The organism is Streptomyces sp. NPDC052236 (genome assembly GCF_044548015.1).
Classification (GTDB): domain Bacteria; phylum Actinomycetota; class Actinomycetes; order Streptomycetales; family Streptomycetaceae; genus Streptomyces.
Genome location: NZ_JBIUBL010000015.1, coordinates 1 through 112556, shown reverse-complemented (window position 1 = coordinate 112556; position 112556 = coordinate 1). Strand labels below are relative to the sequence as shown.

At 68.9% G+C, this 112556-nt stretch carries 112 protein-coding genes and 1 pseudogene (1 of these 113 running past the window's edge); 42 read left to right on the top strand and 71 right to left on the bottom strand.

The window, feature by feature from the left end; all coding sequences use genetic code 11:
* From nuoL to ACIHCQ_RS24355, 12 genes are all read right to left on the bottom strand, one after another.
* On the bottom strand, nt 1–136 hold the beginning of the coding sequence (nuoL, locus tag ACIHCQ_RS24410) for an NADH-quinone oxidoreductase subunit L (protein WP_399666030.1). 1805 nt of this gene lie to the left of the window's left edge; the window shows 136 of its 1941 coding nt (coding positions 1–136); the start codon lies at nt 134–136; the stop codon falls past the left edge of the window.
* Between the two features lie 23 nt (nt 137–159).
* Nucleotides 160–459 (bottom strand): NADH-quinone oxidoreductase subunit NuoK, encoded by a 300-nt coding sequence (gene nuoK / locus ACIHCQ_RS24405; RefSeq protein ID WP_399666028.1) that lies wholly within the window; start codon nt 457–459, stop codon nt 160–162.
* The gene (locus ACIHCQ_RS24400; RefSeq protein ID WP_399666025.1) at nt 456–1283 is read right to left on the bottom strand and encodes an NADH-quinone oxidoreductase subunit J; all 828 of its coding nucleotides are present in this window, start codon (nt 1281–1283) and stop codon (nt 456–458) included. Before ACIHCQ_RS24400 ends, nuoK begins: the two co-directional genes overlap by 4 nt.
* Nucleotides 1280–1870 carry an NADH-quinone oxidoreductase subunit NuoI gene (nuoI, locus tag ACIHCQ_RS24395; protein ID WP_399666022.1) on the bottom strand — a complete coding sequence of 197 codons (591 nt, stop codon included), beginning with the start codon at nt 1868–1870 and terminating at the stop codon, nt 1280–1282. The genes ACIHCQ_RS24400 and nuoI overlap by 4 nt, the downstream gene beginning before the upstream one ends.
* A complete protein-coding gene (gene nuoH / locus ACIHCQ_RS24390) occupies nt 1845–3179 on the bottom strand; it encodes an NADH-quinone oxidoreductase subunit NuoH (RefSeq protein WP_399666344.1) in 1335 nt (444 codons plus the stop codon). Before nuoH ends, nuoI begins: the two co-directional genes overlap by 26 nt.
* A 142-nt stretch (nt 3180–3321) precedes the next feature.
* The gene (locus ACIHCQ_RS24385; RefSeq protein ID WP_399666019.1) at nt 3322–5850 is read right to left on the bottom strand and encodes an NADH-quinone oxidoreductase subunit G; all 2529 of its coding nucleotides are present in this window, start codon (nt 5848–5850) and stop codon (nt 3322–3324) included.
* A complete protein-coding gene (gene nuoF, locus ACIHCQ_RS24380; protein WP_399666016.1) occupies nt 5847–7205 on the bottom strand; it encodes an NADH-quinone oxidoreductase subunit NuoF in 1359 nt (452 codons plus the stop codon). Before nuoF ends, ACIHCQ_RS24385 begins: the two co-directional genes overlap by 4 nt.
* Nucleotides 7205–8038, bottom strand: a complete 834-nt coding sequence (gene nuoE / locus ACIHCQ_RS24375; protein WP_399666012.1) for an NADH-quinone oxidoreductase subunit NuoE — start codon at nt 8036–8038, stop codon at nt 7205–7207. The genes nuoF and nuoE overlap by 1 nt, the downstream gene beginning before the upstream one ends.
* Nucleotides 8035–9357: an NADH-quinone oxidoreductase subunit D gene (locus ACIHCQ_RS24370; RefSeq protein WP_399666009.1), complete on the bottom strand. Its 1323-nt coding sequence runs from the start codon at nt 9355–9357 to the stop codon at nt 8035–8037. The genes nuoE and ACIHCQ_RS24370 overlap by 4 nt, the downstream gene beginning before the upstream one ends.
* Nucleotides 9354–10088 carry an NADH-quinone oxidoreductase subunit C gene (locus tag ACIHCQ_RS24365; RefSeq protein WP_399666006.1) on the bottom strand — a complete coding sequence of 245 codons (735 nt, stop codon included), beginning with the start codon at nt 10086–10088 and terminating at the stop codon, nt 9354–9356. The genes ACIHCQ_RS24370 and ACIHCQ_RS24365 overlap by 4 nt, the downstream gene beginning before the upstream one ends.
* Entirely contained in the window at nt 10085–10639 is a 555-nt protein-coding gene (locus ACIHCQ_RS24360; protein WP_399666004.1) for a NuoB/complex I 20 kDa subunit family protein, read from the bottom strand. The genes ACIHCQ_RS24365 and ACIHCQ_RS24360 overlap by 4 nt, the downstream gene beginning before the upstream one ends.
* Nucleotides 10640–10658: 19 nt before the next feature.
* The gene (locus ACIHCQ_RS24355) at nt 10659–11018 is read right to left on the bottom strand and encodes an NADH-quinone oxidoreductase subunit A (protein ID WP_399666001.1); all 360 of its coding nucleotides are present in this window, start codon (nt 11016–11018) and stop codon (nt 10659–10661) included.
* A gap of 718 nt (nt 11019–11736) precedes the next feature.
* On the opposite strand from ACIHCQ_RS24355, the gene ACIHCQ_RS24350 reads away from it, so the two are divergent.
* Nucleotides 11737–12567 carry a C40 family peptidase gene (locus tag ACIHCQ_RS24350; RefSeq protein WP_399665998.1) on the top strand — a complete coding sequence of 277 codons (831 nt, stop codon included), beginning with the start codon at nt 11737–11739 and terminating at the stop codon, nt 12565–12567.
* Nucleotides 12568–12669: 102 nt separating this feature from the next.
* Here ACIHCQ_RS24350 and ACIHCQ_RS24345 read toward each other — a convergent pair whose 3' ends face one another.
* Nucleotides 12670–13671 (bottom strand): NAD(P)-dependent oxidoreductase, encoded by a 1002-nt coding sequence (locus tag ACIHCQ_RS24345; RefSeq protein WP_399665995.1) that lies wholly within the window; start codon nt 13669–13671, stop codon nt 12670–12672.
* Between ACIHCQ_RS24345 and ACIHCQ_RS24340 the strand changes: the two genes are divergently transcribed.
* A complete protein-coding gene (locus tag ACIHCQ_RS24340; protein WP_399665992.1) occupies nt 13670–14641 on the top strand; it encodes a helix-turn-helix domain-containing protein in 972 nt (323 codons plus the stop codon). The two genes, ACIHCQ_RS24345 and ACIHCQ_RS24340, sit on opposite strands and share 2 nt — an antisense overlap.
* Nucleotides 14642–14659: 18 nt before the next feature.
* Here the strand turns inward: ACIHCQ_RS24340 and ACIHCQ_RS24335 are convergent, their stop codons facing one another.
* Nucleotides 14660–15946, bottom strand: coding sequence for a geranylgeranyl reductase family protein (locus ACIHCQ_RS24335; RefSeq protein WP_399665989.1), 1287 nt, complete (start codon nt 15944–15946; stop codon nt 14660–14662).
* A gap of 97 nt (nt 15947–16043) precedes the next feature.
* Between ACIHCQ_RS24335 and ACIHCQ_RS24330 the strand changes: the two genes are divergently transcribed.
* On the top strand, nt 16044–16571 hold the full coding sequence (locus tag ACIHCQ_RS24330) for a GNAT family N-acetyltransferase (protein ID WP_399665986.1): 528 nt from the start codon (nt 16044–16046) through the stop codon (nt 16569–16571).
* On the opposite strand, the gene ACIHCQ_RS24325 is transcribed toward ACIHCQ_RS24330, so the two are convergent.
* From ACIHCQ_RS24325 to ACIHCQ_RS24285, 9 genes are all read right to left on the bottom strand, one after another.
* Nucleotides 16558–18705 (bottom strand): hypothetical protein, encoded by a 2148-nt coding sequence (locus ACIHCQ_RS24325; RefSeq protein WP_399665983.1) that lies wholly within the window; start codon nt 18703–18705, stop codon nt 16558–16560. The two genes, ACIHCQ_RS24330 and ACIHCQ_RS24325, sit on opposite strands and share 14 nt — an antisense overlap.
* Nucleotides 18706–18876: 171 nt before the next feature.
* Nucleotides 18877–19818, bottom strand: coding sequence for a glutaminase (locus ACIHCQ_RS24320; protein WP_399665980.1), 942 nt, complete (start codon nt 19816–19818; stop codon nt 18877–18879).
* A gap of 15 nt (nt 19819–19833) precedes the next feature.
* Nucleotides 19834–20541 (bottom strand): demethylmenaquinone methyltransferase, encoded by a 708-nt coding sequence (locus ACIHCQ_RS24315; protein WP_399665977.1) that lies wholly within the window; start codon nt 20539–20541, stop codon nt 19834–19836.
* A gap of 26 nt (nt 20542–20567) precedes the next feature.
* A complete protein-coding gene (locus ACIHCQ_RS24310) occupies nt 20568–21173 on the bottom strand; it encodes a Uma2 family endonuclease (RefSeq protein ID WP_399665974.1) in 606 nt (201 codons plus the stop codon).
* Nucleotides 21174–21286: 113 nt separating this feature from the next.
* Nucleotides 21287–21820 carry an imidazolonepropionase-like domain-containing protein gene (locus ACIHCQ_RS24305; protein ID WP_399665971.1) on the bottom strand — a complete coding sequence of 178 codons (534 nt, stop codon included), beginning with the start codon at nt 21818–21820 and terminating at the stop codon, nt 21287–21289.
* 7 nt (nt 21821–21827) lie between these two features.
* Complete coding sequence (gene mqnC / locus ACIHCQ_RS24300) at nt 21828–23027, bottom strand: cyclic dehypoxanthinyl futalosine synthase (protein WP_399665968.1); 1200 nt, start codon at nt 23025–23027, stop codon at nt 21828–21830.
* 119 nt (nt 23028–23146) lie between these two features.
* Nucleotides 23147–23308, bottom strand: coding sequence for a hypothetical protein (locus tag ACIHCQ_RS24295; RefSeq protein WP_399666352.1), 162 nt, complete (start codon nt 23306–23308; stop codon nt 23147–23149).
* A gap of 1 nt (nt 23309) precedes the next feature.
* Complete coding sequence (locus ACIHCQ_RS24290; protein WP_399665966.1) at nt 23310–24563, bottom strand: RNA-guided endonuclease InsQ/TnpB family protein; 1254 nt, start codon at nt 24561–24563, stop codon at nt 23310–23312.
* 367 nt (nt 24564–24930) lie between these two features.
* The gene (locus tag ACIHCQ_RS24285; protein ID WP_399665963.1) at nt 24931–25836 is read right to left on the bottom strand and encodes a menaquinone biosynthetic enzyme MqnA/MqnD family protein; all 906 of its coding nucleotides are present in this window, start codon (nt 25834–25836) and stop codon (nt 24931–24933) included.
* Nucleotides 25837–26116: 280 nt separating this feature from the next.
* Between ACIHCQ_RS24285 and ACIHCQ_RS24280 the strand changes: the two genes are divergently transcribed.
* Nucleotides 26117–26320 carry a cold-shock protein gene (locus ACIHCQ_RS24280; RefSeq protein ID WP_008738468.1) on the top strand — a complete coding sequence of 68 codons (204 nt, stop codon included), beginning with the start codon at nt 26117–26119 and terminating at the stop codon, nt 26318–26320.
* Nucleotides 26321–26407: 87 nt separating this feature from the next.
* Here ACIHCQ_RS24280 and ACIHCQ_RS24275 read toward each other — a convergent pair whose 3' ends face one another.
* The 9 genes from ACIHCQ_RS24275 to ACIHCQ_RS24235 all read right to left on the bottom strand — a co-directional run bounded on the left by ACIHCQ_RS24275 (nt 26408) and on the right by ACIHCQ_RS24235 (nt 34139).
* Complete coding sequence (locus tag ACIHCQ_RS24275; protein WP_399665960.1) at nt 26408–27055, bottom strand: TetR/AcrR family transcriptional regulator; 648 nt, start codon at nt 27053–27055, stop codon at nt 26408–26410.
* A gap of 122 nt (nt 27056–27177) precedes the next feature.
* Nucleotides 27178–27744 (bottom strand): hypothetical protein, encoded by a 567-nt coding sequence (locus ACIHCQ_RS24270; protein ID WP_399665958.1) that lies wholly within the window; start codon nt 27742–27744, stop codon nt 27178–27180.
* A 530-nt stretch (nt 27745–28274) separates the two neighbouring features.
* A complete protein-coding gene (locus ACIHCQ_RS24265; RefSeq protein WP_399666342.1) occupies nt 28275–28529 on the bottom strand; it encodes a DUF4229 domain-containing protein in 255 nt (84 codons plus the stop codon).
* Between the two features lie 126 nt (nt 28530–28655).
* Nucleotides 28656–29192, bottom strand: coding sequence for a GNAT family N-acetyltransferase (locus ACIHCQ_RS24260; protein WP_399665955.1), 537 nt, complete (start codon nt 29190–29192; stop codon nt 28656–28658).
* A gap of 11 nt (nt 29193–29203) precedes the next feature.
* Complete coding sequence (gene mqnE, locus ACIHCQ_RS24255) at nt 29204–30367, bottom strand: aminofutalosine synthase MqnE (protein ID WP_399665952.1); 1164 nt, start codon at nt 30365–30367, stop codon at nt 29204–29206.
* 103 nt (nt 30368–30470) lie between these two features.
* Nucleotides 30471–30926 carry an Lrp/AsnC family transcriptional regulator gene (locus ACIHCQ_RS24250; RefSeq protein ID WP_399665950.1) on the bottom strand — a complete coding sequence of 152 codons (456 nt, stop codon included), beginning with the start codon at nt 30924–30926 and terminating at the stop codon, nt 30471–30473.
* A 119-nt stretch (nt 30927–31045) separates the two neighbouring features.
* Nucleotides 31046–31717 (bottom strand): UbiX family flavin prenyltransferase, encoded by a 672-nt coding sequence (locus ACIHCQ_RS24245; RefSeq protein WP_399665947.1) that lies wholly within the window; start codon nt 31715–31717, stop codon nt 31046–31048.
* 71 nt (nt 31718–31788) lie between these two features.
* Nucleotides 31789–32691: a menaquinone biosynthesis prenyltransferase MqnP gene (mqnP, locus tag ACIHCQ_RS24240; protein WP_399665944.1), complete on the bottom strand. Its 903-nt coding sequence runs from the start codon at nt 32689–32691 to the stop codon at nt 31789–31791.
* The gene (locus tag ACIHCQ_RS24235; RefSeq protein ID WP_399665942.1) at nt 32688–34139 is read right to left on the bottom strand and encodes a menaquinone biosynthesis decarboxylase; all 1452 of its coding nucleotides are present in this window, start codon (nt 34137–34139) and stop codon (nt 32688–32690) included. Before ACIHCQ_RS24235 ends, mqnP begins: the two co-directional genes overlap by 4 nt.
* Before the next feature lie 89 nt (nt 34140–34228).
* Between ACIHCQ_RS24235 and ACIHCQ_RS24230 the strand changes: the two genes are divergently transcribed.
* Nucleotides 34229–34576: a PLD nuclease N-terminal domain-containing protein gene (locus ACIHCQ_RS24230; RefSeq protein WP_399665939.1), complete on the top strand. Its 348-nt coding sequence runs from the start codon at nt 34229–34231 to the stop codon at nt 34574–34576.
* A gap of 9 nt (nt 34577–34585) precedes the next feature.
* Here the strand turns inward: ACIHCQ_RS24230 and ACIHCQ_RS24225 are convergent, their stop codons facing one another.
* The 8 genes from ACIHCQ_RS24225 to hemL form a co-directional block, all read right to left on the bottom strand.
* A complete protein-coding gene (locus tag ACIHCQ_RS24225) occupies nt 34586–35095 on the bottom strand; it encodes an SRPBCC domain-containing protein (protein WP_399665937.1) in 510 nt (169 codons plus the stop codon).
* Between the two features lie 43 nt (nt 35096–35138).
* Complete coding sequence (ccsB, locus tag ACIHCQ_RS24220; RefSeq protein WP_399665934.1) at nt 35139–36227, bottom strand: c-type cytochrome biogenesis protein CcsB; 1089 nt, start codon at nt 36225–36227, stop codon at nt 35139–35141.
* On the bottom strand, nt 36224–37945 hold the full coding sequence (locus tag ACIHCQ_RS24215; protein ID WP_399665931.1) for a cytochrome c biogenesis protein ResB: 1722 nt from the start codon (nt 37943–37945) through the stop codon (nt 36224–36226). Before ACIHCQ_RS24215 ends, ccsB begins: the two co-directional genes overlap by 4 nt.
* 4 nt (nt 37946–37949) lie before the next feature.
* Nucleotides 37950–38687 (bottom strand): cytochrome c biogenesis CcdA family protein, encoded by a 738-nt coding sequence (locus ACIHCQ_RS24210; protein WP_399666339.1) that lies wholly within the window; start codon nt 38685–38687, stop codon nt 37950–37952.
* Between the two features lie 31 nt (nt 38688–38718).
* Nucleotides 38719–39333, bottom strand: a complete 615-nt coding sequence (locus ACIHCQ_RS24205; RefSeq protein WP_399665928.1) for a TlpA family protein disulfide reductase — start codon at nt 39331–39333, stop codon at nt 38719–38721.
* Nucleotides 39334–39401: 68 nt separating this feature from the next.
* Complete coding sequence (locus tag ACIHCQ_RS24200) at nt 39402–40682, bottom strand: hypothetical protein (protein ID WP_399665925.1); 1281 nt, start codon at nt 40680–40682, stop codon at nt 39402–39404.
* Nucleotides 40683–40790: 108 nt separating this feature from the next.
* Nucleotides 40791–41483, bottom strand: coding sequence for a histidine phosphatase family protein (locus ACIHCQ_RS24195; RefSeq protein WP_399665922.1), 693 nt, complete (start codon nt 41481–41483; stop codon nt 40791–40793).
* Entirely contained in the window at nt 41480–42796 is a 1317-nt protein-coding gene (hemL, locus tag ACIHCQ_RS24190; RefSeq protein ID WP_399665920.1) for a glutamate-1-semialdehyde 2,1-aminomutase, read from the bottom strand. Before hemL ends, ACIHCQ_RS24195 begins: the two co-directional genes overlap by 4 nt.
* Nucleotides 42797–43196: 400 nt before the next feature.
* On the opposite strand from hemL, the gene ACIHCQ_RS24185 reads away from it, so the two are divergent.
* Nucleotides 43197–43655: a hypothetical protein gene (locus ACIHCQ_RS24185; RefSeq protein WP_399665918.1), complete on the top strand. Its 459-nt coding sequence runs from the start codon at nt 43197–43199 to the stop codon at nt 43653–43655.
* A 67-nt stretch (nt 43656–43722) separates the two neighbouring features.
* On the opposite strand, the pseudogene ACIHCQ_RS24180 reads toward ACIHCQ_RS24185, so the two are convergent.
* The 4 genes and pseudogenes from ACIHCQ_RS24180 to ACIHCQ_RS24165 all read right to left on the bottom strand — a co-directional run.
* A pseudogene (locus ACIHCQ_RS24180) lies at nt 43723–43996 on the bottom strand (site-specific integrase); the annotation flags it as partial.
* 102 nt (nt 43997–44098) lie between these two features.
* Complete coding sequence (locus tag ACIHCQ_RS24175; protein WP_399665915.1) at nt 44099–49108, bottom strand: hypothetical protein; 5010 nt, start codon at nt 49106–49108, stop codon at nt 44099–44101.
* Nucleotides 49109–49209: 101 nt separating this feature from the next.
* Complete coding sequence (locus ACIHCQ_RS24170) at nt 49210–50523, bottom strand: tyrosine-type recombinase/integrase (protein WP_399666336.1); 1314 nt, start codon at nt 50521–50523, stop codon at nt 49210–49212.
* Nucleotide 50524: 1 nt separating this feature from the next.
* On the bottom strand, nt 50525–50821 hold the full coding sequence (locus tag ACIHCQ_RS24165; protein WP_399665913.1) for a helix-turn-helix domain-containing protein: 297 nt from the start codon (nt 50819–50821) through the stop codon (nt 50525–50527).
* 464 nt (nt 50822–51285) lie between these two features.
* On the opposite strand from ACIHCQ_RS24165, the gene ACIHCQ_RS24160 reads away from it, so the two are divergent.
* The 5 genes from ACIHCQ_RS24160 to ACIHCQ_RS24140 all read left to right on the top strand — a co-directional run bounded on the left by ACIHCQ_RS24160 (nt 51286) and on the right by ACIHCQ_RS24140 (nt 56867).
* Nucleotides 51286–51528, top strand: coding sequence for a helix-turn-helix transcriptional regulator (locus ACIHCQ_RS24160; RefSeq protein WP_399665910.1), 243 nt, complete (start codon nt 51286–51288; stop codon nt 51526–51528).
* Between the two features lie 136 nt (nt 51529–51664).
* The gene (locus ACIHCQ_RS24155; protein ID WP_399665907.1) at nt 51665–52924 is read left to right on the top strand and encodes a DUF3631 domain-containing protein; all 1260 of its coding nucleotides are present in this window, start codon (nt 51665–51667) and stop codon (nt 52922–52924) included.
* 181 nt (nt 52925–53105) lie between these two features.
* Nucleotides 53106–54329 (top strand): hypothetical protein, encoded by a 1224-nt coding sequence (locus tag ACIHCQ_RS24150; protein WP_399665905.1) that lies wholly within the window; start codon nt 53106–53108, stop codon nt 54327–54329.
* A gap of 470 nt (nt 54330–54799) precedes the next feature.
* Entirely contained in the window at nt 54800–55171 is a 372-nt protein-coding gene (locus ACIHCQ_RS24145) for a plasmid mobilization protein (protein WP_399665902.1), read from the top strand.
* A 4-nt stretch (nt 55172–55175) separates the two neighbouring features.
* Nucleotides 55176–56867, top strand: coding sequence for a mobilization protein (locus ACIHCQ_RS24140; protein ID WP_399665900.1), 1692 nt, complete (start codon nt 55176–55178; stop codon nt 56865–56867).
* Here ACIHCQ_RS24140 and ACIHCQ_RS24135 read toward each other — a convergent pair.
* Genes ACIHCQ_RS24135 through ACIHCQ_RS24125 form a run of 3 tightly spaced genes read right to left on the bottom strand, consistent with a single transcriptional unit; the run spans nt 56837 to nt 59359 of the window.
* Nucleotides 56837–57688 (bottom strand): WbqC family protein, encoded by an 852-nt coding sequence (locus ACIHCQ_RS24135; protein WP_399665897.1) that lies wholly within the window; start codon nt 57686–57688, stop codon nt 56837–56839. The two genes, ACIHCQ_RS24140 and ACIHCQ_RS24135, sit on opposite strands and share 31 nt — an antisense overlap.
* A complete protein-coding gene (locus ACIHCQ_RS24130; protein ID WP_399665895.1) occupies nt 57630–58319 on the bottom strand; it encodes a YdcF family protein in 690 nt (229 codons plus the stop codon). Before ACIHCQ_RS24130 ends, ACIHCQ_RS24135 begins: the two co-directional genes overlap by 59 nt.
* A complete protein-coding gene (locus ACIHCQ_RS24125) occupies nt 58316–59359 on the bottom strand; it encodes a helix-turn-helix domain-containing protein (RefSeq protein ID WP_399665893.1) in 1044 nt (347 codons plus the stop codon). Before ACIHCQ_RS24125 ends, ACIHCQ_RS24130 begins: the two co-directional genes overlap by 4 nt.
* A 119-nt stretch (nt 59360–59478) precedes the next feature.
* Here ACIHCQ_RS24125 and ACIHCQ_RS24120 point away from each other — a divergent pair, with 119 nt between their 5' ends.
* The 6 genes from ACIHCQ_RS24120 (at nt 59479) to ACIHCQ_RS24095 (ending at nt 63066) form a co-directional block, all read left to right on the top strand.
* The gene (locus ACIHCQ_RS24120) at nt 59479–59904 is read left to right on the top strand and encodes a hypothetical protein (RefSeq protein WP_399665890.1); all 426 of its coding nucleotides are present in this window, start codon (nt 59479–59481) and stop codon (nt 59902–59904) included.
* Nucleotides 59891–60304, top strand: a complete 414-nt coding sequence (locus tag ACIHCQ_RS24115; RefSeq protein ID WP_399665887.1) for a hypothetical protein — start codon at nt 59891–59893, stop codon at nt 60302–60304. The genes ACIHCQ_RS24120 and ACIHCQ_RS24115 overlap by 14 nt, the downstream gene beginning before the upstream one ends.
* Nucleotides 60301–60537: a hypothetical protein gene (locus ACIHCQ_RS24110; protein ID WP_399665885.1), complete on the top strand. Its 237-nt coding sequence runs from the start codon at nt 60301–60303 to the stop codon at nt 60535–60537. The genes ACIHCQ_RS24115 and ACIHCQ_RS24110 overlap by 4 nt, the downstream gene beginning before the upstream one ends.
* Nucleotides 60538–60826: 289 nt before the next feature.
* Entirely contained in the window at nt 60827–61930 is a 1104-nt protein-coding gene (locus ACIHCQ_RS24105; RefSeq protein ID WP_399666334.1) for a radical SAM protein, read from the top strand.
* Nucleotides 61927–62139 carry a hypothetical protein gene (locus tag ACIHCQ_RS24100; protein ID WP_399665882.1) on the top strand — a complete coding sequence of 71 codons (213 nt, stop codon included), beginning with the start codon at nt 61927–61929 and terminating at the stop codon, nt 62137–62139. The genes ACIHCQ_RS24105 and ACIHCQ_RS24100 overlap by 4 nt, the downstream gene beginning before the upstream one ends.
* Nucleotides 62140–62262: 123 nt before the next feature.
* A complete protein-coding gene (locus ACIHCQ_RS24095) occupies nt 62263–63066 on the top strand; it encodes an aminoglycoside phosphotransferase (RefSeq protein WP_399666331.1) in 804 nt (267 codons plus the stop codon).
* Between the two features lie 71 nt (nt 63067–63137).
* Here the strand turns inward: ACIHCQ_RS24095 and ACIHCQ_RS24090 are convergent, their stop codons facing one another.
* Nucleotides 63138–63671: a hypothetical protein gene (locus ACIHCQ_RS24090; protein ID WP_399665879.1), complete on the bottom strand. Its 534-nt coding sequence runs from the start codon at nt 63669–63671 to the stop codon at nt 63138–63140.
* A 175-nt stretch (nt 63672–63846) separates the two neighbouring features.
* On the opposite strand from ACIHCQ_RS24090, the gene ACIHCQ_RS24085 reads away from it, so the two are divergent.
* Entirely contained in the window at nt 63847–65340 is a 1494-nt protein-coding gene (locus tag ACIHCQ_RS24085; protein ID WP_399665876.1) for a hypothetical protein, read from the top strand.
* 310 nt (nt 65341–65650) lie between these two features.
* Here ACIHCQ_RS24085 and ACIHCQ_RS24080 read toward each other — a convergent pair whose 3' ends face one another.
* Nucleotides 65651–66289, bottom strand: coding sequence for a GNAT family N-acetyltransferase (locus ACIHCQ_RS24080; protein WP_399665874.1), 639 nt, complete (start codon nt 66287–66289; stop codon nt 65651–65653).
* 178 nt (nt 66290–66467) lie between these two features.
* Between ACIHCQ_RS24080 and ACIHCQ_RS24075 the strand changes: the two genes are divergently transcribed.
* On the top strand, nt 66468–66752 hold the full coding sequence (locus tag ACIHCQ_RS24075; protein WP_399665871.1) for a hypothetical protein: 285 nt from the start codon (nt 66468–66470) through the stop codon (nt 66750–66752).
* Nucleotides 66753–66762: 10 nt separating this feature from the next.
* Here ACIHCQ_RS24075 and ACIHCQ_RS24070 read toward each other — a convergent pair whose 3' ends face one another.
* On the bottom strand, nt 66763–67425 hold the full coding sequence (locus ACIHCQ_RS24070) for a maleylpyruvate isomerase family mycothiol-dependent enzyme (protein ID WP_399665868.1): 663 nt from the start codon (nt 67423–67425) through the stop codon (nt 66763–66765).
* 63 nt (nt 67426–67488) lie between these two features.
* Between ACIHCQ_RS24070 and ACIHCQ_RS24065 the strand changes: the two genes are divergently transcribed.
* The 3 genes from ACIHCQ_RS24065 to ACIHCQ_RS24055 all read left to right on the top strand — a co-directional run bounded on the left by ACIHCQ_RS24065 (nt 67489) and on the right by ACIHCQ_RS24055 (nt 69707).
* Nucleotides 67489–68310 (top strand): DUF6597 domain-containing transcriptional factor, encoded by an 822-nt coding sequence (locus ACIHCQ_RS24065; protein WP_399665865.1) that lies wholly within the window; start codon nt 67489–67491, stop codon nt 68308–68310.
* Between the two features lie 61 nt (nt 68311–68371).
* Nucleotides 68372–68896 carry a GNAT family N-acetyltransferase gene (locus tag ACIHCQ_RS24060; protein ID WP_399665863.1) on the top strand — a complete coding sequence of 175 codons (525 nt, stop codon included), beginning with the start codon at nt 68372–68374 and terminating at the stop codon, nt 68894–68896.
* Nucleotides 68897–68972: 76 nt separating this feature from the next.
* Nucleotides 68973–69707 (top strand): Mut7-C RNAse domain-containing protein, encoded by a 735-nt coding sequence (locus ACIHCQ_RS24055; RefSeq protein ID WP_399665861.1) that lies wholly within the window; start codon nt 68973–68975, stop codon nt 69705–69707.
* Nucleotides 69708–69719: 12 nt separating this feature from the next.
* On the opposite strand, the gene ACIHCQ_RS24050 is transcribed toward ACIHCQ_RS24055, so the two are convergent.
* Nucleotides 69720–70205 (bottom strand): MarR family winged helix-turn-helix transcriptional regulator, encoded by a 486-nt coding sequence (locus ACIHCQ_RS24050; protein WP_399665859.1) that lies wholly within the window; start codon nt 70203–70205, stop codon nt 69720–69722.
* Between the two features lie 70 nt (nt 70206–70275).
* Here ACIHCQ_RS24050 and ACIHCQ_RS24045 point away from each other — a divergent pair, with 70 nt between their 5' ends.
* Nucleotides 70276–71736, top strand: a complete 1461-nt coding sequence (locus tag ACIHCQ_RS24045; RefSeq protein WP_399665856.1) for an FAD-dependent monooxygenase — start codon at nt 70276–70278, stop codon at nt 71734–71736.
* 10 nt (nt 71737–71746) lie between these two features.
* On the opposite strand, the gene ACIHCQ_RS24040 is transcribed toward ACIHCQ_RS24045, so the two are convergent.
* The gene (locus ACIHCQ_RS24040) at nt 71747–72232 is read right to left on the bottom strand and encodes a hypothetical protein (RefSeq protein WP_399665853.1); all 486 of its coding nucleotides are present in this window, start codon (nt 72230–72232) and stop codon (nt 71747–71749) included.
* Nucleotides 72233–72354: 122 nt separating this feature from the next.
* Between ACIHCQ_RS24040 and ACIHCQ_RS24035 the strand changes: the two genes are divergently transcribed.
* Nucleotides 72355–73131 carry an SDR family NAD(P)-dependent oxidoreductase gene (locus ACIHCQ_RS24035; RefSeq protein WP_399665851.1) on the top strand — a complete coding sequence of 259 codons (777 nt, stop codon included), beginning with the start codon at nt 72355–72357 and terminating at the stop codon, nt 73129–73131.
* Nucleotides 73132–73213: 82 nt separating this feature from the next.
* Here ACIHCQ_RS24035 and ACIHCQ_RS24030 read toward each other — a convergent pair whose 3' ends face one another.
* Entirely contained in the window at nt 73214–74407 is a 1194-nt protein-coding gene (locus tag ACIHCQ_RS24030) for an RtcB family protein (protein ID WP_399665849.1), read from the bottom strand.
* A gap of 163 nt (nt 74408–74570) precedes the next feature.
* On the opposite strand from ACIHCQ_RS24030, the gene ACIHCQ_RS24025 reads away from it, so the two are divergent.
* From ACIHCQ_RS24025 to ACIHCQ_RS24015, 3 genes are all read left to right on the top strand, one after another.
* The gene (locus tag ACIHCQ_RS24025; RefSeq protein WP_399665846.1) at nt 74571–75374 is read left to right on the top strand and encodes a DUF3558 domain-containing protein; all 804 of its coding nucleotides are present in this window, start codon (nt 74571–74573) and stop codon (nt 75372–75374) included.
* A gap of 116 nt (nt 75375–75490) precedes the next feature.
* The gene (locus tag ACIHCQ_RS24020) at nt 75491–76219 is read left to right on the top strand and encodes a DUF3558 domain-containing protein (protein ID WP_399665843.1); all 729 of its coding nucleotides are present in this window, start codon (nt 75491–75493) and stop codon (nt 76217–76219) included.
* A gap of 183 nt (nt 76220–76402) precedes the next feature.
* The gene (locus tag ACIHCQ_RS24015; protein WP_399665841.1) at nt 76403–77767 is read left to right on the top strand and encodes a DUF2637 domain-containing protein; all 1365 of its coding nucleotides are present in this window, start codon (nt 76403–76405) and stop codon (nt 77765–77767) included.
* A gap of 60 nt (nt 77768–77827) precedes the next feature.
* On the opposite strand, the gene lysS is transcribed toward ACIHCQ_RS24015, so the two are convergent.
* Complete coding sequence (gene lysS / locus ACIHCQ_RS24010; protein WP_399665838.1) at nt 77828–79564, bottom strand: lysine--tRNA ligase; 1737 nt, start codon at nt 79562–79564, stop codon at nt 77828–77830.
* Between the two features lie 207 nt (nt 79565–79771).
* Between lysS and argS the strand changes: the two genes are divergently transcribed.
* Nucleotides 79772–81535 (top strand): arginine--tRNA ligase, encoded by a 1764-nt coding sequence (gene argS, locus ACIHCQ_RS24005; RefSeq protein WP_399665835.1) that lies wholly within the window; start codon nt 79772–79774, stop codon nt 81533–81535.
* Nucleotides 81536–81538: 3 nt separating this feature from the next.
* On the opposite strand, the gene ACIHCQ_RS24000 is transcribed toward argS, so the two are convergent.
* On the bottom strand, nt 81539–82798 hold the full coding sequence (locus ACIHCQ_RS24000) for a helix-turn-helix domain-containing protein (RefSeq protein WP_399665832.1): 1260 nt from the start codon (nt 82796–82798) through the stop codon (nt 81539–81541).
* 327 nt (nt 82799–83125) lie between these two features.
* On the opposite strand from ACIHCQ_RS24000, the gene ACIHCQ_RS23995 reads away from it, so the two are divergent.
* The gene (locus ACIHCQ_RS23995) at nt 83126–83890 is read left to right on the top strand and encodes a DUF4232 domain-containing protein (protein ID WP_399665829.1); all 765 of its coding nucleotides are present in this window, start codon (nt 83126–83128) and stop codon (nt 83888–83890) included.
* 70 nt (nt 83891–83960) lie between these two features.
* On the opposite strand, the gene ACIHCQ_RS23990 is transcribed toward ACIHCQ_RS23995, so the two are convergent.
* On the bottom strand, nt 83961–84233 hold the full coding sequence (locus tag ACIHCQ_RS23990) for a DUF1876 domain-containing protein (protein ID WP_399665826.1): 273 nt from the start codon (nt 84231–84233) through the stop codon (nt 83961–83963).
* A gap of 182 nt (nt 84234–84415) precedes the next feature.
* On the opposite strand from ACIHCQ_RS23990, the gene ACIHCQ_RS23985 reads away from it, so the two are divergent.
* A complete protein-coding gene (locus tag ACIHCQ_RS23985; RefSeq protein WP_399665823.1) occupies nt 84416–85291 on the top strand; it encodes an NAD(P)-dependent oxidoreductase in 876 nt (291 codons plus the stop codon).
* Here ACIHCQ_RS23985 and ACIHCQ_RS23980 read toward each other — a convergent pair.
* Nucleotides 85288–85692 (bottom strand): ATP-binding protein, encoded by a 405-nt coding sequence (locus tag ACIHCQ_RS23980; protein ID WP_399665820.1) that lies wholly within the window; start codon nt 85690–85692, stop codon nt 85288–85290. The two genes, ACIHCQ_RS23985 and ACIHCQ_RS23980, sit on opposite strands and share 4 nt — an antisense overlap.
* Before the next feature lie 113 nt (nt 85693–85805).
* Between ACIHCQ_RS23980 and ACIHCQ_RS23975 the strand changes: the two genes are divergently transcribed.
* From ACIHCQ_RS23975 to ACIHCQ_RS23950, 6 genes are all read left to right on the top strand, one after another.
* Nucleotides 85806–86630 (top strand): helix-turn-helix domain-containing protein, encoded by an 825-nt coding sequence (locus ACIHCQ_RS23975; RefSeq protein ID WP_399665817.1) that lies wholly within the window; start codon nt 85806–85808, stop codon nt 86628–86630.
* Nucleotides 86627–86875, top strand: a complete 249-nt coding sequence (locus ACIHCQ_RS23970; protein WP_399665814.1) for a DUF397 domain-containing protein — start codon at nt 86627–86629, stop codon at nt 86873–86875. The genes ACIHCQ_RS23975 and ACIHCQ_RS23970 overlap by 4 nt, the downstream gene beginning before the upstream one ends.
* 75 nt (nt 86876–86950) lie before the next feature.
* A complete protein-coding gene (locus tag ACIHCQ_RS23965; protein WP_399665811.1) occupies nt 86951–88252 on the top strand; it encodes a hypothetical protein in 1302 nt (433 codons plus the stop codon).
* 101 nt (nt 88253–88353) lie between these two features.
* Nucleotides 88354–89649 carry a hypothetical protein gene (locus tag ACIHCQ_RS23960; RefSeq protein WP_399665808.1) on the top strand — a complete coding sequence of 432 codons (1296 nt, stop codon included), beginning with the start codon at nt 88354–88356 and terminating at the stop codon, nt 89647–89649.
* 84 nt (nt 89650–89733) lie between these two features.
* A complete protein-coding gene (locus ACIHCQ_RS23955; RefSeq protein WP_399665805.1) occupies nt 89734–91035 on the top strand; it encodes a hypothetical protein in 1302 nt (433 codons plus the stop codon).
* Between the two features lie 205 nt (nt 91036–91240).
* Nucleotides 91241–92128, top strand: coding sequence for a glycoside hydrolase family 19 protein (locus ACIHCQ_RS23950; protein WP_399665803.1), 888 nt, complete (start codon nt 91241–91243; stop codon nt 92126–92128).
* A gap of 57 nt (nt 92129–92185) precedes the next feature.
* On the opposite strand, the gene hemB is transcribed toward ACIHCQ_RS23950, so the two are convergent.
* A complete protein-coding gene (gene hemB / locus ACIHCQ_RS23945; protein ID WP_399665801.1) occupies nt 92186–93175 on the bottom strand; it encodes a porphobilinogen synthase in 990 nt (329 codons plus the stop codon).
* A gap of 86 nt (nt 93176–93261) precedes the next feature.
* Here hemB and ACIHCQ_RS23940 point away from each other — a divergent pair, with 86 nt between their 5' ends.
* The 3 genes from ACIHCQ_RS23940 to ACIHCQ_RS23930 are packed head-to-tail and all read left to right on the top strand — an operon-like array spanning nt 93262 to nt 94891.
* Nucleotides 93262–93690 carry a hypothetical protein gene (locus ACIHCQ_RS23940; protein ID WP_399665798.1) on the top strand — a complete coding sequence of 143 codons (429 nt, stop codon included), beginning with the start codon at nt 93262–93264 and terminating at the stop codon, nt 93688–93690.
* A complete protein-coding gene (locus tag ACIHCQ_RS23935; protein WP_399665795.1) occupies nt 93684–93923 on the top strand; it encodes a helix-turn-helix transcriptional regulator in 240 nt (79 codons plus the stop codon). The genes ACIHCQ_RS23940 and ACIHCQ_RS23935 overlap by 7 nt, the downstream gene beginning before the upstream one ends.
* On the top strand, nt 93920–94891 hold the full coding sequence (locus tag ACIHCQ_RS23930) for an NAD(P)-dependent alcohol dehydrogenase (RefSeq protein ID WP_399665792.1): 972 nt from the start codon (nt 93920–93922) through the stop codon (nt 94889–94891). Before ACIHCQ_RS23935 ends, ACIHCQ_RS23930 begins: the two co-directional genes overlap by 4 nt.
* Before the next feature lie 204 nt (nt 94892–95095).
* Here the strand turns inward: ACIHCQ_RS23930 and ACIHCQ_RS23925 are convergent, their stop codons facing one another.
* The 5 genes from ACIHCQ_RS23925 to ACIHCQ_RS23905 form a co-directional block, all read right to left on the bottom strand.
* Nucleotides 95096–96760, bottom strand: a complete 1665-nt coding sequence (locus tag ACIHCQ_RS23925; protein ID WP_399665789.1) for a uroporphyrinogen-III synthase — start codon at nt 96758–96760, stop codon at nt 95096–95098.
* Nucleotides 96757–97725, bottom strand: coding sequence for a hydroxymethylbilane synthase (gene hemC, locus ACIHCQ_RS23920; RefSeq protein WP_399665786.1), 969 nt, complete (start codon nt 97723–97725; stop codon nt 96757–96759). Before hemC ends, ACIHCQ_RS23925 begins: the two co-directional genes overlap by 4 nt.
* The gene (locus tag ACIHCQ_RS23915) at nt 97722–99344 is read right to left on the bottom strand and encodes a glutamyl-tRNA reductase (RefSeq protein ID WP_399665784.1); all 1623 of its coding nucleotides are present in this window, start codon (nt 99342–99344) and stop codon (nt 97722–97724) included. Before ACIHCQ_RS23915 ends, hemC begins: the two co-directional genes overlap by 4 nt.
* Complete coding sequence (locus ACIHCQ_RS23910; protein WP_399665781.1) at nt 99341–100066, bottom strand: redox-sensing transcriptional repressor Rex; 726 nt, start codon at nt 100064–100066, stop codon at nt 99341–99343. The genes ACIHCQ_RS23915 and ACIHCQ_RS23910 overlap by 4 nt, the downstream gene beginning before the upstream one ends.
* 432 nt (nt 100067–100498) lie before the next feature.
* Nucleotides 100499–100783, bottom strand: a complete 285-nt coding sequence (locus ACIHCQ_RS23905) for a glutaredoxin family protein (RefSeq protein WP_399665778.1) — start codon at nt 100781–100783, stop codon at nt 100499–100501.
* Nucleotides 100784–100900: 117 nt separating this feature from the next.
* Between ACIHCQ_RS23905 and ACIHCQ_RS23900 the strand changes: the two genes are divergently transcribed.
* The 3 genes from ACIHCQ_RS23900 (at nt 100901) to ACIHCQ_RS23890 (ending at nt 104554) form a co-directional block, all read left to right on the top strand.
* Nucleotides 100901–101887, top strand: a complete 987-nt coding sequence (locus ACIHCQ_RS23900) for an HAD family hydrolase (RefSeq protein WP_399665775.1) — start codon at nt 100901–100903, stop codon at nt 101885–101887.
* A gap of 382 nt (nt 101888–102269) precedes the next feature.
* Nucleotides 102270–103118, top strand: coding sequence for an ECF subfamily RNA polymerase sigma factor, BldN family (locus tag ACIHCQ_RS23895; protein ID WP_399665772.1), 849 nt, complete (start codon nt 102270–102272; stop codon nt 103116–103118).
* A gap of 224 nt (nt 103119–103342) precedes the next feature.
* Nucleotides 103343–104554: a DUF5667 domain-containing protein gene (locus ACIHCQ_RS23890; RefSeq protein ID WP_399665769.1), complete on the top strand. Its 1212-nt coding sequence runs from the start codon at nt 103343–103345 to the stop codon at nt 104552–104554.
* Between the two features lie 86 nt (nt 104555–104640).
* Here the strand turns inward: ACIHCQ_RS23890 and ACIHCQ_RS23885 are convergent, their stop codons facing one another.
* From ACIHCQ_RS23885 to ACIHCQ_RS23850, 8 genes are all read right to left on the bottom strand, one after another.
* Nucleotides 104641–105714, bottom strand: coding sequence for a lysophospholipid acyltransferase family protein (locus ACIHCQ_RS23885; protein WP_399665767.1), 1074 nt, complete (start codon nt 105712–105714; stop codon nt 104641–104643).
* 14 nt (nt 105715–105728) lie between these two features.
* Nucleotides 105729–106790: an NAD-dependent epimerase/dehydratase family protein gene (locus tag ACIHCQ_RS23880; RefSeq protein WP_399665764.1), complete on the bottom strand. Its 1062-nt coding sequence runs from the start codon at nt 106788–106790 to the stop codon at nt 105729–105731.
* Nucleotides 106791–106972: 182 nt separating this feature from the next.
* Nucleotides 106973–107071, bottom strand: coding sequence for a 30S ribosomal protein bS22 (locus ACIHCQ_RS23875; RefSeq protein ID WP_003948845.1), 99 nt, complete (start codon nt 107069–107071; stop codon nt 106973–106975).
* A gap of 125 nt (nt 107072–107196) precedes the next feature.
* Nucleotides 107197–107409 (bottom strand): helix-turn-helix domain-containing protein, encoded by a 213-nt coding sequence (locus ACIHCQ_RS23870; protein WP_014046653.1) that lies wholly within the window; start codon nt 107407–107409, stop codon nt 107197–107199.
* A 128-nt stretch (nt 107410–107537) separates the two neighbouring features.
* A complete protein-coding gene (locus ACIHCQ_RS23865; protein WP_399665761.1) occupies nt 107538–108353 on the bottom strand; it encodes a phosphatase in 816 nt (271 codons plus the stop codon).
* A gap of 1029 nt (nt 108354–109382) precedes the next feature.
* Nucleotides 109383–110558: an acetoin utilization protein AcuC gene (locus ACIHCQ_RS23860; RefSeq protein WP_399665758.1), complete on the bottom strand. Its 1176-nt coding sequence runs from the start codon at nt 110556–110558 to the stop codon at nt 109383–109385.
* Nucleotides 110509–111753: an MFS transporter gene (locus ACIHCQ_RS23855; RefSeq protein ID WP_399665751.1), complete on the bottom strand. Its 1245-nt coding sequence runs from the start codon at nt 111751–111753 to the stop codon at nt 110509–110511. Before ACIHCQ_RS23855 ends, ACIHCQ_RS23860 begins: the two co-directional genes overlap by 50 nt.
* Nucleotides 111754–111796: 43 nt before the next feature.
* Nucleotides 111797–112441: an HAD family hydrolase gene (locus ACIHCQ_RS23850; protein ID WP_399665748.1), complete on the bottom strand. Its 645-nt coding sequence runs from the start codon at nt 112439–112441 to the stop codon at nt 111797–111799.
* Nucleotides 112442–112556: the final 115 nt, after the last annotated feature.

Genomic DNA, 112556 nt, shown 5'->3' with positions numbered 1-112556 from the left:
CGCCGACGACGAAGGACGCCGCGGCGAGCGCGGTGCCGATCCAGTGGCCGACGCGGTCGAGCCGCCGCCCACCGCAGAGCAGGACCGCCGCTCCGAGCAAGGGCGCCGCGACGAGCAGCGCAATCAGATTCGCCATGTTGTCCACGATTCAGCGACCCCTTACAGCTTCATCAGGCTGGCGTCGTCGACCGAGGCCGAGTGGCGGGAACGGAACAGCGAGACGATGATCGCCAGCCCGACCACGACTTCCGCGGCGGCGACGACCATCGTGAAGAAGGCCATGATCTGGCCGTCGAGATTGCCGTGCATCCGGGAGAAGGCGACGAACGCGAGGTTGCAGGCGTTCAGCATCAGCTCGACGCACATGAAGACCACGATCGCGTTCCGCCGGATGAGCACCCCGGCCGCGCCGATGGTGAACAACAGGGCGGCCAGATACAGGTAATTGACCGGGTTCACTTGGCGACCTCGCCTTCGTGCGTCTCGTGGTCACGGCCGAGCCGGTCCTCGGAGCGCTGCTCCAGCGCCTTGAGGTCCGCCACGGCCTCGTCGGACACATCGCGGATCTGGCCGCGCGCCCGCAGTGTCTTCATGACGCTGAGCTCGGACGTGGTGCCGTCGGGCAGCAGACCGGGAATGTCCACGGCGTTGTGGCGGGCGTAGACGCCGGGGGCGGGCAGCGGCGGCAGATGCTTTCCGCGTACGCGCGCCTCGGACATCTCCCGCTGGGTGGGGGCGCGCTCGGTGCGCTCCCGGTGGGTGAGCACCATCGCCCCGACCGCCGCCGTGATCAGCAGCGCGCCCGTAATCTCGAAGGCGAAGACGTACTTGGTGAAGATAAGCCGGGCGAGGCCTTCGACATTGCCGCCGTGCGCGCTGTTGGCCGCGCCGAGGCCGTTGAAGTTGTTCAGCGAGGCGTTGCCGATTCCGGCGGCCAGCAGGATGCCGAAACCGAGCCCGCAGGCAGCGGCCAGCCAGCGCTGGCCCTTCAGCGTCTCCTTGAGCGAGTCGGCGGCGGTGACGCCGACCAGCATGACCACGAAGAGGAACAGCATCATGATGGCGCCGGTGTAGACGATGACCTGGACGACGCCCAGGAAGTACGCGCCGTTGGCGAGGTAGAAGACCGCCAGAATGATCATGGTCCCGGCGAGGCAGAGCGCGCTGTGGACGGCCCGCCTCATCAGGATCGTGCCGAGCGCCCCGAGGACGGCGATGGAGCCGAGCAGCCAGAACTGGAAGGCCTCACCGGTCGACGTGGTGGTGGCCGCGAGGGTGTTCATACGTCCACCTCCTCGCCCTTCTCCCCCTTGGAGACGGCGACCTGCCGGACCGTGCCGGGAGCGGCCTCGGTGACCAGCCCCCGGTAGTAGTCCTGCTCGTCCGTCCCCGGGAAGATCGAGTGCGGGGTCTCGACCATGCCCTCTTCGAGCCCGGCGAGCAGCTGCTCCTTCGTATAGATCAGGGCCTCGCGGCTGCTGTCGGCCAGTTCGAACTCGTTCGTCATGGTCAACGCGCGGGTGGGGCAGGCCTCGATGCACAGGCCGCAGAGAATGCAACGGGCGTAGTTGATCTGGTAGACGCGGCCGTACCGCTCGCCCGGGGAGTAGCGCTCCTCCTCGGTGTTGTCCGCGCCTTCCACATAGATCGCGTCCGCCGGGCAGGCCCAGGCGCACAGTTCGCAGCCGATGCACTTCTCAAGACCGTCCGGATGGCGGTTGAGCTGGTGCCTGCCGTGGAAGCGCGGCGCCGTCGTCTTCTTCTGCTCCGGGTACTGCTCGGTCAGCCGCTTCTTGAACATGGCCTTGAAGGTCACGCCGAAGCCGGCAACGGGATTCTGGAAATCAGACACCGTCAGCCTCCTTTCCATCACTTGCAGTGTCCACTCCGCCACTGACAATCAGCTCGCGCTCACCGCGCGGCCGTCGTCGGGGCACCGGCGGCAACGTCTGTCCGGGCAGCGGCGGTACGGGGAAGCCGCCCGCCATCGGGTCGAACGCCACCGGCTCGCCTTCCACCTCCGCCGCCGCCTTCTCCTGCTCCTTTTCCTTCTGGGCGCGGAAGAGGTCCGCGACGAAGGAGAGCAGCAGCACAGCGATGACCGCGCCTCCGACGTACAGCACGATCTGCTGGAAGTCGTAGTTCTCGTTCCGCATCGCCCGTACGGTCGCCACCAGCATCAGCCAGACCAGCGATACCGGGATCAGGACCTTCCAGCCGAGCTTCATCAGCTGGTCGTAGCGGACGCGTGGCAGCGTGCCTCGCAGCCAGATGAAGAAGAACAGCAGCAGCTGGACCTTGATCACGAACCAGAGCATCGGCCACCAGCCGTGGTTCGCGCCCTCCCAGAAGGTGGACACGGGGTACGGGGCCCGCCAGCCGCCCAGGAAGAGGGTGACCGAGACCGCCGAGACGGTGACCATGTTGACGTACTCGGCCAGCATGAACATCGCGAACTTGATCGAGCTGTACTCGGTGTTGAAGCCGCCGACGAGGTCGCCTTCGGACTCCGGCATGTCGAAGGGGGCGCGGTTGGTCTCGCCCACCATCGTGACGATGTAGATGATGAAGGAGACCGGGAGCAGGATGATGTACCAGCGGTCCGCCTGCGCCTCCACGATCGCCGAGGTCGACATCGACCCGGAGTAGAGGAAGACCGAGGCGAAGGCCGCGCCCATGGCGATCTCGTACGAGATCATCTGCGCGCAGGAGCGGAGTCCGCCGAGCAGCGGATACGTCGAGCCGGACGACCAGCCCGCCAGCACGATGCCGTAGATGCCGACCGAGGCGATCGCGAGGACGTAGAGCATCGCGATCGGCAGGTCGGTGAGTTGCATCGTGGTGCGGTGGCCGAAGATCGAGACCTCGTTGCCGGCCGGGCCGAAGGGGATCACCGCGATCGCCATGAAGGCCGGGACCGCGGCGATGATCGGCGCGAGGACGTAGACGACCTTGTCCGCGCGCTTGACGATGAGATCTTCCTTCAGCATCAGCTTGATGCCGTCGGCCAGCGACTGGAGCATGCCCCAGGGGCCGTGCCGGTTGGGACCGATGCGCAGTTGCATCCAGGCGACAACCTTGCGCTCCCACACGATGGAGAACAGCACGGTGATCATCAGGAAGGCGAAGCAGAACACGGCCTTGATGCCGATGAGCCACCAGGGGTCGCGTCCGAACATCGAGAGGTCCTCGGCCGCGAGTACGCTCCGCTGGGGATCCGCGATATGAACGAGGGCAATCACGCTCGCACCTCCGTTGCAGCGTGGAGGGCCGGGCCTGCGGCCGGCCGGAGGGCCGAGGCCGTCCCGGCGGGAAAGTCGGTCATGACTGCGCCTCCGATACGTCAGCGGCGGGAGCCTCACTGGCTGCCGGGCCGATCCGGACGACCTGTCCGGGCAGCGCGCCGGTGTCCGCGGGGACGCCGCCGCCGGCCGAGTTCAGCGGAAGCCACACCACCCGGTCGGGCATCTCGGTCACCCGGAGCGGGAGTTCCACCGAGCCCGCCGGCCCGGTGACGGCCAGGACATCGCCGTCCTTGACGCCCGTCTCGGCCGCCGTCGCCGCGGAGAGCCGGGCCACCGCGGCATGCCGGGTGGCCGCCAGCGCCTCGTCGCCCTGCTGGAGCAGGCCCTGGTCGAGCAGCATCCGGTGGCCCGCGAGGACCGCCTCGTGCTCGCCCGGGCGGGGCAGCGGCCTGGCGGGCTCCAGGGGCTCGGTCGCCCGCGGCCCGTCCCACACGCCGAGGCTGGTCAGTTCCTTGCGTACGGACGCGAGGTCCGGCAGTCCGAACGCGACGTCCATCGCGTCGGCGAGCATGTGCAGCACCCGCCCGTCGGCCGGCGCGAGGCGGCGCGTCATCTGCTCGGGCTTGAGCGCGGCCTCGAAGGACCGCGCCCTGCCCTCCCAGTTGAGGAACGTGCCCGCCTTCTCGGCGACGGCGGCGACCGGGAAGACCACGTCCGCCCGCTCGGTGACCTCGCTCGGCCGCAGCTCCAGAGCGACCAGGAAACCGACCGCGCCGAGTGCTTCACGCGCGCGTGCCGGGTCGGGCAGGTCCGCGACCTCGACGCCCGCCACCACCAGGGCGCCCAGTTCGCCGGTGGCCGCAGCCTCGATCATCTGGCCGCTGTCGCGCCCGTAGCGGTGCGGGAGTTCCCGTACGCGCCAGGCCCCCGCGGTCTCCTCGCGGGCCCGCGGGTCGGTGGCCGGACGGCCGCCGGGCAGCAGCGAGGGGATCGCGCCCGCCTCGACGGCGCCGCGCTCCCCCGCCCTGCGCGGGATCCACACCAGTTCGGCGCCGGTCGCGGTCGCGGCCCGTACGGCGGCGGTGAGCCCGCCGGGCACGGCCGCGAGCCGCTCGCCGACGACGATGACCGCGCCGTCGGCCCGCAGCGCCTCGGCGGCCTTCGCGCCATCGCCGTCAAGACCCGCCGGACTCTCCGGGCCGACGCCGCCGCTGAGCGCGTGGAGCCATTCGGTCTCGGTGCCGGGGGCGGCGGGGAGCAGCGTGCCGCCCGCCTTGTCCAGGCCGCGGGTGGCGTGCGTGGCCAGGCTGAAGGTCCGCTGGCCGCGCTTGCGGTGTGCCTTGCGCAGCCGCAGGAAGACGCCGGGGGCCTCCTCCTCGGACTCGATCCCGACCAGCAGCACGGCCGGGGCCTTCTCCAGGGAGCTGTACGTGACGCCACTGCCGTCCAGGTCCCGGCCGCGCCCGGCGACACGGGAGGCCAGGAAGTCGGACTCCTCGCTGCTGTGCACGCGCGCCCGGAAGTCCACGTCGTTGGTGTCGAGGGCGACCCTGGCGAACTTCGCGTACGCGTAGGAGTCCTCGACGGTGAGCCTGCCGCCGAGCAGGACGCCGGTCCGGCCGCGGGCCGCGCTCAGGCCGTGGGCCGCCGCCGCCAGCGCCTCGGGCCAGCTCGCCGGTTCCAGGGTGCCGGTCTCACTGCGTACGAGAGGGGTGGTGAGCCGGTCCCGCTGCTGCGCGTAGCGGAAGCCGAAGCGCCCCTTGTCGCACATCCACTCTTCGTTGACCTCGGGGTCGTTGGCGGCCAGCCGCCGCATGACCTTGCCGCGCCGGTGGTCCGTACGCGTGGCGCAGCCGCCCGCGCAGTGCTCGCACACGCTCGGCGAGGACACCAGGTCGAAGGGGCGGGCGCGGAAGCGGTACGCCGCCGAGGTCAGCGCGCCCACCGGGCAGATCTGGATGGTGTTGCCGGAGAAGTACGACTCGAAGGGGTCGCCCTCGCCGATGCCGACCTGCTGGAGCGCGCCCCGCTCCAGCAGCTCGATCATCGGGTCGCCCGCGATCTCGTTGGAGAAGCGGGTGCAGCGGGCGCAGAGCACGCACCGCTCGCGGTCGAGCAGCACCTGCGGGGAGATGGGGACGGGCTTGGCGAATGTCCGCTTCTTTCCCTCGAAGCGGGATTCGGCGTTGCCGTGCGACATCGCCTGGTTCTGTAGGGGGCATTCGCCGCCCTTGTCGCAGACCGGGCAGTCCAGCGGGTGGTTGATCAGGAGCAGCTCCATCACACCGTGCTGCGCCTTTTCGGCGACCGGCGAGGTGAGCTGCGACTTGACGACCATGCCGTCGGTGCAGGTGATGGTGCAGGACGCCATGGGCTTGCGCTGGCCCTCGACCTCGACGATGCACTGGCGGCAGGCGCCGGCGGGGTCGAGGAGGGGGTGGTCGCAGAACCGCGGGATCTCGATGCCGAGGAGTTCGGCGGCGCGGATGACGAGCGTCCCCTTGGGGACGGAGATCTCGATGCCGTCGATCGTCAGCGTGACGAGGTTTTCCGGCGGGACCACGGCCTCGCCGCCCCCGGAGGGGGCGTTAGTCGTCACCGTCATGCGTTCACCTCTGTGTTGTCGGCGTGCCGGTCCGCCCAGACCGTCGACTTGGCGGGGTCGAAGGGGCATCCCTTGCCGGTGATGTGCTCCTCGTACTCCTCGCGGAAGTATTTGAGCGAGGAGAAGATCGGCGAGGCCGCGCCGTCGCCCAGCGCGCAGAAGGACTTGCCGTTGATGTTGTCGGCGATGTCGTTCAGCTTGTCGAGGTCGGCAAGGATGCCCGCCCCGCTTTCGATGGCACGCAGCAACTGCACCAGCCAGTACGTGCCTTCACGGCAGGGCGTGCACTTGCCGCAGGACTCGTGGGCGTAGAACTCGGTCCACCGCGTGACCGCCCGTACGACGCAGGTGGTCTCGTCGAAGCACTGGAGCGCCTTGGTGCCGAGCATGGATCCGGCCGCCCCCACGCCCTCGTAGTCGAGTGGGACGTCGAGGTGCTCGGCGGTGAACATCGGGGTCGACGATCCGCCGGGCGTCCAGAACTTGAGGCGGTGTCCCTTGCGCATGCCGCCGCTCATGTCGAGCAGCTGGCGCAGGGTGATGCCGAGCGGGGCCTCGTACTGGCCCGGCGAGGTGACGTGGCCGCTGAGCGAGTAGAGCGTGAAGCCCGGGGACTTCTCGCTGCCCATCGATTTGAACCAGTCCTTGCCGCGGTGCAGGATCGCGGGAACCGAGGCGATGGACTCGACGTTGTTCACCACAGTGGGGCATGCGTACAGACCGGCGACCGCGGGGAATGGCGGACGCAGCCGGGGCTGTCCGCGCCGCCCCTCCAGCGAGTCCAGCAGCGCGGTCTCCTCACCGCAGATGTACGCGCCCGCCCCCGCGTGCACGGTGAGTTCCAGGTCGAGTCCGCTGCCGAGAACGTTTGTGCCGAGGTAGCCCGCCTCGTACGCCTCGCGGACGGCTTCGTGCAGCCTCCGCAGTACGGGGACGGTTTCACCGCGCAGATAGATGAAGGCATGGTTCGAGCGGATCGCGTAACAAGCGATCACAATGCCCTCGATGAGGCTATGCGGGTTCGCGAAGAGGAGCGGGATGTCCTTGCAGGTCCCGGGCTCCGACTCGTCGGCGTTGACAACAAGATAGTGCGGCTTGCCGTCTCCCTGCGGGATGAACTGCCACTTCATTCCGGTGGGGAAGCCCGCGCCGCCGCGACCGCGCAGACCGGAGTCCTTGACGTACGCGATGAGGTCGTCGGGTGACATGGCCAGCGCCTTGCGCAGCCCTTCGTACCCCTCGTGGCGGTGGTAGGTGTCCAGAGTCCATGACTCGGGCTCGTCCCAGAAGGCGGAGAGGACGGGCGCGAGAAGCTTCTCCGGGCTCGCGTTGTCGATCTCGGCGGCCAAGGTCATCACTCCCCCTCCTCGGATACGGGTCCGGCCGGGTGTGCCGGGTCGGAGGCCGAGGTCTGCTGCGGTGCGTCGTGCGAGCTCAGGTGCTCGGCGCCGGGCTGGGGCGCTTCCTCGGGGGCCTCGCCGCGCGGGGAGACGACCCGGGCGGCCGGCGTCTCGCCCTTGGCCAGGCGCAGGCCGACCAGCGAGGCGTGGCCCGCGCCGCCGGTGGCCTCGACCGCGCCGGGGCGCTGGTCGGGGAACCCGGCGAGGATCCGGGCGGTCTCCTTGTAGGTGCACAGGGGAGCGCCGCGGGTGGGCTCGACCGGCCGTCCGGCGCGCAGATCGTCCACGAGCTGCCGCGCGGACTCGGGCGTCTGGTTGTCGAAGAACTCCCAGTTGACCATCACCACGGGGGCGAAGTCGCAGGCCGCGTTGCACTCGATGTGCTCCAGCGTGACCTTGCCGTCCTCGGTCGTCTCGTTGTTGCCGACGCCGAGGTGCTGCTTGAGCTCGTCGAAGATGGCGTCGCCGCCCATCACCGCGCAGAGCGTGTTGGTGCAGACGCCGACCTGGTAGTCGCCGGAGGGCACCCGCCGGTACATCGTGTAGAAGGTGAAGACCGCGGTGACCTCGGCGGTGGTCAGCCCGAGCACCTCGGCGCAGAAGCGGATGCCGGTGCGGGTGACGTACCCGTCCTCCGACTGCATCAGGTGCAGCAGCGGCAGCAGGGCGGATCTGCTGTCGGGGTAGCGGGCGATCACCTCCTTGGCGTCCGCTTCGAGCCTGGCGCGTACGTCGGCCGGGTAATCGGGGGCGGGGAGCTGCGGCATCCCCAAACTGACGTCAGTCATCGGTCGACGCCTCCCATCACGGGGTCGATGGACGCGACGGCGACGATGACGTCGGCGACCTGGCCGCCCTCGCACATCGCCGCCATGGCCTGCAGGTTGGTGAAGGACGGGTCGCGGAAGTGGACCCGGTAGGGGCGGGTGCCACCGTCGGAGACGACATGGACGCCCAGTTCGCCCTTGGGCGACTCGACGGCCACGTACGCCTGGCCGGGCGGGACCCTGAAGCCCTCGGTCACCAGCTTGAAGTGGTGGATCAGGGCCTCCATGGAGGTGCCCATGATCTTCTTGATGTGGTCGAGGGAGTTGCCGAGTCCGTCGGGCCCGAGCGCGAGCTGCGCGGGCCAGGCGATCTTCTTGTCGGCGACCATCACCGGTCCCGGCTCAAGCCGGTCCAGGCACTGCTCGACGATCCGCAGCGACTGCCGCATCTCTTCCAGGCGGATGAGGAAGCGACCGTAGGCATCGCAGCTGTCGGCGGTCGGGACGTCGAAGTCGTACGTCTCGTAACCGCAGTACGGGTCGGTCTTGCGCAGGTCGTGGGCGAGGCCCGCGGCGCGCAGGATCGGGCCGGTCGCCCCGAGCGCCATGCAGCCGGTCAGGTCGAGATAGCCGATGTCCTGCATACGGGCCTTGAAGATGGGGTTGCCGGTGGCGAGCTTGTCGTACTCCGGCAGGTTCTTGGTCATCTTCTTGACGAACTCGCGGACCGCGTCGACCGCGCCGGGCGGCAGGTCCTGGGCGAGTCCCCCGGGCCGGATGAACGCGTGGTTCATCCGCAGGCCGGTGATCAGCTCGTACAGGTCCAGGATCAGTTCGCGGTCCCGGAATCCGTAGATCATGATCGTGGTGGCGCCGAGCTCCATGCCGCCGGTGGCGATGCACACCAGGTGGGAGGAGAGCCGGTTGAGCTCCATCAGCAGGACGCGGATGACCGTCGCCCGGTCGGGGATCGCGTCCGTGATGCCGAGCAGCTTCTCCACGGCCAGGCAGTACGCCGCCTCGTTGTAGAACGAGGTGAGGTAATCCATGCGCGTGACGAAGGTGGTGCCCTGCGTCCAGGTCCGGTATTCGAGGTTCTTCTCGATGCCGGTGTGCAGATAGCCGATGCCGCAGCGGGCCTCGGTCACCGTCTCGCCGTCGATCTCCAGGATCAGGCGCAGCACGCCGTGGGTGGAGGGGTGCTGCGGGCCCATGTTGACGACGATCCGCTCGTCGTCGGCCTTGGCCGCGGACTGGACGACCTCGTCCCAGTCGCCGCCGGTGACTGTGTAGACAGTCCCCTCGGTGGTCTCGCGCGCGCTTGCTGGTGGGGTAGTCACGAGTACGACCTCCGCTGGTCCGGAGCCGGAATCTGGGCGCCCTTGTACTCGACGGCGATCCCGCCGAGCGGATAGTCCTTGCGCTGCGGGAAGCCCTGCCAGTCGTCCGGCATCATGATCCGGGTGAGGGCGGGGTGGCCGTCGAAGACGAGCCCGAAGAAGTCGTACGTCTCGCGCTCGTGCCAGTCGTTGGTCGGGTAGACCGCGACCAGGGACGGCACATGCGGGTCGCTGTCCGGGGCGGAGACTTCCAGGCGGATCAGCCGGCCGTGAGTGAGCGAGCGCAGATGGTAGACGGCGTGCAGCTCGCGGCCCTTGTCCTCCAGGTAGTGGACGCCGCTCACGCCCGTACAGAGCTCGAAGCGCAGGGCGGGGTCGTCACGCAGGGTGCGCGCCACTTGCGCCAGGTGCTCGCGGGCGATGTGGAAGGTGAGTTCGCCGCGGTCGACGATCGTCTTCTCGATGGCGTTCTCGGGGACGAGTCCCTGCTCCTCCAGCGCGCCTTCGAGTTCGTCGGCGACCTCGTCGAAGTAGCCGCCGTAGGGGCGGGCGCTGGGGCCCGGCAGGCGTACGGAGCGGACGAGGCCGCCGTAGCCGGAGGTGTCGCCGCCGTTGTTGGCGCCGAACATGCCGCGCTGGACGCGGACCTCTTCGCCGTGCTCGCCGCGCTGCCCCGGCAGGTTCTGCGCGCTGAGTTCCTTCTCGGGGTTCGGCTCGTTGACGTCGCTCACTGCAGCAGCCCCTTCATCTCGATGGTGGGGAGCGCCTTCAGGGCCGCCTCCTCCGCCTCGCGGGCCGCTTCCTGCGCGTTCACGCCGAGCTTGGAGCTCTGGATCTTCTGGTGCAGCTTGAGAATGGCGTCCATCAGCATCTCCGGACGCGGCGGGCAACCTGGCAAATAGATATCAACGGGAACAACATGATCAACGCCCTGCACAATCGCATAATTGTTGAACATTCCGCCCGATGATGCGCAGACGCCCATGGAGATGACCCACTTGGGGTTGGGCATCTGGTCGTAGACCTGCCGCAGGACGGGCGCCATCTTCTGGCTGACCCGGCCGGCGACGATCATCAAGTCGGCCTGGCGCGGCGAGCCGCGGAAGACCTCCATGCCGAAGCGGGCCAAGTCGTAACGGCCCGCACCGGTCGTCATCATCTCGATGGCGCAGCAGGCAAGACCGAAGGTGGCCGGGAAGACGGATGACTTGCGCACCCAGCCCGAGGCCTGTTCGACGGTGGTCAGCAGAAAACCGCTCGGCAGCTTCTCTTCGATTCCCATTGGTGTGCTCCTCAGCCCCTCAGTCCCATTCCAGGCCACCCCGCCGCCACACATACGCGTAGGCGACGAAGACGGTGAGCACGAAGAGCAGCATCTCCACGAGCCCGAAAATCCCCAGGGCGTCGAATGTGATCGCCCAGGGATAGAGGAAGACGATCTCGATATCGAAGACGATGAAGAGCATCGCCGTCAGGTAGTACTTGATGGGAAAGCGGCCGCCACCGGCCGGCGTGGGGGTGGGCTCGATGCCGCACTCGTACGCCTCTTGCTTTGCCCGGTTGTACCGCTTGGGGCCGATGAACGTGGCCATGACCACGGAGAAGATCGCAAACCCTGCCCCCAGGGCGCCGAGCACCAGGACGGGCGCGTAAGCATTCACCCTCCTCGCTCCTTCCAGTCGTCCTTGACCTTGGGCTGCGCCGGGCATGCGCCTCGCCCCGTCTCACGAAGATCACGTGGAGAAGATCCCGTAGAGGTGAAGCAGTATGTGAGGCAGTTCACAAGCCCGACTGCTTCGCATCCTATGCCTGCCGGTCTGTGATCTGCGACACGGGGTGCGACAACGCCTTTGTGATCTCCACCACCCGCGGATGGATCATCAACTCACAGCGCTGTCGATCTTCATACGGGAAGCGCGCGAGCGATCACCGGATGTGACATCCCGGGGCATCCCCGCTGGTCGGATGCGGCGCCCCTATCAAAGGGTGGCGCATACAGGCAAATTGGAACTGGACCGCAACGGGTGATAGTGGACGCGTCGTCACCCGGCCGGGGAGCCGAGCGGATTGGGGTGGACGCGTGCACGCGTTCACGAGCGGGCGGGGGCCCTCGGACGGTGACCTTTCTGTGACCTGCGCCACTCGCCCGGAGTGCCAATAAAAGCGGGCTTGGCCATGTGCGTGAAGCGGTGGTAGGCGCCGGGCAATCCGGACCTTTTATGGAAAGCCCGTGATCGCGGCCGTGATCGCGCCTGCCCGGATTGCCCGTTACGGCGTCAATAAAGTCCGGGGTGGGGCGGATTACGAGATTCCAGACGTAACTGTGGCGCAACACACGTTTCTTGAAGGGAACGGTGACCCCCTGGTAGCGGTGTACTCATGTCCCACACCGCTCAGATACCCAGCCACCGGAAGCCCCGCAGCAACGCGTCCAAGTTGTCGCTCCGGGCCGGAGTCGCCGGCGGCGTGCTCTCCACCATCGCAGTGGCCGGAGCCGCCGCGCCGGCGTTCGCCGACCCGGTGACCCAGACCATGGAGATGCCGACGCTCACGTCCGGTCTCTCCGCCTCCCTCACCGAGTCCGCCGAGGCGACCCGGCAGGCCGCGCTCGACCTTGAGTTGCAGGCCCAGGAGGACGCCGCGGCCGCCAAGGCCGAGGTTGCCGCCAAGAAGGCCAAGGCCGAGGCGGACCGGAAGGCCGAGGCCAAGGAGAAGGCCGAGGCGAAGGAGCGCGCGGACGCGGCCAAGGAGCGTGCCTCCCGCGAGGCGCCACGCACCTCGCTCTCCGCGAACAGCTCGGCCGCCGACTCCTCGGTCGGCGCCAGCTCCAACTCCTCCTCCTCGTCGTCGGCGACCGGCTCGGCCGCGACCGTCGTCGCCTTCCTCAAGGCGCAGGTCGGCGACGCCTACGTCATGGGCGGCACGGGGCCCAACTCCTGGGACTGCTCCGGCCTCGTCCAGGCCGCGTTCCGCACGGTGGGCGTTGACCTGCCGCGCGTCTCGCAGGACCAGTCGACCGCCGGTACGCAGGTGGGCACGAGCAACCTCCAGATCGGCGACATCCTCTACTGGGGCGGCGCCGGTTCGGCGTACCACACCGGGGTCTACATCGGCGACGGCCAGTACCTCGACGCGGCCAACCCCAGCAAGGGCGTCGTGATCCAGGATCTGTCGGGCTACCCGGCGGACGGCGCGGTCCGGGTTCTCTGACCCGCGTCCCACACAGCCAGAAGGGCCGCGGCTCCCCCGCTCGGGGGTAGAGCCGCGGCCCTTGGTGTGTCCTGCCCTTGGTACGCCCCTGGGGGCTGCCGGTCAGTTCTTGCGGAACGCCTCGATCAGCCGCGCGTAGCTGTCGCCGCCGTGGCCGTCGGCGACCGCCCGCTCGATCAGCTCCCGGTTGAACTCGGGCAGCCGGCCGTCCACACCACGCTTCTGCCCCGCGTGCACAAGGTGCTCGATCGCCACCCGCTGTACGTCGAGGGTGGCGTCGTCGCCCGGGTAGTGACCGGCGTCGATCTGCTCGGCGTACGCACTCATGAAGCCGGTGACGGCCGTCAGCCAGCGGACCGCGATCGGGGTGTACGCGCTCGCGGACACGCCGTCCGCGCCGACGAGCGCCGTGGAGTGCAGCCAGCCGTTGAAGGCCGACCACATCAGACCGAGCAGCCCGGCGTCGTAGAGCGAGGCGAGACCCGGGTCCTCACCGAGGTCGAGCGGGTCGCCCAGGCTCGCCAGGGTCTGGCGGTGCGCGGCGAGGACGGCGGGCGCGCCGCTGTAGAGGAACATGCTCGCCGGGTTCCCGACGCCCGGCGGCGTCGACATGATCGCGCCGTCGAGATACCCGATGCCCAGCCCGGCGGCCCACTCCGCGGTCTCGCGCGCCTGTTCCGGGGAGCCGGTGGTGAGGTTCACCAGCACCCGGCCCGCGAGCGCGTCGGCGACCGGGTCGAGCAGTTCGCGTACGGCGGGGTAGTCGAGGACGCAGACGACCACGAGCTCGCTCGCCGCGACCGCCTCACGCACGGTCGTCGCGCTCACCGCGCCGCGCGCGGCCAGGGCGTCGGCCTTCGACCGCGTACGGTTCCAGACGGTCGTCGCACACCCGGCGGCGAGGAACGCACCCGCGAGCGCCGACCCCATCTGCCCCAGTCCGACAACGGTGACGGGGGTTGCGGGCTTTTGTTCGCTCATGTCTGCTGACTCCTCATCTGCGGTGGTTCCTTGTTCGAGATCCACATTCGCAGCGGGCCAGGGCCGCCGACAGTGGCAGAACTGCCCACCTCCGCACCATTCCCGCCGTACAGTTGTTCGCATGCGCCCAGGAACCGTCGCCGTGGCCGTCGTCCAGGACGCGGGCATCTCACTCTGGGAGCTGTACGAACTCTCCATCGCCTGCACGGTGTTCGGCATCCCGCACCCGGACCTCGCCGACCCCTGGTACGAGCTGCGGCTCTGCGGCACCGGCGCCCCCTCCCCGGGCCCCGGCTTCTCACTCCGTACGGACCACGGCCTCGACGGCCTTGTCGGCGCGGACACCGTGATCGTGCCCTCCGTGCCGGAAGCCTGCGCGGAGGAGGGCGGCGAGGTGGAGCCCGAACTGGTCGAGGCGCTGCGCGCCGCCGCCGACTCGGGGGCCCGCATGGTGTCCCTGTGCACCGGCGCGTTCGCGCTCGCCGCGGCCGGGCTCCTCGACGGCCGCCGCGCCACCGCCCACTGGCAGCACACCCGCGAACTCGCCGCCCGCCACCCCAAGGTCATCGTCGACGACTCGGTCCTCTACACGGACGACGGAAACGTGCTGACCAGCGCGGGCGCGACCGCCGCGCTGGATCTCTGCCTCCACTTGGTCCGTCAGGACCTCGGCGCGCGGGTCGCCAATCAGGTGGCCCGCCGGCTCGTCGTGCCGCCCCATCGCACGGGCGGCCAAGCGCAGTTCATCGAGCTGCCCGTGCCCGCCGACGACGACGACAGCCTCGGTCCCGTACTCCAGTGGGCCACCGAGCGGCTGGAGCAGCCGCTGACGGTCGTGGCGCTGGCGCGCCGGGCCCGGCTGAGCCCGCGCACCTTCCACCGCCGCCTCCAGGACGCGACGGGCACCACCCCGCTCCAGTGGCTGCTGAGCCAGCGCCTGGCGCGCGCGCAGTCGCTCCTGGAGAGCACCGATCTGCCGGTGGAACAGATCGGGGAGCGCAGCGGGCTGGGCAGCGCGGCCAATCTGCGCCGCCACTTCAGCCGTACGGTCGGGGTCTCCCCGACCGACTACCGGCGGACGTTCAGGGCGTGAGGCCTGGGCCGCGGGGCCTCAGGCTTTCGGGGCCACCTTCGAGAGGCCGTTGATGATGCGGTCCATCGCGTCGCCGCCCGTCGGGTCGGTGAGGTTCGCGAGCATCTTCAGCGTGAACTTCATCAGCAGCGGATGCGTCAGACCGCGCTGGGTCGCGATCTGCATGACCTTCGGATTGCCGATCAGCTTCACAAAGGCGCGGCCAAGCGTGTAGTAGCCGCCGTAGGTGTCCTTGAGGACCTTCGGGTAGCGCAGGAGGGCCACCTCCCGCTGTGCCGGGGTCCGGCGCGCGTGCGCCTGCACGATCACATCGGCGGCGGTCTGCCCGGACTCCATGGCGTACGCGATGCCCTCGCCGTTGAACGGGTTGACCATGCCGCCCGCGTCGCCGACGAGCAGCAGGCCCTTGGTGTAGTGCGGCTGGCGGTTGAAGCCCATCGGGAGCGCGGCGCCCCTGATCGGCATCGTCATGTTCTCCTCGGTGTAGCCCCAGTCCTCCGGCATCGAGGCGCACCAGGCCTTCAGCACCTCGCGCCAGTCCAGCTCCTTGAAGGCGGAGGAGGTGTTCAGCACGCCGAGGCCGACATTGGACGTACCGTCGCCCATGCCGAAGATCCAGCCGTAGCCGGGCAGCAGCCGGTCCGCGCCGGGCCCGCGGCGGTCCCACAGCTCCAGCCAGGATTCCAGGTAGTCGTCCTCGTGGCGGGGCGAGGTGAAGTACGTACGCACGGCGACGCCCATCGGGCGGTCCTCGCGGCGGTGCAGCCCCATGGCGAGGGAGATCCGGGAGGAGTTGCCGTCGGCGGCGACGACGAGCGGGGCATGGAGGACGACCGGGGTCTTCTCCTCGCCCAGCTTGGCGTTCACGCCGGTGATACGGCCGGTGCGGTCGTCGATGACCGGCGCCCCGACGTTGCACCGCTCGTACAGCCGCGCGCCCGCCTTCTGCGCCTGCCTGGCCAGCTGCTCGTCGAAGTCGTCGCGCCTGCGTACGAGTCCGTAGTCCGGATACGAGGCGAGTTCCGGCCAGTCGAGCTGGAGCCGCACCCCGCCGCCGATGATCCGCAGGCCCTTGTTGCGCAGCCAGCCCGCTTCCTCGGAGATGTCGATGCCCATCGCGACCAGCTGCTTCGTGGCGCGCGGCGTGAGGCCGTCGCCGCAGACCTTCTCGCGCGGGAAGGCGGTCTTCTCCAGGAGGAGGACGTCGAGCCCGGCCTTGGCGAGGTAGTACGCGGTGGTGGAACCGGCAGGGCCCGCCCCGACGACGATCACATCAGCGGTGTGCTCGGAGAGGGGCTCGGTCACGGCAGTTCTCCCGAAGACTCAATATTGCGTACCGAACGGCACAGGACCTGTGCAGTCTATGGGGGCGTACTGATCCACAAACTGAAGGGCTCCCCCTATGAGCAGGCCGCTCCCCGTCCTACAGCTGCGTGTGCCCACCGATGAGGACGCCCTTGCCTGGCACCGGGTCTTCGACGACCCGGAGGTCATGGAGTACCAAGGCGGGGCCACGGCGGAGCTCTCGGTCTACGAGGAGCTGACCGCCCGGCAGCGCAGACACGATGCCGAGCGCGGCTTCTGCCTGTGGACGATGCTGGACGAGGACGGCGAGGTCATCGGCTTCACCGGCGCGCAGCCCTGGCCGCACGAGACCTTCGGCCCGGTCGGCGAGATCGAGATCGGCTGGCGGCTGGCGCGGTCGGCGTGGGGCAAGGGGTACGCGACGGCCGCCGCCCTCACCACGCTGGAGCGGGTGCGGGCGGCGGGGGTGGAGCGGGTGGTGGCGATGGTGGACGCGGCCAATGAGCGGTCGGTGGCGGTGACCCGGCGGCTGGGGATGGAGCTCGCCGAGACGTTCGTATCGCCGGTGGGCAAGCGGAAGGGCTACTGCTTCAGCCTGGCCCTGGGGGAGGTCAGTTCACCTTGAAGGTGTTGATGGCGGTCGAGAAGACCACGTCCTTCTCCGTGTCCCACAGCTCGGCGCGGTCGGCGGCGAGGATCGCGTACTCGGTGCCGTTCGGGGCGACGAAGGCCTGATCGATGACGTGCCGCCGTACCCCGCCCTCCTCCGGCTCGGGGACATGGGTGAACTCCCAGAGCGCGCCCGGCCGTCCCTGGAAGGTGTTCTGCGTCAGGAGCAGGCGGGTGTACTCGGTTTCGGGCGTCGCCAGGTGCTTCTTCTCCAGGCCGAGGAAGTTCTCGTACGACGACATCGGCGTGTTCTTGATGACGCCGATCTGGAGGTACGAGCCGCCTGTCGGGGCCTCGTAGAAGATCTGGCTGCCTGCTTGCCTGCGCTGCCAGCCGGCCGGCACGCCGACGGTGAACCCGGCGGGGTCCTGCTTGAGCACGAAGCCGGCGGGGAGCGTGGCACCGCCCGCCGGGGTCGGAGTCGGAGTCGGTGAGGGGCTGGCGGACGGTGACTCGGACGGGGATGGGGATGGGGACTCAGACGCTGCCGGGGGCTCGCTCGGGCTCTGGTTCTGGGTCCTGTCGGACTCATCGCTGTTCCCCGTCAGGATCAGCGTCCCGGCCGTCGCACCGCCGCCGATGACGAACGCGGCGGTGAGGGTGGCCGCCCAGACGAGGACCTTGCGCCTGCGTTCGGTGGTGGGCGCCGTGGCCGCCGTGGACACTACGGTCGCCTGGTAGGGCGTCGGCGCTTCCGGCGCGTACACCGGCATCGTCGGAGCAAACGGAGCCGACGCAACAGCCGGAGCCGCCGCCCGCTGCCCCGCCATCCGCAGCACATACGGGCCCAGGAACGTCGCCGCCCCCACCCACAACAGCCCGAACAGCAGCGCGTCCGGAACGCTCGGCGCGAACCCCGAGGTGCCCTGGCCGCCCCAGTCCGCGATGCCGCCGTCCAGTTCGGCCGAGACCCCGCTCACCGCCGTGAACAGCAGGATGAGGCCCAGCGACATCCCCCCGGCCAGCACCTGTTCGCGCCGGTCCGCCGAGCGACGGGCCGCCACCACGCCGAGCGTGAGGGCGCAGACCACACCCAGGGCCAGCGCCCCGGCGACCGCGCCGTCGCCCCACACATCGCCGATCTCCGCGAGTCCGAAGCTGTCGTGCTCCGAGCCGGAGCCCGTCGCGCCGTAGGGCCCCTCGACGTCGTACTCCACCGGTACGCCCCAGCTCAGCCCGAGCACCGCGAACCCGATGTTGGGCAGCACCGGCAGGGCGATCAGCATGGCCGTGCCGTCCACATCGTCCGCGTTGGCGTAGACGATGAAGCCGACGAGCGAGCAGAGCACGACCACCGCGCCGAGCGCGCCGACCGCCGTCCTCAGGGCGCGCATCGCCGAGCGGGCGGCGGGCCGCAGGGCCAGCCAGGCGGCGAGGCGGTCGCGCTGAAGCACGCCAGCCGTCACCACGAGCGAGAGCGCCAGCGCGCCGAGCGCCGCGAGCAGCGGGGACGAGGAAATCTCCATGCCCTCGATCTCGGGCTGGGCGAACAGGCCGAGCACCAGCACCGCGCCCGCGACCAGCACCGAGATCCGTACGGCCGCTTCCGGCCCGGCGGGCTCGCCCCGCGTACGCAGCCACCGCGCGCCGAGGTAGAGCGCCGCGATCGACAGCAGTGTCACGGTCAGCGGTACGACGGAGAGCGAGACGCTGCCCTGCGCGACCGCGTCCAGGCCCGAGTCGGAACCGGAACCGGAACCGGAGGAATCGGGATATCCGCCGTCACCGAAGACCGGCGGGGAGACCTCCGCCGCCGTCGCCTCGAAGCCGCCGCCGAGCCCCTGAAGCAGCATCGCCAGCGCGATCCGCAGCCGGTCGCTCCAGCCGACCACGTCCTCGTCGTCCTGCCCGTACGAGGGGATGGCGAGCACCACCGCGAGCCCCAGCAGCAGCCCGGCCGGCCAGACCGCCGCCTTCGCCGGGGCGAGCCAGTCACCGCGCAACGCCCGGCCGAGGAACGCTCCGACGGGGGAGGGCGCGCCGGGCGGTGCCGGAGGCAGCGGAGGAGACAGCGGAGGCGGAGGAGGCAGGGGCAGGGCGGGCGGCGCGGCCGGAGCCTCGGCGGGCAGTCGCTCGCGCCCGCATCTCATACAGAAGCGAGCCTCGTCCGGGGACGGGCAACCGCAGTGCGGACAGTACGACGCCATGGGGAGCACTCCGAGGTGACAGGGCGTGGACGAGGACGGGGACGGGGGACGGTCGTAGACAACTGACACGACTTCCTCGCCGCCCGGTTCCCGTCAACACACCACGACTGAAAGCTAGAAGACCGAAAGACCGGTCAGCGTCGTAAAGCGTTCCAGCGCCGCGACACCCGCCACCGAGTTGCCCCGCTCGTCCAGGCCCGGGCTCCAGACGCAGAGCGTGCACCGCCCCGGCACGACCGCGACAATCCCGCCGCCGACCCCGCTCTTGCCCGGCAGCCCAACGCGGTACGCGAACTCCCCGGCCGCGTCGTACGTACCGCAGGTGAGCATCACCGCGTTGATCCGCTTGGCCTCACTGCGGGTCAGCAGGCGGGAGCCATCGGCGCGCAGCCCATGGCGGGCCAGAAAGCGGGCCGCCAGTGCCAGGTCGGCGCAGCTCATCTCGATCGCGCACTGCCAGAAGTAGTGCTCAAGGAGGGTGGGGACGGGGTTGGTGATATTTCCGTACGAAGCCATGAAGTAGGCGAGGGCGGCGTTGCGGTTGCCGTACGCGGACTCCGATTCGGCGACCTCCGCGTCGAAGGCCAGCGCCGGGTTGCCGCTCTCCTGCCGCAGGAATTCAAGCAGTTCGCTGCTGGCGTCGCCGGTCAGGGTCTGGAGGCGGTCGGTGACGACGAGCGCACCCGCGTTGATGAAGGGATTGCGCGGGATCCCGTTCTCGTACTCCAGCTGCACCAGCGAGTTGAAGGGATTGCCGGAGGGCTCACGGCCGACGTGCTCCCAGAGGGAGTCGCCGCCGCAGGCCAGGGCCAGGGCCAGCGCGAAGACCTTGGTGATCGACTGGGTGGAGAAGGGCTGCTGCCAGTCCCCGACCCCGTACACCGTGCCGTCCACGTCCGCGATGGCCATCCCGAAGCGGCGCGGGTCGACGGCTGCCAGCGCGGGGATGTACGCGGCGGGCTTGCCGCTGCCTGCCTGCTCGACCTGCTGGGCGACGTCCTTGGCGATCCGCTCCAGGAGCGCCTGATAGTCCAGCGCCTGAGGCTCCGACTCCATGGGGGCGTGGCCGGCTTACTGCGGCTTGGGCTTGGGCTTGGTGCCGCGGTGCAGGGCCACCACGCCACCCGTCAGATTCCGCCACGCGACCTTGGACCACCCGGCCTGCTGGAGCCGCCGCGCCAGCCCTGCCTGGTCGGGCCAGGCGCGGATGGACTCGGCGAGATAGACGTACGCGTCGGGGTTGGACGAGACCGCCCGCGCCACCGGCGGCAGCGCCCGCATCAGGTACTCCGTGTACACGGTCCGGAAGGGCGCCCAGGTCGGCTGCGAGAACTCGCAGATCACGACCCGCCCGCCCGGCTTGGTCACCCGGTACAGCTCGCGCAGCGCGGTACCCGTGTCCTGTACGTTGCGCAGCCCGAAGGAGATCGTCACGGCATCGAAGACACCATCGGCGAAGGGCAGCTTCGTCGCGTCGCCCGCGGTGAGCGGCAGCCAGGGGTTGCGCTTCTTGCCCTCGCGCAGCATGCCGAGCGAGAAGTCGCAGGGCACGACGTACGCACCGGTCTCGGCGAAGGGGAGCGAGGAGGTGCCGGTGCCCGCGGCGAGGTCGAGGACCTTCTGCGCCGGGCGGGCGTCCACGGCCTTGGCGACCTCCTTGCGCCAGACCCGGTCCTGGCCGAGTGAGAGCACGTCGTTGGTGAGGTCGTAGTTCGCCGCGACATCATCGAACATGGAGGCGACTTCGTGCGGCTGCTTGTCCAGGGAGGCTCGGGTCACCGCTCCATTGTGCCCGGCGGGCCGAGTCAGATTTCGAGCAGGGCGGTCAGGTCGATCTCGATGGGGTACGGCAGCTCGGTGATGAGCTTGTCGCGGTGTACGGGGTGCATCGGGGCGGGGATGTAGGAACGTGTATCCGGGTTGAGCCAGTACTCGTGCACGGCGACCTTCCCGTCCCGCTCCCGCTCGACGCGCCAGTGGCAGGGGATCTTGGCGGCGGCGTACTGGGCGGGCTTGTAAATCCGGTCCTGGCCCTTGGAACCGGGCGAAACCACCTCCACCACAAGCTTCACCTTTTCGGCGGGCGTACAGGCAACGGCCAGGAGATTGACTCCCCTGCTGTCGGAGAGGACCACATCGGGCTTGACGAAGGTGTGCTCGTCCAACTTGACGCAGCGCTCGACGTGGACCGCATGCCCGACTGGCCGTGCCTCCTTGAGCTGATCCCGGAGTTCATCGCGCACGTGGTCATGCCACAGGTTTGTCTGCCCACGGGGCACGATTACTCCGTCCATGAGTTCCCAGTCGAAGGGCAGCTCAAGATCCTTCACCTGGTCAACGGTCCAGCCCTCGTCGGGCGGGAACATCCAGTTGTCCTCGGTGGCCTGCTCGGTTCGACCCGTAGTAGCCATCACTGCTCCCATGAACGCGAGTGTGGACGCACAGACGGAGTGCCGTCCTTGATACGACCGTACCGCCACCCGAAGTGATGACCGCCTTCTTCGCAGTTGACACGGTGTACCGCCTACGTACGCCGGTACACCAGCCGTCCACCCAGCACCGTCGCAACGCACGTCGCACCGTCGAGCGGCCCGTCGAAAATCGCGAAGTCCGCCGGCCCGCCCACCCTCAGGGGCCCCTCCGCGCCGCTCCCGGGCTCCCGCACCCGCAGGCCCGAGCGCGCCACAGCCGTCCGCACCGTCCGCCGGCTGAAGGGCCCGGTCACCGCCGTCGTGCCCTGCTTGAGCATGCGCTGGAGCCCGCGCCGGGCGCTCGCGCCCCAGCGGGCCTCGTCCATGTCCAGTGCGGCAAGCGCGTCCCCGGTCAGCGGCTCGGTGCCGAGTTCGGCAGCCTCCCGCGGGTCCGGGTGGTAGGCCGCTTCCAGCAGCTCGGCGGCGCGCGCGTTCAGCCGGCCCGCCGTGATGACGCCGGGCCAGCGGCGGACCCGCGCCGCCGGGTGGGCGGCTGCCAGTGCCTCGTACGAGCCCATCGCGGCGATCAGTCCGCCGTCGACGAGCACCGCCTCGGCGGACCCGTCCGCGACATGAAGAGTCAGCACCGCGCGCTCAGTTGGAGGCGAGCAGCTTCAGCTCGGGGTGGGCCGTACCGCCCTCGATCGCCGTGGATGAGATGTGCGAGGCCACACGCTGGTCGACCGGGTCGTTCGCCGGGTCGTCGTGCACCACGATGTGCTCGTACGTCGTGGTCCGCTGCGCCGGTACCCGGCCCGACTTGCGGATCAGGTCGATGATCTCCATCCGGTTCGACCGGTGCTTCGCGCCCGCCGACGAGACGACGTTCTCCTCCAGCATGATCGAGCCGAGGTCGTCCGCGCCGTAGTGCAGCGACAGCTGGCCGACCTCCTTGCCCGTGGTCAGCCACGAGCCCTGGATGTGCGCCACATTGTCGAAGAAGAGCCGCGCGATCGCGATCAGCCGCAGGTACTCGAAGAGCGTCGCCTGCGTCTGGCCTTTGAGGCGGTTGTTCTCGGGCTGGTACGTGTACGGGATGAAGGCCCGGAAGCCGCCCGTCCGGTCCTGCGCATCGCGGATCATCCGCAGGTGCTCGATCCGCTCGGCGTTGGTCTCGCCGGTGCCCATCAGCATCGTCGACGTCGATTCGACGCCCAGCCGGTGCGCGGTCTCCATGATCTCCAGCCACCGCTCGCCGGACTCCTTGAGCGGCGCGATCGCCTTGCGGGGCCGCGCGGGCAGCAGCTCGGCGCCCGCGCCCGCGAAGGAGTCGAGGCCCGCGGCGTGGATGCGCTGGATGGCCTCTTCGGCCGACACCTTGGAGATGCGGGCCATGTGATCGACCTCGGACGCGCCCAGGGAGTGGATCACCAGCTGCGGGAAGGCGCCCTTGATGGCGGCGAAGTGCTCCTCGTAGTACTCGACGCCGTAGTCCGGGTGGTGCCCGCCCTGGAACATGATCTGCGTGCCGCCGAGTTCGACGGTCTCGGCGCACCGCCGCAGGATGTCGTCCAGGTCGCGCGTCCAGCCCTTGCCGGTGTCCTTCGGCGGGGAGTAGAAGGCGCAGAACTTGCAGGCGGTGACGCACACATTGGTGTAGTTGATGTTGCGCTCGATGATGTACGTCGCGATGTGCTCCGTACCCGCGTAACGCCGACGGCGTACGGCGTCCGCCGCGGCGCCCAGCGCGTGCAGCGGCGCGAACCGGTACAGCTCCAGCGCCTCGTCAGGGGTGATCCGCCCACCCTCGGCAGCGCGGTCCAGGACGGGCTGAAGGTCGGCCTTCTCGGTCACCGGGTGTCACCTTTCGGCGGTTTTTCAGAGCAGCTGCGGGCCGATCCAGCGTACGCCAGGGGGCATGGCGCTCTGCGGGCGCGGTCAGCGACGCGGCTGATGGACCTTCAAGGCGGCCGTCAAGGCGGACCTTCCATCGGCACCTCACGCCGGAACCGCGCCCGGAACTCCTTGTCGAGCGCGAAGTGCGGATGGACGACCTTCACCGCGCCCGCCCCGAGCCTGCCGAGCAGCCGGTACGCGCCGATGCTCCGCGGGTCGCCCGGACCCAGCGGATGCATGTCAACTACCCGGGACTAAAGGTCCCGGGCTTGCACAACGAGCATCACTGGCGGTGGTGCGTCGTTTGCGTCCGGCCTCACGCCCGGATGTCCGGGGTGGGGCGGGGGCCGTTGACTGGGCCCCGCGTCGCCACAACCCCCACGCGCGAGCATGGATGTTGCGGGAGCCGTTCCGGTCTGCGTGATCAACGAATCCGCAGTTCCGGCATGCGAACCAGGCTTGCGAGACCCGGTTCGCTTTGTCGATGTGGCCGCATTCGGCGCAGGTGCGGGAGGTGTACGCCGGATCGACGTGCACCACCGGCACCCCCGCCTTGCGGGCCTTGTACGCGATGAACTGCCCCAACTGGGCGAAGGACCAGCTGGAGTGGGTGGCCCGTTGGGGCTTGCGAAGCCGTACCCGCTCGCGGATGCCCGTGAGGTCTTCCAGGGCGATTCCGCGACCGGTGCGTTCTGCCTCGGCCACCACGTGTTTCGCGATCTTGTGGTTGATGTCCTTCGCTCGCCGAGCCTCCTTGCGCCGCCGCTTCTTCAACCGGCGCTTGGCGGACGGGGTGTTCTTCTTCTGCAGCTTGGCGCGCAGGCCCCGCTCCCGGACCCGGATGCGGTTGACTGCGCGCCCGGCCAGGATCTCACCGTCCGAGGTGGTGGCGATGTTCACGATGCCCAGGTCGATGCCGAGGAAGTCCACCGGATCCGTATTCGGCACGGCTTCGGGGATCTCGCAGGTGGCGATGAGGAACCACATGCCGTCCCGCTCCAGCAGGTCGGACTCGCCCTTGCGGTGCAGGGCCAGCGTGGCCAGCTGCTCCACCGAGGCAGTGAACGCCACGTGTTTGATCCGCCCGCCGGTGGTCCAGATCGATACCGTCCGGTCCGGGATCTGCCAGGACAACATTCGGTCGCCGTAGGGCTGCGCACCCTGGGGGCGGAAGGCGATCGGCTTCTCGGTGGCCTGGCGGTAACGGCGGGAGCCGAGCCTTCCCAGGTTCCCGGCCTTCAGGTTCGCCTTCAGCGCGGTGTACGCGTCACAGGTCTTCTTGATCGCGTGCTGGGCGGCCTGCGCGCCCAAGCCCCAGCGGGTCTTGACGGTGTCGTAGGTGTGTTTGCGCAGGGCGAAGTTCTTGAACTGTCCGCGCTCGAAGGCGACCTCACTCACCCAGCTGGCGGCCTCGTTGCAGGCGTGCAGGGTCGCCTCGAGTGCCGCCGCCTGCACGGGCGTCGGCAGGAGTTTGACCTGCACCACCATCTTCACGATCACCGACCGTACGCACCCGCGCGAGACACCACCACACGTTCGAGATCGATCACCCGATCGAGCGAACGGACGGGCCCTTAATCGGCGGTCTCCGCCAGACGTGACACTCGGCCGCTCCGCGGCCGGACCACCACAACGCCGCTGCAGCGCTCCGCGCCGCATCCTTGAGGATGCGATTCCTCCCGGGCGTGAACGCCCAGGGTTCCTCGCAAGAATTCGCTGAACTCCCCCGTTCGCCGCGTCCTGCTCTGCTTCAGACTAGGGCCCGGCGGGTGCGGCATCACAGGGATTCCGGCCATGCCTCGCTGTGGCCATGCAGCGTGGTCATGCCAGGGGAGCCGGCAGGCCACCGGAGCGATCGGAGCTACTGGCCGAGCAACTGGACCCGCACGTCCGCCGCGAATCCGGTCGTCGGCCCGGTCCGCCGCGCGAACTCCCGTACACCCGCGAGCTGCTCCGCCCCGAACCGGAAGTCCAGCGTCGTGAAGTAGCGCTCCAGCAGCTCCGCGTCGAAGGCCTCCCAGCGGGCCGCCTGCTCCGCGACCTTCGCGACCTCCTCCAGGGAGACGTCCCGCGAGGCGAGGAAGGCCTCGTGCACCTTCTGCACGACGACGGGCTCGCGCGCCAGATAATCCTTGCGCGCCGCCCACACCGCGAAGACGAACGGCAGCCCGGTCCACTGCTTCCACATCAGCCCGAGGTCGTGGACCTGGAGGCCCAGCCGCGGCGCGTCGTGCAGCGAGGCGCGCAGCGCGGCGTCGCCGATCAGCACGGCGGCGTCGGCCTCCTGCATCATCAGGCCGAGGTCGGGCGGACAGACGTAGTAGTTGGGCCTCACTCCGTACTGCTCGGAGAGCAGCAGCTGTGCCAGCCGTACGGATGTACGCGAGGTGGAGCCGAGCGCGACCCGCGCCCCGTCCAGGTCTTTCAGCTCCACCTGGGACACGATCACGCAGGACATGACAGGACCGTCGCAGCCGACCGCGATGTCGGGGAAGGCCACGAGGTCGTCGGCGTTGCGCAGGAACTCCACGAGGGTGACCGGCGCGATGTCGAGGTCGCCGCGGATCAGCTGCTCGCTGAGTCTCTCCGGGGTGTCCTTCATCAACTCGAGATCGAGGAGCGTTCCGGTCCGCGCCAGCCCCCAGTACAGGGGCAGACAGTTCAGGAACTGGATGTGGCCGACCCGTGGCCGGGCGCGCCCGCGATCGGTTGCTGTGCTCTCTCGGGAGCCTTCTTCACGACCGGGGCCTGTTACAAGACTGTCCACATCGTGAGGCTAGACCCGCGGCGCGCAGTGCGTTCCACCGGGGCGGAACCCCCGCCCCGAGCTGCGCCGTCGTCTCACGTCCGGGCCCCTCCGACCGTTCCGCCGACGTGATCTTTTCCCTCTACCGCTGCGCCCGTTCTGCGTGCTAGGCTCGCCGCAAGTTGCAGTTTGGTTTCCCTTGCAGTACAGAGCCTGCGGAGCATGTAACCGCAGGCTTTTGTAGTTTTCAGACTTCTTGCAGGTTCTGGAGCAGGGCAACCCTTTGGCCCAAGGAGGGCTTATGGCTACCGGAACCGTGAAGTGGTTCAACGCTGAAAAGGGCTTCGGCTTCATCGCCCAGGACGGCGGCGGCCCGGATGTCTTCGTCCACTACTCCGCGATCAATGCGAGCGGCTTCCGTTCTCTTGAGGAGAACCAGCTCGTGAACTTCGACGTCACCCAGGGCCCGAAGGGCCCGCAGGCGGAGAACGTCACCCCGGCCTAGTCAGCCAGGATCGGCGATCGCGCACGACTCAGCAGTATCAAGGAGCCCCGGTCCCTGGACCGGGGCTCCTGCCCTTTCAGCGCTCCTTCAGCGGGGAGACCAGCGCTCGCCCTTCATCAGGGCCCCGAGCCCCATCCACGCGAAGTTCATGAGCGTCCCGGCCGCTTCCTTCGCCGAGATGTCCGCGGTCTCGTTCGCCCACCCCGCGAGCGACTCCGCCGCGCCCACCAGCGCCTGCGCGAGTCCCACCAGGTCCTTGGCGTCCAGTTCCTGTCCTTGGTGGCTCTCGTGGGCCGCGGCGCCGATCAGCCCGGTCACGAAGGCCACGATCTCGGCCCGCATCGCCGCCACTTCCGCGGCGAACGGCTCCCCGTGCGTGCGCGCCTGCCGGTGCAGCACCGCCCACCCGTCCGGGTGCTCGGCGGTGTGCGTGAAGAACGCGGCGAGTCCCGCCCACAGTTGCCGGTCCGCGGCCAACTCCGGCTGGGCTCCCGCCCGTACGGCTGCGACGAGCGCGTCCCCCTCGCGCCGGATGCACGCCGCGAAGAGGTCTTCCTTGGAGTTCAAGTACAGGTAGACCAGCGGCTTGGAGACCCCTGCGAGCTCGGCGATCTCCTCCATCGAGGCGGACTGGTAGCCGCGTTGCCCGAAGGTCCGCACCGCGGCGTCCAGCATCTGCCGCTCACGCACGGCGCGCGGCATGCGCTTGCCTTTCGCGCCCTTCACAGGACCCATGTCAGAAATCCTCCCGCCCCACACACATCTACTCCGCAGTAAGACTACGGCCCACGGGAGACGCCGAGAACGCAGCACGCCCCCTCCCCATGGGGGGAGAGGGCGCTGCTGCGAAGGCTTCGCTAGAAGTCGTCCCCGGGGCTCGGCGCCCCGCGGAACGTCCAGATCTCGTTGCACTCGAGAATTGGCACGCTGGGGGGCGGGGGCGCGGAGTTGCTGACCTCGCAGGTGGTCTCGAAGACCCTCCCGTCCGTGGTCAGCACCTGGATCGAGACTCCGTCCGTCGCGTTGGTCTGGGAAGCGATGGAGATGGAACAGGCGTTGTCGGGGTAGTTCGTACCGGGCTCGTCGGTGAGGTCGTACCAGGTGTACTGGGGCGCCGGGTTGGGCTGGCGCTGCCGGATACCCGCGTACGCCACGCCATCGGTCAGCACGGCCTTGAGGTCCACGGAGTTGCTGGGGCGATAGGCGTCGACGTCATTGCACGGTCCGGGAGGTCCGGGAGGTCCGGGAGGACCAGGAGGACCGGGAGGACCGGGAGGACCGGGAGGACCGGGAGGACCAACCTTCCCGTCCTTGCACTGGTCGTCGTCGCCCTTGCCGTCCTCGCCGTGGCCCTTACCGCCCTCGCCGTGGCCCTTGCCGTCCTCGCCGTAGCCAAGCCCGAGTTTGTCGAGCTGCTTCGCCACGGCCGGGTGCGGACCGACCGGACCGCCACGAGCCTCCGAACCTCCATACCCGTCCGAATCCTTCGGGTCCTTTGGACCGGGGCCCCCCGGCTTGCATTCGTCATCGCCGGACGGGCCCGCCACGCTCGCGCTGAGAGGTGCCTGGGCGGCGCTCTGCCCCATGGCAGTCGCGGGACTCGCCACCGCCGTCAGCAAGAGGGCGAGTGATGCGAAGGCACCGCCGCCCAGCCATGCGCGGCGTCTGGGAAGTGGGCCGAGCAAGGACCCGGTCCTGTTCTCAGGACTCATACAGTGCTCCTTCTGAAACCTGATGGGGGTGAAGCTCCGGAAGACTTTTCGAGCCTCTCTCGCATCGTCGGATCATGAAGGCGACACCTTGAGAGCCTCGTGGAGCTATCAGCACATCGGCCTACAAGAGGACCTCGAAGGGGCTATGCCCGGTTGTGACACGGGCAGCAACCGGCCATGCGTAAGCGGCGGACCTCCCAGACTCGGAAGACCCGCCGCTGCCTCTGAAGTGTGTGGCGGCGCTACCCGACAGCGCCGTCCTCCTGCGTACGGTTCGCCTCCAGCCGCGCCTTGGCGTGGTCAACCTTGCCGACGAGCTGCTCGGACATCGCGTCACGCTGCTTGCGCAGCAGTACGAAGCTGAGCGGCGCGGACAGGACCAGCGCGAGCAGCACGATCCACACGAAGTTGGAGTCGCCGAGCCCCTTGGGCAGCGCGCCGACCTGGACCAGGCCGCTCACGAGGACGAAGCAGCCGATGAAGATGGCCAGACGCATGGCGGTGTACCGGATCGCGGCGCTCTTCCTGGAACTGGAATCGGACACGGCGGGCCTTCTCTCTACGAACGACAGGTCGTGCCCATCCAGTGAAGCACGCCCCACGAGGGAGCGATTCAGCGGGATTCAGCGGGTTCGGGTGGCGAGCGGCAGCAGCATGATCACGTCGTCCCGGTCGTCGGCGTCGCCGACCCGGATGGCGCCGGGCACGCGCCCGACCTCCTGGTAGCCGCAGGCGGCATAGAACCGGTCGGCGCCGGTGCCGCCCCGGCAGGTGAGCCGTATCGCCTCGATGCCGCCGAAGGAGCGCGCCGCGTCCGCCGCCGCGGCCAGCAGGTCGCGGCCGTACCCCTTGCCCTGGTGCTTGGGGTGCACCATCACCGTGTAGAGCCAGACCCAGTGGGTCATGAGCCGGTGCGTGTTGTGCGCGAGGAACGCCGTGGCCGCGACCGCGCCGTACTCGTCGTACCCGACCACCAGCCGCATCCGGCCCTCGGCCATGGCCGTCAGGTGTTTGAGCCACTCGGGCAGAATGTCCTCGGCAGTCACCGGCGGTACGAAGCCGACGGCGCCGCCCGCGTTGGTGACCTCGGCCCACAGGGCCAGGACGCCGTCGCGCAGGGCGGGACCGCCGGGCGGGTCCAGTTGGAAAGTGAGAGTCAAAGCGGCCGGCCTCAGACGCGCATGGGCTGCGGCGACTCACGGCGGTCGGCGTCGGGGCCCGGGTATTCGCGGATGATCTCGTAGCGGGTGTTCCGCTCCACCGGGCGGAACCCCGCGTCGCGGATCAGGTCGAGCAGATCCTCACGGCCGAGCTTGTTCGGCGTGCCGTAGTTGTCCGCGTCGTGCGTGATCTTGTACTCGACGACCGAGCCGTCCATGTCGTCCGCGCCGTGCTGGAGGGCGAGCTGGGCGGTCTGCACGCCGTGCATCACCCAGAAGACCTTGACGTGCTGGACATTGTCGAAGAGCAGCCGCGACACGGCGAAGGTCTTCAGCGCCTCGGCGCCGGTCGCCATGGTCGTACGCGCCTGGAGGCGGTTGCGGACCTTGCCGTCCTGCATGTCCACGAAGTCGTGCTGGTAGCGCAGCGGGATGAAGACCTGGAAGCCGCCGGTCTCGTCCTGGAGTTCGCGCAGCCGCAGGACATGGTCCACTCGGTGACGGGGCTCCTCGATGTGGCCGTACAGCATCGTGCAGGGCGTCTTGAGGCCCTTGGAGTGCGCGAGGCGGTGAATGCGCGACCAGTCTTCCCAGTGGGTGCGGTGGTCCACGATGTGCTGGCGGATCTCCCAGTCGAAGATCTCCGCGCCGCCGCCGGTCAGCGACTCCAGACCCGCTTCGATCAGCTCGTCGAGGATCTCAGACGCCGAAAGACCCGAGATGGTCTCGAAGTGGTGGATCTCCGTCGCTGTGAAGGCCTTCAGCGACACATTCGGCAGGGCCTTCTTGAGCTCGCTGAGCGAGCGCGGGTAGTAGCGCCACGGCAGATTGGGGTGGAGCCCGTTGACGATGTGCAGCTCGGTGAGGCTGTCGCCCTCCATCGCCTTGGCGAGGCGGACGGCCTCCTCGATACGCATGGTGTACGCGTCCTTCTCACCCGGCTTGCGCTGGAACGAGCAGTACGCGCAGGACGCGGTGCACACGTTGGTCATATTGAGGTGGCGGTTGACGTTGAAGTGAACGACGTCGCCGTTCTTGCGCGTCCGCACCTCGTGCGCGAGGCCGCCGAGCCACGCCAGGTCGTCCGACTCGTAGAGGGCGATGCCGTCCTCACGGGTCAGCCGCTCACCGGCCCGGACCTTCTGCTCCAGCTCGCGCTTGAGACCCACGTCCATCTGCGGCTGCCTCCCACATGTCTCGCCATATGTCTCGTAAACGGGCTTCACCACCGTACTCCCCCATACTTTGCAGGCGGTGGCGCCCCCATGACGCTTCGCGTCATACCTGTTCCGGCAGGTCTCCGACCCTGTTCTCCCACTTCGTGGAGAGCACAATCGTCGTCCGCGTCCGCGAGACGCCCCGCGTGCCCGACAGCCGCCGGATCGTCTTCTCCAGGCCGTCCACGTCGCTCGCCCGCACCTTGAGCATGTACGAGTCGTCGCCCGCGATGAACCAGAGGTCCTCGATCTCCGCCAGGTCCCGCAGCCTGCGCGCCACGTCCTCGTGGTCGGCGGCGTCGGAGAGCGAGAGGCCGATCAGGGCCGTGACCCCGAGGCCCAGCGACCTCGCGTCGACGGTGGCGCGGTAGCCCGTGATGACGCCCGCCGCTTCGAGGCGGTTGATGCGGTCGGTGACAGAGGGGCCGGAGAGCCCGACGAGCCGGCCGAGCTCGGCGTACGAGGCTCTGCCGTTCTCGCGCAGAGCCTGAATGAGCTGCCTATCCACGGCGTCCATGATGGGTGATGCCTTCCATTATTCAGCAGTAGCGCAAGTTTATAGGTAAATTCCAAGGAGCGTAGGGTCGTTGCCCTGAGATTCCTTCAAACGATCTACGAATCTACGATCAGAGAGTGCTAGTCGCCCCGAGAGCGGCCGAGCTCTCCCTCCCAGCGGCGGTACAGCCCATGGGCCACCCCCGCCGCGTCCAGCGCCCGCCCCGCGACGAAGTCCACCAGATCCTGGATGTGCGTGGCCCCCGCGTAGAACGCCGGAGACGCCGGCAGCACCACGGCGCCCGCCTCGTCCAGCGTCACCAGGTGTCTGAGGGTCTGCCCGTTCAGCGGGGCCTCCCGCACCACGACGACCAGTTTCCGTCGCTCCTTGAGCATCACGCTCGCCGCGCGCTGCAGCAGGTCCTTCGAGAGCCCGAGCGCCACCCCGGCCACACACGCCGTCGACGCCGGGACGATCAGCATGCCCTTGACCGGGTACGAACCGGACGAAGGCCCGGCTGCCAGGTCTCCGGCCGCCCAGTGCCGTACGTCCCCGACGCCCGCACCGAGGTGCGCCGCGAAGGCGTCCGGCTTCCCGTCGGCGCCCCGCGCCAGCCACTCCCGCAGGTCCTCGCGCCAGTGGGCGTCACGGAAGGCGATCCCGGTCTCGTCGAGCAGCGTGAGGCGCGAGGCCCGGCTGACCACCAGGTCCACGCTCTCGCCCGCGGCCAGCAGCGCGCGCAGCACGGCGGCGGCGTACGGCGTCCCGGACGCGCCGGACACTCCGACGACCCAGGGGCGGCGGCTCGTCACTTCTCCTTCTCCTGGCTCCACACCTGTGACCTTATCCGCCACTTGGCGGGCCGCCGCGTCATGCTTTCGGTCTACAGCGTCAGGCCCCGCACCAGCAGATCCAGCAGCGCGCACCCGAACAGGGCAATGCCGATCACGCCGTTGACCGTGAAGAACGCCCGGTTGAGCCGGGACAGATCGTCCGGCCGCACGATCGAGTGCTCGTAGAGGAACGCCGCGGCGACGATCAGCAGGCCGGTCCAGAAGAACCCGCCCGCGTCCGTCGCCAGCGCGTACACGGCCAGAAGACCCATCGCCACGGCATGGGACGCCCTCGCCCCGTACAACGCCGCGGGAACGCCGAAGCGGGCGGGCACCGACATCACCCCGTGGGCGCGGTCCGCCTGCACGTCCTGGCAGGCGAAGATCAGGTCGAAGCCGCCGATCCAGATGCCGACCGCGAAGCCGAGGACGACCGCTTCCCAGGACCACTCCCCGGTGACCGCGATCCACGCCCCGACCGGGGCCATCGCCTGGGCGAGGCCGAGGATGGCGTGCGGGAAGTTGGTGAACCGCTTGCCGTACGGATAGACCACCATCGGGACCACGGCGATGGGCGCGAGCGCCAGGCACAGCGGGTTCAGCGCCGCCGCCGCGCCCAGGAAGATGACGACGGCGATCAGCGCGCCGGTCCACGCGGAGCGCACCGAGACCGCGCCGGTGACCAGTTCGCGGCCCTCGGTCCGCGGATTGCGGGCGTCGATCTCGCGGTCGATGATCCGATTGCAGGCCATCGCGAACGTACGCAGCCCGACCATGGCGATGGTCACCAGGAGCAGCCGTCCCCAGTGGATGTTCCGGTCCAGCTGGAACATCGCGGTCAGCGAGGCGATGTAGGCGAAGGGCAGCGCGAAGACCGAGTGCTCGATCATCACGAGCCGCAGGAAGGCGCGGGCGCCGCCCGGCTGCGGTACGGCGGCCGCGGAGGCGCTCACAGGCCGTACTCCGCCCAGCGCGCGGTCACCCGGTCAGCCGTTTCCGGGTCGGGCTCGACCATGTTGGGCCAGCCCCCGTCCCGTACGTACCCCTCCTCGGGGAGCTTCTTCGTCGCGTCGATGCCCGCCTTGCCGCCCCAGAACTGCTGGTACGAGGAGTGGTCGAGGTGGTCGACCGGGCCCTCGACGACGGTCAGGTCACGGGCGTAGTCGGTGTTGCCCAGGGCACGCCAGGAGACCTCGTGCAGATTGTGGACGTCGCAGTCGGCGTCCACGACGACGATCAGCTTGGTCAGCGACATCATGTGCGCGCCCCAGATGGCGTGCATGACCTTCTGCGCGTGCTTCGGGTACTTCTTGTCGATCGAGACGATCGCGCAGTTGTGGAAGCCGCCCGACTCGGGCAGGTGGTAGTCCACGATGTCCGGCACGATGATCTTGAGCAGGGGGAGGAAGAACCGTTCGGTGGCCCGGCCCAGCGGACCGTCCTCCGTCGGCGGGCGGCCCACCACGATCGACTGGAGCAGCGGGCGCTTGCGCATCGTGACGCAGTCGATGGTCAGCGCGGGGAATGGTTCCTGCGGGGTGTAGAAGCCGGTGTGGTCGCCGAAGGGGCCCTCCGGCAGCGTACGGCCGGGCTCCAGCCACCCCTCGATGACGACCTCGGCATTGGCCGGGACCTGGAGCGGGACCGTCTTGCAGTCGACCATCTCGATCCGCTTGCCCGCCACGAAGCCCGCGAAGAGGTACTCGTCGATGTCGCCGGGCAGCGGCGCGGTCGAGGCGTACGTCACGGCGGGCGGGCAGCCGAAGGCGATCGCGACCGGCAGCCGCTCACCGCGCTTGGCCGCCGCCTGGTAGTGATTGCGGCTGTCCTTGTGGATCTGCCAGTGCATGCCGATGGTGCGCTTGTCGTGGCGCTGGAGGCGGTACAGACCGAGGTTGCGTACGCCCGTCTCCGGGTGCTTGGTGTGCGTGAGCCCCAGGTTGAAGAAGGAGCCGCCGTCCTCGGGCCAGGTGAACAGCGCGGGCAGCCGGTCGAGGTCGACGTCGTCGCCGGTGAGGACGACCTCCTGTACGGGCGCGTCCTTCACCTTCTTCGGCGGTACGTGGACCACGGTGCCGAGCTTGCCGAACGCCTCGCGGACGCCGACGAAGCCGTGCGGCAGCTCGGGCTTGAGCAGCCCGCCGATCTTGTCGCTGATCTCGGCGTAGGACTTCAGGCCGAGCGCCTTGAGGAGCCTGCGGTCCGTGCCGTAGACGTTCATCGCGAGCGGCATCGCCGAGCCGCGCACATTCTCGAAGAGGAGCGCGGGACCTCCGGCCTTGTTCACCCGGTCGACAATCTCCCCGACCTCCAGATAGGGGTCGACCTCGGCCTTGATGCGCTTGAGGTCGCCCTCGCGCTCCAGCGCCCGGAGCAGCGAGCGCAGATCGTCGTAAGCCATGCGAACCAGTATCAGTCACCCACTACCCTGGACCCGTCACCGGGGCCGTCGAGCGGTCCCTCACCCGCGTCTTGGGGGAACTTGCCACAATGCTCAGGTATCTGCCTTTTCTGCTCATCCTGGCGCTGTGGATCTACGCCTTCATCGACTGCCTCAACACCCCCGAGGAAGACGTCAAGCACCTGCCCAAGGTGGTCTGGGTCATCATCGTGCTGCTCTTCGGCGAGGTGCTGATCGGCCCGGTGGCCTGGCTGGTGGCGGGCAAGAAGCGGCAGGCGCCGGGCGGGGGCGGCGGCGGCAGGCGTGGCGGATGGGTCGCGCCGGACGACAACCCCGACTTCCTCAAGTCCCTGAAGGACGATGAGAAGGGCAACAAGACCGACAAGGACGAGAGCGGCGCCGACGACGGCGACGACTCCACGCCGCCGCGCTCCTGACGGAGCCCCCTACTCGTACTCCCGGCGCAGCTGTCCGCGGCGATCGGGCGTCCAGGCGGACCAGTCCGTGACCGGGCGCCCGTCGAGCGCGTCGGCGAGCAGCTCGAAGTGGTGGTGCCAGTCGGCCAGGTGGTCGAGGCGATGTCCGTCCGTGCCCTGGAATTCATTGGTGAAGCGGAGCACGGTGGCGTCCTCGCTCACCGGCTCCAGGTGGAAGCGGATCCGGCCGAGGCCCGAGACGGTGTACTCCGCGACACCCTCCATGTCCCATGCGGTGACATGGCCCTCGGCGACCGGCGACTGCCCCTGCGTGCCGGGGACCATCCTGCGCAGGGTGACCGCGCCGCCGACCCGTGGTTCCAGGACGTCGGCGGCGGCGAACCACGTCGGCAGGCCTTCCGGGGTGGCGACGGCGTGCCACACCCGTACCGCCGGATGCGGCAGACGCAGCTGGAAGTGCAGATGCTGTACGCCGCCCTCGCGGGCCTCGCTGGTGCCATGAGGTATCGCAACGGTCATGGCACCAGCGTTGCTCTCCGGGGGCGGCTCCGCTACCGCGACCTCAGACGCCCGCGTACGAGTGCTTGCCGGTGACGAAGATGTTCACGCCGTAGTAGTTGAAGAGCCAGCAGCCGAAGGCGATGAGCGCCAGGGTGGCCGCCTTGCGCCCCTTCCAGCCCGCGGTGGCGCGAGCGTGCAGATAGCAGGCGTACGCGACCCAGGTGATGAAGGACCAGACCTCCTTGGGGTCCCAGCCCCAGTAGCGGCCCCAGGCGTCGCCCGCCCAGATCGCGCCCGCGATGATCGTGAAGGTCCACAGCGGGAAGACGGCGGCGTTGACGCGGTACGAGAACTTGTCGAGCGTCGCGGCGGCGGGCAGCCGCTCCATGATCGAGGTGCGCAGAGAGCTGATCTCCTCGCCCCGGGCGACCTTGGCCTCGTAGGAGTCGCGCAGCAGGTAGAAGAGCGTGCCGACCGCGCCGAGGTAGAAGACCGCGCCGCAGAAAATCGCGGTGGAGACGTGGATCCACAGCCAGTACGAGTCCAGGGCCGGGACGAGCTGGTCGCTCTCGGTGTACAGCCAGGTAGTGGCGACACCCAGGTCGAGCAGGACGGTGGTAACCAGCGGCAGGCCCATCCACCGGACGTTCTTCTTCGCGAGCAGGAAGGCGAGGTACGCGCCGACCGCCACCGTGGAGAAGGTGATGGAGAACTCGTACATATTGCCCCAGGGGGCACGCTGCACCGACATCGCGCGGGCAATGACGCCGCCCGCCTCGAGGAGGAAGCCGAGACCGGTCAGTGAGACGGCGATCCGGCCGTACAGATCGCCCTGCTCGGTGCCGCCGGACGCGCCGGGTCCGTCCGGCACGTCACGCGTACCCGCGGCGGAGCGGGTGACGATCTTCGGCCGGTCCAGTACGGCGGTGGAGCCGCCCTGCTGCTTGCCCTGGACCCGCACCACCGGACCCGTGGCGGCGGTCTTCGCGGCCGTCAGCGCGGCGGCCGTGCGGCCCACCTTGCTGCGGCTGCCGAGCACCCACTCGGCGATATGACCGAAGAAGGCCAGCGTGTACACGGCCATGGATGAATAGATCAGCACATTGCTGATGTTCGCCAGATTCTCGTTGGTGGCGGCGGCGAGATTCACTGCTCAGCCCCTTCGGCAGGTACGTCTGAGGGATCAGGCGCGCTCGGCGCCTCTGAATGGAGGGTTGCGGCCAGCTCAGCCAGCTCTTCGGGGAGTTTCGGGGACTCGCTCCGGCCCAGACCGGCCATCTCCACGACGGTGACGCCGTCCTTGCCCGCCACCACCCGGACCCAGACGCGGCGGCGCTGGATGAACAGCGAGCCGACGAGTCCGGCGATCGCGGCGATCGCGCCGGTCAGCGCCCAGCCGGTGGCCGGCTGCTGCGAGATCTGGAAGGAGGCCCACTCCATGGTCTCCTTCTCGAAGGTGATGGAGCCCGCGCCGTCGGGGAGCGTCATTTTCTCGCCCGGCAGGAGCCGTGCCTTGAGGATCTCGCCCTTGGAGTCCTTGAACTGGGTCAGCTTGCGGGTGTCGAGCTGGTACACGTTCTGCGGCAGACCCGAGTCGACGCCGAGGCTGCCGCGGTAGCCGGTGAGCGCGAGCACCGGGAACTCCAGGCCCGGGAACTGGGAGAACATGTCGCCCTTGCCCTCACCCCCGAACGTCGGCACGAAGAAGGCCTGGAAGCCCAGCTGGTCCTTCTTGCCGTTCTTGTCGCGGTAGCCGTCCATCACCTTGATCGCGCCGGTCGAGGTGGCGTTGGAGTCGATCGGCAGCAGCGGCACGGCGCCGTTGAAGACGACCTTGCCCCTGCCGTCCCTGACCGTGACGACGGGGGCGTAGCCGTGGCCGTTGAGATAGACCTTGGTGCCGTCGACCACGAGTGGCTTGTTGACCTCGATGACGGACTTCTTGTCGGGACCACGGCCCTTGGAGTAGGTGACGGCGGCCTTGTAGACGCGCGGCGTGCCCAGCTCCGGCCCGCTCTTCGCGTACGTACCCGTGAACTCGTCCAGCTTGAAACTGAACGGCGGCAGGTCGTCCATGCTGAACATCGAGCCGGACTTGAAGTCGTCGTACTGGGTGAGGGTGTTGGAGAAGCCGTCGCCCTCGACGACCAGCTTGCCGCCCTCGTACTTGAAGAGCTGGCCCACGGCGAAGGCCACCAGCATCACGATCAGCGCGAGATGGAAGAGGAGATTGCCGGTCTCGCGCAGATAGCCCTTCTCGGCGGCGACCGCGTCGCCCACGGTGTGGGCGCGGAAACGGCGCTTCTTCAGCATGTCGAGCGCGGCCTCACGGACCTGCTCGGGATCCGACTCGGTACGCCAGGTGGTGTACGCGGGCAGCCGGGTCAGCCGGCCGGGGGCGCCCGGCGGACGGCCGCGGAGCTGGCCGACGAACTGCCAGGTGCGCGGCACGATGCAGCCGATGAGCGAGATGAACAGCAGGAGGTAGATCGCCGAGAACCACACCGAGCTGTAGACGTCGAAGAGCTGCAGCTTCTCGTAGAGCGGCGTGACCGTCGTGTGCGCTTCCTTGAAGGTGCGCACCTTCAGCTCGTCCACGCTGTTCTGCGGGATGATCGAGCCGGGGATCGCGCCGAGGGAGAGCAGGAGCAGCAGGATCAGAGCGATGCGCATGGAGGTCAGCTGCCGCCAGAACCAGCGGATCCAGCCGACCAGGGAGAGGGTGGGTCCGCCGATGAACTCTTCTCTGGGGGCGGTGGAGAGCTGGGCGCCGGCGGCGCCGAGATCCTTGCCGTCGGACGGATCCTTGCCGTCGCCGCTGTCGCCGCCGTCCTTGTGCTGAAGCTCTGCCGTCTCCGTCTTGCTCATGGACTCAGATCCCTACCGTGAAGCTATTGGACCAGACCTGCATGTCCTGCACGAGGCTGTCCCAGACACCCGTCACCAGGAGCAGACCGGTCGCGACCATCATGATGCCGCCGGCCCGCATCACCCAGACGTAGTGGCGCTTGACCCAGCCGAAGGCCCCGAGCGCCTTGCGGAACGCCACCGCCGCGAGTACGAACGGCAGACCAAGGCCGAGGCAGTACGCGACGGTCAGTATGGCCCCCCTGCCCGCGCTCGCCTGATCGGCCGCGAGCACCTGCACGGCCGACAGCGTCGGTCCGATGCACGGGGTCCAGCCGACGCCGAAGAGCACGCCGAGCACCGGGGCGCCGGCAAGACCGGTCACCGGCCGCTTGTGGAGGCGGAACTCGCGCTGCGTCAGCCAGGGCAGCATCCCCATGAAGAAGACGCCCAGCAGGATCATCAGCACCCCCAGGACCCTGGAGATGACCTCGCGGTGTCCTTGCAGGGTCGAGCCGAAGTAGCCGAAGAGCGCGCCGCCCGAGACGAAGACGGCCGTGAAGCCGAGTACGAAGAGGGAGGCTCCGGCGACCATCCGGCCGCGTTTGGCCTCGGCCAGATCGCTGCCGCTGACGCCGGTGACGTACGAGAGATAGCCGGGTACGAGCGGCAGCACACAGGGCGAGAAGAAGGAGACGAGCCCGCCGAGTACGGCGATGGGCAGCGCGAGGAGCAGGGCCCCGCCGAAGACCGTCTGATTCATGTCCGAAGCGGCGGCGAGTGCGTACACGCGATCACTTCTCCGCGATCAACGGGTCGATCATTTCGTGGAGTTTCTTGTCATCGAGCCCCTGCAGCGAGCGGGCCGCGATCTTTCCCTCACGGTCGAGCACAATCGTGGTGGGAATGGCCTGCGGGTTGAGCGTGCCCCTCGGGAAGCCATTGACCACCAGCTTGCCCATCGGGTCGTACAGGCTCGGGTATTCGACGCCGTGTTCTTCCTCGAAGCGGATCGCCGTGTTCTTTTGAGGGTCCCGGGTATTGATCCCGACGAACTCTACGCCTTGCGCCTTGGTCTCCGCGGCGACCTGGGAGAAGTACTTCGCCTCGCCGCGGCAGGGTCCGCACCACGAACCCCAGAGGTTCAGCACGACGATCTTGCCCTTGTAATCGGCGACGTCGAGCTGCTTGCCCTGCAGGGTGGTGCCGGAGAGCTCGTTGGGGGCGGTGCGCTTCCCCTCGGCGACAGTGGCGATGCCGCCGGTGCCGGTCACGAAGTTGGTGTTGCCGCCACCGCCGGACTTCCCGGCGCCGCAGGCCGACAGGGTGAGCGCCGCGGCAGCGACCACAGCGGTCAGCACGGCGGTCCGGGCGGAGCGGAGAGCGTGGGATCCACGGCTAAGGCTCATGTGAAAAGTTTCGCATGGCCGTTCCAGGGATCTTTCCGCGCCCCCTGGGGTGGCGGCAAAGCACCTCGTCAGGCAGCGGGCGACGCGGCCCCGGTCGGGTCCGGCCGAAGAAACGCGTTCCAGCCGCCGGCCGGGGACTGGCCGACATCGAGCGTACGGAGTTGGGCGAGCACCCGCGGGTCCTGGACGTCGAGCCAGTCGCAGAACTGCCGGAAGGAAACCAGCCGTACGTCCTTCTTGCCTGCCATCCCCTTGAGGGCTTCCTCTACGGCGTCCATGTAAATGCCGCCGTTCCAGCGCTCGAAGTGGTTGCCTATAAAGAAGGGCGCGCGATTGGACTCGTAGGCGCGCCGGAATCCGCCGAGATACGCCTCGGTCGCCTGCTTCCGCCAGGCGGGATAACGCTCGGGCCTGCCGTTGGTCGAATTGTGCGACTGATTGGCGAGGATGTTGTAGTCCATCGAGAGCACCTCGAAGGAGTGCCCGGGGAACGGCATTGCCTGCAGCGGCAGATCCCACAGTTCCTGGCGCCTGTCCGGCCAGGTCTGCCGGCCGCCGGGCGAGCTGGAGTCGTAGCGCCAGCCGAGCTTCTTCGCCGTGGGCAGCAGCTTGTCCTGGCCCAGCAGACAGGGGGTGCGGGCGCCGATCAGTTCCTTGCGGTAGTCGAAAGGCAGCGGATCGAGGTCCTTCCAGCCCGTGTTCGTACGCCACTCGGTGACGAAGGACACAGCCTGGTCTATCTCGTTCCGCCAGTCCGCGGACGACCAGTTGCCGCCCGAGCCCGAGCCCGAGCCGCAGAAATGCCCATTGAAATGCGTGCCTATCTCATGGCCGTCCAGCCATGCCTGGCGTATGTGGGTCAGCGTCTCTTTGATGTGGTCGTCGGTGAGATAACCGATGTCGGACGCGCCGATACGATTGCGCGGGGGGCGGTAGAGCGTCTTCTTCGATTCGGGGAGCAGATAGATCCCGGAGAGGAAGAACGTCATCGCCGCGCCATGGTTCCGGGCGAGTTCAAGGAAGCGCGGGAAGAGGCCGTTGCCGACCTCCCCCGCCCCGTCCCAGGAAAAGACCACGAATTGCGGCGGCGTCTGGCCCGGTTCGAGGGGAACGGGTTTGGGCGGCTGGTGCGGCTGCTTTCCGGTGTCGGAGGTGGAGCCGTCACCGATCAGCCGGGCCGCACTCCTGGACGGGGACGGTTTGCCGCTATTACCCGGTTCGCCACCCCCACTTGCCCCGATTTGCCCGGGTTCGCCGCCGGGCCCGCTGGAGCCGCAGCCCCCGGCCCCCATGGCGGCTGCGGCTCCAAGTCCCGCCCCGAGCAGGCCTCTTCGACTGACGTCGCGCATTTCTTCCCCATCCGCACTCTCAAATCCGGCACCGCCTTAGATGACGGGTTTCGGATGGGGGTTCCAGAAGCTCGCACTTATTTTTTTGAGCGCTACGCCGCCGACTGGCTAGGCGCCGAATGCTTTGGACTTGCCCTTCACGGGCTTCGCCCCCGCGAGAAGATGCGGCGGCACAAGATCACGAGCCGGTTCGGAGTAGCCGACCGACACAATCCTGTCGTCCTGATACGTGAAGGTGGTCAGGGAGGCGAGCGTGCACTGCCGGCGGCGCGGATCGTGCCAGAGGCGGCGCCGCTCGACAAAGCTCCGCACGATCCAGATCGGCAGCTGATGGCTGACGCAGACGGCCTCGTGCCCGCGGGCCGCGTCGCGCGCGGCGTTCAGCGCGGCCATCATCCGGACGACCTGGTCCATGTACGGCTCCCCCCAGGACGGGCGGAACGGGTTGGTCAGGTGGACCCAGTTGGCGGGCTTGCGCAGCGCGCCGTCGCCCACCCCGAAGGTCTTGCCCTCGAAGACATTGGCCGCCTCGATGAGCCGCTCGTCGGTGTCGAGGGAGAGGTTGTGGCTCTTGGCGATGGGGGCGGCGGTCTCCTGCGCGCGCTCCAGCGGCGAGGCGACGACATGGGTGATGTCACGGTCCGCGAGCTGCTCGGCGACCCGGTCGGCCATTTTCCGGCCGAGCTCGGAGAGGTGGTACCCGGCCCGGCGCCCGTACAGCACGCCGTCCGGGTTGTGGACCTCGCCGTGCCGCACCAGATGGACGACGGTGGTCTCGGCGCTGGAGTTCTCGCTGCTCATGCGGACACCTCTGTGGCCTCGGCCGCGGCACGGGCGGCAGCCGGCAGCGCGGCGGCGATCCGTTCGACGGCCCGCTCGTCGTGGGCCGTCGAGACGAACCAGGACTCGAAGGCGGACGGCGGCAGATAGACGCCCTGGGAGAGCATCGAGTGGAAGAAGGAGTTGTACCGGAAGGACTGCTGCCGCTTCGCGTCCTCGTAGTCGCGCACATCGGCGCCGGAGAAGAAGACGGAGAACATATTGCCCGCCGCCTGCAGCCGGTGGCTGACGCCCTCTGTGGTCAGCGCGCCCGCGACCAGGCCCTGGATCTCCTTGGAGACGGAGTCGAGCTGGTTGTACGCGGCGTCGTCGAGCAGCCGCAGCTGCGCGAGACCCGCGGCGGTGGCGACGGGGTTACCGGAGAGGGTGCCCGCCTGGTAGACGGGCCCGGCCGGGGCGAGGTACGCCATGACATCGGCGCGGCCACCGAACGCGGCGGCCGGGAAGCCGCCGCCCATCACCTTGCCGAAGGTCATCAGGTCGGGGCTGACCCCGTCGAGTCCGTACCAGCCGGACCTGGAGACCCGGAAGCCGGTCATGACCTCGTCGGAGATGTACAGCGCGCCGTTCTTGGCACAGGCGTCCTTGAGCCCCTCGTTGAAGCCCGGCCGCGGCGGCACGACGCCCATGTTGCCCGGCGAGGCCTCCGTGATCACACAGGCGATCTCGCCCGGGTTGAGGTGGAAGGCCTCCTGCACCGCTTCAAGATCGTTGTACGGCAGGACGATGGTGTCCCCTGCCTGCGCACCCGTGACGCCCGGAGTGTCCGGCAGCCCGAAGGTGGCCATGCCCGACCCGGCGGCGGCGAGCAGCGCGTCGACATGGCCGTGGTAGCAGCCCGCGAACTTCACGATCTTGGCCCGGCCGGTGAAACCGCGGGCGAGGCGGATCGCGGACATCGTCGCTTCCGTACCGCTGGAAACAAGCCGAACCTGATCAACGGGCGCGACCCGGGCCACGATTTCCTCAGCGAGTGCGACCTCGCCCTCACCCGGCGTACCGAAGGAGGTACCGCGGGCGACCGCCGCCTGTACCGCCTCGATGACGGCCGGGTGGGCATGCCCGAGGATCATCGGCCCCCACGAGCAGACAAGGTCGACATATTCACGCCCGTCGGCGTCGGTGAGGTAGGGGCCGGTACCGGACACCATGAAGCGGGGCGTACCGCCCACGGCGCGGAAGGCACGGACGGGAGAGTTCACTCCGCCGGGCGTCACGAGCGACGCGCGGTCGAAAAGCTCCTGCGAAACTGGGGCTTCGTATGAATACGACACGTTGGTCCTGATCTGCGATGCGGGCGGTCGGGTGGCCGGGACGGAAGATTACGGATGATCTCGGCCACCGGTGAGTGGGCCGGGCGGTCTTCCCGTATTACGAAACGGCGTCAGTGCTCTGGCGTCTGCGAAACTGGGGCGTCATAGGGAAAGCTCACGGAATCCATGGTGTCAGAGCCCCTGACGTTCTTGTGGACAGGTGTTTCACAGCACGTTCGTGGGGGAGGTCACTGTCACGATGATCGGGTTGCGCGGCGGGGGCTGCGAGTGGTCGGGTGGAGATATGCATCGCGGTGGACTGGGCGAGGGGACCGACGATCTGGGTCCCGAGCCTGCCCGGCGGGGAAAGCACCGACGAGGCGATACGGGAGCCGGCGCGAGCGCGGGTGCGGAGGAGCCCATGGGAAGCAGGAGCGGCCGAGTAGGGGTGACCTACAAGTACTTTGGTGCGCCTGACGGAGCGACTGCCGCGCGGGTGCCGATCTCGATGCGCCCGGAGGAGCTGGGCGGCGACGAGCTCGGCATGGGCGGAATGTTCTCGAAGATCAAGCCGGAAACTATAGCCGCGATGGTCCTCACCGGCATCCAGGGCATGCCGCTGAACAAGGTGCCGCCGCTGGAGCTGGTGGTCCTGCACCCCGACTACGCGGTGGTCAAGCTTCCGATGACCGTGGTCGACCCGCTGCGCGGCATAGGCGAGGAATCGGTGGGCGCGGCGGCGTTCATCTGGTCGACGGTCCCGGACCGGGGCGGACCGCGAGACGCGTTCAATGTGTACCAGTTGCTGCACGAATGGCAGGACTTCTCGGTACGCCTGCACGAGGCGGGGCACGAGCCGTACTGCTTGGTGTGGCCCTGACCTGGGGTTTCTTGGGATTCGGACGGGGCTTTCGGGCTCCGCCCTTTTCAGCGCCGGAGAGGGGCCGTCAGGCGGCCAGGGCACATTGAGGGCACATGGGTTTGAGCGGGGGCACAGATGTGCCCTGGCGGGCGGGGTGCCGTCGGCTCCGCCTTCTTCGGCTTCGGTGAAGGCGTCGTCGATCGCCTTGCGGGTGCGGTCTCGCCGGACGGCAGAAGGTGCGTGTACGTCCGCAGCGTGAATCCCGGGTCCGAGTGGCCGAGGTATTCGGAGAGCGCCTTGATGCTCTCCCCGCGTCCAGGAGCACGGAGGCCGTAGGCGTAGGCATGCAGAGGGTGCAACTGCCTAGGTTTGAAGTCCGCCGCCACGTCGACGCGGCTGATGTGGCCCACTCGTCTTGCGGCACGCGGCTACCTGCACTCTGGAGGGCGTCGGCTCGGGGGTCATTCCTCGATTCGTTGCAGACTGGCTGCCCGGTGATCACCTGCAGCTGCCAACCCGTCCACAAGGCGGCGCCAGCGTGCGATTTGGTCCGGCTGCATCTCCTCGCGTGAGTGAAGTGTTCTGAGCCAGTCGGTGAGGTACCAGCACTTGTTGGCGATGGCGCGATAGTTGCCGTCGGTCAGTTGCTCGGCCCAGGTCAGCCCCGTGTCCCGCTGCCACACGAGCGGAGCGCACTTGCCGAGATTCGCGAGCGCGTCAAGAGCCTTCGGTTCCTGGCGGGCGATCCTCATCCAGCGATCCACGAGGTCGGCCATGGTGTCGGGGTGCAGCCAGCCTTCTCGCGCGCGGGCCAGGGTCGCGTCGATGTCGGCGTCGCTCACGTCGATCCCCGGGGCGGGCAGGAGCACCCCCAGCGCGTCGTCGGCCCAGTGGCGGTCTCCGCGTAGTTCGGTGCCGTCTCCGATGGCGTCGAGGGCCGCCTCCATGGCGGCAGACCACACGTCCGACAGAGACGGGCGCAGGTCATCGTCGTACGTGAACAGGACGGCGAGGTCACGGAAGAATTCGTTCAAGGCGCGACCGTTGGCGGCGAACCGCTGCACATGCGCCTTTAGCGGCCCGGTGTCACCGCGGAGCGCCAGGGTGACGATGACGCGAGCACTGTCCTTGCTGTGCCGGTTCTCGTACCCTTCCCTCGCCCAGTGGTCTGTGGCGCGGGCGTGGGCGTCCAGCAGGACCTCGACAAGTCCCTTCGCCTGGTCCGCCACGCAACTGTTGCTGAGAGACGCGGCACTGGCGGCGACAAGTGGTGGGATCAGTGACGTCAGGTAGAGCCGTTCCGTCTCGACCTCGGGCAACGTCTGCTCGTAGGGACCGTCGAGCCGGGGACGGGTGCGTTTACCACTCTCTGAGTCCCAGTCGCCGAGGCGGCAGTCCTGTAGTCCCGCCCGCACGGCGTTGAGCGCTGCTTCGTGGCGGCACGGGCCCGATCGCTGGTCGGCGTCGCACGGCGCAGCCCAGACCCGGCCGAGAGCTCGGGCGAACGCGATGCGCACCTCATCGAAGTGGTTCGTGGTGCAGCGGTCCATGACACCGACGATTGCCTGCCTATCGAGCTCGATGTCATCTGATGCCACGGCCAGGAGTGCCAGCAGACCGGTCGCCGCTGACCGGTCGGCGCCCAGCGAGTAGAAGGAGGAGGCGACGTACTCGGTATGGCTCGGTTCGGTGATCGCCTGGATCAGGACACCCGTCGCCCAACGCAAGTCGTCGACCGGCACGTCCATACGGCCGTGGACGTGTGCGACGGCAGCGGCAGCCGCGACGGCGGCGATCGGGTCAAGCCGGTTGAGAGCGGAGTCAGGTAGGTCGTTGCCGAAGGACCGTGCCAAAGCGATGTCAGCCAGGAGCGTGTCGACAGGGGTGACACGATCGTCGGATCTGGCGTAGGTGTTCTGCAAGCGCAGCGCCTGGCTGGCACGGCCGAACATCTCGGCTTCGGGCCGCATGCGGACCGCCAGCGGCTCGGGGTGCTGATACTGCACGATCAAGTTTCCAGAGTCATCGGATTCCGGATGGAAGTTCTCCGGTTTGAACGTCGCCGCCCAGCCCTGTACCGAGGCGAGGAAGCGATCAGCCTCCGGGCCCCCCTGAGAGTCAGCGACTAGCTCCTTAGCACGGCGGACAAGTTCCTCGCCCGTGGCCGCCAGCTCGTTCAGCCGAGTCTGGTCACCGGAGAGGGTCGCGCCAATGGTGAGTTCGGCGGCGACGTCGCGCAAACTGCACCGACGGCGAGAGAGACCGATAAGATCAGGTGCATCCGGGCCCTGGACGTAGAGCACTCCTTCACTGGCAGCTCGTGCGAATTCCAGTTGCCATACATCCAGATCGCGCATCCAGGGATCGAGCAGATCACCCGCCTGCTCCAGATGGCGCACAAGGAACCCGACCACGAGACCGGGCATGGCCAGGTTGTTGCAGTCGCGCAGCAGGAACTGCACGATCCGCTCAAGTGGAACGTCAGCGATGGCTACGAGCTGGTCCGCGAGCCGCTCGACGGCAAGTAGCGCGCTCATACACGGGTAAGGCCCAACAGACGAACCTCGATACCACGCCCACACGTGTTCGTCTCCGACGCAGCGCCTGACACCGACTCCCGGAATATCCAGATCCACTCCGGTCAGTTCGTCGGGCGGCGCCTGAGTGTAGGCGTCGTGGTCCCCGACACGGATGGCCGCCGCGTGGTCGAGCATCCGGTTGATCAATGCCAGCGTCGGCACGAGCCGGACCCTCAGCAGCTGCCAGAAGGGGCCGCGGTACCACCCGGCCATCCGTTCGGTGATGCTTCCGCGGGCGCGGTGGTGCCGGATGCCATCGTCGAACGGATAAGAACCAGACCAGCCGTATCTGGCCGCCTCGGCGTCGTACCGTTCGATATAGTAGGACTCCGTCAAGGTCAGGAGCAGGTCTGGCTGATGCTTGGCCATCTCCACCACTGGCCAGAAATTCTCCACGACAGGGTCGAGACGAGCTCCTCCGTCGTCGGCGATTCCCCTGAGGAATGTTTCGGCTGCCCCATCAAGATCGGGGCCGAGCATCGCCAAGGCTTCCACCGCGAACTCGTCCCAATGCGGCGGCTCGGCTGCGAGGATACGGTCTCGCACCAACTGCCGAATCGGGTCGGACACGCCCGTCTCGGCTCTCACCAGTCCGCGCAGCCAGGCCAGCACCAGTTCACGGATGGATCGGCTCATGCCATCCGCAGCCCAGGAATCATCGTCGGAATCGGCGTCGCGTTCGCGGCAGAAGCCCAGCTCGACCAGCGGCGCGAGCACCACGGGATCGCCGACGTCGTGGGGGGCGTAGCGCTGCATGGCCAGCCGGATCACGGTACGCAACCCGGCTTGCCGGTCGGCCTGCAGCTCAGGCCATGTCTGGCCGAGGACGTCACCGGCGGCACCGAGGGTGAGCACCGCCTCCCAGGGCACATCCGACCACCGCTCGCCGTGGTCGGATGCGATCTGGTCGAAGACGGCGCGCAGTTGCGCAAGTGATCGCCTGACATCGGCGGTGGTGAGCAGCTGGGCCTGGCATGCGACGCGTGCGGCACGTAGCGCCCAGCGCGGTGCCTCGGCAGCCGAGAGGAGACCGAAGCCGTCCGTGATGAGCACCCGCACGATTGCCATGTCCCGCACGAGATCACTGGCAAATCGATCGGACGGGTTCCAGGCGCTAGACGCAGTGCGCGGTGCGAGCAGACCGTCGGAACGCAAGGAAGGCAACGCGGCCGAATCAGGTGACACAGAGTTGTCGTGCGGGAGCAGTTGGCGCCGGGCCAGTGCACGAAGAGACTGATCACGAGCGTCAGGGGAGGGTCCTCCCGGCGACATCATCTCCCCGCAGCGCACCAAGCGATACCAGACGACTCTGAACAGGTCGGCCTCCGACGCTGCTCGCTCTGGGGCCGGCACGCCCGGACCTGCGCGCAACAGCATGTCAACCAGACCCGGTCTGCCCAGCAGCCACCGCGCCCGCTCGTCGACAGCCCATCGCCGCAGTTGCGGGAAAATCTCAACCACCTGCTCGATTTCGGCCGAGGTCAGTTGAGGAACCTCATGCTCGCGGACAAGGTTCTCGATGGATTCGCCGTCTCGACCCATACCTTGCGCGGCTTGTGTGAGCACGTCACGTGCGGCTCCGGAACCATCGGTGCGGGTCACTGCCACCATGCCGAGCCCCGCAGTTATCGCCGCTCGGGCGAGATCCGAGAGCAGTTGGGCACGGCCTTCCAGCACCGACTCCGCGCCATCGACGACTAGCAGGCGACCAGTACCCACGGCTGAGGCATCCAGCACCGACGTGATGCGGGCACCGAGCAACGCCTCTAATTCCGCCAGCCGTGCGGGCATCTCTCGTAGGTTCAGCACCATGACGGCCGCACCATCGGCTCGCAGTCGCCTGGCAGTGCGCAAGGCCAGAGCCGACTTGCCGGCATCCGGCTCACCGGTAACGACCAGCGCGGTCGTCTGCGATGCGGCCGTGCTCATCTCGACAGCCAGAGCGTTCCCGACTTCAGTGCGTTCCAGTTCAAGGTCTCCGGCGGCGCCGGTCAAGCGGAAACCCACGAGATTCTCGGCTGTCTCCGACAAAGCATCGAGGACGCGCCACGCCGCGGCGTAAGAAGGGGAACGGCCAACCGCTGTCCCGGAGAGTTGCCTTCGCAGCATGCCTTCGGTGGCATGAGCCCCAGCCGGGGCGTAGTTCCGGGAAAGCCTCTCCAGCGCTTCAAACAGCGCGTCGGCGCCCGCCACCGAGGAGTCAGGAACGACACTCCGCAGGCGGCCCACCACCGTCGTACGGTCGGACTCGTCGACCCCCTCCAGCCTGAGTTCCCACAACCGCAATACGTGCAGAACTCGCCAGGTCAGCTCCGAGGCAGATGCCTCCGTGCTTACCTTTGGGCTGGTCGCGGCCTGAGCGATCAGCGCATCCAGATGGGTCAAACGGGTGCGAACGGCATTGTTCGTACGGCCCGCCTGTTCCACCGCTGAGCGGAACGACGCCTCATCGGGCTGCCCCCGAGCGATCACAGCCAGCTCGCGCATCTGCTGCACGGCCGGATTGGGACTGGCCACTGCAAGTGCCAGCCGCCAACTCCCCGAACCGACCTCATCCCAGTGGTTGGTGACAACCCGCAGGTAGGACACAAGCAGGTCCGCAGTGGCGTCGTCGCTGGTTGTGAAACTTGGAGCTCGGCGCACTCCGATCGACAACCGCCGCTGTGCGCCGTCAGCTGTGTCGCCGACGACGATCAGGTCGTCCACAGCGCTGAACCGGCTGTCCTGGAAACGCACTGCTACCAGCATCACGTCATCGCCCAGTGCGGGTACGGGATCGCCTAGGAGGAGGTGAGCCAGCAGGACAGCTCCGAAGCGATGCTCCAGGACGGTGCCACCACCACCCGTCGAGTACGGGCTGGCCACCTTTTCCTCTTTGTCGCGGTCCACCATCTCTGCAGCATATGGCGCACCACCCTCACCACAGGCGAGTAGGTCAGTAACACGTAGTCGAGATCCGGGGCCCCACCCTCGTCAATGTGTCGAGCAAGCCATCAGGCTGCCAGAGCACATTGAGGGCACATGGATTTCACTGGGGGCACTGACGTGCCCCGAGCTTCGGACTCCAAGTCCTCAGTGAAGGCATCGTCGATCGCCTTGCGGGTGCGGGTCTCGCTGGACGGCAGAAGGTGCGTGTACGTCCGCAGCGTGAAGCCCGGGTCCGAGTGACCGAGGTATTCGGAGAGCGCCTTGATGCTCTCCCCTGCGTCCAGGAGTACGGAGGCGTAGGCATGCCGGAGGGCGTGCATGCCGTCTTCCGGAGCCGCCTGGAGGTACCTCGCACCGCGCTCGCGGGGAGGGATTACGCCAGCGGCGGCCAGGGCCAGCTTCCAGGCGCCCATGTTGAAGACGCTGCGGTTGTAGGCCCGGCTCTTGTCATCGACGAAGAGGAGGCGGACGGTCTTCGGTTCGCCGTCCGGCTTGGCCCAGGGCAGGGTGACGGCGACGGGCGGGAACTCCTTCATGTGGGCCTTGAGGGCAGCGGCAAGTTGAGCCGGCAGGGGCGCTGACCGGATCTTGTTGCCCTTGGGCAGGGCGAAGACGGCCTTCGTGCCGACGAGCCGCACCTGGCGGTTGACGTGGACCCAGCCGCCCTTGAAGTCAATGTCCTCGACAGCGAAGCCGAATACCTCGCCCTGCCGCAGGCCACAGCCGAAAGTGAGCTTGCCGCCGGCCTGGAAGCGTTTCGGGAGCCCGGCGATGACGGCACGCACGCGCTCCAGTGACCAAGGGATGATTTTCTTCTTGGTCACGGTCGGTAGCTTGACCGACTTCGCCTTGCAGGGGTTCTTCGGCAGCAGCCCGTCCTCCACGGCCATGCCGAGGATGCTGGAGAGGATGTCGAAGATGCCCTCGATCGTCGACGCTTCGAGGCCGCTGTCCTGAAGCGTGCGGATCCACCCCTGGATGATCGAGGGTTGGTTGAGAGACCGCAGCTCGCGCTGACCGAGGTGCTCAACGATGTGGTTCCGGACCGTCGCCTCGTAGCGGAGCGCGGTCGTCGGTCCCACGCAGTTCGCGTCGAGCCACGTCCGCGCGTAGGCCCCGAGCGTCTGCTTCGTCTCGGCGGGGACGACGTAGGAGCCGCGCCGGATTTCGACCTCGACCTCGGCGGCACGGTTGTCCGCCGCGGCCTTCGTGTCGAAGTTCTCCTTGCGCTGGCGGCCGTCCAGGTCGCGGTAGCGGACCTGCCAGCGCTTGCCGATGCCGTGGTCGGCGGTGGGGACCATCAGTCGCGTACGGCTCTTGTGTTCGCCGCACTCGGCCTCGGTGGGCTTGGGGTGGGACTTGTGCCAGCGGTCGTACACGTCAGCCAAGAAGGGCCCCCTGGATGTCGGCGGCGTGGAAGTCGTGAGTGGCCAGCAGCGGCAGCAGGGCCGACGGCAAGATGCCGAGAGCCACGGCGATCGTGACGAGGTCGTCGATGTCGCACCGGCAACGCGCACGCTCCGTGCGGCTGAGGGCGGTGTTGGTCATCGGGCGGCCCAGTGCGGTGCAGCGGGCGGCGAGCTGGTGCTGGGTCAGGCCGCGCGCGAGGCGTACGCACTCGATAGCACGGGCGGAGTGGAGGCCGGCAGGGCCTATTTCGACAGGTCGGAATGCCATGACAGATAGCTGTAACTTACAGCCGGGCGTTATGGCAAGAGTTAGTTCTTAAACTCTATAGAAGTCGTTCGGGGGCAGAGTGGTATTCGTCTCAGCAATTCGCGGACCATCGCGAGTCATTTCGGCGGAGCGTCATGCTAACTTCCCTTCGCTCACGCGAAATGGGCGGTTTAGGTGAGTATCCGCCTTACTGTCTAGCGAATAAACGGTGGCTCCCATAGCTGCTCGGTGGCCCATGTGAGCTGCGACCATGCCTGCGGGAACCCGCTCGGCCGACTGTTTCGCCGCAGGGAATTGCGGCGACGGCAGGAGCAATTTCGGCAACCGGCGATCCGCCCTTACTGTTTTGGAATAGCCGGTCACACCGACAAGTGCTGGAAAGCTTTAGAACCAACTCTGGACTTTTCCGCCTGGGGTGTGGCTGTGTTGTCCAGGCCCGCTGTCCAAGACCGAAAAGGAGCCCTGTGCCGAATACCTCTTCCCGTAGCACCAACGCCCCTGCCGCCGCCGAGACTGCGAGGCGCGGCCCGCTGGCCGGCCCGCAGGAGGTCGCCGCCTACCTCGGGGTGCCGGTGAAGACCCTCTACCAGTGGAAGTACCGGGGCATCGGCCCCAACGTCCACAAGGTCGGCCGTCACCTGCGCTACCGCTGGTCCGAGGTGGATGCCTGGGTGAACGCCCAGTCTGCGTACGACCTCGCCGTCTGAAGCCGCCCTTCCGGGACAGCGAAGCGGCCCTCGGCGAGCCACCGCCGAGAGCCGCAGAGTCCCTGCCCCATCGCCCTTGAATGATCGATCCGGTGGGCCGGGCCTTGCCCGTCCGGCCTACCAGGGAGGAACGCCTGTGGACGAACCTACGTCCCCCATCGCCCCCACCGCACCCTCGACGCCCGCCTGGCCGCCCGTCGCCGTCCCCGGCCAGGGCCCACACCTCGACGCCGAACCCTCGTCAACCGAGGACGAGCAACCGCAGAAGGCAGCAGAAGGCGCGGAACTGCTGGACGAACTGCGGGAAGCCATCGCGCGGTACGTGATCCTGCCCAGCGGTGAGGCGCTGACCGCCGTCACGCTGTGGGTGGCGGCCTCGCACATCCAGCCCGCGCTGCAGCACGCTCCGCGTCTGGCGGTGGTCGGGCCGGCGAAGCGGTGCGGCAAGTCCCGTCTGCTGGATGTGCTCACGGAGACGGTGCGCGACCCGCTGATCACGGTGAACACCAGCCCGGCGGTGGTCTTCCGCTCCATCGGCGACGAGCCGCCCACGCTGCTGGTGGACGAGGCCGACACCATCTTCGGCAGCATCAAGGCGGCCGAGAAGAACGAGGAGCTGCGTGGCCTGCTGAATGCCGGGCATCAGCGCAACCGGCCCGCGCTACGGATCTCCGGGCCGGAGCACAAGCCGCAGGCGTTCCCCACCTTCGCCATGGCCGCGCTGGCCGGGATCGGCGACCTGCCGGACACGATCATGGACCGGGCGGTCGTGATCCGGATGCAGCGCCGCAAGAGCGGGGAGCGGGTGGAGCAGTTCCGCTCCCGCCGTGACATCCCCGCGCTGCACGAAGTGCGCGACCGGCTCACCGCGTGGCTTCGCCCGCTGCTCGACACCGCCGCCGACCTGGTACCCCCGATGCCGGTACAGGACCGAGCGGCGGACACCTGGGAGCCGCTGGTGGTCGTCGCCGAACTGGCAGGCGGCGCCTGGCCAGAGCAAGCCCGCGACGCATGCGTGGCCATGTGCGCAGCTGAGGTGGGCCAGGACGACGAGTCGAACCTGAAGACCCGCCTGCTACGGGATATCCGCCGTGTCTTCGCGCGCTACGGCGATCCCGACATCATGCGCACGCGGGACCTGCTGGAGGAACTCGTCAAGGACCAGGAGGCTCCGTGGGCGGAGTACCGCAACACGGGTCTGACCTCACGCCACTTGGGGATCCTGCTCAGGGACTTCGGTATCCAAGCGGCTGTTCTCCGCTTCGAGGGCGGACGGCAGGCCAGGGGCTTCGCGCACCTGCAGTTCACCGATGCCTGGGCTCGCTACTGCCCCGAGGAGCCGACGCCCAGCAGCGGTGACGAGAGCACCCGTCACGGGCCGGGCGTACACCCGTAAACACTCGTCACACGCGTCGCATCCCAGGTCATCCCCGTGACGGGTCGTGCAGCTGTGACGGGTCCTCCTGTACCACGCCGGGCTCCCGTACCTGCGCTGACCAGGCATGCGACGGGTGCGACGAGTCAACATCCCGTTTCCCCGCCTCGCCCTGGCAACCTGCCATCACCCCGGAGTGCCCTTGCCTCTCCCCTCCGCCCCCGTCGCACTCTTCGCCCTCGCTGCCGCCCTGCTCGGCGGCTTCGCCCTGCTGACCTGGCGGCTGGTCCGTCAGCGCACCCGCCGCGGTCGAGTCGAGCGCCGGGCGGGCACGCCTGCCGTGTGGATCGCGTCCCTGGCTGCGGTCGGCTGCACCGCCTACAGCGCGGACACCAGCTGGCGGTTCGCCGCCGACTACCTGGACATGGGCAGCACCGTCGAACGCGCCGCGATGTTCGCCGCCGCCGAGTTCGCCCTGTTCGCCACCGCGCTGCTGGCCCGCCAGAACCTCAACGGCCCGAAGCGGGCCCCTGGCCTGCCCGGCATCCTGACCTGGGCGATCACAGCAGTGCAGATCGTCCCGGCGTACGCCGAATCCGGACCGGTCGGCGGCACGGTGCGAGCCTTCGTCGGCCCGGTCATGGCCGCGATGCTCTGGCACCAGGCCATGGGCATCGAACTGCGCTTGCACACCCCGCAGGCCGCCTCCCGCAGCCTCGTCGCCCGGGTCGGTCGGGAGATCCGCGAACGCGCGCTCTCCCGTCTCGGGATCGCCGAACGCGACCGGGACGCCGCGCAGATCACCCGCGATCGCGCCACCCGCCATGCCGTCGCCCTCGCCGCCCGCCACGCGGAACGTTCCCCGAAGCAGCGCAGCGGCTGGCACGGCCGGCGCACCGCCCGACGGCTGTCGCGAGCCATCGCCCGAGCCCAGGTGAGCACCGACCCACGCCAGCGCCAAGAGCTACTGCACCAGCTCGCCGCCCGCCGCCACGCCGAGGCCCTGGCCACCATCGACCTCCCCTCCCCCTGGACCGATCCCGTCCCCGCCACGAGCTCAGCGAAAGAGCGCAGCCGAGATGCCGGCGAGGACGCGGAGCCTGGCGAGGCAGCCCGGGAACACCCCGACCCGGACCAGCCAACCCCACGCCCTGGCAAGGTCGAGAAGGTCACCGGCACGGATCCGGAACAGGCCGGCCCCACGCCTCGGCGCACCGGCCGCCGTCCAGATGCCACGCACGAAGAACTGCTGGCCATCGGCCGCGCCGTGGTGGCCCAGACAGAGACGGTATCCCGCAAGGAGATCGTGGAAGAGATCCGGCAGAACCGGCGTCTCAAGGTCGGCAACGAGCGCCTCAAGAAGGTCGTGGACGCGCTGGAAGCCGAGTTCGGGGACACCAGCGACCTCGGCGACGGCACCGGCTGAACGCCCAGGACCACGCCCATCCGGTGGTACCGGAAGTACTTCCGGTACCACCGGAACACCCCTAACAGGCCCTCGCGCCCCCAGCGCCTGCCACCACTGACGGCCATGTCCGCGCGCTCTCACTTCTGTAAGCCCCGCCTCGCTGCCTCAGTCACGAGCGACGTCCGCACACGCAACCGACCTGGCGCACGCGATCCTCGCACCCGCTCCCTACGCAACGGAGACGACAGCCCTCAATGCACGACACACACCACGAACTCCCACGTCGCCAGCAGGAGCTGCCCACCACCCCAGACACCAGCGCAGCAAGTTGTCGGGTAAGGAGTCCTTACCCGGCCCCCGCCCCGAGAGTGGCGGAGGCATCCGGCGCGGGGGCGCCGGAGTCAGCCGGCCCAGGGGGGCCGACCGAGGAAGGGGACGAGACCAAGTCGTCGTCGCACACTGTGCAGCCGTCCGCGCCACGTCGCCGCATGCGTCAGTCGCGTCTGCGTGAGCGCCGTGTCCATCCCCGCTACAGCGACAGCGAGTTCGCCGAACTCACACGCGCCGCCGACATCAGCCGGATGCCGGTCGGCGGTTACGTCGCCGAGGCATCCTTGGCCGCCGCCCGCGCCGAGGACCCCACCGCAGCCGTCGCCGACTACCGCGCCACGGTCAAGGCGCTGATGGCCGCCAACGGGCAGCTCGGCGGAGTCGGCAACAACCTCAACCAGCTCACCTGGCACCTCAACAAGGACGGCGCCTGGCCCCAGCCCGACGCCGCCCGCCGCCTCCTGGAGCGTATCGAAGTGGCCATCGCCGCCGTCGATACCGCAGTCGCCCAGGTCGTAGAGGGGCGGTGAGCCGGTGATACCGAAGGTCATCCTCGGTCACGGCGACACCCGTCGCCTGATCGCCTACCTCTTCGGCAAGGGCACCGCGAACGAGCACGTCGACCCGCACCTGGTGGCGTCTTGGAACGGCTTCGCCCCCGACCCGGGCCGCAGTCCTCACCGCGACCCCAAAGAAGTGGAGAAGCAGCTCCACTCGCAGCTCGACCAGCCCGTGGCCATGCTGGGCCGCCGGACACCCAAGACGATCGTCTGGCACTGTCCGGTCCGCGCCGCTCCCGAGGACCCGATCCTGACCGACGCCCAGTGGGCGGAGATCGCCCGGCGGATCGTGGCCGCTGCTGGCATCGCCCCCGCCGGGGACGCGGAAGCATGCCGCTGGGTAGCCGTACGGCACGCCGACGACCACATCCATATCGCCGCCACCCTCATCCGCCAGGACGGCCGACGCCCCAAACGCGACTACGACATCCGTGCCGTTCAGAAGGAAGCCCGCCAGATCGAAATCGACTACGGACTCCGCCGGTTGAAGCCTGGCGACGGCACCGCTGCCAAACGCCCCACCAGCAAGGAAGTCTTCAAGGCCAGGCGCCTGGGCCAGGACGCCACGTCCCGCGAGGTCCTGCGCCTGCGTGTCCGCCGCGCGATGGCCGCCGCCTCCACCGAGGCCGAGTTCTTCGCCCTGCTGGAAGCAACGGGTGTGACCGTGCGCCTCAAGCTCGGCCCTTCCGGCGACGCGCTCGGCTGCAAGTTCGCCCTGCCCGGCGACACCAACGACAAGGGCGAGCCCGTGTTCTACGCGGGTTCCACCCTCGCCGGCGACCTCTCCCTGCCCAAGATCCGCCAACGCCTAGCCACCACCAGCCCCGAACCTATGGCTGTCTGGCCGGGCAACCCCTGGCACCAGGCCACCGCCGCCACCGAACGCATCCCCCACCACCTGGCCCACAGCGACGACGAAGCGGCCCAGGGCCAGTTGGCCGCGCTCGGCGGAGCACTCGACCTGCTCCCGCTCACGGCCCCGGCCGCAGCGCGGGCCGAACTCGAACGAGCCGCCGTCGCCTTCGAGCGCGCCACCCGTTCCCGCATCGCCGCCGACCACGCCAGCGCCCGCGTCCTGCGCCGCAGTGTCCAGGCGATCTGGAAGGACCCCGTGCGGCGTGAGGACGGCGCCGGGCTGGCGATGCTGCTGGACGTCGCGCTCACCGCGGTCGCCTACGCGATGCACTGGCACCGCGCCCGCCAGCACGCCCAACAGCAGGCGGCGGCCGAACAGACCCTCATCCACCTACATGCCGTGTACGCGCAGATCGCCGAACCGGTCCTGGTCGGCCTCGCCAATCGGGCGCCCAGCCCGCAGACGAAGCGCCGATACGCCCAACACCTACAGCAGACCGTCCCCAAGCACGCCGAACGCATCCTCGACGACCCTGCCTGGGACGCCCTTGCCACCGTGCTCGCCGAGGCAGAAGCCGCGGGCCACAACGCGACCACCGTCCTCGTCCAGGCTCTCGGCCAGCGCGCCCTGGACGATACCCACAGCCCCGCCCGCGCGCTGACCTGGCGTATCCGTCGTCTCGGCGAACGCCACGCACCCGGCCCACGGGCCCAGGCAGCCAACGCCCGCCACTCCCCAGAGCGCCCCACAGTCCCAGACTCCGCTCTTCGCATGCCTGCTCAGCAGCCGTCAGATGCCCGACGGCGCTGATCGCACTTGCGCGGGCACCTGGGAGGGGGTCGCCAGGCCCGCTGGTCGGCACCCAACCGTGCGGCGAGTACCTGCGGCCCGATTGCACTAAGCGCCCAGAGGCTGCTGACTCTGCGAGCCCAGCGCCAAAGACAGTCGCCCTCATCCACAGGGGTGTGGAAGGTCAGGACGGGGATGCCGTAAGCGTCGAACGGCTCGTGGTCGAGGTAGCGCTGACCACCGGGGCCACACAGGTAGTTCGTACTGCCTGTGGCAGCTGCGAGATCAGCTAGGCGCTGGGACCGTCCGATTCGTGCGGGGAGGGCGCTGCTGTGCAGCACTTCTCCCCGCCAGCCGAGGCTGTCGAGCAGGACGCGAGTGGAGGTCTCTGCGATATCGGCAGCCCTGTCCGTGTTGGCAAAACCTTCGAGTGCGGCGTCCAACACGGCACGTACAGCAGGCCAGTGGCGGCTGCGCTTGTAGTACTGCCGAACGAGCAGGTCCACTGTCCGCTTGGATCGACCCGGCTCGACGAGCTGGGCCTGGCTGATCAGCGTCGAGCGCCCATGGGGCAGATGTGTGGGGAGCGTCAGCCACTGTTGCCGGTCCGGGGCGTCGAGCGCGGCGAGCCGGGTGCGGTGCTGATAGTCCCGCCGTGCGAACTGCACGTCGTCCAGGACGATCCATCGGTCGGCGGCGTACAGCTTGGCCAACGTGGACAGCCGTGGGAAAAGGTTCGGCTGGTGGATCGCACACAGCCCGCCCAGTGACCCGCGCGGCAGGTCAGGTGGCGATGAGACGGTTGTCGAATCCGGCTCGCAGGAGGCGCTCGTAAGCGTCATACACATCCCTCGGTACGTCCTGCTCGACGGCGAAGCCGAGCTTCGGGTACTCGATCACCCGTTGCAAGTCGCCGACGAGCATGTCGACGACGAGCTTCTCGTCGCCGATGGACTTGATGTAGTCGTCCAGCTCCAACGGCTCGGAGGCACACACGACCTCCGCCTCGGGCCACAACTTGCGGCAGGTCGCATACGAGCGGCGCTCCATATACGGCTTGGAGATCAGCAGCAGCGACTCCACCTGCACGCCTGCATCAGCCAGCAGCTCGCGGGAGAAGGTGATGTTCTGGCCGGTGTTGGTCGCCTTCGGCTCGACCAGGATCGCCTCGCCCGGCACCCCCAGGCTCAACGCGTGCTCGCGGTAGTGCACGGCCTCACCACGTGGGAAGCGGGCGCGGGTGGTGGGGCTGTTGCCGCCACTGAAGACCACAACGGGGAAGAGGCCGGCGCGGTAGAGGTCGGCTGCCGCCGTTGCCACACCAAGGTCGTGGCTGCCCAGCCCGATCGCCGCCGAGCAGGGCCGCTGTTCGTGGCCCAATTGGTGGTAGTTCCAGATCAGCGTCGCGTCGTGGAACTGCTCGTCGGTGATCTGGCGCTGCTCGTGCTCCGGCACTGGCACTCCCTGGCTCATCCCTGCTGGTCCTTCCGGATGCCCTCGATGCTGCGCAGCTGGTGGCTCAGCCCGTACTGCTGGGCCGTCTGTGCCGCCTGATCGAGGACGGACAGCCCATCATTCCGGGTCGCCGCATCCGACAAAAGGATGTGCCCGTACGCGGTGTCCAGCCGCACCCGCTGCATCGGGGAGTCGACCGTGCCGGTGGTGCGCGCGATGTCGATGTAGTGCAGGGCCTGCTTCAGGTCGCCGGCGCCCCGATGGGCGAGGGCCAGCTTCTGATGGGCGACCGACCAGTCCTCCGGCTCGCCGAGGTCCTCGAAGGCGCGGGTGGCGGCCGTCATCACATTGGTGGCGTACTCGTTGTCGCCCTCCTTGCTCAGCGCCGTACCCACCCAGAGCCGAGCTCTGGCACGGTCCCGCGGGCTCAAGCGCTCATCTGCGGCGAGGAGTTCGTAGTGCCGGGCGGAAGCTTCCAGCTGGCCCGACATCTCCTGCACGACGGCGAGAGACAGCTCGATCTGGGCCACCCGGCGCGGGATGTCGAGTTCGGTGAACATGCCGCGTGCGCTCAGGTAGGACTGGCGAGCGGACAGCGGGCCGAGAATTGCACCCTGGTCGCGCTGGAGGTCACCGAGCAGCACAAGGGAACGGCCGTACAGGTAGAGGCCCTTGTCGTCCAGACGATGCGGGTCATGGCGCCCGAGCCAGCGGTTCAACAGGGTGCCGGCGAAAGGGAAGTCCTGACGGCTGATGGAGACGACGGCGCGCTCGATGTCTTCGGTCCAGGTCTCGTAGTCCGCCGGCCGCGCACTTTTCCGCTCGGGGAACAACAACGCGTCGAACCGGGCCTGCACAGCGGTATCCGCACGGGCGAGAGCGGTGTCCAGGATGGCCTGGGTGTCCGGTCGGGGCCGGGTCTCCGTACCGAGGCTCTCCCATTTGGCCACCGTGCGCAGCGCGACACCGAGATGCTCGGCGAAGGCACGCGTGCTCATGCGCAGCGCGGCGCGCAGGGCGCTCGCTTCCCTGCCGGTCCACTGCTGCACGCTGACCACGGATGACCTCCCTCCGTCACGTATGGAAGCACTCTCGGTGAAGGCATGGGGCGGGAAGTGCAACGGAAGTGCAACAGCGGGTCATTTCGAGGCCGCCGACGGCGGTCGACTCTGAGGGCATGGACGACGAACTCATCACGGAACGCCGCTCGGTCGCCTTCCCCCGGGTCTTCGGCTACCTGCACCACGTGAGCGGCGGCCGCGCCCGCCACACGGCGCTCGTCGACTGCCTCACCGAGTACTGCCGGCAGCACGAACTGGCGCTGTGCGGCGTGTTCACGGACCGTCTGACGGCCGGCGTGCGCTCCCCCGCCTTCGTCGGCCTCCTGGACGCACTCGAACTACCCGACACCTACGGCACGGTCGTACCCGCCCTCAGCCACCTCGGCCCGAGGCGCATTGCCTCAGCCCGGAAGCAACAGATAAGAGCGACGAGCACACGCCTCATCGTGGTGCGCTCCATCAGGCCGACGACCGACCACGGCCACCCCGCGGTGCGCACCTCGACCTCCGGCACCAAGGAGACACGTGGTGTCCATTCGTAAGGCGCTCCGCAGCGCACCCGTGATCGCGGACGTGCCGGGACTCCGTCTGCTCCAGGTCGGTCACGGCTGGGACCTCGTTCGGATCCACGCGGATCTTGGCTTCCTGGCCCTGGCCCACCTGCGGGCCATCGGTGCCGCGATCGGCCCTGTGCTGTATGACAGGCCCCACCGACGCCTCTACTACGCCATCGGAACGGGAACCAGCGGCAGCTGGGCCGACCTGCCGGTACGGCATCTGTCCACCGACTCGTGGCTCGTCGCGCCCGGGATGGAACGGATCGACTACTGGTTCGGCGGCTGGTGCGAGCTACCCGACGACGACACCCTCACCGACGCGCACACCCTCCGTACCGCACTCCAGCACCCGTACCTCGCCACGGCTCTGGAGGCGGTTCGATGACCAGCCGCGCGATCATGTGCCACAAGGAGTGGACCCTCCAGCCTGACCGGGAACCCGACGCCGAGCCCACCACGTACGCGATGCAGTGCGCGGTCTGTGGCGAGACCTCACTGCCCGGCACCGACTTCGCCGAACCGCAGAGCTGGGTGTTCACGCACGGTGGCCGCAATCCCTCACACCATACGTACCGGGAGATCATCACCCGCCCGTGGAGGGCTTGGTGGAAGCTGTGAGCTGCCGTGTCACCGCCCAGGTCGCCCGGGCCGCCCGCTTACGCCGGACCACTGCTGATCGTGCTCGTGTTCGCCTCGTGCGGCTTCGCGATCGGTGTGGCCGCCTCGACCGCACGGATCACGCCCTGCCCCGCGCTTGGCGAAGGGATCCACCGGCCGAGCTGGCGGCCAACCTGATCGCCGCCCACCACCAGGCCCGAGCAACCCCTCGTACCCAACCCGTGGAGGTCCCGTGATCGAGACGAACACCAGCGCCGAGAGGCTGAGGACCAAAACAGCTCCGCGGCTCGTGGCCAGCCCGTTTCTCGCCCAGTACCTCCTCGTCCAGCCCGGCCGGGCGGCCGGCGTGCGCATCCCGGAGGTCCGCTACGAGGAGTTGCGGGCCGCAGGCGCGGAAGGCCGATCCGTCCCGGACTGGCTTGCCGACGCGGCGAGGGAAGCGTGGGGGACCGAGCTGCCCGCGTCGCCGGTGGGCGACATCGTCCTCGTCCGCGAGCGGTCCCGGTACGGGTACGGCAAGGCGTCCTGGGAGATCAACCTCGGCTGTGACTACGACTGCGAGTTCTGCTACCTCGGCAAGAAGCGGTTCGAGGGCCTGGACTGGGCGGGCAAGCAGACGCTGCTCCGGACGTTGCGGGACGCCGGAGTCCTGTGGTTGCAGATCACCGGCGGTGAGGCGCTGATCGACCGCGAGTTCGGCGCGGCGTACGAGTACGCCCACCAGCTCGGGATGATGGTCCAGGTCTCGTCCAACGGCTCCTCGCTGCGGAAGCAGCCGATCCGGGACCTATTCGCCCGCCACCGGCCGTACCGGCTGACCCTGAGCGTCTACGGAGCCACCGCCGAGACGTACGACAAGGTGACGCGGAACCGCGGGGCGTTCGGCCGGTTCCTGAAGGGCCTGGACGCCGCCCGCGAGGACAGGCTGCCGGTCCGGCTGAACGTGATCGTCTCGGATGACAACGCGCACGAGGTCGACGCGATGGTGCGCCTAGCGGAGTCGTACGGCTTCCCGTGCCAGGTCTTCACGAACATGTCGCCAACGATCGACGGTGAGGCGAACCCACTAGCGACGCAGGCGGAGAACCACCTCAAAGCCCGCAGCGTCTTCACCGGCTGCAACGCGGGCCATACGTTCTTCCACGTCAACCCGCACGGCATCGCGTCGGTCTGCAAGGTCGGACGCGACCCGAGCGTGAACCTCATCACCGAGGGCGTCGAAGCCCTCCCCCGGCTCGGCGCGATCGCCGAGTCCCTACAGCTCCGCACCGGTGGATGCTCCGGCTGCACGAAGGTCGGCACGTGCCGCACGTGCCGACCGCTGGCCAGGCTCTACCAGGAGGCGGGGGACCGACGAGAGCTCTACTGCCAACATGGAGGTTACGGATCATGACTCCGCCCACCGCAACCCTGGCCCCGCCCCGCGAGCCGGTGCTGCTCACCATCGGACGGCGTCCGGCGGATGGGCCGACCGGCGTCCTGCCGGTGCCGCTGGCCGCCGCGTCGATCAAGGACGACGAGTTCCAGATCATCGCCGACCTGGACGAGGCCGCCGAGGGCGCCGAGTGCAGTTGCTCGGCCGGTGACGACCAGCCGTACTAAATCCACCACGGGCGGCACCCCTGCCGACCGCCTTGTTCCACCCCCTGAGTGCCGCCCTGGCCGTACCCTGGCCGGGGTGGCATTCTCCGTACCCGAGCACTCCCTGAGGAACCGCGCGTGTCCATGTCCCGCATCCCCTTCGAACAACTCCCCGCCGACGTCCGCCGAGCCGTCACCGACAAGACCGGCGCCGTGCACCAGACGGTGACCGTGCAAGGCGGCATGAACTCCGGCATCGCCTCCGTCCTCAAGACCGAGAGCGGCAGCGTCTTCGTGAAGGGCATCCCGGCCGACCACCCCCAGGTCGGTGCGCAGCGCCGTGAGGCGGCCATCGCCCCGCACCTGCCGGCGTCCTGCCCGCGCCTGTACTGGCACCTGGAGCTCGACGGCTGGAGTCTTCTCGGCTACGAGGTGGTTGACGGCCGCCATGCCGACTACACGCCCGGCTCGCCGGACCTGCCGCTCGTGGAAGCCTCGCTCACCGAGCTGCAAGGGATCACGGCCCCGGCCGACATCGAAATCAAGGACGCTGTGGACCGGTGGGCGGGCTACGCCCCGCCGGGCGCGTTGCAGCACTTCAGCGGCAACTCGCTGCTGCACACAGACTTCGCCCCGGACAACGTCCTGATCGTCGACGAGCGGGCCCGGCTCGTCGACTGGGCGTGGCCGACACGGGGCGCGGCCTGGATCGACCCGGGTGCCTTGGCGTTGCGGCTCATGGATGCCGGCCACCCGGGGGAGTCAGCGGTCGCCTTTGCAGGCCGTTTCCCGTCGTGGCGGAATGCCGAGCCGGAAGTACTCGCAGCGTTCGGCGCGGCCACAGCGGCACTGTGGCGGGAGATCGCCGCGGGCGACGGGACACCGTGGAAGCGGGGGATGGCGAAACAGGCGGCGACGCTCGGGCAGATCCTCGGCGAGGGGCTGTAGGGCCTTCTCGATCCCGGGTCGGCAACCAGCTGGCTCGTAGGGCGAGAAATTAACCGGTCTGGGACGCTGCTCTAGCGCTCGGCGTAGTGCAGGAACTGCCAGCCCAGCACGGCTAGGGCGAGCGTCTGCACGATGGAGATGATCAAGAGCAAAGGATGGACGTCGCGAGAGCTCCAGAATGCGATCACGCAGGTCATCGGCAATGCCAAGTACGTGAATAGATCGACAGCGGTTTGCAGGCGCTTGCGCGTAGTGCGGCTCGCGTCATCACGGTGGTAGATCTCCCAGCCGAACACAGCGCCACGGGCACCACTGAGCTCGGCCAACCGCAGCCCCAGTTGGTCGCGGATGTAGCGGCCGATCGCTGAGATCTTCTCGTCGTTGACCAGGTAGGTCCAGCCCAGGACCAGGCAGATCACGGGGACGGCGAGCAACAGTTGAGCGTGCCTGTTCTGGACGGTGATCGCCAGGACCGCGATAGAAGCGGCGAGCGTGACGTAGAGCAGGTTGTCGCGGAATCCAATCCGAGCCTTCTGCTCCTCCTTGATCCGGTCGTACTCGGCCAGCAGCAGTTTACTCTCGGTGACGTCCTCTGTGGCGGCCACGGCATCCACCTTCTGAAAGACTGAGCGGGGATCGAACCTATATCCAACCGCCCTGCCTCTGAACAGAGTTGTCCGACCCTAGAGCTACGCTGTGATCCGTGTCCCAGGCGCATCGGTGCAGAATTGCACGGTCGCTCGGACTCGGGTAGGCAAGCCAGTCTTCGTGAGGTGCTACGTGCGTTCATCCGGCGGAAAGATCGTTGTCTTCACCGCGCTGCCGCTGGAGTACCGAGCCGTGCGGGCGCGGGTCCCGGACCTACAGCGGATCGACCATGAGGCAGGGACGATTTTCGAGCGTGGCCGGATCCCGGGAACCAACTGGGAGGTGTACCTCGCTCAGGTCGGCCAGGGGAACCAGGGCGCAGCCATTCTCACTGAGCGCGCCATCCGCATGATCGGACCGGATGCCGTCTTCTTCACGGGCATCGCTGGCCGCACGAAGCACGACATGGCGCTGGGCGACGTCGTCGTCGCGACCCGAGTCTTCGCCTACCACGGAGGAAAGCAGGAAGACACCTTCAAGACCCGGCCCGAGACTTGGCCAGCATCGCACCGCCTTGAGCAGGCAGCCCGTTTCGCCGTGTTGGACCCGAACTGGGCACAGGCTCTACTGCCAGCGGGCCGGGAGGCCCCCGAAGTCCACTTCAAACCGATCGCCGCCGGCGAGGTGGTGGTGAACGCCCAGGCGTCCACCCTGCAGAAGCTCCTAGACGAGCACTACAACGGCGTTGCCGCGATCGAGACGGAAGGGGCAGGCTTCGCAGGTGCCGCGTCCATGGCCGACCAGGTTCCGGCGCTGGTCATCCGTGGAATCAGTGACCGGGCTGACGGCAGTAAGCAGCACACGGACAACGGCGGCTTCCAGCTCATCGCCGCCGACAACGCAGCGGCCCTGACCATCGCCGTCATCAAGGCGCTGACCTCTCCCGGAGCAGTCGAGGCCGAGCTGCCGTCTTCACGCTCCGACACCATCGACGCCCCTCTCATCGCCAGCGCTCCCGTCGGGCACCAGCTCAAGGAGCCGCTGCCGGTTCCCTGGCGAAGAAAGCTGCTACCGCTAGGGTCCAGCGAGGGCGCCACGATGGAAGTTCACCTGATCCCGGAGGACAGCCCGCGGCTGCCCATGCGTCAGATGAACCAGCTCAAGGACGACCTCGTATCCCTGGGGCGGTCGGAGTCGTTCTTCACAGCCACCGAAGAAGTGTCCAGCGTCCTCGAAGCCGACTTCGCCGCTGCGTATGTCCGCGATCCGAGGCGCGGTCGCAGCGTTGGTCTGGTGATTACTGGGTCTGGCCAGCGAGCCTGCTGGGAGTCGTTGCCCCGATCCAGCAGCCTGCACATGCCGGTGCTCGACCCAGAGCACACCCAAGAACGCGTTGCTGACCTGCTCCAGCTCCTGCTGCGTCTCCACGATATCCCGCGAACCCGATTCGCCCCCGCAATGGCCATTGATCCCGCCGAGATCCTGACCGTGATGAGCCTGGACGCCGCCAGAGTCTCCAACAGCGCGGTCCTGGCACGCAACGGACGCGGCGGCCCGGTGCAGATCATGCCCGACGAGGTCTGGGACGCCGCGACTATCGGCGCCGCGGTGCCGACGATCGCCGAAGAACTCACTCTGAGGCTCATGCACCATTTCCGAAGCCCGAACGATCTCCGGCAGTTTTGACTCATGCTTCCTGACCGGTCGGGGACTGCAGCCCTCCGCTACCGGCGTGCTGCCGGAACCACCACCCGAGTCCTGGCAGCCGACAGGGCACATCCAGGGCACATGAGCCTGGGAAACAGCGTTGACCCGTGAGAACTACGGAGAGGAGTTTTCGCAGGTCAACACACACTTCGCCGCGAAATCCCAGGTCAGCACCTGCCCGCTCCCAATCGCTGCACGAATGGCAGGATTTCTCGGTACGACTGCATGAGGCGGGGCACCAGCCGTACTGCTTGGTGTGGCCCTGACCGGCTGCCCCTGGCCTCAGGCCTCAGGACGGCACGAGGATGACACCGGTGAGCGGTGCGTGCGTGGTCCAGCCGAGTGACTCGTACAGGCCCCGCCCGTCAACCGTCGCGCCGAGCACCCCGACCCGGGCGCCCGCCGCGAGAGCCTCGTTCGCCAGGCTGTGCATGACCACCCGGCCCAGGCCCCGGCGGCGGTGCGCGGGCGCGGTCTCGATCTGATCGAACACGGCGTAGCCGGTACGGGAGGCGGCCCCGGCGACCTGGCCGCGAGCGGCGAAGGCGCCGTCCCCGTCCAGGATGAGGGCGCGGGTCACATCGCCCCGGCTCCAGGTGCGCAGTTGGTAGCCGATGGGCAGCTCCACGGCGTACGGACGCAGGCTTGTCGACATCAGAAAGCCGGGGTCGTCGAAGGACCATCCGGGTGCGAGCCAGGGCTCGATGGTCTCCGGCGCCGTGAATACCTTGAGCCAGGTGCCGGGCGCGGTGATCGTCTCCATGAGCTTGCGCACGAGCGCCTCGTCGGCGCTGGGCAGGATGTGCCGCGTCACATGCTGGGGCATTCCGACGTCGACCGTGAATCCCCAAGGCTCTTCCACGGGAGCGGCGGCCCCGCGAGAGATGACCCAGCCATCGACCCACGCCCGCACGATCTCGGTATCCACGCCGCCCCCACACGTAATAGGTGTTCTTGGGTAAGACACCTTACGTGAGTCCGTAGTCTTCTCGAATCGCGCGGCCGGGGCTAGGTTGGGCGGCGCGCCGAGCCGCGCCGCCCGAGGACCCCCGCCTGAGCGCCACCGCCCGGCAGAGCAACTCACTGCCCCCGCGCGGAGGTCCACCGTGAGCCCATTCCTCCTGCTTTTCGTCGTGGCCCTGATCGGCTTCGGGTTCCAGGAACCCGTCCTGTGGTTGGCCGCGGCTGTTCTTGTCTTCGGCCATGTCCGCTACAGACGCGGCGGGGGCGGCAGCTCCGGCGGCCGGAGCGACTCCGAGTACCGGGCGTATCGCGACCGCCGGGACAGTCAGACCCGGCTGGAGCGGCGTTACCAGCGGGAGAACCGGGGCCGCCTCGCCCGCGAGGCCCGCCGTCACGGCAATAAGCCGGGCGGCGGGAGCCCGCGGTAGGCGGATACCGCTACGCCACCGACGCGCGCCAGTGCGGGTCCCGCCCGGTCAGCGCCAGCACCCGGTCGAACTGCGACACGCCTTCCGCCGGCAAGGGGAACGGCTCCCCGAACACGCCCGCCTTCCGGGCCATCGGCGCCATCTCCCCAAGCCAGCGCTCCAGCTCACCGACGACCACCGGTTCGGGCGTGAACTCCTGCCCGGTGGCGCGGGCCAGATCCCAGGCGTGCACGGTCAGATCGCCCAGCACCATCTGGCCAACGGTCCTGGCGGGGAGCCCCATGGCACCCGTGGTGCCCTCCTCCGCGCCGGGCGCCGCCCATGCTTTGACGAGCGCCGCTGTCTCGTCGGCGAACCGGGCCCGCCAGTCACCTTCGCCTTCACCTTCACCTTCGCCTTCGCCTTCGCCTTCGCCTTCGCCTTCGCCTTCGCCTTCGCCTTCGCCTTCGCCTTCGCCTTCGGTGTAGTGCGGTACGGCGGAGAAGTCGGCGGGCCTCTTCGCCGCGAGCTCCTGGAAGTTGACCACGACGTGGAAGAGGTGGTCGGTCAGCGCGCGTACGTCGTACTCGGCGCAGGGCGTCGGGTCGGCCAGCTGGTCGCCGGCGATGCCCCGCACCACCGGCACGACACGTTCCGCAGCGGATTCGAGCAGGTCACTGATGGTGTTGGTCATGGCTCGACGGTAGGGACCGCCTGGCCCCCGCGTATTGAAAGAACGCGACATAGGATTCCCGGCATGGCAGGTCCAGGTCCGGGTCCACGACGGGACACCCAGGGCATCGTCGATTCCCGCGAGCTCTTCGCACGGGTGCGTTTCCGCCGTCGGCAGCCCGCCCCGGCGCTGCGTCCGTATCTTGAGCACTACTGGCTCATCGACTGGGATCTGACCGAGCCGTACGTCTCCCATGTGGTGCCGCATCCGTCAGTGAACGTCGTCTTCCAGCGCCACGGCGACGAGCCTGCCTGGGGCGAGGTCGCGGGCGTCGGGCTGGGCCTCTTCACCCAGAAGCTGGCGGGGCGGGGCCGGGTGTGCGGGGCGACGTTCCGCCCCGGCGGCTTCCGGCCCTTCGCGCCGCGCCGGCCGGTGTCCCACTGGACGGGCCGACGGGTACCGGTGGCAGAGGTCCTGCCGGGCGTGGACCCGGACACCGTCATCGAACACGAGGCGGAGGACGCGCGGGTCGCCGCCCTGGACGCCTTCCTCCTGGACCTGGACCCGCGGCCCGACCCGCAGGCGCTGCGTATGACGGCGCTGGTCGAGCGCGTACGTACGGACCGCTCGATCCGTCGGGTCGCCGAAATGGCGGCGGCGGAAGGAGTGTCCGCGCGCTCCCTGCAACGGCTGTTCGCCGCGTATGTCGGGGTCGGTCCCAAGTGGGTGATCCTGCGCTACCGCATCCATGAGGCGCTGGAGCGCGCCGAGTCGGGCGAGGCGGAGGCGGGGACGCTGGACTGGTCCGCGCTCGCCGCCGACCTCGGATACAGCGATCAGGCACACCTCGTACGGGATTTCACGGCGACGGTGGGCGTCCCGCCGACCGCGTACGCACGCCCGTAGCTCCGGCCGCACGACGCCGCACGACCCGCCGTTGTCAGACCTTCGTCCTACGCTGCGTGACATGGAGATCAAGACACCGGCGGTACGGATCGAGCCGTGGTCCAAGGATGACTTTCACCTGCTCCGCGCCGCGAACGCACCCGAGATGACGACCGAGCTCGGCGGCCCCGAAACAGAAGAACAGCTGATCGGGCGCCATCAACGCTATGTGGACCTGAGCGCGGACCGGACCGGCAAAGGCCGGATGTTCCGCATCGTGCTGCTGCCCGGAGAGCAGCCCGCGGGCAGCGTCGGCTTCTGGGAGCAGACCTGGAACGGGGACCAGGTGTACGAGACGGGGTGGAGCGTCCTGCCCGAATTCCAGGGGCTCGGCATCGCGACGGCGGCCACGATCGCGGTGGTCGCGATGGCGCGGGCGGAGCACAAGCACCGCTATCTGCATGCCTTCCCGAACGTGTCCAACGGCCCGTCGAACACGGTGTGCCGCAAGGCGGGCTTCGAGCTGATGGGCGACTGCGACTTCGAATACCCGCCGGGCCAGGTGCACCGGTCCAACGACTGGCGGCTGGACCTGCTGAAGCCGTAGAGGAGAATTATCTGCGTCACGCAGCTTATGCGTTAAATCTTGGCCGCCACACGCCACCCGGTGAAATGCTGGCGGTGTGAACGGACCAGAGATCACCATCGCCTTCGCCCCTGAGCTGCGCCTCTTCGTCCCGCCGGAGCACCGTCAGGAGCGTACGACCCTGGTCACCGACGGCTCCTCGACGCTCGGCCACGCCGTCGAGTCGCTCGGCGTGCCGCTCACCGAGGCGGGCCGGCTGCTCGTGGACGGCCGTCAGGTCACCGTCGCCCATATCCCGCGCGCGGGCGAGAGCGTCGAGGTGTACGGCGTCGAACGGCCACAGCAGGTCCCCGGCGCCCCGCTCCGTTTCCTGCTCGATGTCCACCTCGGCACGCTGGCGCGGCGGCTGCGGCTCCTCGGCGTCGACGCGGCGTACGAGAACGAGGACATCGGCGACCCGGCGCTCGCCACGCTCTCGGCGAAGGAGCGCCGCGTACTGCTCTCCCGGGACCGCGGGCTGCTGCGGCGGCGGGAGCTCTGGGCGGGGGCGTACATCTACAGCGACCGGCCCGACGACCAACTGCGGGACGTACTGGAGCGGTTCGCGCCACCGCTCGCGCCCTGGACCCGGTGCACCGCCTGCAACGGCCCGCTGGCGGGAGCGGACAAGGACGCCGTCCAGGAGCAGCTGCAACAGGGCACACAGCGCTCGTACGACATCTTCGCCCAGTGCACGGAGTGCAAGCGCGTGTACTGGCGGGGCGCGCACCACGCCCGCCTGGAGGCGATAGTCGCGGACGCGGTGCGCGAATTCGGGGACGCGGCGGCGTAATCTCTCCGCCGACTACAGCTCACCGCCGCGCAGCCGCTCGACCTGCGTGGCGCTGAGCTCCGCGGTCCGTCGCATATGGGCGGTGAGCAGGGCGATCTCATCGTCGTCGTACGCATCGAACATGGCGTGCCAGGGGCCGTTCAGCCGCTGCCACACCGCGCCGAACTCAGCCATCCGCTCGGGCTCCGTCGTCACGAGCACCCGCCGCCGGTCGGCGGTGTCGCGCTCACGCGTGACGTACCCGGCCCGCTCCAGCCGGTCGACGAGCCGTGTCGCCGACCCGGTGGTGAGCCCGGTCAGCTCGGCGATCCGGCCCGTGGTGACAGGACCGGGCTCCAGGCTGAGCAGATTGAGGCACTGCATATCGGTCGGATGCAGCCCGAGGCGGTCGGCGACCGCCTGATTGAAAAGGGCGTACGCGGCCATATAACGGCGTGACGCGGCGGACAGCTCTGCCATCAGCTCAGGTCGCCGCCCGCCCTGCTCCTTCTGCGTCATGCAGAAATTGTACGGCGCAGCCGCTCCCCGGTCTGGTCTATGCGCTCGCCGGCAGGGTACCCAGCAAGGCATGACCGCCGACACAGACACAGACGTCCTCGTCGTAGGCGCGGGCCCCACCGGGCTGCTGCTCGCGGGCGACCTCGCCGCCGCGGGCCTCCCGGTCACCGTCATAGAGCGCCGCCCGCACGAGACCAGCAATCTGACGCGCGCCTTCGGGGTGCACGCCCGGACGCTGGAGCTGCTGGACGCCCGGGGGCTGGCCGACGAGCTGGTCAAGACGGGCACTCCCGTCAGCGGTCTGCGGCTGTTCGGCCGGCTCTCGCTGGACTTGTCGCAGCTGCGGTCCCGCTTCCCCTTCGTCCTGATCACACCGCAGTACGAGGTGGAGGAGCTGCTGGAGCGCCGGGCCGTGTCGGCGGGCGTCGACTTCCGGTACGGGACGGAGCTGGTCACCCTGAGCCAGTCCGCGGACACCGACACCGACGACACCGACACCGCCACGGACACGGACACGGTCACCGCCGAGCTCCAGGACGCCGACGGCACGCGAAGCACCCTCCGGGCCCGCTATCTGGTCGGAACCGACGGCATACGCTCCACCGTCCGCACCGCCCTCGGCCTGCCCTTCCCCGGCACATCCGTCATCCGCTCCATGATCCTCGCGGACGTCAGGCTCACGGAGGAACCCGCGGACGCCATCACGGTGAACGGCGTCAGGGGCACCATCGCCGTCATCGCCCCCTTCGGCGGCGGCTGGTTCCGCGCCATGGGCTGGAACAGCCGCAACCAGGTCCCCGACATCGAGCCCGCCGACCTCGACGAGATGCGGGAGATCGCCCGCACCGCCCTCGGCACCGACCTCGGCATGCACGACCCCCGCTGGATTTCCCGCTTCCACAGCGACGAGCGGCAGGTCCCTTCCTACCGTTCCGGCCGTGTCTTCCTCGCGGGCGACGCGGCGCACGTCCACTCCCCGGCCGGCGGCCTGGGCATGAACACCGGCCTCCAGGACGCGGCGAACCTCTCCTGGAAGCTCGCCTCGGTGCTGCGCGGCGACGCGCCCGACCCCGAGGCGCTGCTGGACAGCTACCAGTCCGAGCGGCACCCCGTCGGCAAGCTGGTGCTGCGTGCCAGCGGCGCGCTGGTCCGCCTCGCCATGGGACGCACCCCGTTCTGGCGCGCGGCCCGCTCCGTCGGGACTCGCGCCCTCGAAACCGTCCCGCCCGTGGCCACCAGGGCGATACGCGTGGTCACCGGGATCGGCATCTCGTACGGCGGCGGGCTCGGCGACCATCCCCTCACCGGCAGACGCGTACCCGACCTGACGCTCTCCGCGGGCAGGCTGTACGAGCTGCTGCGCAAGGGAGAGTTCGTGCTCGTCACCCCGCCGGGCGTCCTCGACCCGGGCGGGACACCCGCCTTCCTGGCCGCCCCCGACCGCGTCGTACGGGCGCACTGGACCACGGACCGCCGCACCGTGCTCCTGATCCGCCCCGACGGCTACATCGCCTGGGCGTCCAACCGGTGACACGTACAGCTCAGAAGACGTACGGATCCCCGGTGGCAGGCGTCAGCACCCGGTGCTCGTTGTTCCGCGGGTTCCGGTCGCCGGCGCCGCCGTTCCACTGCGTGGCGACGTTGACGACCACCTCGTCCGGAGCTCCCACCGTCCGCAGATCGAGCACGAAGTGCCGCCCGGTCCCGCCCGCCCGCAGCGCGCCCGTCGCGCACATGATCACCTGATCGGCGGACCACAGACACCCGGCGGGCAGCGCCTGGGCGCCCGCAGGGCGTACCGAGAGGGTCAGCCGCACGGTCGCGTTCCGCAGGTTGGCGGGACCGAGATTCTCGGTCACCAGCGAGACCCCGAGCCGCCCGTTCGTCAGGGAGGCGTGTCCGTGGTGCGCCATATCCGCCTCCGGGGCGATCACCCGACCACCCGCGTCCGCGCTCACCCCTGAGGCGACCACCATCACCACGGCGGCGACGGACGCCGCCCACAGCACCTTGCGCTTCGCGTACATGACCCGAAGATACCTATTGATTACATTTACCCCTGATTGCCCCTCAGCTCCGGCGAGTCGGGGTACGAGCCTCCGCCCGCATATCCTGGCCTCGTATCGATCACACGCGCGAGGAGCTGGACATGACTGCCGCTGGGACCCCTGTCGCCGTCGTCACCGGAGCCAGCAGCGGCATCGGTGCGGCCACCGCACGGCAACTCGCCGCCGCCGGCTACCACGTCGTCCTCACCGCCCGCCGCAAGGACCGCGTCGAGGCGCTCGCCGCCGAGCTCACCGCAGCGGGCCACCAGGCCACCGCGTACGCCCTCGACATCACCGACCGCCCGGCCGTCGACGCCTTCGCCGCCGCCCTCGCCGACCGCCTCCCCTCCGTCGACGTACTCGTCAACAACGCGGGCGGCGCACTCGGCGCGGACCCCGTCGCCACCGGAGACCCCGCCGACTGGCGCCAGATGTTCGAGGTCAACGTCATCGGCACCCTCCACACCACCCAGGCGCTGCTCCCCGCGCTCACCGCCAGCGGCGACGGCACGGTCGTGATCGTCTCCTCCACCGCGGGCCACGCCACGTACGAGGGCGGCGCGGGCTATGTCGCCGCCAAGCACGGCGCCCATGTCCTCGCCGAGACCCTCCGCCTGGAGATCGTCGGCACGCCGGTCCGCGTGGTGGAGATCGCCCCCGGCATGGTCAAGACGGACGAGTTCGCCACGGCCCGCTTCCGGGGCGACGCGGAAAAGGCGGCCAACGTCTACGCGGGCGTGGCCGAGCCGCTGACCGCCGAGGACATCGCCGACACCATCACCTGGGCGGTCACCCGCCCCTCCCACGTCAACATCGACCTCCTGGTGGTCCGCCCCCGCGCCCAGGCCTCCAACACCAAGGTCCACCGGGAGCTGTGACGCGCTGACGCCCGGCACAGCCCGGGGTCAGCCCCGGGCCGGCCCGGGGTCAGCCCGGGGTCAGCCCGGGGTCAGCCCGGGGTCAGCCCTTCACGCACACCACCTGCTTGAGCTTCGCCACCACCGCGACCAGGTCCCGCTGCTGGTCGATGACCTGGTCGATCGACTTGTACGCGCCCGGGATCTCATCCACGACGCCGGAGTCCTTACGGCACTCCACGCCCCGCGTCTGGTCCTCCAGGTCCCGCGTCGAGAAGCGGCGCTTCGCGGCGGTGCGGCTCATCTTCCGGCCCGCGCCGTGCGACGCCGAGTTGAAGGACTTGGCGTTCCCGAGGCCCTTCACGATGTACGAACCGGTCCCCATCGAACCCGGAATGATCCCCAGGTCCCCGCTTCCGGCGCGGATCGCGCCCTTACGCGTGACCAGGAGGTCCATGCCCTCGTACCGCTCCTCCGCCAGGTAGTTGTGGTGGCAGGAGATGACGGGCTCGAAGGTGACCTTCGCCTTCTTGAACTCCTTGCGGACCACGTCCTGGAAGAGGCTCATCATGATCGCGCGGTTGTACTTCGCGTACTCCTGCGCCCAGAACAGGTCGTTCCGGTACGCCTCCATCTGCGGGGTCTCCGCGATGAAGACGGCGAGATCACGGTCGATCAGGCCCTGGTTGTGCGGCAGCTTCTGAGCCTCACGGATATGGAAGTCGGCAAGTTCGTTGCCGATGTTCCGGGAACCGGAGTGCAGCATGAGCCACACAGAATCGGACGTATCTATGCACACCTCGACGAAGTGGTTTCCCGATCCGAGCGTCCCCATCTGCTTTGTGGCCCGTTCCTGACGGAATTTGACTGCATCGGCCACCCCGTCGAACCGACGCCAGAGGTCCTCCCACCCCGCCACCGGAAAGTCCCGCAGCGTGCTCGGGTCCACCGGGTCCGCGTGCATTCCCCGGCCGACCGGGATCGCCTGCTCGATCTTCGAGCGGAGCCGGGAGAGATCACCCGGAAGGTCATTGGCGGTGAGCGAGGTCTTCACGGCCGACATACCGCAGCCGATGTCGACGCCGACCGCCGCCGGGCAGACCGCCCCGCGCATCGCGATCACCGAGCCGACTGTCGCACCCTTGCCATAATGCACGTCCGGCATCACCGCCAGGCCCTTGATCCAGGGCAGGGTGGCGACGTTCCGCAGTTGCTGCATGGCAGCGCCTTCGACCGCCGAAGGGTCGGTCCACATCCGGATCGGGACCTTGGCGCCCGGTACCTCTACATACGACATCGTTTCTCGATTCCCCCCAAAAGCCTCAGAGCGCAAATGCCGGTGCCAAGATCGGCAATAGACTCGGCCGATCGGCATCCACAGCAGCGCGTGCGGTAGACATTGTGTCCACCGGCCGCCAGTGGGCGGCAACCGCTTTTCCTCCCGAAGGGAGCCTGGGACCGTGCAACGAAAGGCGTACGTGCCCGGCCTGGCTGCGCTCCTCGTAGCGCTCCTCGCCGGCTGCACCGCCGACACCGGCGCCGATGGCTCCGCCACGGACTCCAAAGCAGGCCAGACCCAGCCCTCCTCCGCCCCCGCCGGCAAGTACCGCACGCTCCGCGAGCCCTGCGGCACCGTCGGAAGTTCGGTCCTCAAGGACCTGCTGCCCGGCGCGGCCGAGCTGACCGAGGAACAGCAGGGCAAGCTGTTCCGTGGCACGCCCTCCGTCACCTACGACACCGACCGCCGCGTCGGGTGCAGCTGGAAGGCCGACGCCCCGGACGCCTCGCACCGCCTCACGCTCGACTACGAGCGCGTCGTCTCGTACGACACGACGGTGAGCGACGACGACCTGGCGCAGGAGGTCTTCGCGAAGAAGCAGAGCGCGGCCTCGGTGCCGATCACCCCCGATGACGCCGATGATCCGGCGTCCGCGTCCGCAACCCCGAGCGGGTCACAGACCACGTCCCCCGCCGCGCCGTCGGCGCCCACGGACACCGGCACTGACCCGTCCGACGGCTTTGAGCCGCGCGAGCTCGACGGGCTCGGGGATGCCGCGTTCCTCGACGACACCCTCACCGCCGCCGGGTCCGGTTCCACCGCCCAGAACCGAGCCGTGAGCGTGGTCTTCCGCACATCGAACGTGATCGTGACCCTCGTGTACACCGAGCAGTCCGCCCTCGCCACCGAGGTCCCGGACAGCAAGGAACTGCAGGACAAGGCGCAGAGTCTGGCCCGCAGACTCGCCGAGCAGTTCACCGACTGAGCGGGTTCGCACCGGACGTGCGGACGTACGCGCGTATCGGCGGACCCGCCCGCGTGCCCGCCGTGTCCGCGTACCGTGGCCTCGCCCGGCATGCACATCGATCGACTGAAGGAACCATGCACCGTTCAGCCTCGCGACTCACTCGCCTTCTCGCCTGCGCAGCCGTCCCGGTGATGCTCGTCGTCGCAGGCTGCTCATCGGGCTCCGACTCCGACGGCGACAAGAAATCCGCCTCGCCCTCCTCCGGCGCCCCGGACTCCCCGGACGCGAAGCCGTCCGCGACCGTCGCCCCCGCGAAGTTCGCCAAGCTGCCCACCTCCTGCAAGACGATCTCCGCGAAGACGGTCGGGCTGCTGGTGCCGGAGACCAAGGTCAAGGCGGGCACGGTCGGCAAGTCCTCGGACCTCGCCAACCGCACCAGCTGCTCCTGGAACGGTCTGGACGACAACGGTGTGAAGGGCTCGCAGTACCGCTGGCTCGACGTCTCCCTCCTCCGCTACGACTCCGAGCAGGCCCTCGGCCTCAGTGGCGAGCAGCGCGCCGAGGACAGTTACGTCAAGGAGATCGCCAAGGCGAAGGCCTCGGAGGGCGCCAAGAAGGTCCGGACCTCGCCCGCGGCCGGTGTCGGCGACGTGGCGACGGCCGTTGTGTACGACCTGACGAAGACCGGCGAGGACTTCAACTACGCGACGATCGTGACGCGTACGGGCAATGTCGTGATCACGCTCACCTACAACGGCACCGGTTACGCGGGCGGAAATGCCCCGGCCGACGCCGAGCTGATGAAGGGCGCCGTGACAGCCGCCAAGGAGGCCGTGGCCTCGGTCGCCGTCGCCAACCCGTAACCGAAGCGCCTACCCTGACGCACCCTCCGAGGGATGCCGGGAAGACATCAGGCGGACGCCAGGAGGCCGCCCGAAGCGACGATCCCCGAACGCATGTGCCAGGCTGTGCCCCTGCTGGACTGGACTGGCACTGGAACTGGACCGGCGAACGGTCCGGACCAAAGGACGGGGAGGGGATCGCGCGTGGCCGCGATGCAGCTGACACGCACGCACCGCATACTCATCGGGGTCGTCGTCACGGGCGCGGTGGTCATCGCCGCGATCGGCTTCGCGGGCTCGTACGCCGCGGTGCGCGAGCTGGCCGAGAAGAAAGGTTTCGGCAGCTTCTCCGTCGTCTTCCCCATCGGCATCGACGCGGGCATCTGCGTCCTGCTCGCGCTGGACCTGCTTCTGACGTGGCTGCGCATCCCATTCCCGCTGCTGCGCCAGACCGCCTGGCTGCTCACCGTGGCCACCATCGCTTTCAACGGCGCGGCGTCCTGGCCCGACCCGCTCGGCGTCGGCATGCACGCGGTGATCCCGATCCTGTTCGTCGTCTCCGTCGAGGCCGCGCGCCACGCCGTGGGCCGCATCGCGGACATCACCGCCGACAAGCACATGGAAGGCGTACGCCTCACCCGCTGGATCCTCTCCCCCATCCCCACCTTCAGGCTGTGGCGCCGCATGAAGCTGTGGGAGCTGCGCAGCTACGAGCAGGTCATCAAGCTGGAGCAGGACCGGCTGATCTACCAGGCCCGCCTCCAGGCCCGGTTCGGACGGTCATGGCGCCGCAAGGCTCCGATCGAGTCGCTGATGCCGCTGCGCCTGGCGAAGTACGGCGTACCGCTCGCGGAGACGGGCCCCTCGGGCCTGGCTGCGGCGGGCATCGAACCCGCGCTGCTCCCGCCGGCGCCCCAGCCGTCGCAACCCACGCCAATACCGGAGCGGCAACAGCAGCAGCTGCCGCGCGGACAGGAGTGGCCCGAAGAGCGGGAGGGCTACGAGGGCTACGAGGAGCACCAGCAGTACGACCAGCCGGAGCAGTCCGAGCGGTTCGAGCAGTACGAGCGCTACGACCAGCTCCCGGACGCCCAGCAGTACACGCAGCAGCAGCCCAAGGGCGAGACCCGCACCACCAACCACGAGAGCCCCTGGTTCGCCGCCCCGCAGGTGCCCCAGGACGCCGCCGAGAGCGCCTTCAACCCGACGTACGTCGAAGGCCTGGAGCCCCATCCGGTACCGGTCCCGCAGGGCCCCGGCCCTGCCCGCCGCTCCCTCAACGGCGTCGCCCCCGGCCTCCGCGCCGACAACCAGTACCCGCAGCCGGAGCAGGAGCAGGGGGACGAGCTGACCGGGGTGGAGGACGCGGAGTTCGCCGAGCTCGCGTACCCCGTCTTCCGGACGTACGTCAGCGAGCACGGCGGCTTCCCCACCCCCGAACAGCTCGACATACACCTCGCCGACGGGCACGGCGTCCGCCACCCCCGCAGCTCCCCGATACTGCGCCGGCTGATCCCGGAGTTCAGGCAGCGCTACCAGACGGAGCTGGAGGCCGAGCACATCGCGTGACCGGCCTCCGCACGCTTACGAGCGTTACAAGCGTTACAAGCGTTACAAGCGTTACAAGCGCTACGCGCCGAGCAGCTTGCGCACCCGGTCCGCACCCACGGCCAGCAGCAGCGTAGGCAGCCGCGGCCCCGTCTCCCTGCCCACCAGCAGCCGGTACAGCAGCGCGAAGAACGACCGCTGCGCCACCTTCAGCTCCGGCGTCGGCTTGGCGTCCGGCGCCAGCCCCGCCATCGTCTTCGGCACGCCGTAGACCAGCGTCGTCAGACCGTCCAGCGACCAGTGCGAGTCCAGCCCATCGACCAGCAGCCGCAGCGATTCGCGCGCCTGCTCGTCCAGCGAGCCGAGCAGCTCCTTGTCCGGCTCGTCGCGTACCAGCGTGCGCTGGTCGGCCGGGACGTGGGCGCTGATCCAGCTCTCGGCGAGGTCCAGCCGGGGCCGCACCTCCTCCAGCGAGGACAGCGGGTTCGCCGGGTCCAGGTCGCTCAGGATCCGCAGCGTCTGCTCGTCGTGCCCGGCCGTGATGTCGACGACCGAGGCGAGCGTCCGGTACGGCAGCGGGCGCGGCGTACGCGGCAGCTCGCCCGCCGCGGTCCGCACGGCCCGCGAGTACGCGGCGGCGTCCGCGGGCAGCGCCGTGCCGTCCGCGACCTTCGACTCCAGCTTGTCCCACTCGTCGTACAGCCGCTGGATCTCCTGGTCGAAGGCGATCTTGAACGACTGGTTGGGCCTGCGCCGCGCGTACAGCCAGCGCAGCAGCGGCGCCTCCATGATCTCCAGCGCGTCGGCGGGCGTGGGCACGCCACCGGCCGATGACGACATCTTGGCCATGCCGCTGATGCCGACGAACGCGTACATCGGGCCGATCGGCTGCACACCGCCGAAGATCTCCCGCACGATCTGCCCGCCGACGACGAACGACGACCCGGGCGAGGAGTGGTCGACACCGCTCGGCTCGAAGATCACGCCCTCGTACGCCCAGCGCATCGGCCAGTCGACCTTCCAGACCAGCTTGCCGCGGTTGAACTCGCTCAGCAGCACCGTCTCGGTGAAGCCGCAGGCCGTGCAGGTGTAGGCGAGCTCAGTGCTGGCGTCGTCGTACGAGGTGACGGACGTCAGGTCCTTTTCGCACTGCCCGCAGTACGGCTTGTACGGGAAGTAGCCCGCCACGCCCGCGCCACTGCCGTCGTCCTCGGCCGCCGCGCCGGAGCCCTCGGCCGCCTCCAGCTCGGCTGCCTCGACCGGCTTCTGCGACTGCTTACCGGGCTTCGGCTTGGTGCGGTACTGGTCGAGAATCGCGTCGATGTCCGCCCGGCGCTTCATGGCGTGCAGGATCTGCTCGCGGTAGACGCCGGAGGTGTACTGCTCGGTCTGGCTGATGGAGTCGTACTCGACGCGCAGCTCGGCCAGCGAATCGCTCATCGCGGCCTTGAAGTGCGCGGCCCAGTTCGGATACGGGGACCCGGCCGGCGCGGGCACCGAGGTCAGCGGCTTGCCGATGTGCTCGGCCCAGGACTTGTCCACCCCGTCGACCCCGTTGGGCACCTTACGGAACCGGTCGTAGTCGTCCCAGGAGATCAGGTGCCGGACCTCGTGCCCACGCCGCCGGACCTCGTCCGCGACCAGGTGCGGGGTCATCACCTCACGGAGATTGCCCAGGTGGATGGGGCCGGAGGGGGACAGTCCGGACGCGACGACGACCGGTTTGCCAGGCGCACGTCGCTCCGACTCGGCGATGACCTCGTCCGCGAAACGGGAGACCCAGTCGGTCTCGGTGCTGCTCTGACCCACGATCGGCACGTCCTCGTCCTTGTTAACTCGATTAACTCGGTTACTGAAGCTCTGTGAGCTGCTACGAGCCATTCTCCCAGACGACGGCTACCCCTCAGGGGTTGCCCGCCCCGCCGCATTCTGCCGGGAAACGGCTTGCCTCTCCATGGGATACTTGACAACCATCCCAACCCCATCCCCATCCCCACCCCGACCCCTCGACAGGAACGGAAGCTCATGCCCTCGGTCCCTTCCCTCGCCTCGACCGTGCAGCAGCGCCTCGCGGACGCCCTCTCGGCAGCTCTGCCGGAGGCCGGTCCCGCCGACCCGCTCCTGCGCCGAAGCGACCGGGCCGACTTCCAGGCCAACGGCATCCTGGCCATCGCGAAGAAGCTCAAGGGCAACCCGCGTGAGCTCGCCACCCAGCTCGTCGCCGCGATTCCCGCCAACGACGTGCTGAAGGAGATCGAGGTCTCCGGACCGGGCTTCCTCAACATCACGATCACCGACAAGGCGATCACCGAGACCCTCGCCGCCCGCGCCGCCGACGACCGCCTCGGCGTCCCGTACGCCGAGAACGCGGGCACGACGGTCATCGACTACGCCCAGCCGAATGTCGCCAAGGAGATGCACGTCGGCCACCTCCGCTCCGCCGTGATCGGCGACGCGATGGTGCGGATCCTGGAGTTCGAGGGCGAGAAGGTGGTCCGCCGCCACCACATCGGCGACTGGGGCACGCAGTTCGGCATGCTCATCCAGTACCTGATGGAGCACCCGCACGAGCTGGACCACAAGAGCGGCGAGGTATCCGGCGCGGAGGCCATCTCGTTGCTGAACCGCGTCTACAAGTCCTCGCGCGTGCTCTTCGACTCGGACGAGGAGTTCAAGGCCCGCGCCCGCAACCGGGTGGTGGCCCTCCAGGCCGGGGACAAGGAAACCCTCGCCCTCTGGCAGCGCTTCGTGGACGAGTCGAAGATCTACTTCTACTCCGTCTTCAACAAGCTCGACATGGAGATCCACGACCCGGACGTGGTCGGCGAGTCCGGCTACAACGACATGCTTGAGGAGACCTGCCGGATCCTGGAGGAGACCGGGGTCGCGGTCCGCTCGGACGGCGCGCTCTGTGTCTTCTTCGACGACGTCAAGGGCCCGGACGGCAACCCGACCCCCCTGATCGTCAAGAAGTCGAACGGCGGCTACGGCTACGCGGCCACCGACCTCTCCGCGATCCGCGACCGCGTCGGGAACCTCGGCGCGGACACCCTCGTGTACGTCGTGGACGCCCGCCAGTCCCTCCACTTCAAGATGGTCTTCGAGACCGCGCGCAGGGCGGGCTGGCTGACCGACAAGGTCAAGACCGCCCAGCTGGCGTTCGGCACGGTGCTCGGCAAGGACGGCAAGCCGTTCAAGACCCGCGAGGGCGAGACGGTGCGGCTGGAGGACCTGCTGGACGAGGCGGTGGAGCGGGCGACGGCGGTCGTACGCGAGAAGGCCGAAAAGGTCGGCCTCAGCGAGGAGGAGATCATCGAGAACGGCCGGTACGTCGGCATCGGCGCGGTCAAGTACGCGGACCTGTCCACCTCGGCCGCCCGGGACTACAAGTTCGACCTGGACCAGATGGTGTCCCTCAACGGCGACACGTCCGTCTATCTCCAGTACGCGTACGCCCGTATCCAGTCGATCCTGCGCAAGGCGGGCGACGCCAAGCCCTCAGCTCACGCGGAGCTCGAACTCGCCCCGGCGGAGCGGGCGCTCGGCCTGCATCTGGACCGGTTCGCCGAGGTGCTGTCCGAGGTGGCGACCGCCTACGAGCCGCACAAGCTGGCCGCGTACCTCTACCAGCTGGCGTCGCACCTCACGACGTTCTACGACCAGTGCCCGGTACTGAAGGCGGAGACCCCCGCGATGGTCGAGAACCGCCTGTTCCTCTGCGACCTGACCGGCCGTACGCTCCACCAGGGCATGGAGCTCCTCGGCATCCGCACCCCCGAGCGCCTCTGACGGCTAGTACTCGCGGACCAGCCAAGTCCCCTTCTCATCCATGTAGTCGTACATCGGCCGCCCCTCGATCGCGCTCGTACGGAACGGCTTCCCGCCGTCGTCGATCCGCACGGTCCCGCGCCGGTCCCCGGTGCTCCACCCGACCTCCAGATACCAGGACACGTCGTGGTTCTCGGTGTGGAGGTCGATGTTGAGCACCTGAGGGTCGTTCGACGCGACCTTGTACGGGAAGTCCTTGGCGGGCACGACGGTGTCGCCGTTCCGGCCCGCCACGGGCTTCACCAGGGGCTGCCCGGCGTCCAGGTCGATGTCGAAGGTCTGCGGGGAGAAGCCGCTTCCGCAACCGAGGCTCACGTTGTACGCGTTCCAGGCGAGAGGTGCGTTGCGCGCCACGATCCGTACGTGCACGGCGGTGAGGACCACCGAGTCCGAGGTCTTGCCCGTCGCGGTCAGCTGGAGCAGCTGATGGCCGCCGTCCACCCCGCCCAGGGCGCGCGCCCAGCCCCGGCGGTCCTGCACGGCGGGTGGCGGCGGGACCGTGCCCGGCTCCTGACCCAGCAGGTATTCCGCGCCGCAGGGTTCGTCCCAGTCGTACGAGCTGATGCCGACCCGCAGCGGTACGCCCTCGGCAGCCGCCGCCGGAGCGGTGGACGTGCGGCTGCCGGACGGCCGTGTGGCGGACGTGGTCACGCTGGGCAAGGGCTTCGCGCTGGGGGTCACGCTCGGCGAAGCGCTCGGTGACGGGGACAGGGACGCGGGGGTGCCGGACGGGGTACCGGCCCCGGCGACGGCACTGGACTTCTCCTTCTCGTCCGGCGAGGCGGCGTTGTTCGCGATCACGGCGGTCGGGACGGCGAGGGCGATAACGGCGCCGGCGGCGAGTGCGATGCGCAGCCGCTTGGGGCTCTTGGTACGGGAGGCGAGCTCGTCCGCCTCGGGACGGACCGGAGGCGTGACCTCCTCGGCGAGAGCCACAGGCACAGTCTCCAGGACCGGGCCCTCGGCCCGTATCCGTCGCCGCGCGCTGTCCGCCACGATCCACCGCCGGTGCAGCTCCATCAGCTCGTCGGGCGTAGCCGCGCACAGCCGCGCGAGCCGCTCGACCGGCGCGTACTCGGTGGGCACGGCGTCGCCGTTGCAGTACCGGTGCAGCGTGGACGTACTCACATGCAGCTTGCCCGCGAGGACGCCATAGCTGCGTCCCGAGCGGTCCTTCAGTTCCCTGAGCAGGGCCGCGAACTCCTCGGCCTCTGGTGTCGCCACGCGCCGTTCCCCCTCGATATGCCTGCGAAATGCCTGCCGCCCGTCCCGGAACACCGTTCCAGGGACGGGGTATCCCCCCAGGTCACAGTACGCGCCAGCATTCCAGCATCCCCAATGGGCCAGGGGCAGTTGCGGCCGGAATCGACCGCCCCGCAGTCTGTGATCACACCGCAGAGCTCACCGGGAAGCAGACATGCGAACCCGTCTACACAGCCACGCAGTCGATGCGGTGGCCGTGCTCGTACTGATCGCCTCCACGGCGACCGTCACGGTCCTCATCTGCCACTTCTGATCCACAGACCTTTCATACGGGGAGAACCGAACATCATGCGCAACAGCCGAATCCGTTCCACCGCCATCGCCGCCACCGCTCTGCTGGCCGCGCTTTCACTGACCGCCTGCGGCTCCGACGAAGACGTAAAGACGTCGGGCGTGGCGGCCTCGTCCCCGATCGCTCCGGCCACCAGCGTCCCGGCCGGCGAGCAGTCGTCCCCCGCAGCAACCGACCAGACCGAGCAGCCCGCGTCCTCTGGCGGGAACGCCAAGACCGGCAGCTCGGGCACGTCCGGCGGGAACGGCGGGACCAGCACGTCCGGCGGCTCCAGTGGCTCCAGCACGTCCGGCGGCTCCGCCAAGAACTCCGGCGGCGGCGCCAAGGCAGACACGGGCCCCGTGACCACCACCTGCACCGGCGGGAACACCACAGTCAAGGTCACCCAAGTGAACCGGCCCATCAACCACCTGCTGCTGACCGTGACCAACACCGGTTCAAAGGCGTGCAACGCCTACCACGCCCCGTTCGTGGGCTTCGACAACGCCCAGTCCGCCACCCACATCCTGGAGGACAGCAAGCCGCAGGCAGTGGTCACGCTCTCACCGGGCCAGTCCGCGTACGCCGCCATCGGCCTGTCCGCCGCCGACGGCGGGAACGTGCGTACGGCCAAGCGCCTGACCGTTCACTTCGCCCCGGCCAGCAACTCGGGCTCGACCGGCCCGGGGGCGGGACTCGCGCTCCCGGCGGGCACGACCATTGACGACAAGGCGTTCGTGACCTACTGGCAGAGCGACATGAGCGACGCCCTTACGTACTAGTCACACGCTGATGCCCCTCGCCGGAACCCAAGAACCCGGCGGGGGGCATCGCGGCGCGCACCCGCTCACCTCAGCGCGTGATCGTGTGCGAGGTCCGGCCCGTCACTTCGTCGATCTCGGTGTGGGCCTTCTCCAAGAGCTGCGAGGCGAGGTCCATGAGCGCGCGTGCGCCCGCTATCTCCTCGCCCACCCGCAGCTGTTCCGGATCGGAGGGGTGACGGTGGGCGTAGCCATGGGCGCGGATCTCGGTGCCGTCACCGAGTCTCACCAAGGCTGCCGCGCTGGTCCGCTCGCCGTCCTCCTCGAACTCCATCTCGATGTGCCATCCAACGAGTGTGTGCATGGCTGATCACCTCCAGCGGTACCCCTTTTATCCAGGGTGCGCCGCCGGAGCTCTGATCACCACCTCACTCACCAAATGGTGAGTACCCGACTTATTAGTCGGTACTTGTTCTCATTCCAGCGCCGGTCGAAGATCGGAAGGACAAGAAGCCCACACCCCCTTGCACACTCAGGAGCACACCCATGCCCAGCACCCGCCCTCCCGTTTCTGTTCTCGGCCTCGGCATGATGGGCACGGCCCTCGCCGCCGCCTTCCTCAGGGCGGGACACCCCACCACCGTCTGGAACCGCAGCCCCGCCAAGACCGGCCCCCTGGTGGCGCAGGGCGCGACCCCGGCACAGACGGGCCCCGACGCGGTGTCCGCGAGCCCGCTCGTCGTTGTCTGCCTCATGACGTACGACAACGTCGAGGAGGTGCTCCATCCGCTCGCGGCCGACCTGGCGGGCAAAACCCTGGTCAACCTCACCAACGGCACCCCCGCCCAGGCCCGCGAGCTGGCCGCCTGGGCGGAGCGGCAGGGGGCCCAGTACCTCGACGGCGGGATCATGGCCGTACCGCAGATGATCGCGGGCCCGCAGGCGTACGTGTTCTACAGCGGCCCGCAAGCGGCGTTCGACGCGCACCGCGAGACGCTGTCCGCCCTTGGCGGCACGAAGTACGTCGGCACGGACCCCGGCTTCGCCGCGCTGCACGACCTGGCGCTCCTCACCGGCATGTACGGCATGTTCGCGGGCGTCATCCAGGCCTTCGCCCTGGTGCGTACAGAAAACCTTTCGGCCACGGAATTCGCCGAGCCCCTGGTCGCCTGGGTCAGCGCGATGCTGTCGGGCACGCCCGAGCTGGCAAAGGCGATCGACTCGGGGCAGCACCTGACGGACGTCTCCAGCCTCGCGGTCAACCAGGCGGCTTTCCCGAACTTCCTCGCCACCTTTCGCGACCAGGGCCTCAGTCCGGAGCTTTTCGAGCCGTTCCAGGCGATCCTGGACCGGGCAATCAAGGAGGGTTACGGGGCGGACGGCCTGTCGCGGATCGCCGACCTGCTCAAGGTGACCCGCTAGAGCTCGAATTCGCACCACGCGACCTTCCCGGGGTCGCGCTCGCCGACCCCCCACGCGTCGGACAGAGCGGCGACGAGCAGAAGCCCCCGCCCCGACTCCCCGTCCGGCTCCCGCAGCCGTGGCCGCCCGCCGCCGCTGTCATGGACCTCGACGCGCAGCCGCCGAGACGTAGCGGCGGCGTTGAGCAGAAGCCGTAGCTGGTACCCGCGCCCTGGCGGTACGCCGTGTACGAGCGCGTTGGTGGCCAGTTCGCTCACGCAGAGCAATACGTCGTCCAGGCGCGACCCGAGGCCGAGGTGGGCGGCGGCGGAGCGGACGAATTCCCTGGCGGCGGACACTGTTTGGCGCTCACGGCGGAAGAACCGCTCGACAAGCAAGGGGGGTTGCATTGTCTCGTTCATGAGACAAGCGTCACGAGCTGTGACTAGCGTGTTGCAGTACGCGAAGTCGTACGCGCAATTTGTACGGGCGCTCAGGGCGTGACTTCAGGGCAGGGACGGGGAGTTGGATCGGTATGCACCCCAGAAAGCGGCAGCGGAAGAACGCGTCGACGATGAAGCTCGTGGGCGCTCAGATGGGCCAGTTCAGGCGGGTCGCCGGGCTCACGCAGTGTCAGCTCGCTGAGTTGATCAACGTCCACGAGGAGACGATCAGCTCGATCGAGCAGGGCAGACGCCCGCTGAGGCCTGACATCGCGGCGGTTCTGGACCAACTGCTGGATACAAAGAGAGCGTTGCAGACGGCGGTGGAGAACATGCCGGAGATCGACATGATCCCGGCGTGGGCGGAGGAGTACATGGACATCGAGGCGGAAGCGATCACGCTTTCCTGGTTCGAGAACCAGGTGCTGCCGGGTCTGCTCCAGCCAAAGAGCTACGCCTACGCGATCTTCCGCAACAGGATCCCGATCCTTACCGAGGACGAGATCGAACGGCGTGTAGCAGTCCGCATGGAACGCGAAGAGATTCTGCGCCGGAAGGAGCCCCCGACTTCGAGTTTCATCATCTCCGAGGCGATCCTTAGAGACCGTCTCGGGGGCGACGAGGTGTACGCGGAAACTCTCCGCCATGTCCGCGCCTGCGCCGACCTTCCAGGTGTCACGCTCCAGGTCATGCCACTCGGCCGACAGGGCCATGCCGCACTCGCCGGTCCGTTCATCCTCCTCGAAACACCGGACCATCAGCATGTCGGCTACACCGAAACCCAGCGCGGCAGTCAGCTCATCACCGACCCGGATGAGGTCAGTATCCTGGCGCAGAAATATGCGATGCTGCGGACGCAGGCCCTCAACATCGAGGAGACGAAGGGCCTTTTGGACCGGCTGCTAGGAGAGCAATGAGCACGGCACTGGAATGGTTCAAGTCCAGCTACAGCGGCAGCGATGGCGGCGCGTGTCTCGAAGTCGCCTACGCGTGGCGCAAGTCCACGTACAGCAGCGACGAGGGCGGCGCCTGCGTCGAGGTGGCAGCCCACCCCCGTGCCATCCACATCCGCGACTCCAAGGTCACCGAGGGCCCCCAGCTCACCGTGACCCCCGAAATCTGGTCATCCTTCGTCGCGTACGCAACACGTACAACCATGTGATCTACCGGCGGGTCTCCTCATCCGTAAGGGCCGGGCGCTCAGGCGCCTGGCCGGGGGGAAGACCAGAGGAGACACATGCGTACGCAGCGACACCCCGGGCGCGCCCGGCGGAAGTTCGTCATCGTGGCCGCCACGGCCACGGCGCTCCTGGTAACCGGCGGCCTGGCGCACGCCGCCGCGCCGACGGCGGATGGGCCGACGAGCCTGTTCACGTTCGACACACCCGATGTCCCGGCCGGGGGGACCGTCACGCACACCTTCAAGGTGAACGCGCCGGAAAAAGGCAAGGTCACGTTATTCATGGAGCCCGGCCAGGGCTTCCGCTTCTGGGACGTCGCAACTGAGTCGTCCGACCTCAACGTCAGCCAGATCGACGGCGGCACGAACGCCACGTGCGTGCCCTTCGTCTATGGCAACGGGGAACGCCAGGTCAACTGTGACGTCGGCGCGGGCGAAAGCATCATCAAGTACTCCTTGACCGCCAAGGCGGACACCGAGGCGTGGGGACTCGAGGCGCAGGCCGCCTTCATACCGACGGCCGGCGCCGCGACCAAGGAGCTGAACAACTTCAAGGTGCTCAGCGACGACCCGGTGGAGATGTCGTACCGCGTCTTCGGGCGGGACACGGCCGACGACGGCCGCCTCAACTCGCACGAAACCTTCCCGGTGGAGGTGGACCCGCTGACCAAAAACTACCGCTGGAACCACGGCACGGGCTGGGACGCGTTCGACGCGCTGACCAAGCTGTCCCCGATCGGCATGGACAACAGGGGCGGCGGCGTCGTCGCCCGGGAGCCTGACGGCCTCCTGTGGTACTACCCGTCCAATGGCAAGAAGTGGAGCCAGGACCTCTTCAAGCCGCGGGTGCGCGTGGGCACCAACTGGAACATCTACAGCTCCATACGCGGCACGGGCGATGTCACCAAGGACGGTAACGCCGACCTCATCGCGCGCGACAGGGCCGGAGTGCTGTGGCTCTACAAGGGCACCGGCAACGACGCGGCACCGTTCGCCCCCCGCACCCAGGTCGGCACGGGCTGGGGTGTCTACAACGCCATGACCGGCGGCATCGACGTCACCAAGGACGGTGTCGCGGACCTGTACGCCCGCGACACAGCCGGCGACCTGTGGCTCTACAAGGGCACCGGCTTCCCGTCGAGCCCGTACGCCACCCGCGTCAAGGTCGGCTCGGGCTGGAACATCTACAACGCGCTCATCGCTCCGGGCGACGGCTCACTCAACGGCAAGGGCGCACTGCTCGCCCGCGACGCGGGCGGGAAGCTGTGGTGGTACCGGGGCACGGGCAACGCGGCGGCACCGCTTGAGTCGCGGACGCCTGCGGTGGCTGAAACCCACCCGTACACCGCCTGGTTCTAGTCAGCCCAGTCCAGCGCTGTAGTCGGCATCGGAGGGCCCGCACAGTGCACTGTGCGGGCCCTTCCTGCCCGTTCGTTCAAGGGGAAGACCGGAGGAGACACATGCGTACACAGCGACACTCCTGGCACACCCGCCGGAGGTTCGCCATCGTGGCGGCCACGGCCCTGGCGCTCCTGGCGACCGGTGGGTTCTCGCACGCCGCACCGACCGCCGACGAGCCGACGAACCCGTTCACGTTCAACACGCCGGACGTACCGGCCGGGGGAACCGTCACGCACACCGTCAAGGTAAATGCGCCGGAAAAAGGCCAGGTCACGCTGTACTTGGAGCCGGGCGAGGGCTTCCGCTACTGGGACATCGGCACGGAGGACACCGACTTCACCTTCACCCAGATCGACGGCGGCACGAACGCCACCTGCAGCCTCGATTGGTTTCCGAACCAGCAGCGCAAAGTCCTCTGCGACGTCGGCGCGGGCGAGAACACCATCAAGTACTCCCTGACCACCAAGGCGGACACCGAGGCGTGGGGAATCGAGGCGCGGGCCTGGCTCTATCAGCCGGGCGACGTAGCGAAGACAGAGTGGTGGAGCAACTTCTCGGTGCTCAGTGACAATCCGGTGGAGATGTCGTACCGCGTCTTCGGGCGGGACAACGCCGGTCGGCTCCACTCGCACCAAACCTACTTGGCGTACCCGGGGTCGCTGGAGAAGTCGCATCGCCAAGAGCATGGTTCGGGCTGGGACGCGTTCGACGCGGTGACGAAGTTGTCCCCGATCGGCATGGACAACAGGGGCGGCGGCGTCGTCGCCCGGGAGCCTTCAGGCCTCCTGTGGTACTACCCGGCCAGCGGCAAGAAGTGGGGCCGGCAAGTCTTCAAGCCGCGGGTGCGCGTGGGCACCGGCTGGGACGCCTACAACTCCGTACGCGGCACGGGCGACGTCACCAAGGACGGTTACGCCGACCTCATCACCCGCGACAAGGCCGGAGTGCTGTGGCTCCACCAGGGCACCGGCATCGAGTCGCAGCCCTTCGCGGCGCGTACGAAGGTCGGCTCCGGCTGGGACACCTACAACGCTCTGACCGGCGGCATCGACGTCACCAAGGACGGCATCGCGGACCTCTACACCCGCGACACATCCGGCGACCTGTGGCTCTACCAGGGCACCGGCAACCCGGCCAAGCCGTACGCCACCCGCGTCAAGGTCGGTACGGGCTGGAACATCTACAACGCGCTCATCGCGCCCGGCGACGACTCACTCATCGGCAAGGGCGCACTGCTCGCCCGCGACAAGGACGGGAAGCTGTGGTGGTACCGGGGCACGGGCAACGCGACCAGCCCGCTGGAGCCGCGGACACCTGCGGCGGCTGAAACCCACCCGTACAACGCCTGGATGTAGCCAGCGGCCACAGCCGCCATCGAAGGGCCCGCACGCGCACTGTGCGGGCCCTTTCCACCACTCGCGCAAGACCGGAGGAAACACATGCGTACGCAGCGACACCCAGTGCACGCCCGCCGGAGGTTCGCCATCGTGGCGGCCACGGCCCTGGCACTCCTGGCCACCGGTGGGTTCTCGCACGCCGCATCGACGGCCGACGAGCCGCCGACGAACCCGTTCACGTTCGACACGCCGGACGTACCGGCCGGGGGGACCGTCACCCACACCTTCAAGGTGAACGCGCCGAAAGCGGGCCGGGTGTGGCTGTACGTGGAGCCGGGGGAAGGCTTCCGCACCTGGGACTACAACACGGGGGCTTCCGACTTCGACGTCGACCAGATCGACGACGGCACGAACGCCGACTGCGTCTACGATTATTATTTGGGCCGGCTACGCGTGCTCCTCTGCGACGTCGGCGCGGGCGAGAGCACCATCAAGTACTCCCTGACCACCAAGGCTCACACGGAGGCGTGGAAACTCGAGGCGCGGGCCAGGCTTTATCTCCCGGGCGACGAAGGCGCGACAGAGTGGTGGAGCAACTTCGCGGTGATCAGCGACAAGCCGGTGGAGATGTCGTACCGCGTTTTCGGCCGGGACACGGCCGGTGGGCTCTACTCGCACGAAACCTACGGCGTGCCTGACCCGCCGCCGCTGGATAAGTTCGAGCGCCAAGAGCATGGTTCGGGCTGGGACGCGTTCGACGCGGTGACGAAGCTGTCCCCGATCGGCAAGGACAACAGGGGCGGCGGAGTCGTCGCCCGGGAGCCTTCCGGCCTCCTGTGGTACTACCCGGCCTCGGGCAAGAAGAGGGACTCCGATGTCTTCAAGCCTCGCGTGCGCGTGGGCACCGGCTGGGACACCTACAACTCGGTACGCGGCACGGGTGACGTCACCAAGGACGGTCACGCGGACCTCATCGCCCGCGACACGTCCGGGGTCCTGTGGCTCTACGAGGGCACCGGCGTCGAGTCGAAGCCGTTCGCAGCACGCACCAAGGTCGGCTCCGGCTGGGGTGTCTACAACGCCATGACCGGCGGCGTCGACTCCACCAATGACGGCATCGCGGACCTGTACGCCCGCGACACCTCTGGCGTGCTGTGGCTCTACCAGGGCACGGGCAACGCGGCGCAGCCGTACGCCCAGCGCAGAAATCTCGGCTCGAACTGGAACCAGTACACCGCGCTCATCGCGCCGGGCGACGGCTCATCCATCGGCAAGGGCTCGCTGCTCGCACGCGACAAGACCGGGAAGATGTGGTGGTACCGGGGCACGGGCAACCCGTCAGTCCCGCTGAAGCCCCGGGCATCCGCGGTGGCTGAGACTCTCCCGTACAACGCCTGGCTTTAGTCAGCGCCGCGGTCGGCATGGAAGGGCTCGCACAGTGCACTGTGCGAGCCCTTTCCGGTTGGCCGATTTCGCACTCGCATTGGTCTATACCTTGACTTGATCACGTCAAGCACGCTTGAGTGGCGGCACAACCCCCCACCGGCCCGCCCGGGCCGTAACGCCTGGCCCGGGCTGGGTCGTTGCCGCGCAAAGGAGTGAGCGAGTGTTGAGACACCGCATCATCGCGTTGCTGATCGCCTTCCTCGTCGCAACTGGACTGTCGGCGGTCTTCGTGCCCGCCGCGACGGCAGCTCCGGCGGACGTCTGCACCTCTGCCCCCAACTGGGCACAGGGCGCCTGGTACACCACTGGCAACGTTGTCAGGTTCAACGGCGCCTACTACATCGCCGAACACGACAACCCGGGCTACGACCCCACCATCAGCACCTGGTACTGGAACCCGTACACCTGCCCGACGACCCCGCCGCCCTCCGGGAGCTTCGTGGTCAGCCAGGCGCAGTTCCAGCAGATGTTCCCGAACCGGAATTCCTTCTACACGTACAGCGGCCTCACGTCCGCGCTGAGCGCCTACCCGGGGTTCGCGAAGACGGGCAGCGACACCGTGAAGAGGCAGGAGGCGGCAGCCTTCCTCGCCAACGTCCACCACGAGACGGGCGGTCTGGTCCACATCGTGGAGCAGAACACGGCCAACTACCCGCACTACTGCGACACGAGCAAGCCGTACGGCTGCCCGGCCGGCACGGCGCAGTACTACGGACGTGGCCCGATCCAGCTCAGCTGGAACTACAACTACAAGACGGCGGGCGACGCGCTCGGCATCGACCTGCTCAGGAACCCCTCGCTCGTACAGACCAACGCCGCAGTCGCCTGGAAGACCGGCCTCTGGTACTGGAACACCCAGAACGGCCCCGGCTCGATGACGGCGCACAACGCCATGGTCAACAGCCGTGGCTTCGGCGAGACGATCCGCAGCATCAACGGCAGCATTGAGTGCAACGGGGGCAACCCCGCGCAGGTCCAGAGCCGGGTGACGAAGTACCAGCAGTTCACGCAGATCCTGGGCACGACGCCCGGCGGGAACCTGTACTGCTGAGACAGGCCGCGGGCCGGGGAGAATCGTCCCCCGGCCCGCGGCCACAGCCCGTCATACTCACAGGCCGCGCGCGACCTCCGTCGCCCAGTAGGTCAGAATCATCTGCGCGCCCGCCCGGCGGATCCCGGTCAAGGTCTCCAGAATCGCCTTGTCCCGGTCGATCCAGCCCCTCTCGGCGGCGGCCTCGATCATCGCGTACTCGCCGCTGATCTGATACGCGGCGACCGGTACGTGCACGGACTCGGCGATCTTCGCGAGGATGTCGAGGTACGGCCCCGCGGGCTTGACCATCACCATGTCGGCGCCCTCGTCCAGGTCCAGCGCGAGTTCGCGCAGGGACTCCCGTACGTTGGCCGGGTCCTGCTGGTACGTCTTGCGGTCGCCCCGCAGCGAGGAGCCGATGGCCTCGCGGAACGGCCCGTAGAAGGCGGACGAGTACTTGGCGGTGTACGCCAGGATCGAGACGTCCTCCTTGCCGATGGTGTCGAGCGCATCACGGACAACGCCGATCTGACCGTCCATCATGCCGCTGGGCCCGACGACATGGACGCCCGCGTCGGCCTGGACCTGGGCCATTTCGGCGTACCGCTCCAGGGTGGCGTCATTGTCGACGCGGCCTTCGGCGTCGAGGACCCCGCAGTGGCCGTGATCGGTGTACTCGTCCAGACAGAGGTCGGACATGATCACGAGCTCGTCCCCGACCTCGGCCTTTACGTCGCGGATAGCGACCTGCAGGATCCCGTCGGGGTCCGTCCCGGCGGTCCCGGCGGCGTCCTTCTTGGAGTCCTCCGGCACGCCGAAGAGCATGATCCCGGAGACCCCGGCCTCGCGGGCCTCGACGGCGGCCTTACGGAGGGTGTCGCGGGTGTGCTGCACGACGCCGGGCATCGCGGCGATCGGCACCGGCTCGCTGATGCCCTCCCGTACGAACACGGGGAGGATCAGGTCGGAGGGGTGCAGTCGCGTCTCGGCGACCATGCGGCGCATGGCGGGGGTGGTCCGCAGCCGCCGGGGCCGGGCACCGGGAAAAGATCCGTACACAGTCATGCCACCACGCTACGCCCGGGTGCGGGCCGACCCAACCATGTAAAGAACCTTTGACACTATGTCTGTGTTGCTTTACATTCGCTCCCATGCCATTCGAAGAGAAGAACGCCTGGGTTCTGGGCGGGCTCGCCATCGGCACCTACGCGGGCTACCTCGTCGTCATCCTCGGGCGGGCCGGGGACACCCCGCTCGCCGATGTGCCGTACGTGGCGGCGCTGCTGTGGGCCGTAGGGCTATCGATCGCCGCGTCGATCGTGCTCCATGTCGTCATCACGACGTTCGGGCCGAAGGACGCCGCCAGGAAGGATCAGCGCGACAAGGAGATCAACCGGCTCGGCGAGTACATCGGCCAGTCATTCGTCGTCATCGGCGGCGTGGCGGCGCTGGGCATGTCGATGGCCGAGGTGGCCCACTTCTGGATCGCCAACGCGGTCTACCTGGCGTTCGTACTCTCCGCGGTCCTCGGCTCCACCGCGAAGATCTTCGCCTACCGACGGGGCTTTCAGACGTGGTGAAGCCCAAGCCCACCAGGGTCACGAACTCGATCAGGGCCCTCCGGTTCACGCACGGAGAGATGACTCAAGCGGAGCTGGCGGACCGCATTGGTGTGTCGCGCCAGACCGTCATCGCCATCGAGCAGGGCAAGTACTCGCCCTCCCTCGAAATGGCATTTCAGATCGCCAAGGTGTTCAAGGTCCCGCTCGACAGCGTGTTCCAGTACCCGGACAGCGAAGGAGAGTCACCATGAGGGCAGTGGTCCAGGAGACATACCAGTCACCCGATGGCCTGGTACTCAAGGAGATCGACAAGCCGGTTGTCGGCGATGACGACGTGCTCGTACGGGTTCACGCCGCCGGGCTCGACCAGGGCGTCTGGCATATCGTCACCGGGCTGCCGTACCTCATCCGCTTCGTGGGATTCGGGGTGCGCAGACCGAAAACCCCTGTTCCGGGCCTGGATGTCGCGGGGAGTGTCGAGGCGGTCGGCCGGAATGTGAGCCGCTTCAAGGCAGGCGACGAGGTGTTCGGCACCTGCTCGGGCTCGTACGCCGAGTACGCCTGCGCGGCCCAGGGCAAGTTCGCGCACAAGCCGCCGAACGTCACCTTCGAGCAGGCGGCGGCGGTTCCCACGTCCGCGTTCGCCGCGCTCCAGGGGCTGCGGGCGGGTGCGAAGCTCCAAGCGGGGCAGAAGGTGCTGGTCATCGGCGCGGGCGGGGGCGTCGGGACGTACGCGGTGCAGCTGGCCAAGGAGTTCGGGGCGCACGTCACCGGTGTGTGCAGCACGAAGAAGGTGGACCTGGTCCGCTCGATCGGCGCGGACGAGGTCATCGACTACACCCGCGAAGACTTCGCGGACCGGCCGCACCGCTACGACCTGATCCTCGACACGGCGGGTGGCCGCTCGCTGTCACTCCTACGGCGTGCCCTCGCCCCTCGGGGGAGCCTGGTCATCGTCGGCTCCGAGGTGGGAGGCCGATGGATGCAGGGCTTCGACCGCTCGCTCCGGGCGGCGATGCTTTCGCCGTTCGTGAGCCAGAATCTGCGGATGCTGGCGTCGACGGAGCGGGAGGCGGACCTGGAGTTGCTGGGAAAGCTGGTGGGGGCGGGCACGCTCAGGCCGGTCGTCGACAGGACGTACGGGCTGGGTGAGGTCCCGAAGGCGATTCAGTACCTGAGGGAGGGCGAGGCGGCGGGCAAGGTCGTCATCACGATCTGAGGGGGCTGCGCCCCCAGACCCCCGTACGCCCTTCGGGCGTGTCCTCAATCGCCGGACGGGCTGGAAATCCAGCCCCGCCGGCGATTGAGGCGTGGGGTTCGGGGCAGCGCCCCGACAAGAACCCGAGGGCAAATCAAGCCCCGCCGGCGATTGAGGCGCGGGGGTTCGGGGGCAGCGCCCCCGACAAGGGCCCGCAGCCAAGGACTACGTCGTGCGGCGGCGCCGACCCCCCGGCCGACGCTCGCTCGGCCGCGTCACCGCCTCCCCCGCCTCCCGCGCCGCCTCGCGGCGCTCCGCGCCGAAGTCCGCCAGCGCCTGCGCCAGCTTGTGGACCGACGGCTCCGGGGACAGCACGTCCACCCGCAGGCCGTGCTCCTCCGCCGTCTTCGCCGTCGCCGGGCCGATGCACGCGATCACCGTCACGTTGTGCGGCTTCCCGGCGATGCCGACCATGTTCCGCACCGTAGAGGACGAGGTGAACAGAACCGCGTCGAAGCCGCCGCCCTTGATCGCCTCGCGCGTGTCCGCCGGCGGCGGCGACGCCCGTACCGTCCGGTACGCGGTGACGTCGTCCACCTCCCAGCCCAGCTCGATCAGCCCGGCGACCAGCGTCTCCGTCGCGATGTCCGCCCGCGGCAGGAACACCCGGTCGATCGGATCGAAGACCGCGTCGTACGGCGGCCAGTCCTCCAGCAGCCCCGCCGCGGACTGCTCACCGCTCGGCACGAGGTCCGGCTTGACGCCGAAGTCGACCAAGGCGGCAGCCGTCTGCTCGCCCACCGCGGCGACCTTGATACCGGCGAAAGCACGCGCGTCGAGCCCGTACTCCTCGAACTTCTCCCGTACCGCCTTCACCGCGTTGACGGATGTGAAGGCGATCCACTCGTACCGGCCGGTCACCAGCCCCTTGACCGCGCGCTCCATCTGCTGCGGCGTACGCGGCGGCTCGACGGCGATCGTCGGCACCTCGTGCGGCACGGCACCGTAGCCGCGCAACTGGTCGGAAAGCGAAGCCGCCTGCTCCTTGGTCCGCGGTACGAGAACCTTCCAGCCGAAGAGCGGCTTGGACTCGAACCAGGAGAGCTGGTCCCGCTGTGCGGCGGCACTGCGCTCACCGACCACGGCTATGACGGGCCGGTAGCCCTCCGGGGAGGGCAGTGCCTTCGTCTGCTTCAGGGTCTGGGCGATCGTGCCCAGCGTCGCGGTCCACGTCCGCTGGCGCGTCGTCGTACCGGCGACGGTGACGGTCAGCGGGGTGTCGGGCTTGCGGCCCGCGGCCACCAGCTCGCCCGCCGCCGCGGCGACCGTCTCCAGCGTCGCCGAGAGGACGACCGTGCCGTCGCTCGCGCCGACCTCCGACCAACAGCGGTCGCTCGCGCTGCGGGCGTCCACGAAACGGACGTCCGTGCCCTGCGCGTCGCGCAGCGGCACACCGGCGTACGCGGGCACGCCCACCGCCGTCGCCACACCGGGCACCACCTCGAAGGCAATGCCCGCGGCGGCGCAGGCGAGCATCTCCTGACCTGCGTTTCCGTCGAGGCCGGGATCACCGGCCAGCGCACGGACCACCCGCTTGCCGCTCCTCGCAGCCTCCATGACAAGATTGGCCGCGTCTCTGAGGACGGGGATTCCGGCGGCTGTTGACGCGTCGTCAATGACCGTCAGCTCAGGCGTGCTTACGTTCGCCCGCGCATGGCCGCTGACGACGCCGAGCACATCCGGCTCAGCGATCAGCACGTCGGCGCGGGCCAGCGCTTCGACGGCGCGCAAAGTCAGCAGACCAGGGTCGCCAGGACCCGCCCCCAGGAAGGTGACATGCCCGTACCCATGTGCCGGAAGGGCCGGAAGTTTCGAGGTCGTGGGGCTCAACGTACTCGCTCCCCCATAAGACCGGCCGCACCCTTGGCCAGCAGCTCGGACGCGAGTTCGCGACCGAGCGCGACGGCGTCGCTGTGCGACATGGGTACGGAACCGGTGGTGGACAACTGCACCAGCGTCGAGCCGTCGGTCGTGCCGACGGCGCCGCGCAGGCGCATTCCATTGACAACCTGCCCGTCGGCCAGCAGGTCGGCCAGCGCACCCACAGGTGCGGTGCAGCCGGCCTCCAGGGCGGCGAGCAGGGAACGCTCGGCGGTCACGGCGACCCGGGTGTACGGGTCGTCGAGCTCGGCGAGCACGGCGGCGAGTGACACGTTGTTCGCGGCACACTCGATCGCCAGCGCCCCCTGGCCGGGGGCAGGCAGGACCGCGTCGGCCGACAGAAAGTCGGTGACCTCGTCGATCCTGCCGATGCGGGAGAGCCCGGCCGCGGCAAGCACCACGGCGTCCAGCTCTCCATTGCGTACATATCCGATCCGCGTATCCACGTTGCCGCGGATCGGCACGATCTCGATGCGCAGCCCATGGTGACGGGCGTACGCGTTCAGCTGCGCCATCCGGCGCGGCGAACCGGTACCGACGCGGGCGCCCTCCGGCAACCGGTCGAAGGTCAGTCCGTCGCGCGCCACCAGCACGTCCCGCGGGTCCTCGCGCGGCGGCACGGCCGCGAGCGTGAGGTCGTCGGGCTGCGTGGTGGGGAGATCCTTCAGCGAATGAACGGCGAAGTCGACCTCACCCCGCAGCACCGCGTCCCGCAGGGCGGTGACGAAGACCCCGGTGCCGCCGATCTGCGCGAGCGCCTCACGGGAGGTGTCTCCGTACGTGGTGATCTCCACGAGCTCGACGGTACGGCCGGTCAATTGGCGCACCGCCTGAGCCACGTGCCCGGACTGGGCCTTGGCCAGCGTCGAGCGCCTGGTCCCGAGCCTCAGTGCCTTCTCGGCCCTCTCGGTCATACTCGCCCTCGGTTCTTGACATCGGCGTCATTCAGGTCGGCCCGGCTGACGGAGGCGACCGTCTCCGGGTCGAGGTCAAAGAGAGTGCGCAGCGCGTCCGCGTACCCGGCGCCGCCGGGCTCGCCCGCCAGCTGCTTGACCCGCACGGTGGGCGCGTGCAGGAGCTTGTCCACGACGCGGCGCACGGTCTGGGTGATCTCGGCGCGCTGCTTCTCGTCCAGGCCGGGGAGCCGGCCCTCCAGCCGCGCGACCTCACCGGCCACGACGTCGGCGGCCATGGCGCGCAGGGCGACGACGGTGGGGGTGATGTGCGCGGCGCGCTGGGCCGCGCTGAAGGCGGCGACCTCCACGGAGACGATGGAGCGGACCTGGTCGACGTCGGCGGCCATCGGGGCGTCGGCGGACGCCTCGGCGAGGGACTCGATGTCGACGAGCCGCACACCGGCGAGGCGGTGGACCGCGCCGTCGATGTCGCGGGGCATGGCCAGATCGAGCAGCGCGAGCCGTACACCCGCGGTGCCGTCGGTACCGTCGGTGCCGTCTGTGTGACGGACGGCCGCGGACCTGATGGCCCGGTCGGGCCGGGAGCCGTTGTCGACCCACGTGCCGTGCAGCGCGAGAGGGTCCGTGGCGGCGTCGGCCGGCCCGGCGGGACAGGAATCCATGGGACGAGAGTCCGTGAGACGCGCGTCGCGGACCCGGCCGTCCCGCGCCGCGGTCGCCGCGAGACGGGCCACCAGGCTGCCCTCCGGCGCGCGGAGGTTTTCCCGTACGGGCGACTCCGCGGGCTGCGCGAGCGCCGTCGCGACAGAAGCCGCGGTCAGCACCAGCCCGGTCGCCCCGGTGCACGACACCACCGCATCGGCACGTGTCAGTTCGTGGGCCACCTCTGCCATGGACACCGCGTGTACGCGTACGTCGCCCGCCCCCGTCAGCACGGCGGCCAGTCGCTCCGCGCGCTCCAGGGTCCGGTTGGCGATGACAAGATCACGTACGCCCAGCCGCGCCAGCGTCGTCGCGGCGAGCGAGGACATCGAACCGGCGCCGATGACCAGCACCCGCTTGTCCGCCGCCCATTCCTCGACGTCCGCGCCCGCGGCCAGCTGCTCCAGACCGAACGTGACGAGCGACTGCCCGGCCCGGTCGATCCCGGTCTCGCTGTGCGCGCGCTTGCCGACCCGCAGGGCCTGCTGGAAGAGCTCGTTGAGCAGGCGGCCCGCGGTGTGCAGGTCCTGCCCCAGCGCGAGGGCGTCCTTGATCTGCCCGAGGATCTGACCCTCGCCGACGACCATGGAGTCCAGACCGCAGGCCACCGAGAAGAGGTGGTGGACGGCCCGGTCCTCGTAGTGCACATAGAGATAGGGAGTGAGTTCCTCAAGCCCTACGCCGCTGTGGAGCGCGAGCAGGGTCGACAGCTCGGCGACACCCGCGTGGAACTTGTCCACGTCGGCGTACAGCTCGATGCGGTTGCAGGTGGCGAGGACGGTCGCCTCCGCCGAGGGCTCCGCGGCGAGCGTGTCCTGCAGAAGCTTGATCTGCGCGTCCTCGGAGAGGGAGGCCCGCTCCAGCACGCTCACCGGCGCGCTGCGGTGGCTCAGTCCGACAACCAGGAGACTCATGCCGGCATCACGGCGGGCATGTCCCCGTCGGGTCCCTTCCTGCTTGCGGCCTCGGCCTCCTCGCCGGCCTTCCGCTGCTCGTGGAAGGCGAGGATCTGCAGCTCGATCGAGAGATCGACCTTGCGCACATCGACGCCTTCCGGCACGGAGAGGACGGTGGGGGCGAAGTTGAGGATCGAGGTGACACCGGCCGCGACGAGGCGTTCGCACACCTGCTGTGCCGAGCCCGCGGGCGTCGCGATGACGCCGATCGACACTCCGTTGTCGCTGATGATCTTTTCCAGCTCGTCGCTGTGCTGGACGGGGATCCCGGCGACCGGCTTTCCGGCCATCGAGGGATCGGCGTCGATCAGCGCGGCGACGCGGAAGCCGCGTGAGGCGAAACCGCCGTAGTTGGCCAGGGCGGCGCCGAGGTTTCCGATGCCGACGATGACCACGGGCCAGTCCTGCGTCAGGCCGAGCTCGCGCGAGATCTGGTAGACGAGGTACTCGACGTCGTAGCCGACGCCGCGCGTCCCGTAGGAGCCGAGGTAGGAGAAGTCCTTGCGCAGCTTCGCGGAGTTCACTCCGGCGGCGGCTGCGAGTTCCTCGGAGGAGACCGTGGGTACGGAGCGCTCCGACAGCGCCGTCAGAGCGCGCAAGTACAGCGGGAGTCGGGCGACGGTCGCCTCGGGAATTCCTCGGCTACGGGTCGCCGGTCGGTGATTTCGGCCAGTTGCCACGGTGCTCCTGCGGGATGAGCGAGGCTGCAGGCGGCCGTGTGTCCCAGGGCCGCCCCGTCGAATGCAGGCTATGTCTTTGTGAACGCGTGCACAAAGATGGTGTCCGTTTTGTCGGAGCAAAGTGACCGGGGTCACGCGATTCGAACCCGTACTCAAGGAACCCTGGACTGCGTCGACCCGTTGAAGATCCGATGGGGGCAAAGCCGTACACACTCCTCATGAATTCGCCCCCGAGACCGCCTGACCACCTACTGTGCCCCGGTTGACCGGCCCCCGACAGAGGGCGCCACTCACCGGGAAGATCCGGTGAGCCCGGCCCGGACGCGACACGGAAGCGGCAAAGACTCAGTAAAGCGGCCCCGATGGTAACCGTTTTCCACCTTGGGTGTCCGCCGTACGTTTGCGCCTCCCGTTCGCGCCTCACGTTCCGCCTTACGCCGCCCCCAGCGCGCGGCGCAGCCGCCCGGCGTCCACCCGCCAGAAGGTGTGCTGCTCCCCGTCGACCAGGACGACCGGGATCTGCTCCCAATACGCGCGATGCAGCGCCTCGTCCTGGGTGATGTCCTTCTCCTCCCAGGACGCGCCCGTATCGATGCACACCTGTTCGATCACGGTTCGCGCATCGTCACAGAGGTGACACCCCGGTTTCCCGATCAGCGTCACCACTCGCTCGCCGGGTTTCTTCTTCGCATTCGCACGCCGCAGCAGTGGACTCATCCGTCCATTCTGCGCCCGCGTCCCGGGAACGCGGGTTAACAGACCGGTCGCGGAGAGTTCACGCCGCCGCATCCCCGACGGTCAGGAAATCCCGAACAGACTGGCTATGCTCACGACATGGCCGCACTGGGATGGCTCACCCCCCGTAGGCGCTCCGCCACCGCGCGGAGCGTGCTCGCAGGCGAGGCAGCAGCCGAGGCGGCGCGCAAGTCGTCGCAGGAGCAGGAAACGGCTGAGGCGCTCGGGACGCCGGCGACGCTTGAGCTGCTTGAGGCCCTCGAAGGGCCCGAGGCCGCCCCCCCGACCGCGGAACCGGAGTTTCCCGTCGCCGGGGACGACCGGGCCGCCGCCTTCTTCGACCTCGACAACACCGTGATGCAGGGCGCGGCGCTCTTCCACTTCGGCCGTGGCCTGTACAAGCGGCAGTTCTTCCAGCGGCGCGAGCTGGCCAGGTTCGCCTGGCAGCAGGCCTGGTTCCGGCTCGCGGGCATCGAGGACCCCGAGCATATGCAGGACGCCCGCGACAGCGCCCTGTCCATCGTCAAGGGCCACCGCGTCTCCGAGCTCATGAGCATCGGCGAGGAGATCTACGACGAGTACCTGGCCGACCGCATCTGGCCCGGCACCCGCGCCCTCGCCCAGGCCCACCTCGACGCCGGACAGAAGGTCTGGCTGGTGACGGCGGCCCCCGTGGAAACCGCGACGATCATCGCCCGCCGCCTCGGCCTGACCGGCGCGCTGGGCACCGTCGCCGAGTCGGTCGACGGCGTGTACACCGGCAAACTGGTGGGCGAGCCGCTGCACGGCCCCGCCAAGGCCGAGGCCGTACGCGCGCTGGCCGCGGCCGAGGGCCTCGACCTGGGCCGCTGCGCGGCGTACAGCGACTCGCACAACGACATCCCGATGCTCTCGCTGGTCGGGCATCCGTACGCGATCAACCCGGACGCCAAGCTCCGCAGGTACGCGCGCCAGCGCGAGTGGCGGCTGCGCGACTACCGGACGGCCCGCAAGGCGGCGAAGGTCGGCATCCCGGCGGCGGCGGGCGTGGGCGCGATCGCGGGCGGCACCGCGGCGGCGGTCGCGCTGCACCGCCGGCGCCGCTGACGACCCGCTGACGACCCGCGCAACATACGTACGACGTACATACGACGGGCACGGCGCGGCGCGGCCGGTCCCGGCCACCGCCAAACCCGGTCACATACCCCCGCACGCCCCCGGCCAGTCATCTTGCCGCCGCCTCGGGCACAACGCAGCGCGCGACACGACAGATCACGACGCGATTCGATCAACAAGCGTGCACGATCTGCGACTTGAAGCGTCGCAGAGACGTAACAGAAGCAACGAAAACGATGATTTGAGCAACTGGGTGTAGCACTGCCTGTACGAAGCGTTATTCTCCTCAGACGCATAAAGGACCTCACACTTCGCCACGGCGAGTGAACGGTCTCGTACTGCACGTGATGGAAGCTCTGCCTCTGGGAGTCCCGTGTACCCACACGTCGGGGTTGACGCCTCGGGCCTGGCTACGCTCCGCGCAACGGTCCTCGACCACTTGCGCGGCTTCGTCCCCACCGCGTACGCCGTCCCCGCATTCGCCACGCCCCGCCTTTCCTTCTGCGGCCCCGCCGCCCCCAGCTACGCCTTGACCGACGGCATCGAGAACGTGCCAGGGCGCAGCGCCGTCGTCGAGGGGAGGCGGTCGGGTGACGGCCGGGGAGTCGGCAGACGGGGCAGCCGGGGCGGCAGCGGCGCCTCGACCACCGCCCGTCGGCCCACCGCCGACAGCGACAGCGCGCGCATGATGGAACTGGTCGAGCGCGCCCAGGCGGGTGAGGCCGACGCCTTCGGCCGTCTCTACGACCAGTACAGCGACACGGTCTACCGCTACATCTACTACCGCGTGGGCGGCAAGGCGACCGCGGAGGACCTCACCAGCGAGACCTTCCTGCGCGCCCTGCGCCGTATCTCCACGTTCACCTGGCAGGGCCGCGACTTCGGCGCCTGGCTGGTCACCATCGCCCGCAATCTGGTGGCCGACCACTTCAAGTCCAGCCGTTTCCGGCTGGAGGTCACCACCGGCGAGATGCTCGACGCCAATGAGGTCGAGCGCAGCCCGGAGGACTCCGTCCTGGAGTCCCTCTCGAACGCCGCCCTGCTGGAGGCGGTCCGCAAGCTCAACCCTCAGCAGCAGGAGTGTGTGACCCTGCGCTTCCTGCAGGGTCTCTCGGTCGCCGAGACGGCGAGGGTGATGGGCAAGAACGAGGGCGCGATCAAGACCCTCCAGTACCGGGCGGTACGGACACTGGCCCGGCTCCTCCCCGACGACGCCCGCTGACCTCCCCGCTGACCTCCTCGCCGACCTCCTCGCCGGCTTCCTCGCCGACTTCCTCGCCGACCGACCTCCCCTCCTCAACTCACCTTCTGTGACGCCTTGATGACGTGCTGGAGCGATCCTCCTTCGCGCGTAACCCAAGTGCCGCGACGCTCGTTGTGCGGGATGCAGGCTCCCTGTGGTCAGCCCTGGGGAGTCGATCGTCATGACGAGAGGAGGTGCCGCCAGTGATCGCGAACATTTCTCCGCACCGGCGGGCGAACGCCTTCGCCAAGGCCTTGGAAGATCAGGCGGCCGAGCAGCCCGAAGAGTCGGTCGCACCGAACGACCAGACAGCACACGGACGGCTGTTGGCTCTGGCGAACGGTCTCGGCGAACTGCCGGGACCGAAGATGGACCCCGAGGTCAAAGTGGTGCAGCGGGCGCAGCTCGTCGCCGCCATGGAAGCGCTGATGGCGCAGACCGCGGCCACCGAGGGCGATGCGTCCGAGGGCCCTACGGTGCCCGAGCAGCGGACCGCGGGGCGCGGCGCCCACCGGGCCTCGGCGCTCCGCAGACTGCGACCGCGCAGCCGCTGGTCGAAGGGCATCGCGGCCGGCGGGCTCACCGTCAGTGTGGCGGCGGGAGCCTTCAGCGGGGTGGCCGCGGCCAGCGCGGGCGCCCTGCCCGGTGACTCGCTGTACGGACTGAAGCGCGGCATGGAGGACCTCAAGCTCGGCATGGCGGACGACGACTCCGACCGTGGCGGGCTCTACCTCGACCAGGCCTCGACCCGCCTCAGCGAGGCCCGCCGCCTCCTGGAGCGCCAACGCCTGGGCGGCGCGCTGGACCACGAGTCGGTCGGCGAGGTCCGCCGCGCGCTCAAGGGCATGCGGCACGACGTCACCGAGGGCCACCGCCTGCTCCACCAGGCGTACGAGAGGGACGGCTCCCTCGGCCCGATGGCGCGGCTCGATTCGTTCTCCCGCGCCCACCGCTCCACCTGGAACGGGCTCCGCGACCGGCTGCCCGCCCAGCTGACCGACGTACGCGAGGAAGTGAACTCCGTCTTCGACGCCATAGACCAGGAGGTCGGCCCGCTGGAGTCGATGCTGCCGCGCCCGCCGGACAGGGACCAGGGCCCCGGGTCTCCCGGACCCACCGACGGCACCACCGGCTCCTCGGCGCCGGGCGGCGGTGCGACACCGACCGCGCCGTCCTCCGCCGACGGGCGTGCGAGCGGCAGCGGCAGGCCGCATCCGTCGGGTTCGGACAGCACGGCGGACGACAGCCTGATCGGCGGGAACACGGGGGGCCTGTTCGAGCCCCCGGCGGGCGGTACGACGCCGCCCGCGCCGCCCGGCAAGAAAACCGCGCCCGCGCAGCCGGACGTCACGATCCCGCCGCTGCTGCCGGGACTGCTGCCGCGCCTGGGAATGGACGGCAAGGAAGTGCCGTAGGTCGTCCGTAGTACGCGAGTGAGGGCGGCAGCACCAGAGACGGTGCTGCCGCCCTCACTCGTACTCGTACCTCGTACTCAGAAGAATCAGAAGAAGACGGACCGGCGCTGCACCAGCAGCTTGTACAGCGTGTGCTGGATCTGCTCCCGTACCTGATCGGTCAGGTTGAACATCAGCATCGGATCCTCCGCCGCCTCCGGCGGGTACTCACTCGTCGGGATCGGCTCGCCGAACTGGATCGTCCACTTCGTCGGCAGCGGCAGCGCGCCCAGCGGCCCGAGCCAAGGGAACGTCGGCGTGATCGGGAAATACGGAAATCCGAGCAGCCGGGCCAGCGTCTTCGAGTTGCCGATCATCGGGTATATCTCCTCGGCCCCGACGATCGAGCACGGCACGATCGGCACTCCCGCGCGCAGCGCCGTCGAGACAAAGCCGCCGCGCCCGAAGCGCTGAAGCTTGTACCGGTCGCTGAACGGCTTGCCGATGCCCTTGAAACCCTCCGGCATCACGCCGACGACCTCTCCGCGCCGCAGCAGCCGCTCCGCGTCCTCCGCGCACGCGAGCGTGTGCCCGGCCTTGCGCGCGAGCTCGTTGACCACCGGCAGCATAAAGACCAGGTCCGCGGCGAGCAGCCGCAGATGCCGGTTCGCCGGGTGGTTGTCGTGGACGGCGACCTGCATCATCACGCCGTCCAGCGGAAGCGTGCCCGAGTGGTTGGCCACCACCAGCGCCCCGCCCTCGGACGGGATGTTCTCGATGCCCTTCACCTCGACCCGGAAGTACTTCTCGTACAGCGGCCGGACCATCGACACCAGGACCTGGTCGGTGAGCTCCTTGTCGTAACCGAACTCGTCGACCTCGTAGTCACCGGTGATCCGCCGCCGCAAGAAGGCCAGACCGCCCGCGATCCGCTGCTCCCAGCCGTTGTCCGCCTCGGCAACTTCGGCGGTCTCGGCCTCGGCGGTCTCGACGGGCTCCGCGGCCTGCGCCGCGGCTGCCGTACGCCCCTGCAGCGGACTGACCGGGCCCTCGCGCACATCACGCACCGGCGCGCTCTCGGTCTTCCGGCGGCTGCTCCCGGCGGCCCGCCGCCTCGCGGAGCGCTGCGCGCCGCCCCGCGAACGGTCGTCGTCGAACGGAATGACCTTGGCGTCCGCCATCGTTGGTGCGCTCCTTATTCGGCGGTCGGCTGCGTAGTGTGCGTCGCGGCCAAGGGCAGCGCCGCCGCCGCCCTGTCCACAGCCCGGGCGAGAACGTCCGGCGGCAGCAGCCCACGCCCCCGGCTGCGCGCGAAGTCCGCGAAGGTCTCGGCGGTCGTGTGCTTCGGCTCGAATCCCAGTGTCTCGCGCATCTGGTCGGTGGACACCACCCGTCCGTGCGTGAGAAGCCGGATCTGCTCGGGCGAGAAGTCGGTGATGCCGACCGTACGCAGCGCGGAGCCGACCCAGGTGACGGCGGGCAGCAGCACGGGCAGCGTCGGCCGCCCCAGCCGCCGCGAGCACTGCGAGAGCAGGAGCACGCCGTCGCCCGCGACGTTGAACGTGCCGCTGTTGAGGGTGCCCCGCCGCGGTTCGTGCAGTGCGATCCGCAGGACGTCGATCACGTCGTCCTCGTGGACGAATTGCAGCCGTGGGTCGTAGCCGAAGACCGTCGGCATCACCGGCAGCGAGAAGAACTCGGCGAGCGGGGAATCGGCGCACGGCCCAAGGATGTTCGCGAAGCGCAGCACGCACACGGCCACGTCCGGGCGGCGGCGGGCGAAGCCCCGTACGTACCCCTCGACCTCGACGACGTCCTTGGCGAACCCGCCGCTCGGGAGGGACTTGGGCGGGGTGGTCTCGGTGAAGACCGCCGGATCGCGGGGCGCGGAGCCGTACACGCTCGTACTGGATTTGATCACCAGCCGCTTGACGGCGGGCGACTTCTGGCAGGAGCCGAGAAGCTGCATGGTGCCGATGACGTTGGTTTCCTTGGCCGCCGTACGGCCTCCGGTGCCCAGGGGCGTGGCGGTGACGTCCATGTGGACGACGGTGTCGACCGCGTACTCGGCCAGTACGCGCGCGATGGCGGGCTGGCGGATGTCGGCACGGACGAATTCTGCTCCGCCCAGATGATGCTCCGGCGCCATCGCATCGACGCCGATCACCCGGTCCACCTCGGGATCGCGCTGGATGCGCCGTACGAGACGGCCTCCGAGCTGCCGGGCCACTCCGGTGACGAGCACGACCTTGCCCAAGTTCAGCCTCCGTTAGCTTCCCTGGTCACCGTAGCGGTTCGGTGTTGCGCTGTGATGACCGCATGGCCGGGTTTCGCCGCGGTTTCTCGGATGACACCGCTCTGGGCGCAACGCACCGCGACCCTCCCACCGTGTAGGTGGGAGGGCCGCGGCCATACGTACAACCGTCGCAACTTTGTCGCTTACTTCTTGTTGCGACGCTGAACGCGGGTGCGCTTGAGCAGCTTGCGGTGCTTCTTCTTGGCCATCCGCTTACGCCGCTTCTTGATAACAGAGCCCACGACTACCCTCGCTCACTTCTCTTCACTCGGTGCGGGGCGTCTGGGCCCACACGACCTACGTCGTCGGCCTAGCCTACCTGTCGCCGAGTGAGGGACGTAATCCGAGGGGAGCTGCTCGGCCCCGGCTATGCGGATTCCACCCCCACGAAGGATTCGCGGAGGTACTCGTGAACCGCTTGCTCCGGAACCCGGAAGGACCTGCCCACCCGGATAGCCGGCAGATGACCGCTGTGTACCAAGCGGTACACGGTCATCTTCGACACTCGCATCACCGAGGCGACCTCCGCCACGGTAAGAAACTTGACCTCGTTGAGAGGCCTCTCGCTGCCAGCAGCCATGACCCACCTGTACCTTCCGCACACGACGCACACCGGCTTCCCCTCCGGTGACTCTTCGTCGCGGTGCGCTCACTCCCCAGACTAGGGGCGGGTGATGCGAGTGGGGAAGAGGAGCAGCGAACGGCCGCCTACTGTGACAGACACGCTCGATTGAGTACATAGCGAGTAAGCGGTCGGTAGTAATCAGACCGCACGGCGTCATCAAGCGGAACGGCGACGGAGACCTGCCCTTCGGCCTCGCCGACGAAGAGGGCGGGGTCGTCGGTATCGGCGAGGCCGATGGCCTCAATGCCCAGCTGACCTGCCCCGCAGACCCAACCGTGGTCCCCGACGACCAGCTCGGGCAGGGGCCCGCCGGCGTCGATGGCACCGTCCAGGGCGACCCGAACCGGGAGCGGGGAATGGGTGTGCGCGCCGGTGCCACTGCCGGGGCCGTGCACGCCGGGTTTCCGCATCAGCGCGACTCCTTGTGCGTACTCGAGGTTGTACGTGCGTACGCCGAACCGGGTCGTTATGTCGATACATCGCCCCTGCGCCGGGGTGAGGACGAGACAGCCTGCTGCCGACAAAGCGTCTGCCAGCCCGGCGTAGAACCCGAGCAGCCGATGGGGATGCCCGGTCCCCATCAGCACGGGCGCGCGCCGCGCGGCGGCTTCCCCAAGCCGCTCGGCGAAGGCGTCGAGGGCGCTCAGGGTCCGCTCGGGATCGATGACATCGGGCCCGGCGACATGCTCGGGGTCGCCCGAGACCCCGCACTTGTCGGCCATGAGGGCGATGAGCTCGCGCTCGCCCCAGACCCACTCGGGATCGAGGCCAAGGGTGACACGGGGATCCCTGGCGGCGAAGGCGCGATAGCTGCGCAGGCTCTCTTCCCGGGAGGTGGCCACGGTCCCGGCCAACCGGGCAGCGAGGAGATGCGCCCGCAGCGCTCCGGTGCTCAACATTCTGGTGATGGTGCCGCAGTGGGAGGGACAGCGGGCGAAAAGGACGGATGAGACCGCACAGTTGGCGTAATGGCTGACCCGCACTCAGTGGGTGTGCGTCAGCCATGGGGCTGAGCCCACGGCACGTCAGGCCCGCCCGGCCGGGCGGGCCGGACCCGCAGGACGAACGGGTAAGCCCACGACACGTCAGACACCAACCGGCGCGCCGGGCGCCGACGTCGAACTGGCGGGCAAGCCCAGGACACGTCAAGCCCGGCCCGGCCGGGCGCGGCCGGGCCCGCAGGGCGAACGGGCAAGCCCACGGCACGTCAAGCGCCAGCCGCATCGGAGAACACCAAACCTGCGGGTGAAGCCACCGCCCCGCCGTCGGCGCCAGCACTGCCCGTAGCGGAACGGCCTTGAGGGTGCGGAGCGCACACCACAGGGCCCCAGCGTCGCCGGACGGACGAGCCCGTCAGACCGTCAGGCCAGCCTCAGGGAGGCGCGAAGCAGCCGTCCCACCGGGGTTGCGATACCCCCGTACGGCCAGCCATCAAGGGCAGGCAGGTGGGGGGAAGCTCCGGTGCTCGGAATGCGGGGGCGGGTCCCACGCCCGCCAGGGCAAGCCCCGCTTCCCGCCGCGCGAGCTGCCGCCCCGTCGGGAGCGTGCGGTTACCCGTTCCTCCACGTCCCAAAGGTCAGGCAGGCGGGGGAAAGCTCTGGTGCTCGGGATACGCAGGCGGGCTCCCACGCCCGCCAGGGTGTAGAGCCGGCCGGAGCGCCAAGCCCCCGCTTCGCGCGGCGGGAGCATACGGGCACCCGTTCCTCCACGTCCCAAAGGGCGGGCGGGGAAAGCTCCGGGACCGGGCTTGGGGCAGAGCCCAGAGCCCTGGTTCGGGAAAGGGATTACCCGCAAGCGGCGCGAAACCGCCCCCGTGGACGGGGTCGCCCCGCCGGGGCCGTGCGGGTCCCCGTACGCCATGCCCCAAGGGGCGGGCGGGAAGAAACCCCGCGCAGCGCCCCCCACCCGCACCCACCCCACCGCATCCCCTACGCCAACAATCCCCGCAACGGAAACACCGCCCGCCTCGTCGCCAGCACCGCCTGGTCCAGCCGGTCCCCCGGGTCGTACCCCGCCTCCCACTCACGCCACTCCGGCGTACGCCCATCCGTCATCCGCCCCGGCGCCACCCGCCGCGTCCGCGCGTACACCTCGTCCCGCCACGACGACGGAATCGTCGATTCCGGATCCACCGGCGCATGCGCCGCGATCCCCACCAGATGCGTCCACGACCGCGGCACCACATCCACCACGGCGTACCCCCCGCCCCCGAGCGCCACCCACCGCCCGCCCTCCACGTACTCGTGCGCCAACGCATGGCAGGACTCCTGCACCGCCCGCTGCGCGTCCAGCGACACCGCCAGATGCGCCAGCGGGTCCTCGAAGTGCGTGTCCGCCCCGTGCTGCGTCACCAGCACCTGCGGCCGGAAGTCCGCCAGCAGCTCCGGCACCACCGCGTGGAACGCCCGCAGCCACCCCGCGTCCCCCGTCCCCGCAGGCAGAGCCACATTCACCGCCCCGCCCTCACCCGCCCCCGCAGCGCCGGTCTCCTCCGGCCATCCGGTCCCCGGGAACAGCGTCCGCGGATGCTCGTGCAGCGACACCGTCAACACCCGCGGGTCTTCCCAGAACGCCGCCTGGACCCCGTCCCCGTGATGTACATCGACATCCACGTACGCGACCCGCTCCGCCCCCAGCTCCAGCAACCGCGCAATGGCCAGCGACGCGTCGTTGTAGATGCAGAACCCCGACGCCGCCCCGGGCATCGCGTGATGCAGCCCACCCGCGAAGTTCACCGCGTGCCCGGCCCCGCCCCGCCACACCGCCTCCGCGGCCCCCACCGACTGCCCGGCGATCAGCGCCGACGCCTCATGCATCCCGGCGAAGGCCGGATCGTCCATGGTCCCCAGCCCGTACGCGGGATCCGCGGCCCCCGGGTCCGCCGACGCCGCCCGTACCGCCGCGACGTACTCCTCGCGGTGTACGAGTCTGAGCGTCGAGTCCCCGGCGGGCTTCGCGGCCACCACCTCCATCGCGCGGTCGAGCCCGTACGCCCGGATCAACCCCATGGTCAGCGCGAGCCGCACCGGATCCATTGGATGGCCGTCCCCGAAGTCATACTTCGTGACCGCCTCGTCCCACATCAACCACCCGCGGCTGCTCATGCCCGTCACCGTATCGGCCGGTATCCGCCTCGAACGAGCGGGCATACCAGTACGTCACCAACACCAGCACCATCGGCACAACCATCGCCCCGCGGTAGCTCCACAGGTCCCCGAGCGCCCCGACCAACGGCGACCCGATCAGGAACCCCACGTAATTGAAGATATTCAGCCGCGCCACCGCCGCGTCACTGCTCGCCCCCGGGAACAGCCGCCCGGCCGCCGCGAACGTCTGCGGCACGATCACACACAGCCCGACCCCCAGCAGCGTGAACCCGGCAATCCCCACCCACGCGCCGGGCGCCACGGCCACCACCCCGAACCCGACCGCCGCGAGTACCGCCCCGCACCGCACGACCGCCACCGCCCCGAACCGCCGCACACCCAGGTCCCCGACGGCCCGCCCGAGCAGCGTGGTCACCATGTAGGCGTTGTACGGAACGGTCGCGAGCTCCTCCGAGCTCCCCAGCACGTCCTCCAGGTACTTCGCGCTCCAATTCGACACGGTCGAGTCGCCGATGTAGGCAAAGGTCATCACCAGGCAGAGCGGCAGCAGCAACTTGAAGGCGACCCCGGAAGTCTCTCCGGAAGACCCCCCGGCACCCTCCCCCGGCTCCCGAGCCACTGCGTCGCCCCGCGCCCCGTCCGCGTACCAACGGCTCCCGATCAGCGCCACGGGCAGCAGCACCAGCACCACCGGCAGATACGACACGAGCAGCGACAGATCCCAGTGCGCCCCGGCCCAGGCGAGCGAGGCCCCCGTGATCCCACCCAGGCTGTACGCGGCGTGGAAGCCGAGCATGATGCTGCGCCCGTACGCCCTCTGCAGACTGACCCCGAGCATGTTCATGGACGCGTCGAGCGCCCCGACGGCCAGCCCGAACACCCCGAGCGCGACGGCCACATGCCACACCTCGCTGCCGCCACCGACCGCGAGGAGCGCCAGCAGCACCACCGGCTGGGCCCACCTGAGCACGGCACTCGGCGGTATCCGCTTCACCAGCCGTTCGGTGACCACGCTGGCCACGCCGGCGAGGATCGGCACGGCGGCGAGGAAGGCGGGCAGCAGCCCGTCGGATATCCCGTACCGGTCCTGGATGGCGGGGATACGCGTCACAAGGAGAGCGAAGGCCACCCCCTGCGCGAAGAAGCTCAACGCCAAGGAACCCCGCCCGTGCCGCAACCGCGCATCTGTCATGGCCGGACAGCGTAGGCGGCCCATCTACCCGTGGGTAGATGGATCAGGCGAGCAATACGGGCAACTCCGCCATCGCCGCGAAGTGGCCCTTGGCTCCGGCGAGCTTCTCGGCGGGCGTCATGGCCGTGAATCCGTACACATCCATCCCGGCCGCCAGGGCAGCCGCGACCCCGAGGGGGCTGTCCTCCACGACGACACACCGGTCGGGAGCCACCCCCATCCGCTCTGCGGCGTACAGGAACAGATCCGGCGCGGGCTTCCCCCGCCCCACGTCCTGCGCACTGAAGACGATGTGGTCCTCGAACAGCCGGTCCAGCCCGGTCTTCCGGTGCCCGACCCGGATCCGCTCATGGGTCCCGGACGAGGCAACGCAGTACGGCACGCCGTCCGCGGCGAGCTTCTCCAGCATGCCGGTCACACCGTCGACGGCAACCAACTCCCGCTCAAAGGCGGCGAAGACGCGAGCGTGCAGGATGTCGTCGAAGTCGGTGGGCAACGCCTGCCCGGTGCGCTCCCGCACAAGGTCGTGCACACGGTGCACAGCGGCTCCCATGTAGTCGCGCAGCGAATCCTCGTACGAGGTGGGATGCCCCAGCTCGGTGAGATAGCCGGCGAGGATGGTGTTGGAGATGGGCTCGCTGTCGACGAGCACACCGTCGTTATCAAAGATGATGAGGTCATATCGCATGCCTTGACCCTAAACGCAGAAATGCCCCGCACCAGAGGTGCGGGGCATTCCCACAATGATTGTTCGGCGGCGTCCTACTCTCCCACAGGGTCCCCCCTGCAGTACCATCGGCGCT

Bases quoted from the DNA above. Each gene is read 5' to 3' on its own strand.
- ACIHCQ_RS24400 (WP_399666025.1), bottom strand. From the start codon at position 1,283: ATGAACACCCTCGCGGCCACCACCACGTCGACCGGTGAGGCCTTCCAG.
- nuoI (WP_399666022.1), bottom strand. From the start codon at position 1,870: ATGGAAAGGAGGCTGACGGTGTCTGATTTCCAGAATCCCGTTGCCGGC.
- nuoH (WP_399666344.1), bottom strand. From the start codon at position 3,179: ATGTTCGGACGCGACCCCTGGTGGCTCATCGGCATCAAGGCCGTGTTC.
- ACIHCQ_RS24385 (WP_399666019.1), bottom strand. From the start codon at position 5,850: ATGACGGTGACGACTAACGCCCCCTCCGGGGGCGGCGAGGCCGTGGTC.
- nuoF (WP_399666016.1), bottom strand. From the start codon at position 7,205: ATGACCTTGGCCGCCGAGATCGACAACGCGAGCCCGGAGAAGCTTCTC.
- nuoE (WP_399666012.1), bottom strand. From the start codon at position 8,038: ATGACTGACGTCAGTTTGGGGATGCCGCAGCTCCCCGCCCCCGATTAC.
- ACIHCQ_RS24360 (WP_399666004.1), bottom strand. From the start codon at position 10,639: ATGGGAATCGAAGAGAAGCTGCCGAGCGGTTTTCTGCTGACCACCGTC.
- ACIHCQ_RS24350 (WP_399665998.1), top strand. From the start codon at position 11,737: ATGTCCCACACCGCTCAGATACCCAGCCACCGGAAGCCCCGCAGCAAC.
- ACIHCQ_RS24340 (WP_399665992.1), top strand. From the start codon at position 13,670: ATGCGCCCAGGAACCGTCGCCGTGGCCGTCGTCCAGGACGCGGGCATC.
- ACIHCQ_RS24345 (WP_399665995.1), bottom strand. From the start codon at position 13,671: ATGCGAACAACTGTACGGCGGGAATGGTGCGGAGGTGGGCAGTTCTGC.
- ACIHCQ_RS24330 (WP_399665986.1), top strand. From the start codon at position 16,044: ATGAGCAGGCCGCTCCCCGTCCTACAGCTGCGTGTGCCCACCGATGAG.
- ACIHCQ_RS24325 (WP_399665983.1), bottom strand. From the start codon at position 18,705: ATGAGATGCGGGCGCGAGCGACTGCCCGCCGAGGCTCCGGCCGCGCCG.
- ACIHCQ_RS24320 (WP_399665980.1), bottom strand. From the start codon at position 19,818: ATGGAGTCGGAGCCTCAGGCGCTGGACTATCAGGCGCTCCTGGAGCGG.
- ACIHCQ_RS24310 (WP_399665974.1), bottom strand. From the start codon at position 21,173: ATGGCTACTACGGGTCGAACCGAGCAGGCCACCGAGGACAACTGGATG.
- ACIHCQ_RS24295 (WP_399666352.1), bottom strand. From the start codon at position 23,308: ATGCATCCGCTGGGTCCGGGCGACCCGCGGAGCATCGGCGCGTACCGG.
- ACIHCQ_RS24280 (WP_008738468.1), top strand. From the start codon at position 26,117: ATGGCTACCGGAACCGTGAAGTGGTTCAACGCTGAAAAGGGCTTCGGC.
- ACIHCQ_RS24275 (WP_399665960.1), bottom strand. From the start codon at position 27,055: ATGGGTCCTGTGAAGGGCGCGAAAGGCAAGCGCATGCCGCGCGCCGTG.
- ACIHCQ_RS24265 (WP_399666342.1), bottom strand. From the start codon at position 28,529: ATGCGTCTGGCCATCTTCATCGGCTGCTTCGTCCTCGTGAGCGGCCTG.
- mqnE (WP_399665952.1), bottom strand. From the start codon at position 30,367: ATGGACGTGGGTCTCAAGCGCGAGCTGGAGCAGAAGGTCCGGGCCGGT.
- ACIHCQ_RS24250 (WP_399665950.1), bottom strand. From the start codon at position 30,926: ATGGACGCCGTGGATAGGCAGCTCATTCAGGCTCTGCGCGAGAACGGC.
- ACIHCQ_RS24235 (WP_399665942.1), bottom strand. From the start codon at position 34,139: ATGGCTTACGACGATCTGCGCTCGCTGCTCCGGGCGCTGGAGCGCGAG.
- ACIHCQ_RS24230 (WP_399665939.1), top strand. From the start codon at position 34,229: ATGCTCAGGTATCTGCCTTTTCTGCTCATCCTGGCGCTGTGGATCTAC.
- ACIHCQ_RS24225 (WP_399665937.1), bottom strand. From the start codon at position 35,095: ATGACCGTTGCGATACCTCATGGCACCAGCGAGGCCCGCGAGGGCGGC.
- ACIHCQ_RS24215 (WP_399665931.1), bottom strand. From the start codon at position 37,945: ATGAGCAAGACGGAGACGGCAGAGCTTCAGCACAAGGACGGCGGCGAC.
- ACIHCQ_RS24210 (WP_399666339.1), bottom strand. From the start codon at position 38,687: ATGAATCAGACGGTCTTCGGCGGGGCCCTGCTCCTCGCGCTGCCCATC.
- ACIHCQ_RS24205 (WP_399665928.1), bottom strand. From the start codon at position 39,333: ATGAGCCTTAGCCGTGGATCCCACGCTCTCCGCTCCGCCCGGACCGCC.
- ACIHCQ_RS24200 (WP_399665925.1), bottom strand. From the start codon at position 40,682: ATGCGCGACGTCAGTCGAAGAGGCCTGCTCGGGGCGGGACTTGGAGCC.
- ACIHCQ_RS24195 (WP_399665922.1), bottom strand. From the start codon at position 41,483: ATGAGCAGCGAGAACTCCAGCGCCGAGACCACCGTCGTCCATCTGGTG.
- ACIHCQ_RS24185 (WP_399665918.1), top strand. From the start codon at position 43,197: ATGGGAAGCAGGAGCGGCCGAGTAGGGGTGACCTACAAGTACTTTGGT.
- ACIHCQ_RS24175 (WP_399665915.1), bottom strand. From the start codon at position 49,108: ATGGTGGACCGCGACAAAGAGGAAAAGGTGGCCAGCCCGTACTCGACG.
- ACIHCQ_RS24165 (WP_399665913.1), bottom strand. From the start codon at position 50,821: ATGGCATTCCGACCTGTCGAAATAGGCCCTGCCGGCCTCCACTCCGCC.
- ACIHCQ_RS24145 (WP_399665902.1), top strand. From the start codon at position 54,800: ATGCGTCAGTCGCGTCTGCGTGAGCGCCGTGTCCATCCCCGCTACAGC.
- ACIHCQ_RS24135 (WP_399665897.1), bottom strand. From the start codon at position 57,688: ATGACGCTTACGAGCGCCTCCTGCGAGCCGGATTCGACAACCGTCTCA.
- ACIHCQ_RS24130 (WP_399665895.1), bottom strand. From the start codon at position 58,319: ATGAGCCAGGGAGTGCCAGTGCCGGAGCACGAGCAGCGCCAGATCACC.
- ACIHCQ_RS24120 (WP_399665890.1), top strand. From the start codon at position 59,479: ATGGACGACGAACTCATCACGGAACGCCGCTCGGTCGCCTTCCCCCGG.
- ACIHCQ_RS24110 (WP_399665885.1), top strand. From the start codon at position 60,301: ATGACCAGCCGCGCGATCATGTGCCACAAGGAGTGGACCCTCCAGCCT.
- ACIHCQ_RS24100 (WP_399665882.1), top strand. From the start codon at position 61,927: ATGACTCCGCCCACCGCAACCCTGGCCCCGCCCCGCGAGCCGGTGCTG.
- ACIHCQ_RS24095 (WP_399666331.1), top strand. From the start codon at position 62,263: ATGTCCCGCATCCCCTTCGAACAACTCCCCGCCGACGTCCGCCGAGCC.
- ACIHCQ_RS24070 (WP_399665868.1), bottom strand. From the start codon at position 67,425: ATGACCAACACCATCAGTGACCTGCTCGAATCCGCTGCGGAACGTGTC.
- ACIHCQ_RS24065 (WP_399665865.1), top strand. From the start codon at position 67,489: ATGGCAGGTCCAGGTCCGGGTCCACGACGGGACACCCAGGGCATCGTC.
- ACIHCQ_RS24060 (WP_399665863.1), top strand. From the start codon at position 68,372: ATGGAGATCAAGACACCGGCGGTACGGATCGAGCCGTGGTCCAAGGAT.
- ACIHCQ_RS24050 (WP_399665859.1), bottom strand. From the start codon at position 70,205: ATGACGCAGAAGGAGCAGGGCGGGCGGCGACCTGAGCTGATGGCAGAG.
- ACIHCQ_RS24045 (WP_399665856.1), top strand. From the start codon at position 70,276: ATGACCGCCGACACAGACACAGACGTCCTCGTCGTAGGCGCGGGCCCC.
- ACIHCQ_RS24040 (WP_399665853.1), bottom strand. From the start codon at position 72,232: ATGTACGCGAAGCGCAAGGTGCTGTGGGCGGCGTCCGTCGCCGCCGTG.
- ACIHCQ_RS24035 (WP_399665851.1), top strand. From the start codon at position 72,355: ATGACTGCCGCTGGGACCCCTGTCGCCGTCGTCACCGGAGCCAGCAGC.
- ACIHCQ_RS24030 (WP_399665849.1), bottom strand. From the start codon at position 74,407: ATGTCGTATGTAGAGGTACCGGGCGCCAAGGTCCCGATCCGGATGTGG.
- ACIHCQ_RS24020 (WP_399665843.1), top strand. From the start codon at position 75,491: ATGCACCGTTCAGCCTCGCGACTCACTCGCCTTCTCGCCTGCGCAGCC.
- argS (WP_399665835.1), top strand. From the start codon at position 79,772: ATGCCCTCGGTCCCTTCCCTCGCCTCGACCGTGCAGCAGCGCCTCGCG.
- ACIHCQ_RS23995 (WP_399665829.1), top strand. From the start codon at position 83,126: ATGCGCAACAGCCGAATCCGTTCCACCGCCATCGCCGCCACCGCTCTG.
- ACIHCQ_RS23990 (WP_399665826.1), bottom strand. From the start codon at position 84,233: ATGCACACACTCGTTGGATGGCACATCGAGATGGAGTTCGAGGAGGAC.
- ACIHCQ_RS23985 (WP_399665823.1), top strand. From the start codon at position 84,416: ATGCCCAGCACCCGCCCTCCCGTTTCTGTTCTCGGCCTCGGCATGATG.
- ACIHCQ_RS23980 (WP_399665820.1), bottom strand. From the start codon at position 85,692: ATGAACGAGACAATGCAACCCCCCTTGCTTGTCGAGCGGTTCTTCCGC.
- ACIHCQ_RS23975 (WP_399665817.1), top strand. From the start codon at position 85,806: ATGCACCCCAGAAAGCGGCAGCGGAAGAACGCGTCGACGATGAAGCTC.
- ACIHCQ_RS23970 (WP_399665814.1), top strand. From the start codon at position 86,627: ATGAGCACGGCACTGGAATGGTTCAAGTCCAGCTACAGCGGCAGCGAT.
- ACIHCQ_RS23965 (WP_399665811.1), top strand. From the start codon at position 86,951: ATGCGTACGCAGCGACACCCCGGGCGCGCCCGGCGGAAGTTCGTCATC.
- ACIHCQ_RS23960 (WP_399665808.1), top strand. From the start codon at position 88,354: ATGCGTACACAGCGACACTCCTGGCACACCCGCCGGAGGTTCGCCATC.
- ACIHCQ_RS23955 (WP_399665805.1), top strand. From the start codon at position 89,734: ATGCGTACGCAGCGACACCCAGTGCACGCCCGCCGGAGGTTCGCCATC.
- hemB (WP_399665801.1), bottom strand. From the start codon at position 93,175: ATGACTGTGTACGGATCTTTTCCCGGTGCCCGGCCCCGGCGGCTGCGG.
- ACIHCQ_RS23940 (WP_399665798.1), top strand. From the start codon at position 93,262: ATGCCATTCGAAGAGAAGAACGCCTGGGTTCTGGGCGGGCTCGCCATC.
- ACIHCQ_RS23930 (WP_399665792.1), top strand. From the start codon at position 93,920: ATGAGGGCAGTGGTCCAGGAGACATACCAGTCACCCGATGGCCTGGTA.
- hemC (WP_399665786.1), bottom strand. From the start codon at position 97,725: ATGACCGAGAGGGCCGAGAAGGCACTGAGGCTCGGGACCAGGCGCTCG.
- ACIHCQ_RS23915 (WP_399665784.1), bottom strand. From the start codon at position 99,344: ATGAGTCTCCTGGTTGTCGGACTGAGCCACCGCAGCGCGCCGGTGAGC.
- ACIHCQ_RS23905 (WP_399665778.1), bottom strand. From the start codon at position 100,783: ATGAGTCCACTGCTGCGGCGTGCGAATGCGAAGAAGAAACCCGGCGAG.
- ACIHCQ_RS23900 (WP_399665775.1), top strand. From the start codon at position 100,901: ATGGCCGCACTGGGATGGCTCACCCCCCGTAGGCGCTCCGCCACCGCG.
- ACIHCQ_RS23885 (WP_399665767.1), bottom strand. From the start codon at position 105,714: ATGGCGGACGCCAAGGTCATTCCGTTCGACGACGACCGTTCGCGGGGC.
- ACIHCQ_RS23870 (WP_014046653.1), bottom strand. From the start codon at position 107,409: ATGGCTGCTGGCAGCGAGAGGCCTCTCAACGAGGTCAAGTTTCTTACC.
- ACIHCQ_RS23865 (WP_399665761.1), bottom strand. From the start codon at position 108,353: ATGTTGAGCACCGGAGCGCTGCGGGCGCATCTCCTCGCTGCCCGGTTG.
- ACIHCQ_RS23860 (WP_399665758.1), bottom strand. From the start codon at position 110,558: ATGAGCAGCCGCGGGTGGTTGATGTGGGACGAGGCGGTCACGAAGTAT.
- ACIHCQ_RS23855 (WP_399665751.1), bottom strand. From the start codon at position 111,753: ATGACAGATGCGCGGTTGCGGCACGGGCGGGGTTCCTTGGCGTTGAGC.
- ACIHCQ_RS23850 (WP_399665748.1), bottom strand. From the start codon at position 112,441: ATGCGATATGACCTCATCATCTTTGATAACGACGGTGTGCTCGTCGAC.